At 69.8% G+C, this 88,646-nt stretch carries 79 protein-coding genes and 3 pseudogenes (1 of these 82 only partly in view); 26 read left to right on the forward strand and 56 right to left on the reverse strand.

Annotation, left to right across the window (positions count from 1 at the left end; translation table 11 throughout):
* From ABT130_RS05505 to ABT130_RS05555, 11 genes are all read right to left on the reverse strand, one after another.
* Positions 1-346, reverse strand: the 5' portion of a protein-coding gene (locus ABT130_RS05505) for a propionyl-CoA synthetase (RefSeq protein ID WP_350953083.1). It extends 1,583 nt beyond the left edge of the window; only the first 346 of its 1,929 coding nucleotides appear in the window; its start codon is at positions 344-346; its stop codon lies beyond the left edge, outside the window.
* A 181-nt stretch (positions 347-527) separates the two neighbouring features.
* Positions 528-1,514 (reverse strand): 3-carboxyethylcatechol 2,3-dioxygenase, encoded by a 987-nt coding sequence (locus ABT130_RS05510; RefSeq protein WP_350953085.1) that lies wholly within the window; start codon positions 1,512-1,514, stop codon positions 528-530.
* An 82-nt stretch (positions 1,515-1,596) separates the two neighbouring features.
* Positions 1,597-2,466 carry an alpha/beta fold hydrolase gene (locus ABT130_RS05515; RefSeq protein ID WP_350953087.1) on the reverse strand — a complete coding sequence of 290 codons (870 nt, stop codon included), beginning with the start codon at positions 2,464-2,466 and terminating at the stop codon, positions 1,597-1,599.
* 32 nt (positions 2,467-2,498) lie between these two features.
* Positions 2,499-3,302: an SDR family NAD(P)-dependent oxidoreductase gene (locus ABT130_RS05520; protein ID WP_350953089.1), complete on the reverse strand. Its 804-nt coding sequence runs from the start codon at positions 3,300-3,302 to the stop codon at positions 2,499-2,501.
* Positions 3,299-4,093 carry an SDR family NAD(P)-dependent oxidoreductase gene (locus tag ABT130_RS05525; RefSeq protein WP_350953091.1) on the reverse strand — a complete coding sequence of 265 codons (795 nt, stop codon included), beginning with the start codon at positions 4,091-4,093 and terminating at the stop codon, positions 3,299-3,301. The genes ABT130_RS05520 and ABT130_RS05525 overlap by 4 nt, the downstream gene beginning before the upstream one ends.
* Positions 4,090-4,950 carry a sugar phosphate isomerase/epimerase family protein gene (locus ABT130_RS05530; RefSeq protein WP_350953093.1) on the reverse strand — a complete coding sequence of 287 codons (861 nt, stop codon included), beginning with the start codon at positions 4,948-4,950 and terminating at the stop codon, positions 4,090-4,092. Before ABT130_RS05530 ends, ABT130_RS05525 begins: the two co-directional genes overlap by 4 nt.
* Positions 4,947-5,933: a zinc-dependent alcohol dehydrogenase gene (locus tag ABT130_RS05535; protein ID WP_350953095.1), complete on the reverse strand. Its 987-nt coding sequence runs from the start codon at positions 5,931-5,933 to the stop codon at positions 4,947-4,949. The genes ABT130_RS05530 and ABT130_RS05535 overlap by 4 nt, the downstream gene beginning before the upstream one ends.
* Positions 5,934-5,983: 50 nt before the next feature.
* Positions 5,984-6,751 carry an SDR family NAD(P)-dependent oxidoreductase gene (locus ABT130_RS05540; protein WP_350953097.1) on the reverse strand — a complete coding sequence of 256 codons (768 nt, stop codon included), beginning with the start codon at positions 6,749-6,751 and terminating at the stop codon, positions 5,984-5,986.
* A gap of 10 nt (positions 6,752-6,761) precedes the next feature.
* Positions 6,762-7,760, reverse strand: coding sequence for a Bug family tripartite tricarboxylate transporter substrate binding protein (locus tag ABT130_RS05545; protein WP_350924085.1), 999 nt, complete (start codon positions 7,758-7,760; stop codon positions 6,762-6,764).
* Positions 7,761-7,826: 66 nt separating this feature from the next.
* The gene (locus ABT130_RS05550; protein WP_350953099.1) at positions 7,827-9,377 is read right to left on the reverse strand and encodes a tripartite tricarboxylate transporter permease; all 1,551 of its coding nucleotides are present in this window, start codon (positions 9,375-9,377) and stop codon (positions 7,827-7,829) included.
* Between the two features lie 10 nt (positions 9,378-9,387).
* Entirely contained in the window at positions 9,388-9,837 is a 450-nt protein-coding gene (locus tag ABT130_RS05555) for a tripartite tricarboxylate transporter TctB family protein (RefSeq protein WP_350953101.1), read from the reverse strand.
* Positions 9,838-9,966: 129 nt separating this feature from the next.
* On the opposite strand from ABT130_RS05555, the gene ABT130_RS05560 reads away from it, so the two are divergent.
* Entirely contained in the window at positions 9,967-10,653 is a 687-nt protein-coding gene (locus ABT130_RS05560) for a GntR family transcriptional regulator (RefSeq protein WP_350924091.1), read from the forward strand.
* Between the two features lie 178 nt (positions 10,654-10,831).
* Here the strand turns inward: ABT130_RS05560 and ABT130_RS05565 are convergent, their stop codons facing one another.
* The 10 genes from ABT130_RS05565 to ABT130_RS05610 all read right to left on the reverse strand — a co-directional run bounded on the left by ABT130_RS05565 (position 10,832) and on the right by ABT130_RS05610 (position 23,021).
* Complete coding sequence (locus ABT130_RS05565; RefSeq protein ID WP_350953103.1) at positions 10,832-12,052, reverse strand: acetyl-CoA C-acetyltransferase; 1,221 nt, start codon at positions 12,050-12,052, stop codon at positions 10,832-10,834.
* The gene (locus ABT130_RS05570; protein ID WP_350953105.1) at positions 12,052-13,383 is read right to left on the reverse strand and encodes an NAD(P)/FAD-dependent oxidoreductase; all 1,332 of its coding nucleotides are present in this window, start codon (positions 13,381-13,383) and stop codon (positions 12,052-12,054) included. Before ABT130_RS05570 ends, ABT130_RS05565 begins: the two co-directional genes overlap by 1 nt.
* A complete protein-coding gene (locus tag ABT130_RS05575) occupies positions 13,380-15,194 on the reverse strand; it encodes a hydantoinase B/oxoprolinase family protein (protein ID WP_350953106.1) in 1,815 nt (604 codons plus the stop codon). Before ABT130_RS05575 ends, ABT130_RS05570 begins: the two co-directional genes overlap by 4 nt.
* A 43-nt stretch (positions 15,195-15,237) precedes the next feature.
* Positions 15,238-17,283 carry a hydantoinase/oxoprolinase family protein gene (locus tag ABT130_RS05580; RefSeq protein WP_350953108.1) on the reverse strand — a complete coding sequence of 682 codons (2,046 nt, stop codon included), beginning with the start codon at positions 17,281-17,283 and terminating at the stop codon, positions 15,238-15,240.
* Positions 17,284-17,460: 177 nt separating this feature from the next.
* Positions 17,461-18,303, reverse strand: coding sequence for an acyl-CoA thioesterase family protein (locus tag ABT130_RS05585; RefSeq protein ID WP_350953109.1), 843 nt, complete (start codon positions 18,301-18,303; stop codon positions 17,461-17,463).
* Positions 18,300-19,289 carry a phosphotriesterase family protein gene (locus ABT130_RS05590; RefSeq protein WP_350953111.1) on the reverse strand — a complete coding sequence of 330 codons (990 nt, stop codon included), beginning with the start codon at positions 19,287-19,289 and terminating at the stop codon, positions 18,300-18,302. Before ABT130_RS05590 ends, ABT130_RS05585 begins: the two co-directional genes overlap by 4 nt.
* 17 nt (positions 19,290-19,306) lie before the next feature.
* A complete protein-coding gene (locus tag ABT130_RS05595) occupies positions 19,307-20,113 on the reverse strand; it encodes an ABC transporter permease (protein ID WP_350953113.1) in 807 nt (268 codons plus the stop codon).
* 5 nt (positions 20,114-20,118) lie between these two features.
* The gene (locus ABT130_RS05600; protein ID WP_350953115.1) at positions 20,119-20,994 is read right to left on the reverse strand and encodes an ABC transporter permease; all 876 of its coding nucleotides are present in this window, start codon (positions 20,992-20,994) and stop codon (positions 20,119-20,121) included.
* Positions 20,972-22,039, reverse strand: coding sequence for an ABC transporter ATP-binding protein (locus tag ABT130_RS05605; RefSeq protein ID WP_350953117.1), 1,068 nt, complete (start codon positions 22,037-22,039; stop codon positions 20,972-20,974). The genes ABT130_RS05600 and ABT130_RS05605 overlap by 23 nt, the downstream gene beginning before the upstream one ends.
* A 25-nt stretch (positions 22,040-22,064) precedes the next feature.
* Positions 22,065-23,021 (reverse strand): ABC transporter substrate-binding protein, encoded by a 957-nt coding sequence (locus tag ABT130_RS05610; protein WP_350953119.1) that lies wholly within the window; start codon positions 23,019-23,021, stop codon positions 22,065-22,067.
* A 577-nt stretch (positions 23,022-23,598) separates the two neighbouring features.
* Between ABT130_RS05610 and ABT130_RS05615 the strand changes: the two genes are divergently transcribed.
* Positions 23,599-25,149, forward strand: coding sequence for a PucR family transcriptional regulator (locus ABT130_RS05615; RefSeq protein WP_350953121.1), 1,551 nt, complete (start codon positions 23,599-23,601; stop codon positions 25,147-25,149).
* Positions 25,150-25,173: 24 nt separating this feature from the next.
* Here the strand turns inward: ABT130_RS05615 and ABT130_RS05620 are convergent, their stop codons facing one another.
* The 8 genes and pseudogenes from ABT130_RS05620 to ABT130_RS05655 all read right to left on the reverse strand — a co-directional run.
* Complete coding sequence (locus ABT130_RS05620; protein WP_350924115.1) at positions 25,174-25,827, reverse strand: DUF6308 family protein; 654 nt, start codon at positions 25,825-25,827, stop codon at positions 25,174-25,176.
* Positions 25,820-27,472 carry an AMP-binding protein gene (locus tag ABT130_RS05625; RefSeq protein WP_350953123.1) on the reverse strand — a complete coding sequence of 551 codons (1,653 nt, stop codon included), beginning with the start codon at positions 27,470-27,472 and terminating at the stop codon, positions 25,820-25,822. Before ABT130_RS05625 ends, ABT130_RS05620 begins: the two co-directional genes overlap by 8 nt.
* Positions 27,469-28,278, reverse strand: a complete 810-nt coding sequence (locus tag ABT130_RS05630; protein WP_350953124.1) for an enoyl-CoA hydratase/isomerase family protein — start codon at positions 28,276-28,278, stop codon at positions 27,469-27,471. Before ABT130_RS05630 ends, ABT130_RS05625 begins: the two co-directional genes overlap by 4 nt.
* Before the next feature lie 253 nt (positions 28,279-28,531).
* Positions 28,532-29,293: a 3-oxoacyl-ACP reductase FabG gene (fabG, locus tag ABT130_RS05635; protein WP_350953126.1), complete on the reverse strand. Its 762-nt coding sequence runs from the start codon at positions 29,291-29,293 to the stop codon at positions 28,532-28,534.
* A gap of 252 nt (positions 29,294-29,545) precedes the next feature.
* Positions 29,546-30,817, reverse strand: a complete 1,272-nt coding sequence (locus ABT130_RS05640) for an NAD(P)/FAD-dependent oxidoreductase (protein WP_350953128.1) — start codon at positions 30,815-30,817, stop codon at positions 29,546-29,548.
* Complete coding sequence (locus ABT130_RS05645) at positions 30,814-30,972, reverse strand: hypothetical protein (RefSeq protein WP_350924125.1); 159 nt, start codon at positions 30,970-30,972, stop codon at positions 30,814-30,816. The genes ABT130_RS05640 and ABT130_RS05645 overlap by 4 nt, the downstream gene beginning before the upstream one ends.
* Before the next feature lie 36 nt (positions 30,973-31,008).
* Positions 31,009-32,982: a S9 family peptidase gene (locus ABT130_RS05650; protein ID WP_350953130.1), complete on the reverse strand. Its 1,974-nt coding sequence runs from the start codon at positions 32,980-32,982 to the stop codon at positions 31,009-31,011.
* A 390-nt stretch (positions 32,983-33,372) separates the two neighbouring features.
* Positions 33,373-33,747: pseudogene (locus ABT130_RS05655) on the reverse strand (alpha-galactosidase); the annotation flags it as partial.
* 586 nt (positions 33,748-34,333) lie between these two features.
* On the opposite strand from ABT130_RS05655, the gene ABT130_RS05660 reads away from it, so the two are divergent.
* On the forward strand, positions 34,334-37,216 hold the full coding sequence (locus ABT130_RS05660; protein ID WP_350953132.1) for a helix-turn-helix transcriptional regulator: 2,883 nt from the start codon (positions 34,334-34,336) through the stop codon (positions 37,214-37,216).
* A 96-nt stretch (positions 37,217-37,312) separates the two neighbouring features.
* On the opposite strand, the gene ABT130_RS05665 is transcribed toward ABT130_RS05660, so the two are convergent.
* Both ABT130_RS05665 and ABT130_RS05670 read right to left on the reverse strand, forming a co-directional pair.
* Positions 37,313-40,792 carry a M28 family peptidase gene (locus ABT130_RS05665; protein WP_350953134.1) on the reverse strand — a complete coding sequence of 1,160 codons (3,480 nt, stop codon included), beginning with the start codon at positions 40,790-40,792 and terminating at the stop codon, positions 37,313-37,315.
* Between the two features lie 305 nt (positions 40,793-41,097).
* Entirely contained in the window at positions 41,098-42,678 is a 1,581-nt protein-coding gene (locus ABT130_RS05670) for a PucR family transcriptional regulator (RefSeq protein WP_350953136.1), read from the reverse strand.
* Between the two features lie 65 nt (positions 42,679-42,743).
* Between ABT130_RS05670 and ABT130_RS05675 the strand changes: the two genes are divergently transcribed.
* From ABT130_RS05675 to ABT130_RS05685, 3 genes are all read left to right on the forward strand, one after another.
* Positions 42,744-44,567 (forward strand): penicillin acylase family protein, encoded by a 1,824-nt coding sequence (locus tag ABT130_RS05675; protein WP_350953138.1) that lies wholly within the window; start codon positions 42,744-42,746, stop codon positions 44,565-44,567.
* A gap of 29 nt (positions 44,568-44,596) precedes the next feature.
* A complete protein-coding gene (locus ABT130_RS05680; protein ID WP_350953140.1) occupies positions 44,597-45,454 on the forward strand; it encodes an alpha/beta fold hydrolase in 858 nt (285 codons plus the stop codon).
* 507 nt (positions 45,455-45,961) lie between these two features.
* Positions 45,962-46,690 carry a class I SAM-dependent methyltransferase gene (locus tag ABT130_RS05685; protein ID WP_350953142.1) on the forward strand — a complete coding sequence of 243 codons (729 nt, stop codon included), beginning with the start codon at positions 45,962-45,964 and terminating at the stop codon, positions 46,688-46,690.
* Positions 46,691-46,942: 252 nt separating this feature from the next.
* Here the strand turns inward: ABT130_RS05685 and ABT130_RS05690 are convergent, their stop codons facing one another.
* The gene (locus ABT130_RS05690; RefSeq protein WP_350953144.1) at positions 46,943-47,596 is read right to left on the reverse strand and encodes a phosphotransferase; all 654 of its coding nucleotides are present in this window, start codon (positions 47,594-47,596) and stop codon (positions 46,943-46,945) included.
* Complete coding sequence (locus ABT130_RS05695) at positions 47,587-48,282, reverse strand: TetR/AcrR family transcriptional regulator (RefSeq protein ID WP_350953146.1); 696 nt, start codon at positions 48,280-48,282, stop codon at positions 47,587-47,589. The genes ABT130_RS05690 and ABT130_RS05695 overlap by 10 nt, the downstream gene beginning before the upstream one ends.
* A gap of 110 nt (positions 48,283-48,392) precedes the next feature.
* On the opposite strand from ABT130_RS05695, the gene ABT130_RS05700 reads away from it, so the two are divergent.
* Both ABT130_RS05700 and ABT130_RS05705 read left to right on the forward strand, forming a co-directional pair.
* The gene (locus ABT130_RS05700) at positions 48,393-50,099 is read left to right on the forward strand and encodes an amidohydrolase (RefSeq protein ID WP_350953148.1); all 1,707 of its coding nucleotides are present in this window, start codon (positions 48,393-48,395) and stop codon (positions 50,097-50,099) included.
* Positions 50,100-50,190: 91 nt separating this feature from the next.
* A complete protein-coding gene (locus ABT130_RS05705; RefSeq protein ID WP_350953150.1) occupies positions 50,191-51,792 on the forward strand; it encodes a CocE/NonD family hydrolase in 1,602 nt (533 codons plus the stop codon).
* A 29-nt stretch (positions 51,793-51,821) separates the two neighbouring features.
* On the opposite strand, the gene ABT130_RS05710 is transcribed toward ABT130_RS05705, so the two are convergent.
* Entirely contained in the window at positions 51,822-54,656 is a 2,835-nt protein-coding gene (locus ABT130_RS05710; RefSeq protein WP_350953152.1) for a PEP/pyruvate-binding domain-containing protein, read from the reverse strand.
* Between the two features lie 217 nt (positions 54,657-54,873).
* Entirely contained in the window at positions 54,874-55,530 is a 657-nt protein-coding gene (locus tag ABT130_RS05715) for a hypothetical protein (protein WP_350953154.1), read from the reverse strand.
* 520 nt (positions 55,531-56,050) lie between these two features.
* On the opposite strand from ABT130_RS05715, the gene ABT130_RS05720 reads away from it, so the two are divergent.
* Both ABT130_RS05720 and ABT130_RS05725 read left to right on the forward strand, forming a co-directional pair.
* A complete protein-coding gene (locus ABT130_RS05720; protein WP_350953156.1) occupies positions 56,051-57,286 on the forward strand; it encodes an NAD(P)/FAD-dependent oxidoreductase in 1,236 nt (411 codons plus the stop codon).
* Positions 57,287-57,378: 92 nt separating this feature from the next.
* Positions 57,379-57,954, forward strand: coding sequence for a GNAT family N-acetyltransferase (locus ABT130_RS05725; protein WP_350953158.1), 576 nt, complete (start codon positions 57,379-57,381; stop codon positions 57,952-57,954).
* 45 nt (positions 57,955-57,999) lie between these two features.
* Here ABT130_RS05725 and ABT130_RS05730 read toward each other — a convergent pair whose 3' ends face one another.
* Positions 58,000-59,610 carry an NsdA family TPR-like regulatory protein gene (locus tag ABT130_RS05730; protein ID WP_350953160.1) on the reverse strand — a complete coding sequence of 537 codons (1,611 nt, stop codon included), beginning with the start codon at positions 59,608-59,610 and terminating at the stop codon, positions 58,000-58,002.
* A 325-nt stretch (positions 59,611-59,935) separates the two neighbouring features.
* Between ABT130_RS05730 and ABT130_RS05735 the strand changes: the two genes are divergently transcribed.
* The 3 genes from ABT130_RS05735 to ABT130_RS05745 all read left to right on the forward strand — a co-directional run bounded on the left by ABT130_RS05735 (position 59,936) and on the right by ABT130_RS05745 (position 61,890).
* Positions 59,936-60,538, forward strand: coding sequence for an ATP-binding protein (locus ABT130_RS05735; RefSeq protein WP_350953162.1), 603 nt, complete (start codon positions 59,936-59,938; stop codon positions 60,536-60,538).
* A 232-nt stretch (positions 60,539-60,770) separates the two neighbouring features.
* Positions 60,771-61,373: a dihydrofolate reductase family protein gene (locus ABT130_RS05740; protein ID WP_350953164.1), complete on the forward strand. Its 603-nt coding sequence runs from the start codon at positions 60,771-60,773 to the stop codon at positions 61,371-61,373.
* Positions 61,374-61,560: 187 nt separating this feature from the next.
* Positions 61,561-61,890, forward strand: coding sequence for a hypothetical protein (locus ABT130_RS05745; RefSeq protein ID WP_350953166.1), 330 nt, complete (start codon positions 61,561-61,563; stop codon positions 61,888-61,890).
* A 188-nt stretch (positions 61,891-62,078) separates the two neighbouring features.
* Here the strand turns inward: ABT130_RS05745 and ABT130_RS05750 are convergent, their stop codons facing one another.
* The 3 genes from ABT130_RS05750 to sigJ form a co-directional block, all read right to left on the reverse strand.
* Complete coding sequence (locus tag ABT130_RS05750) at positions 62,079-62,324, reverse strand: zinc-binding dehydrogenase (RefSeq protein WP_350953168.1); 246 nt, start codon at positions 62,322-62,324, stop codon at positions 62,079-62,081.
* 190 nt (positions 62,325-62,514) lie between these two features.
* The gene (locus ABT130_RS05755) at positions 62,515-63,066 is read right to left on the reverse strand and encodes a hypothetical protein (protein ID WP_350953170.1); all 552 of its coding nucleotides are present in this window, start codon (positions 63,064-63,066) and stop codon (positions 62,515-62,517) included.
* A gap of 143 nt (positions 63,067-63,209) precedes the next feature.
* Entirely contained in the window at positions 63,210-64,142 is a 933-nt protein-coding gene (sigJ, locus tag ABT130_RS05760; protein WP_350953172.1) for an RNA polymerase sigma factor SigJ, read from the reverse strand.
* Between the two features lie 102 nt (positions 64,143-64,244).
* Between sigJ and ABT130_RS05765 the strand changes: the two genes are divergently transcribed.
* Positions 64,245-64,607: a hypothetical protein gene (locus ABT130_RS05765; protein ID WP_350953174.1), complete on the forward strand. Its 363-nt coding sequence runs from the start codon at positions 64,245-64,247 to the stop codon at positions 64,605-64,607.
* A gap of 19 nt (positions 64,608-64,626) precedes the next feature.
* Here ABT130_RS05765 and ABT130_RS05770 read toward each other — a convergent pair whose 3' ends face one another.
* From ABT130_RS05770 to ABT130_RS05780, 3 genes are all read right to left on the reverse strand, one after another.
* Positions 64,627-65,190 (reverse strand): TetR/AcrR family transcriptional regulator, encoded by a 564-nt coding sequence (locus ABT130_RS05770; protein WP_350953176.1) that lies wholly within the window; start codon positions 65,188-65,190, stop codon positions 64,627-64,629.
* Complete coding sequence (locus tag ABT130_RS05775) at positions 65,183-66,019, reverse strand: alpha/beta fold hydrolase (protein WP_350953178.1); 837 nt, start codon at positions 66,017-66,019, stop codon at positions 65,183-65,185. Before ABT130_RS05775 ends, ABT130_RS05770 begins: the two co-directional genes overlap by 8 nt.
* A 258-nt stretch (positions 66,020-66,277) precedes the next feature.
* Positions 66,278-67,150, reverse strand: a complete 873-nt coding sequence (locus ABT130_RS05780; protein WP_350953180.1) for an aldo/keto reductase family oxidoreductase — start codon at positions 67,148-67,150, stop codon at positions 66,278-66,280.
* Between the two features lie 130 nt (positions 67,151-67,280).
* Between ABT130_RS05780 and ABT130_RS05785 the strand changes: the two genes are divergently transcribed.
* Positions 67,281-67,724: a winged helix-turn-helix transcriptional regulator gene (locus ABT130_RS05785; RefSeq protein ID WP_350953182.1), complete on the forward strand. Its 444-nt coding sequence runs from the start codon at positions 67,281-67,283 to the stop codon at positions 67,722-67,724.
* On the opposite strand, the gene ABT130_RS05790 is transcribed toward ABT130_RS05785, so the two are convergent.
* Entirely contained in the window at positions 67,626-68,447 is an 822-nt protein-coding gene (locus ABT130_RS05790; protein WP_350953184.1) for a transposase, read from the reverse strand. The genes ABT130_RS05785 and ABT130_RS05790 overlap by 99 nt on opposite strands.
* A 53-nt stretch (positions 68,448-68,500) precedes the next feature.
* On the opposite strand from ABT130_RS05790, the gene ABT130_RS05795 reads away from it, so the two are divergent.
* Both ABT130_RS05795 and ABT130_RS05800 read left to right on the forward strand, forming a co-directional pair.
* Complete coding sequence (locus ABT130_RS05795; RefSeq protein ID WP_350953185.1) at positions 68,501-69,205, forward strand: CPBP family intramembrane glutamic endopeptidase; 705 nt, start codon at positions 68,501-68,503, stop codon at positions 69,203-69,205.
* A gap of 164 nt (positions 69,206-69,369) precedes the next feature.
* Positions 69,370-69,517: pseudogene (locus ABT130_RS05800) on the forward strand (IS256 family transposase); the annotation flags it as partial.
* Here the strand turns inward: ABT130_RS05800 and ABT130_RS05805 are convergent.
* Both ABT130_RS05805 and ABT130_RS05810 read right to left on the reverse strand, forming a co-directional pair.
* Positions 69,508-70,230 carry a helix-turn-helix domain-containing protein gene (locus ABT130_RS05805; RefSeq protein ID WP_350953187.1) on the reverse strand — a complete coding sequence of 241 codons (723 nt, stop codon included), beginning with the start codon at positions 70,228-70,230 and terminating at the stop codon, positions 69,508-69,510. The pseudogene ABT130_RS05800 and the gene ABT130_RS05805 overlap by 10 nt on opposite strands.
* A 116-nt stretch (positions 70,231-70,346) precedes the next feature.
* Positions 70,347-70,610, reverse strand: a complete 264-nt coding sequence (locus ABT130_RS05810) for a hypothetical protein (RefSeq protein WP_350953189.1) — start codon at positions 70,608-70,610, stop codon at positions 70,347-70,349.
* A 589-nt stretch (positions 70,611-71,199) separates the two neighbouring features.
* Between ABT130_RS05810 and ABT130_RS05815 the strand changes: the two genes are divergently transcribed.
* Positions 71,200-72,309, forward strand: a complete 1,110-nt coding sequence (locus ABT130_RS05815; protein WP_350953191.1) for an acyltransferase family protein — start codon at positions 71,200-71,202, stop codon at positions 72,307-72,309.
* Between the two features lie 19 nt (positions 72,310-72,328).
* Here ABT130_RS05815 and ABT130_RS05820 read toward each other — a convergent pair whose 3' ends face one another.
* A complete protein-coding gene (locus ABT130_RS05820) occupies positions 72,329-73,549 on the reverse strand; it encodes a LacI family DNA-binding transcriptional regulator (RefSeq protein WP_350953193.1) in 1,221 nt (406 codons plus the stop codon).
* Positions 73,550-73,579: 30 nt separating this feature from the next.
* Here ABT130_RS05820 and ABT130_RS05825 point away from each other — a divergent pair, with 30 nt between their 5' ends.
* Positions 73,580-74,947, forward strand: a complete 1,368-nt coding sequence (locus ABT130_RS05825; RefSeq protein WP_451935440.1) for an MFS transporter — start codon at positions 73,580-73,582, stop codon at positions 74,945-74,947.
* Positions 74,948-75,180: 233 nt separating this feature from the next.
* On the opposite strand, the pseudogene ABT130_RS05830 reads toward ABT130_RS05825, so the two are convergent.
* Positions 75,181-75,378 (reverse strand): annotated as a pseudogene (locus ABT130_RS05830) (SDR family oxidoreductase); the annotation flags it as partial.
* Positions 75,375-75,635, reverse strand: a complete 261-nt coding sequence (locus ABT130_RS05835) for an Atu4866 domain-containing protein (RefSeq protein ID WP_350953197.1) — start codon at positions 75,633-75,635, stop codon at positions 75,375-75,377. The gene ABT130_RS05835 and the pseudogene ABT130_RS05830, both read right to left, overlap by 4 nt.
* Before the next feature lie 133 nt (positions 75,636-75,768).
* On the opposite strand from ABT130_RS05835, the gene ABT130_RS05840 reads away from it, so the two are divergent.
* Together ABT130_RS05840 and ABT130_RS05845 are read left to right on the forward strand one after the other, a co-directional pair.
* The gene (locus tag ABT130_RS05840) at positions 75,769-76,614 is read left to right on the forward strand and encodes a helix-turn-helix transcriptional regulator (protein WP_350953199.1); all 846 of its coding nucleotides are present in this window, start codon (positions 75,769-75,771) and stop codon (positions 76,612-76,614) included.
* A gap of 220 nt (positions 76,615-76,834) precedes the next feature.
* Positions 76,835-78,070: an MFS transporter gene (locus ABT130_RS05845; RefSeq protein ID WP_350953200.1), complete on the forward strand. Its 1,236-nt coding sequence runs from the start codon at positions 76,835-76,837 to the stop codon at positions 78,068-78,070.
* A 231-nt stretch (positions 78,071-78,301) separates the two neighbouring features.
* Here ABT130_RS05845 and ABT130_RS05850 read toward each other — a convergent pair whose 3' ends face one another.
* The 4 genes from ABT130_RS05850 to ABT130_RS05865 all read right to left on the reverse strand — a co-directional run bounded on the left by ABT130_RS05850 (position 78,302) and on the right by ABT130_RS05865 (position 82,328).
* Positions 78,302-79,234, reverse strand: a complete 933-nt coding sequence (locus tag ABT130_RS05850) for an acyl-ACP desaturase (protein ID WP_350953202.1) — start codon at positions 79,232-79,234, stop codon at positions 78,302-78,304.
* A gap of 122 nt (positions 79,235-79,356) precedes the next feature.
* Positions 79,357-80,082, reverse strand: coding sequence for a DUF998 domain-containing protein (locus ABT130_RS05855; protein WP_350953204.1), 726 nt, complete (start codon positions 80,080-80,082; stop codon positions 79,357-79,359).
* Positions 80,083-80,250: 168 nt separating this feature from the next.
* Positions 80,251-81,489 carry a glycosyltransferase gene (locus tag ABT130_RS05860; RefSeq protein ID WP_350953206.1) on the reverse strand — a complete coding sequence of 413 codons (1,239 nt, stop codon included), beginning with the start codon at positions 81,487-81,489 and terminating at the stop codon, positions 80,251-80,253.
* A gap of 8 nt (positions 81,490-81,497) precedes the next feature.
* Positions 81,498-82,328, reverse strand: a complete 831-nt coding sequence (locus tag ABT130_RS05865) for a DMT family transporter (protein WP_350924249.1) — start codon at positions 82,326-82,328, stop codon at positions 81,498-81,500.
* Between the two features lie 210 nt (positions 82,329-82,538).
* Between ABT130_RS05865 and ABT130_RS05870 the strand changes: the two genes are divergently transcribed.
* Entirely contained in the window at positions 82,539-82,940 is a 402-nt protein-coding gene (locus tag ABT130_RS05870) for a lipocalin-like domain-containing protein (protein WP_350953208.1), read from the forward strand.
* A 48-nt stretch (positions 82,941-82,988) separates the two neighbouring features.
* On the opposite strand, the gene ABT130_RS05875 is transcribed toward ABT130_RS05870, so the two are convergent.
* The 3 genes from ABT130_RS05875 to ABT130_RS05885 form a co-directional block, all read right to left on the reverse strand.
* Positions 82,989-83,618, reverse strand: a complete 630-nt coding sequence (locus ABT130_RS05875) for a DedA family protein (RefSeq protein ID WP_350924253.1) — start codon at positions 83,616-83,618, stop codon at positions 82,989-82,991.
* 240 nt (positions 83,619-83,858) lie between these two features.
* On the reverse strand, positions 83,859-84,332 hold the full coding sequence (locus ABT130_RS05880) for a TspO/MBR family protein (protein ID WP_350953210.1): 474 nt from the start codon (positions 84,330-84,332) through the stop codon (positions 83,859-83,861).
* A 50-nt stretch (positions 84,333-84,382) separates the two neighbouring features.
* Entirely contained in the window at positions 84,383-85,027 is a 645-nt protein-coding gene (locus ABT130_RS05885; protein WP_350953213.1) for a VC0807 family protein, read from the reverse strand.
* A 294-nt stretch (positions 85,028-85,321) separates the two neighbouring features.
* Between ABT130_RS05885 and ABT130_RS05890 the strand changes: the two genes are divergently transcribed.
* Positions 85,322-85,669 carry a luciferase domain-containing protein gene (locus ABT130_RS05890; RefSeq protein ID WP_350924259.1) on the forward strand — a complete coding sequence of 116 codons (348 nt, stop codon included), beginning with the start codon at positions 85,322-85,324 and terminating at the stop codon, positions 85,667-85,669.
* Here the strand turns inward: ABT130_RS05890 and leuE are convergent.
* Positions 85,650-86,303: a leucine efflux protein LeuE gene (gene leuE / locus ABT130_RS05895; RefSeq protein ID WP_350924261.1), complete on the reverse strand. Its 654-nt coding sequence runs from the start codon at positions 86,301-86,303 to the stop codon at positions 85,650-85,652. The genes ABT130_RS05890 and leuE overlap by 20 nt on opposite strands.
* Positions 86,304-86,479: 176 nt before the next feature.
* Here leuE and ABT130_RS05900 point away from each other — a divergent pair, with 176 nt between their 5' ends.
* From ABT130_RS05900 to ABT130_RS05910, 3 genes are all read left to right on the forward strand, one after another.
* On the forward strand, positions 86,480-86,614 hold the full coding sequence (locus ABT130_RS05900) for a hypothetical protein (protein WP_350924263.1): 135 nt from the start codon (positions 86,480-86,482) through the stop codon (positions 86,612-86,614).
* A complete protein-coding gene (locus tag ABT130_RS05905) occupies positions 86,614-87,756 on the forward strand; it encodes a YeiH family protein (protein WP_350953215.1) in 1,143 nt (380 codons plus the stop codon). Before ABT130_RS05900 ends, ABT130_RS05905 begins: the two co-directional genes overlap by 1 nt.
* 704 nt (positions 87,757-88,460) lie before the next feature.
* Positions 88,461-88,646: cellulose binding domain-containing protein (locus tag ABT130_RS05910; RefSeq protein WP_350953216.1), on the forward strand; the 186-nt coding region annotated here is incomplete at its 3' end.

The following is an 88,646-nucleotide window of genomic DNA, read 5'->3' on the forward strand; positions in this document are numbered from 1 at the left end:
TGTAGATCACCACCCGGTCGCCCTGCTCCACCCCGAGGTGGCGCAGCACCCCGGCGAACCTGGCGACCTCGTCGCGCAGCTCGGCGTAGGTGTAGCGCCTGCCGGTGCCGGTCACCGGGCTGTCGTAGATCAGCGCGACCCGGTCGCCGTGGCCCGCCTCGACGTGCCGGTCCAGCGCGTTGTGGCAGGTGTTCAGCTCCCCGTCGGGGAACCACCGGTAGAAGGGCGGCGCCCCGGAGTCCAGCACCTCGCGCGGGGGCCTGCTCCAGGTGACCGCCTCGGCGGCCTCGGCCCAGAAGTCCTCCGGGTCGGTGATGCTGCGGGCAAACGCGTCAGCGTACGACATCAGGCCATCATGCTCTCCTGGGGGGTGCCCGGTCGAGGCCCCCCTCCGACCTTCGCGTACGGAGGGTGACCCCTGGCCGGAGCTGCGGGCTTCCAATCCGACGTGCCCCTGCCGACAATGTCATCCGCGTAGGTCGGTGCTCTTGCGCGGGCTCCTTCCGGCAGTATCCCCTTCCCGACGATCAACGGCTCTCGATCATCGCTCCGGCGCCGCCCCGCTGCTCCCGATCCGCCGGCAAGACCGTGGTCACGCCGAAGCCGGCGATCAGTTCCGGGATCGGGCGGTAGTAGGAGAACGTCGAGCGGTACTCGCCGACCCCCGCCTTCATCGCGTTGTGCGAGGCCACCCAGGTACGGACCTCGTGGCAGGACTTTCCGGCCTCGGCGGCCATCTCCTCCGCCGTCCAGTCGTCGAGCCGGTCGAGCTGCCCGGAGGACAGGATGGACATGAACTCGCGGTCCCACTCCGGGTTGAGGTCCCGGATGTTCGCCTCGCCCCTGGCGAACGCCCTGGCTGCGTCGATGACACGCTGCTGGCGTGCGGCACGTGCGGCGGCGGTCGGATGGCGGCCGTTGAGGAGCAGCTTGCGCTGTTCCTCGGTGGCGGTGGCGATCTGTGGGACCGGCGGGTCGTGGGACAGCCCGCCGGAGCCGATGACCAGCACGCGGGCGTCCAGATCCTTGAGGAAGTTCCCCACGGCCCTTCCGAACGCGCCGACCCGCCGCATCGGAGCGAACGGCGGCGCCACGGAGTTGACGAAGATGGGGATCACCGGCTTCGCGGTGATGCCGCCGAAGAGGATCTCCAGCGGCTGGACGGCGCCGTGGTCGACCTCCATCTTCAGCGAGATCGCGCAGTCCACGCCGTCGTCGAGCACCGACGCCGCGAGCCGCTGGGCGATCTCGGTGGGCACGTCGAGTGGGCCCGCCTCGCTGTCGTAGTCCCCGACACCCGTGGCCTGGTAGCCGATGCAGAACTGCGGCATGAGTTCGTAGAAGAACCCGTTGTAGTGGTCCGGCGCGAACAGGACGATCAGCTCGGGGTCGAAGTCCGCCGCGAACCGCCGTGCGGCTCCGAACGCCCCGTCGAGATCGTCGAGCACTTCACGCGACGCCTCGGAGAACTGCAGTAGCGGACTGTGCGACATGTTCACCAGTGCGAGCGTCATCGTTCCTCTCCTTCTCCTTGAGCTCTTCGAGTTCTCCACCCGGTCTCCACGCGCAGGTCGCCGCATGGAGACCGGGTGGCCGCTAGCGACCGAGCAGGAAGTCCAGGTGGATCCGGTTGAAGGTCTCGGCGTCCTCGTACTGCGGCCAGTGCCCGCAGTTGTCCATGATGGCGAGGGTCGAGCCGGGGATGAGAGAGGCGATGCGCTCGGCCTCGGCGACCGGGCCAGAGGGGTCCTTGGTGGTCCACAGCACCAGCGCGGGAGCTTTGATAGACGCCAGCTCCTCATCGGTGACCATGTTGCGCTTGCGGATCTCCAGGTCCTGCAGGGCCATGTTCGCCGTGCAGGCGGCCAGCCAGTCGGGCTGCTCGAAGATGGCCTGGCGGGTGCGAATGAGGTCGTCGGTGACCATCGCCGGGTCCGCCATCAGCCACTCCAGCCGGGCCTTGACCCGCTCCCAGCTCGGGTCCTTCGCGGCCGCCATGGACAGTGTGTACAGGCGATCCATGACCTGCGGGTTGGCCATCGTGCCGCCCATGGTGTTCAGCGCGATGCGCTCCACCCGGTCGGGGTGGTGCGCGGCCATCTTCGCGGTGACCCACCCGCCGAGCGACTCGCCGGTGAGGTACGCCCTCTCCACGCCCAGGGTGTCGAGCACGTGCTGGAGCTGGTCGATGTAGTGCTCGATCTCCAGCGGGTGCCGCGGCTTGGCGCTGTAGCCGTGCCCGATGAAGTCGATGGCGTAGGTGTTGAAGTGCTCGCCGTGCGCGGCCAGGTTGCGCACGTACGCCTCGGCGTGGCCGGTGATGCCGTGCAGCATGAGCAGCGTCGGCTTGGACTCGTCGCCGGCGCGCAGATACCGAGTGCGGTACGGGCCGGCCTGGAGGAAGCCCTGGCTGAACTCCACCTCCCGCAGGTCGGACCAGACGCTCGGATATGAACGGTTGCTCATGCGGTTTCCTTCTCTCGTGGCGGTTGACGCGGTCACTGCAAGACGATCCCGCCGTCGACCATGATCAGCTGGCCGGTGATGTAGTCGGAGTCGTCACCGGCCAGGAAGATCGCGGTGGGCGCGACGTCACCGGGGGTGCCGACCCGGCCGAGCAGGATGGTCGGGGTGTAGTCGTCCAGCGCGGCCGGGGAGTCATCGGCCCTGGCCGAGCCGGTCTCGTCCCGGTGCATCTGCGACCACAGGTCGGTCTGAATGATCCCCGGCCCGATCCCGTTGACCGTGATGCCGTACGGGGCGAGCGCGCGGGCGCTGGAGTGGGTGAGCGAGAGGACGGCGGCCTTGCTCGCGGCGTACGCGGCGAAGTGCGCGCTGGGGCTGCGCGAGGACGTCGAGCAGGTGTTGATCACCTTGCCCCGGCCCCTGGTGATGAAGTGCCTGGCGACCTCCTGCGTGCACAGCAGCACGCCGAGGCCGTTGACGTCCAGGACCTTCTGCCACTGCCGCTCGGTCGTGCTCAGGTACGGCTCCTTGAGCAGCATGCCGGCGTTGTTGAACAGGACGTCGATGTCGCCGAAGCCGGCGAGCACTGCCGACACCATTGCCCGAACCGACGCGCGATCGGTGACGTCCACTGGTACGGCCAGGCCACGGCCGCCCCGCTCCCGGATGGCGGAGACGACCCGCTCCGCCGCGCCGCGGTCGATGTCGGCCACCGCGACCGACGCCCCCTCGGCCGCGAGGGCGGTGGCGAATCCGGCGCCGATGCCGTTGCCCGCCCCGGTGACGATCACCACCTTGCCGTCCAGTCGTCCGCCTCGGGCATCGTCGCCGGTCATCGGTTCGCTCCCTTTCGTGACGTCCTGCTCATGAGCCTGGCGAAGCCGGCCCGGACCCAGCGCCGGGGCAGCAGGCGGCTGATCGCGTACGCGGTGCGCCAGGCCGGGCCGGGGATGACCAGGGGCGTGCCGCGCTCGAAGCCGCGTACCGCCGCCTCGGCCACCACCGGGGGCGTCAGCCACAGCCAGTCCGGCAGGTGCGCGGTGGACACCCCGGAGCGCTGGTGGAACTCGCTGCGCACGAAGCCCGGTGCGACCGTCGTGCTGGTCACGCCGGAGCCGCGCAGCAGGTGGTGCAGCCCCTCGCCGAAGGTGGTCGCCCACGCCTTGGACGCCGAGTAGGTGATCGCCGGAGTGCCCGGGGCGAAGCCCGCGATGGAGGAGACCGTGATGAGGCCGCCGCGCCGGCGTGCCTTCATCCCAGGCAGGGCCGCGTGGGTCAGGCGCAGCACGCTGTCCACGTTGATCCGGTTCAGCGTCATCGACGCCTGCACCGGGTTGCCGAGGTAACCGCCCGGCGGCAGCCCGATGCCGGCGTTGTTGACGAGCACGTCCACCGGGTCGCGCTCGGCGGTCAGCCGCGCCTCCGCGGCGGCCAGGCCGTCCTCGGCGGTGAGGTCCGCCGGGAGCACCTCGCAGGTCACCCGGCGGGCGGCGCGGATCTCCTCCGCCGTGGTCGCCAGCCGGCCCGCGTCCCGCGCGACGAGGACCAGGTCGTATCCGCGGGCGGCCAGGCGATCGGCCAGGGCCCGGCCGATGCCCGAGGTGGCCCCGGTCACCAGTGCTCTCATGAGAGTGCCTCCTCGAGCAGCAGGGTCATCCGCCGGGCGGCTTCGGTGAGGAAACCTTCGGCGCCGCGCTCCCGCAGGGCGTGGTAGTTGGGTGCCTCAAGCGCGAGCAGCGTCTCGGCCGGCAGGGCGCGTACCACGTCTGCGAGCGGCAGCGCGCCCTCGCCGGGCAGTAGTCGGCCGACCCGGGCCTCCCACTGCAGCGGTGGCACCTCGGCGGACTGGCCGCGGGCGGCGACCGCGTCCGCAGGCATCGCGCCGACCTGGGCGGTCGCGTCGCAGAGTTGCGCGACGGGCAGCAGCGCCGGGTCTCCCGCTCCGGCGACGTCGGCGGGGGTGCCGCCCGAGCGCAGCAGGTGCAGCGAATCCACCAGGACGCCTCCGCCGCCGGAGCGGGAGACCACCGCGAGCGCGGTGGCGAGATCGCGGACCGGCCGGTAGGCCATCGGCTCGATGACCGGCCTGATCCGGTATGTCAGGGCGAGCCGGGTGAGCTCGGCGAAGCGGTCGGCGAGCCGGTCCAGCTCGGGGTCCTGGCCGACCACATACAGCAGGTGGGCGCCCAGTTCGGCGCCGGCGTGCAGGTACGGTTCGACGGCGGCGATGTCGGCGTGCTCGTCGAGCAGGAGGACCTCGACGACCGGGATGCGGATCCCGGTGTCGTCACGGCGGGCGACGGTCTCCGCGAGCATGGGAGAGCCCGGCGCCATCGGCCAGGGGCGTTCGGTGGGGTCCATCGGGTGGATCCGTAGCCCGACGTGGGCGAATCCGGCCGCGGCGGCCAGGCCGACCAGTTCCGGCGGCGAGGTGTCGAGCATGGTGAGGTGGTCGACCCCGAAGGGGCGGGCGGTGCCGGTCATGCGGCGCCTCCTTCGGCGAGCGTGATGACGGTCTTGCCCGGTACGGAGGACGCGGCGGTGAACGCCTGCTGCGCGCGCTCCAGTGGGTAGGTCGCGGCGACGACGATCCCTGGGGCGACCGAGCCGAGCGCGACCGCGTCGATCGTGGCCCGGTAGTCGCCGGGGTGGTCGTAGATCATCGACCCGAGCACGGTGAGGCCGCGGCGGACCGCGATCCTGGTGTCCAGCGGGATGGGGTCGGAGCCCACGCCGACGAGGACGAGACGGCCCTGCGGCGCCAGCCGGGCCAGGGCGGTCTCGCCGCCGGCGGCGGTTCCGGAGGTCTCGAAGGCGACCGGGAACTCCGTGCCGTCCGGCGCGTGGGCGGCGCCCAGGGCCACGGCCCTGGCCCGCCGCTCGGGGTGCGGCTCAAGCACGGCGACCGGGTGCCCGGCGGAGCGGAGGGCGTGCACGAGCAGCAGCCCCAGCGCGCCCGCGCCCACCACCAGGCACGACTCCGTGCAGGTCAGGGAAGCGCGGCGGACCGCGGCCAGGGCGACGGCGAGGGGTTCGACGCACACCGCGTCCTGGTCGGCCAGGCCGGCGGGCAGTGCCCAGGCGTGCCGGGCCGGTACCTCGACCCGCTCGGCGAGCATGCCGGGAAGGTTCAGCGCGGGGCTGCCCCGCCGTACGCACAGCGCGGGAGCACTGTCCCGGCAGGGGACACACACCTGGCACGGGTAGTTGGGCTCGATCGCGACGCGCTCGCCGATCCGGGAGGGCGGCACGCCCGGCCCGACCTCGACGATCCTGCCATGCGCCTCGTGGCCGATGACCCACGGCAGGTGGGGCACCGTCCGGCTCCCGTCGAACAGCCCGAGGTCGGTGCCGCAGATCCCCACATCGCGTATCGCGACGACGACGTGGTCTGGGCGACACACCGGATCGGGCCAGTCGTCCACGACGGTGAGGCGGCCCGGCATGGTGAGCACCGCTGCCCGCATCACTGCTCCTTCCTTCGTTACCGCTGGGGTGGCCGGTCATGGTGGCCGGGTCAGACCAGCACCATGCCGCCGTCGACCATGACGACCTGACCGGTCATGTAGTCCGAGCCCGGCCCGGCGAGGAACACGGCGGTGGGGCCGAGATCCTCGGGGACGGAGACCCGGCCGAGCAGGATCCGCTCGGCGTAGCCGGCCTCCCGTGCCCCGCGGGCCTCGGGGTCGGCCACGACGCCCTCCCACATCTCGGTCCGCACGATCCCGGGCGCGAAGCCCATGACCGTGATGCCGTACGGGGCCAGCGCGCGTGCGCCGGACTGGATGAGCGAGGAGACGACCGCCTTGCTGGCCGCGTAGTGGGCGAATGTGGCGTTCGCCTGCCTGGCCGCGATCGACGTGGTGTTCACGATCTTCCCGCCGCGACCCTGGGCGATCATGATGCGCGCCGCCTCCTGGGTGCACATCAGGGTGCCCAGGCCGTTGACGGTCATCAGTTGCCGCCAGTCGTCCTCGGTCACATCGAGGAACGGGTCCTCCCGCAGGATCCCAGCGTTGTTGAACAGTATGTCCAGGTGCCCGTACCGGTCGACCGCGGCGGACAGGCCCGCGACGACGGACGACCGGTCCGAGACGTCCATCGTCACCGCGATCGCGTCGCCGCCGGCGGCGAGGATCCGGTCGCGTACCGCCTCGGCGCTCGCACCGTCCAGGTCGGTGGCGATCACCGAGGCGCCCGCGCGGGCGAGTGCCTCGGTGATCGCGGAGCCGATCCCGCGGCCGGCGCCGGTGACGACGACCACCTTGCCGGTGAGCCGGGTCATGAGGTCACGCTCACTTCAGCTCGATGCTGAACTTGGCCAGGGCGGCCTTGGTGGTCTCGGATGTGGTCTTCAGGTCGGCGTACCAGTTCAGCTCGTTGTCGCCTTCGAGGCGCGGCATGTAGTTCTTCTCGGTGAAGGTGACGAACTCGGTGTCCTGGGCGGCGGTGAGGGTGGCCTCGCGCAGCTTCTTGACCACCTCGTCCGGCGTCCCGGCCGGTACGGCGACGCCCCACACCGACGACGTCATGCTGGAGACGTCCACACCGGCCTCCTGGAGGGTGGGTGCGTCGACGTAGTCGAGCTTCTTGCCGTCCGGGGTGAAGACGGCGAGCGGGACGAGGTCGCCGCTGGTCACGAAGGGCATGGTGACCGATGCGTCGAGCATCCCCAGGTCGGTCTGGTTGCCGACCAGCGCCTGCACGGCGGGACCGGCGCCGTCGTACGGCACGGCGGTGGACTTGACGCCGAGCCCGTCGAAGAGCATCGCGGTGTTGAGGTGGGTGGGGGTGCCGATGCCGGAGACCGCGTAGGTCAGGTCCTTGCCCTTGGCCAGGTCTGCGAACGACTTGAGACCGGACTTGGCCGAGGTCACCAGCAGGTACGGCTGGGAGATGACGCCGGCCACCGGGGTGAAGCTGTCGAAGTTGTACGGCGCGCTGCGGATGGTGGACTGCACGAACGCGTCACCCGTGTTGTAGAGGATCGTGTAGCCGTCCTTCTTCGCGCCGGTCGCCACCTCGGCGGTGCCGGTGATGCCGGAGGCGCCGGGCCGGTTGACCACGATCGCGTTGACGCCGAGCGACTTCTTCAGGCCCTTGGCCAGGGCGCGGGCGGAGATGTCGGTGGGGCCGCCGGCCGCGTACGGGACGACCATCTCGACGACCTTGGACGGGTAGGAGGAGGCGTCACCGGCGTCGCCGGCGGACGAGCACGCGGTCAGCGACAGGGCGGTGACCAGCGCCGCGGCCACGCCTGCGGACTTGCTGGACCGGGTCAGTGAGAAACCCATTTCTGGCCTTACTTTCATCGGGGGTGGCTGGTGGTGAAGCGATCAGGGTTTGCGGTCCGGGCCGGTTCAGCCGGTCGAGGCCGGCTCGTCCACCTGGGCGGCGGCCCCGTCGTGCCGGGTCTCTTCGATGAACTTCCGCCTGGTGGCGCTGCGCAGCCGGGCGATCACCTGGAAGACCACCAGTACGCCGAGCGTGATCACGATGATCAGCGACACCGGACGCTGGACGAAGATCCCGAGGGATCCGCCGGACATGAGCAGGGACTGCCGGAACGAGGTTTCGAGCAGCGGCCCGAGGATCACGGCGAGCGCGAGCGGTCCCGGGTCGTACCCGGTCTTGCGCATGGCGTACCCGACGACACCGAAGGCGAGCATGATCCACATGTCGAAGGTGCTGTTGGAGATGGAGTAGACGCCGACCATGGTGACCACGACGATCACCGTGGACAGGATCCCGATCGGGACCCTGATCAGGTGCACGAAGACCTTGACCAGCGGCATGCTCAGCACCAGCAGCATGAGGTTGCCCACCAGCATCGAGGCGAGCACGCCCCAGAAGATCTCCGGGTGGCTGGTGACGAGCTGAGGGCCCGGGGTGATCCCCTGGATCAGCAGCGCGCCGAAGATCAGGGCGAGTACGACGTTGGACGGGATACCGAGCGACAGCAGCGGAAGGAACGAGGACGTGGAGCCCGCGTTGTTGGCCGTCTCGGGCCCGGCGACACCGGCGATGGCCCCGCGCCCGAACTCCTCGGGGTGCTTGGAGACCTTCTTCTCGGTGGCGTACGAGGCGAGCGACGCGACGACCCCGCCGCCGCCGGGCAGCAGGCCGAGCAGGAAGCCGATGACCGAGCCGCGGCCGATGGCCCCGGCGGAGTCCTTCATGTCCTGCCTGGTGGGCAGGATCCGGCCCAGTTTGCCGTCGATCCGGGCGTTGCGGGCCTTCTGCTCCAGGTCGTACAGCACGTCGCCGAGCCCGTACAGGCCCATCGCGACGGCGACGAAGTCGATGCCGCGCAGCAACTCGGTCGAGCCGGCGGTGAACCGGGCGACGCCGGTGACGGCGTCGATGCCGACGGCGGCGATGAGCAGGCCGAGGCAGGCGACGATGATGTTCTTCAGCATCCGGGCCTGGCCCAGGGCGGAGACCATGAGCAGGCCGCCCACCGCCAGCATGCCGTACTCGGGCGGGCCGAGGGTGAGCGCGAAGTCCGCGATCACCGGGGAGAGGAAGAGCAGGCCGACCACCGAGACCGTGCCGCCGATGAAGGAGCCGATCGCCGAGATGCCGAGCGCGGGCCCGGCGCGGCCTTTCAGCGCCATCTGGTGCCCGTCGTACACGGTGACGACGCTGGCGGCCTCGCCCGGCAGGCGGAGCAGCACCGACGTGATCGTGCCGCCGTAGTACGCCCCGTAGTAGATGCCGGCGAGCATCAGCACCGCGCCGGCGGGCGGCAGGAGGTAGGTCAGCGGGAGCATGAGGGCGATCGTGGGCGCGGGGCCGAGGCCGGGCAGGATGCCCACGACCATGCCGACGACGACGCCGATGAAGACATAGAGCAGGTTTTCGGGTTGGAGGGCGACTTCGAAGCCAAGGAGGAGATCACCAAAGTTCATTGTTCGCCCCTCACAGGACATTCAGTACGTCGTGTGGCATGGGGATGCCGAGCATGACGGAGAAGGTGAGAACGGCGATCGCGGTCAGGGCGATCGACAGCACCAGGCTCGTGCGCCACCGGTACTCGGCCATGAAGCGCAGCCAGACAAGGCACATCAAAAAGGACGCCAGGGTCAGGCCGGCGATCGAGAAGATCACGATGAACGCGCCCATCAACCCGAACCCGGCGACGATGATCCAGGTCCGCCGGGTCAGCGGTTCGTAGTCGCCGTCGTCGCGCTCGCCGACCAGCAGGCCCAGGGCCGCCAAGGCCATGACCACGGAGACGGCCAGCGGCCACATCCCCGCGCCGGGCTGTTGCAGGCCACCGAGCGGCAGTGAGAGCGCGTAGGTCATCACCCCCAGCGCGAACAGCATGATCACCAGGCTGTTGAGCCTGTAGAGGCGAATCTTCGTCATCGGCGGCGACCTCCGCGTAACACCTGCGTAACCGGCAGGACATCCTGCGGGAACGGACGCTAGCCAAGAGATAGTGCATTCGTCAACAGAGAATGCATTATTTGCCGAGCGTCCGTTATGATCTCCCGTATGGTCCGACAGAAGGGGGCGAGCACCCTTGCCTCGCACTTCCACGAGGTCGTCAAAGGCGAGATCGTGCTAGGCAAGCTGCCGCCCGGAACCCACCTCAAGCCTGCGGAGCTCGCAAGCAGGCACTCGACCAGCACGACGGTGATCCGTGAGGCACTGGTCCGCCTCACTCAGGAAAAGCTCGTGGTGGCCCGACCCAACCAGGGCTTCTTCGTCCCGAGCCTCTCCCTGAGCGGCCTGGAAGACCTCACTCGGGTGCGCACGCACTGCGACACGTTCGCGCTGAGGCTCGCCATCGAGAGAGGCGACCTCGCCTGGGAGACCTCGGTGGTGACGGCGTACCACGTGCTCACCCGCACGCCCCGGCGCACGCCCGAAGACCCCGAGCACACGACCGAAGCGTGGTCGCGTGCTCATCGAGCCTTCCACCTGGCTCTTGTCGAGGCGTGCGAGGTTCCGATGCTCATGACCATCGCCGAGACCGCCTTCGACTCGACGGAGCTGTACCGTCGCTGGTCCGCCCCGTCGCCCGCTGCGTCCACGCGGTCCGTAGCCGAGGAGCATGAGCTGATCCTTGAGGCGACGCTCCAGCGAAACACCGAAAAGGCGACCGCCCTGCTGGCGGAGCACTACGAGCGGTCACTGCAGGTGATGCTCGCCAGCGGGCTTATCGACGGTGATCAATGAAGGTGCGGCGGTCTTCGCGGCCGGAGCCGGCCTGGCGGGATGGACCCGGGCCGGCGGCACCGACACCTGTGTGTCGTGCGACTTCTTCCACTGCGGCACCATGCCGCTCAAGCGTTTGTACTGCCTGGTCGTCATGGAGGTCTTCGCCCGAAGGGGGCATCTCAGCCGGCACCCTGCCTCACGAGAGCCGCTCCACGATCATGGCCATGCCCTGTCCGCCGGCCGTGCACATCGTCTGCAGCCCGACCTGGCCATCGTGGAACTCCAGGGAGTTCAGGAGGGTCGCCGTCAATCGTGCGCCACTCATTCCGAACGGGTGCCCTATCGCGATCGCGCCCCCGTTCACGTTCAGTCGGTCGTCGGCGATGTCCAAGTCTCTCTGGCAGGCCAGCACCTGCGACGCGAACGCCTCGTTGATCTCGACCTGGTCGATGTCGGCGATGGTCATTCCGGCTCGACGGAGCGCCTTGCGGGTCGCCTCGACCGGCCCAAGTCCCATGATTTCCGGGGACAGCGCGGTGACGGCGGTCGCGATGATACGCGCGCGCGGCGTGAGTCGCAGTTCACGCGCCTTGGTATCGCTCATCACGACGAGCATCGCCGCGCCGTCGTTCAACGGGCAGCTGTTGCCGGCGGTGACCCGGCCGTCGGGCCGGAACACCGGCAGAAGCCGGGAAACCGCCTCGTACGTCACGCCGCGTCGCGGTCCGTCGTCGGCGGTGACCATCCGCCCGTCCGGCAGGCGCACCGGACAGATCTCCCGAGCCCAGAATCCGATGTCGGTCGCCTTCTCCGCGCGCCGCTGTGAGCGCACGGAGAAATGGTCCATGTCCTCCCTCTCGATCCCTCTCAGCCATGCCACGTTCTCGGCGGTCTGGCCCATCGGGATATGCGCATCGGGCAGCAGCCCGAGATCCCTCGGGTCGTCCCAGCCGTGGACCCGTTCGTGGACACGTCGAGCGGTCCGCTCGCCCGGCGCGGTGAAGATTTCGTTTCTCGTACCGGGCCATCCGTCGGCCGTTCCCCGGCCGAACCGGGAGACCGTCTCGACGCCGGCCGAGATATACGCCTCGCCCTCGCCGGCCTTGATCGCGTGGAAGGCCATCCGTGTGGTCTGCATCGACGAACCGCAGTAGCGGTTGACGGTGGTCCCCGGAAGCCCGTCCAAGCCCAACCGGATCGCCACCGTGCGGGCCATGTTGAAGCCCGATTCCCCCGCGGGCTGTGCGCAGCCGAGCAGCAGATCCTCGAAGTCCGCCGGATCGACCTCCGGCACCAGCTCAAGGCCGTGCCGGATGACCTGGGCGACCAGGTCATCCGGGCGCGCCGACGCCAGCGAACCCTTCACCGCGCGGCCGATGGGTGATCTCACCGCCGCGATGATGACCGCCTCCGGCATTACTTCTCCCTCCGTCGCGACCTGCCCGGCGCCGCCGGGCCGGTCGGCCGCGGTCCACGGCGCCGTGGCGCGCGGGCGGGGTCGAACGGCCGCAACGCCGGAACGTCCTGGCCGTCGATCAGCCGCGCGAGCAGGTGCGCGGTCGAGGGGGCCATCATGACACCGAGCATGTTGTGCCCGGTCGCCAGGAAGACCCGTGACTCACCGGGCATCGCGCCGATGAACGGGAGCCCGTCCGGGGTCATCGGACGCGGCCCCATCCACTCCGCCGTCCGCCGTGCCCAGTCGACGCCGGTGAAATACGGCGCGGCCGCGTTGACGACCTCCCGGATCCGACTGCGGTTGAACCTGTCTTCCATGGCGTCGAACTCCATCGTTCCGGCGATTCGTACCACCCCGTCCAGCGGGACGGCGCCCACGTGCGCCTCCTCCAGCTTCAGCACCCGGGTGAGCGGTGCCGCGGGGGCGATGCTGAAGCTGTATCCCTTACCGGGACGGACGGGCAGGTTGAGCCCGAGATTCCCGGTCAGATCAGCCGAACCGGCCCCGGCCGAGATGACGACGTGCCCGGCCGTGAAGGTGCCGGCTGTGGACGCGACGCGTACGTCCCGCGACGACGGCACGACTCGCGTCACCCGCGCGCCCTCGTGGATCACGACGCCGCCGGCCCGCAGGGCATCGGCGAGCGCGTCCACGAAGGCGCTCGGGTCGACCTGCGCCTGACCGGACAGCACGAACCCGGATCGAGCCCGCTCCCCCAGGCAAGGCTCCAGGGCACGGAGTTCCGGCCCGTCCAGGATCTCGCCGAGGTCGTGTTCGACCGGGTAGTGCTCGCGAAGGAATGCCCGCTTTCGCTCGGTCCGGGCGCGGGACGGGAAGAGGTACAGGTATTCACGCCGGGTGACCTCGATGCCTACCCCGTTGTCCGACAGCGCGGCGAACCGCTGGTAGGTGTCCGCTCCCAGTTGCGTCAGCGCACGGACCCCGGCGTGGAAGCGCTCGGCGGTGGCGTTCCGGGCCATCCGCAAGAGGAAGGCGCCCATGGTCAGCGCTGCCGCCGGGTGGACGTAGAGGGCGCTGTCCTTGCGGTACATGTTCTTCAGCGCCGTGCTGACAATGCCGGGCGCCGGGAGCGGGCCCACGATCGACGAGCAGATTTCCCCTGCGTTCCCGCGGGACGCTCCGCTGCCGACCCGATCCCGTTCGAGGACGACGACCTGGTGGCCCCACCGGGCGAGTTCCCACGCGACGCAGAGCCCCAGCACGCCGCCGCCGACGACGACCGTCGGTCTCGACGCCGTTCCCCTCGCACTCGTGTGCACAGTCGTCATGACCGGCTCCGAGCCGATCGGAGGGCAGCCCGCCGCTCGGCGGTCGCCGGTTCGTCGACCTCGAAGGTGCCGGTGAGCACAACGCCGTAGACGTCCCGTGCGGCCTCGGCGCTCACCTTGCGGTTGAGCACGTCGGCCCGTACCAGAGCCGGATCCCGATCCAGCGGATCGCCGTACCCTCCGCCGCCGGGCGTGTAGAAGGTGACGGTGTCGTCGTAGTCGAGGCTCATCGTCGGGCCGGTCTGATACCGCAGAACCTGCTCGGACTCCCTGCCTTCGTTGACGACCCACCGGCTTGGTGCGCCGCTGTGCCCGCCGAACAGGCCCTTCGGCGGGATGGCCGAGTACTGCGAGGTGTGCGAGAACCTCGCCGCCTCACCCTTGACCTGCCAGCTCAGTTTCAGGCCCAGCCCGCCACGCCATCGACCGGCCCCGCCGGAGTCGGCGTACAGGGTCTTCGACCGGTACAGCACGGGCGCTTCCCACTCGGAACTCTCGATGGAAGGGCTGGCCACGTTGGTGATCCAACCCGGCATCGCGCTCAGGCCGTCCCGGCTCGCCCGGGCGCCGAGGCCGCCGGTGCTCGGTCCGGTGCCCATCCGCCACTCCTGGCGCGCCGAGACGTCGCCGCCGTCCGGATGGGTGGTGGTGTTCACCGCGGATCCGCGACCGTAGATGAGACCGCAGGAGTTGGCCACCACCGCCTTCGGCAGCACCCCGGCCATGGCCTCGAAGATCATGTCCACGATCTGATGGGTCACCGCCATCCGCTGGTAGACGGCCGCGGGCGGGGTCGGGTTGACTATGGAGCCCTCGGGCGCGTCGATCATCACGAGGTTGGCCGGGCCCTGGTTCTTGGGAATGTCCGGCGGCATCATCGCCAGCAGGCCGAACAGGCAGGCCGAGATGGTCGCCGACTTCGGACAGTTTATCGGCCCCGCGATCTGAGCGTCGGAACCGGTGAAGTCGAAGGTGATCCGGTCGTCCGCGACCTTCATCGCGAGCCGGAGCCGGACGGGACCGCCCATGCTGCCGTCTTCGAGCAGCGGCTTCTCCGCCCGGTAGACGCCGTCCGGGATCCGCCGGATGTACTCCGCGGTGCGCCGCTCGGCGTAGTCGATTTGCGCGTCGACCGCCTGCAGGACAACGTCCAGGCCGTACCGGTCCAGCAGGCGGCGGAACCCGTCGGCACCCACATGGGCCCCGGACACCTGGGCCAGCAGGTCACCGCGTTGCGCGTACGGCACGCTGGTGTTCGTCAGGATCAGCTTGAGCAGGTCCTCGTCCAGGACGCCGCCGGAATACAGCTTGACCGGGGGGATCCGCAGACCTTCCTCGAAGATGCTCGTGTGCCAGTCGTTCGGATCCAGGCCGCCGGCTCCCGCCAGATGCGCGAAGATCGTGGAGAAGCCGACCAGTGCGCCGTCCCAGAAGACCGGCTCGTAGATGATGAAGTCGGCGGTGTGGTGCGCCCCGACGCTGCCATCGACGTACGGATCGTTGGTCAGGATGACGTCGCCGGGGACAAGCGTCGCCGGTGGGAAATGGTGCTTCAGCATGCCCTTGAGGCAGGGCCCGAGCGCGTTGAGGTGGACCGGTACGTTGGCCCCTTCGGCGACCAGCCGGCCACGCGCGTCGAAGATCGACGACGAGCAGTCCTTGCCCTCCTTCAGCAGCAGGGAGTAGCTCGTACGCGTCATCGTCTCGGTCATCTGCTCCGCGAGAGACTCCAGCGCGCTCCGGATGACCTCCACGGTCACCACATCCAGGCTGCGACCTGAGGCGGCGTCTCGCGTATCCGCTGAGTTCACGAAATTCTCTTTCATGTGTCGGGTCTCGTTCGGAATGAGGCGCTCAGAGCGCGGTGAGCACGAGCGTGCCGATCGGACTCACGGAGAGTTTCTGGTCGGGCCACATCACGGTGGTGCTCCCCGGCTCCTCGATGATCGCGGGCCCCTCGATGAGATGGCCCGGCCGCAGCAGGGCGCGGTCGTAGACGGGGGTGTCCATCCGCTCGTCGAACACGACCGGACGCCGTTCCTTGAGCGCATCGTCGGCGCAGGCGGTGGCGGCCTTCTCCAGCCTGGGGAAGGCGGGCTTGGCCGTCGCGGCGACCGCGGACACCCGCAGGCTCACCAACTGCACCGGGTCGTCCGGGGAGGCGTGGCCGTAGCGCTGCTCATGGAGCCGGTGGAAGGCCGTGGCCAGGTGGTCGAGCGCCCGGTCGCCGTGCCCCTTCTCGAAGGGCACCACGAGTTCGAAACTCTGGCCCCGGTACCGCATCTCCGCGGTCCGCACCACCGTGATCCGATCGATCTCGATGCCTTCGGACAGGAGTTCCTTGGCCGCCTCGGTCTCAAGCTGGTCGAACCAATCGTTCACCACGCCGACATCGACCTCGTCCAGCGGGCATAGCCGCGAAGCGACCGCGTCACAGCTCTGGTCGGCGAGCAGCAGGCCCATCGCCGACACGTTGCCGGGGCTCGGCGGGATGACCACGGTGGGGATGCCGAGTTCGCGGGCGGCATCGCTGACGATCAGGCCGCCCGCTCCGCCGAAGCCGACGATCGCGAAATCACGTGGATCAAGCCCGCGGGCGATCGACACCCGCCTGATCGCGCGGACGCTGTCGGCGGTGGCGATGGCGATCGCCCCGGCGGCCCACTGCTCGGGATCCCAGTCGTCGGTGTCGTGCCTGGACAACGCCAGCGCATCGTGAGCGGCCTGCCGGTCGAGCCGCTGACGCCCCCCGAGGAAGTAGTCCGGGTTGAGCCGCCCGGTGACCACGGCCGCGTCGGTCAGGGTCGGCCGCGTCCCGCCGGCGCCGTAGGAGACCGGCCCCGGGCTGGCTCCCGCGCTGTCCGGTCCGACCCGCAGCGCGCCACCCTCGTCGATCCAGATGATCGATCCACCGCCGGATCCGATGGGGGTGATCTCGATGCTGGACAGCTGGATCGGGTGCCCGAGCAACTTGTCGCGAGGTACGACGATGGGCGTCCCGCCGATCGCCACCGCCAGGTCGGTGCTGGTGCCGCCCATGTCGTACGTGATGACGTTCGCCTGGCCGACCTCGGCCGCGAAGTAGGAGCCGGCGATGGCCCCGGCCACCGGCCCGGAGTTGGCGACCCGGATTGGTTTCTCTGCGGCCTGCCGGAGGCTGAACGTACCCCCGCTGCCCTGCATGGTCAGCAACGTGGCGCCGAATCCGGCTTCTTCCGCCTGCTCGGCGAAGTCCACGAAGTGGGCGCTCAGTTTCGGCTTGACGTAGGCGTCGAGGGCGGTCGTGCTCGCGCGCTCGTACTCGGAGATGCGCGGGCTCACGACCGAGGAGAGCGACACCGGAATTTCCGGTACCTCCTCGGCCAGGATCTGGGCCACCCGCGCCTCGTGGGCCGGCTGGGTGTAGCCGTGCAGCAGGCAGACCGCGACGCTTTCCAGGCCCAGTTCCCTGATGGCTCCGGCGATGTGCCGTACCTGCTCCTCGTCGAGGGGCTTCAGTTCACGCCCGCGGAAGTCATGGCGTTGGCGAACCTCGAAGCAGTGACGGCGTTCGATGATGGGCGGGCTGGGCTCCCACTGTACGTCGTAGATGTTGCCGCTCCGGTAGGAGTTTCCGACCTCCAGGACGTCGCCGAATCCGGCGGTGGTGATCAGGCCCGCCGAGATGCGTTCTCCCTGGAGAATCATGTTCACCGCGACGGTCGTCCCGTAGACGATCGTGTGCACGTCTCCGGGCTCGACGCCCGCCTTATCGAGGATTTGCGAGGCTCCGGACAGCACGGCGTCGACTATTCGCCGAGGCGTCGAAGGGACCTTTTCAACCCATATCCTGCCGGTTTCCTCATCTAGCAATACGAGGTCTGTATGCGTGCCGCCAGTGTCAATTCCAATTCGGTACATCCGGTGTCCCTAATTCTCCGTAAGACATCGCGCTCAGGGTTGTCGGGGTCAGTTTCTTTCGTCGACTTTCGCAACTGTATGAGCCGGAGTTGTTAGGCCATATATCCAACTGTCCACAACCGCTCGACGGGGCGTGGCCAATTGGAGCCACGGGTCCCGGTTGGCTCGGTCGCACACTCATCCACATATGTCCCGAAGCAGGGCACGTTCGGCATCCGACCACGGGGTAGCCGATGGGTCGGTACCGGTCATCAGCCGAGCGATCCTCGTGGTCGACCGGACCACGACCGCGCCGCTGGCCGGATCGACGCCGCACGAGGCCAGATCGACGGACGCACGACCGACGCGGGAACACCGGGAGTCGAGGCGTATCTCCTCCCAGACCGTCGCCTGGCTCAAGCCGAACACGGTCCGGGCCACGACCAGTCGGCCCCGGAGCCCATGTCGCCACGAGGACAACGCGTCGTGCCGTGCCTCCTGCAGCAGGTCGGCCGCTGCGGTCGGCGAAAGGGACCCGCTGTCCGTCCGGTCCGTCGCGCGTACCGGAACGACCATCGACCACGGCCACCGGTCAGTGGGCACGGGCGGTGCCGGCTTGGGCCCGCGATGCGCGCTCGACGCATCGGGTTCGAGCGCGGTCATCGCGGGCGGGCCGAGAAAGATCTCCGCTGTGACGCAATCGATCACACGGCCGTCAGGTTCGACAGCGCCCACTTCGCAGGCGACGACGAGCACGCCGTCCGTTTGTTCGACGGGGTTCGCGCGGACTGTGATCGGGGTCCCCACCGCCTGGATCGCCCGGCGGTAGCGGATGTCCGCACACCGCCATGCGATCTCGCCGGGTCCGCGCTCGGCACCTGCCTGGTTTGCTCGATGAGGCGGTGGCCGGGAAGCGAGCGCGCGAGACACCCCGATATGGACGAACCTGAGCCAGGCGACGTTGTTGACATGCCCTGCGACATCGAGATCAGAGAACCGTATGGCCAGCCGGCCCTGCCCGCAATCGCGGGGCGCCGTCACCCGGCCTCCCCCGAAAGTGCTCGCCGTGGATTTTCGATGAGGATGTGGTCGAGTTCGCCGTGATCGACGCCGGCGTGCGCCAGCCTCTGTGAGAAGTGCTGGGAAATGTAGCCGAACCCGCCGCCCCCGTACGCCTGCAAATGGTCTCTGCCGCACACGTCATGGCTCAGCAGAATGCTGTCGATGAAACCGGTGCGGATCAGCGAGACGATGTGTGCGACCCGACTGTTCAGCGCGAATTCCGACCCGGGCCGGATCGTGTCGAACTGCACGTAGCATCCGCTTCTCGCGAGGTCGAGGTGATACTCGGGAATATTCACCGTGTCGCAATGCCCGATGATCACCCGGTCGGGCGGCACGCCCTCCTCCAGTAGCAGGTCGAGTTGCCGGCGGCCCACCGGCCATCGCGCCGCGTGCGTGCTGATCGCCGCGTTGGTACGACGGCACGCGCGGGCCGAGGCACGCAGGTTGCGCTCCTCCCTGGCCGAGATGAACCACTGGTCCGCGCCGACCTCGCCGATGAGGCCGGCCCGGATCCGTGTTCCGGCGAATCCCTCGACCAGATCGCGTACCAACAGTTCGGAGATCGCATCGACGCTCTTGCGGTCGAAATCCTCGTAGGCCAGATAGGGATCGCGGTAGTGGCCGGTCCCTAGGACGATGCGCACGCCGGTCGCAGCCGACAGCTCATACAGCGCGGCGACGTTGTCCGGCGCCCTCGTGTGCTCGGCCGAGGCGGTGACCGGCTGCCCGGTGCGATACACGCCACCCGGGTCCGGGTTCGCGCCCCAGGTCAGCTCCGCGGATGTCACGTCGACCAGCGTCACACCGCCGGCTTCGCGATAGCGGTCGAGTTCGGACCGCATCAGCGGGAGATCCTGGATCAGCCCGGTGCCCCGATACTCGCGCAGCAGGTTGATGAAGACGTGCTCGTGCATGAGGGTCGTGCCGAGCTGCGAGCCTTCGACGGCTCCGGTCACGGTCATGATCTGTGTCATATCGGTCAGGCCTTACTGAGCACGCGCTTCAGACCGAGCGCGCGCTCGATCAACGCGACGGCCGCGAGGGAGAACACGATGAGGACCACCGACAGCGCGGCGACCTGCGGATCGGTGTTGTTGGAGACGTAGCGGAACACCACCACCGGCAGGGTGGTACGGCCGGTGCCGACCACGAAGAGCGACACCACCGCCTCGTCGAAGGAGATGATGAACGACAGCGCCGCGCCGGCGATCAGGCCAGGCGTGATCAGGGGCAGGGTGATTCGGCGGAAGGTCGTGACCGGACCGGCGCCGAGGGTCCGTGCCGCCTGCTCGCAGGAGGGGTCGACCGCGTTGAGGCTCATCATCGTGGTGCGGACCACGTACGGAATGGTCAGGCCGAGATGCGCGACGACCAGACCCGGATACGTGCCGACGAGCCCTACCGGCCCGAGCACCAGCAGCAGGGCCAGGCCCAGGACGACGCTCGGGAGCAGCAGCGGCGAGGTGAACAGACCGATCACGGCGTCCCGTCCGCCGAAGCCGTACCGGGTGAGCGCGAGAGCGGCGGCCGTGCCGACGACGAGCGAGACGACCGTCACGACCAGGCCGAGCAGCAGCGACACACGCAGGCCCTCGAGGAACTCGCCGTTGCCCGCCAGGTCGACGTACCACCGCATGGACCAGTCCTTGGGCGGGAATTCGAGGTTCGGGCTGGCGCCGAAGGAGATGACGAAGACCACGAGGAGCGGCGCCAGCAGGAACAGATAGCTGCAGACGACCACGATCCCGGCGATGGTCCGGTAGATCGCTTCGGAGAGAGATCTCATGCCGCTTACCTTCCTTCCACCATGCGGAAGAGGCGCTGATACAGGACCAGGAAGACTCCGAAGAGGAGAAGCAAGAGCACGGAGAGGGCCGATGCACGTGGCCAGTCCAGCGTCGTCGTCGCCTGGTCGTAGATCTCGGTGGCGACCAGGAAGACCCGGCCGCCGCCCATGAGCCTCGGCGTGATGAACGCGGAGACGGTCAGCACGAAGACCATGAGCGCCCCGGTGAGCACACCCGGCAGGCTCAGCGGGAACGTGATCCGGACGAAGCAGCGCAGCCGTCCGGCGCCCAGCGATCCGGCCGCGTCCTCCAGATCCTTGGAGACCCGGCCGAACCCGGCGATCATCGCGAGGACGGCGTACGGCATCGTGATCTCGACGAGCGCGATGACCACGCCGGCGACGTTGTTGGTGAGCGTGAGCGGCTCGCCGATGATCCCCAGCCTGCTCAGCGCCGAGTTCACGATGCCGTCGTCGGATAGCAGGATCAGCCAGCCGAAGGTCCGTACGACCGACGACGTCAACAGCGGTGCGATCGCCAGCGCCATCAGTAGTCCGCGCAGGCGCGAGCGCGTCCGCGCGAGGAAGAGCGCGATGGGGTACGACACCACGATCGCCAGGACGGTGACCAGGACGCCGAGCCACAACGTGTGCCAGGCGACCTCCCACACGAAGCCGTCGGTCAGCACGTCGAGGTAGGACTGCAGACTCACGGCCGGCTGGAGCTCGGCCGGTCCGACGGTCCTGTTCAAGGACATGCGCGCCAGCCACACCAGGGGCACCAGGAAGCTGACCCCGAGGGCCAGCAGCCCCGGGGTGAGCAGGGCGGCCGCCGCCACCCTGAGAGTGCCGCCTTCGCTACTGCGGGATGACGTACGCATCCGCGTCACCCCATCCAAGACCGACCGTCACACCGGCCGTCAGCGGCCGGCCGCTGTGTGTCCGTTCCGCCAGGACGCGGGTGCCGTTGACGTCGATCACGACGGACTCGACATCGCCGAGATAGCTCGACTGGACGACGCGCCCCTTCAGTTCGTTCGCCATCCGCTGAGCGGGCTCGATCCGCACCCGGTGCGGCCGAACCATCACGGTGGCGCTCGCCCGGCCGGTCCGCTGCGCGCGTACCGACAGGGTTCCGAGCCCTTCGACCTCCAGCCGCAGTACGCCGTCATTCTGGCCGGCCACCTGCCCGTCGAACATGTTGGTCCGGCCGATGAAGTCCGCGACGAACCGGTTCTCCGGGGTCTCGTAGACGGCCCACGGCTCACCTACCTGCTCGACGCGCCCCTCGGACATCACCACCAGCCGGTCGGACATCGCCAGCGCCTCGTCCTGGTCGTGGGTGACGAATACCGTGGTGATCCCGGTTTCCTGCTGGATTCGCCGGATCTCGACGCGAAGCTCCTCACGCAGCTTCGCGTCGAGATTGCTCAGCGGCTCGTCCAGGAGCAGCACGGTGGGCTCGATCACCAACGCCCGCGCCAGCGCGATGCGCTGCGCCTGCCCACCGGAGAGCTGGCTCACCCGGCGGTTCGCGAGGTGCGTCAGGTGAACCATGTCGAGGGCTTCGGCGACTCGACGCCGGCGGTCGCTTTTGGCGACACGGCGCATCTGAAGCCCGAAATCGACGTTTTCTCCTACCGACATGTGTGGGAACAACGCGTAGGACTGGAACACCAGCCCCATGTCTCGCTTGTGAACAGGGCGGTTGGTTATGTCGGTCCCGTCGACACGGATGTGGCCGGATGTGGGGGTGATCAGACCTGCGATCATTCGCAACGTCGTCGTCTTGCCGCAACCCGACGGTCCGAGCAGCGAGATGAACTCGCCACGCGCGACGTCGATGTCGACGTTGTGCACGGCCGACCGGGACTGGTTCGGATATGTTTTGGTTAGTTTGCTAAGTGCGAGATACGCGTCTTCCACACTGGACTCCTCGGTCTGCCCGGAACTACTGCGAGATGACGTCCTTGCGCCAGACCTCGGTCCACTGGGCGCGCTGCTCCCCGAGCAGGTTCCAGTCGACTGCGATCATGGTCTTGAGCTTGTCCGGCGTCATCACGGTCCGCTGGGCGACCTCGTCGCCGACCTTGGCCAGCGTGTTGGTCGGCGCGTAGAACATTTCCGCGGAGAACAGGGCCTGCGCCTCGGGGCTCAGCGCGTAGTCGATGAACGTCTGCGCGGCACTCGCCCGCTTGCTGCCCTTGACGAGGTTGATGGTGTTGACCTGCATGATGCTGCCTTCCTTCGGAAGGGCAATGTCCAGTGCGCCATCGGATTCGTCATGCTGCAGCTGGCTGCGCGCGTTCCACGCCAGGGCCAGGTTGACCTGACCGGACTTGACCAGCGTGTACGTGTCCGGCTGGGGGTTCCACGTCTGAACGGACGGTGCCAGCTCGCGAAGACGCTTGATCGCCGGGTCGATGGACGTCTTGTAGTCCCCGCCCAGGACCTTGCTCAGGATGACGGTCAGCCCGATCCCGTCCAGCTGAGGCGGAGCACTGATCGAGATCTTCCCCTTGTAGGCGGGGTCCCACAGGTCGTTCCACGACGTCGGCGGAGTGGTCACGGCCTTGGTGTTGTAGACGAGCGTCAGGTTGTCGAACGTGATGCCGGGACCGAAGTTGTCACGCACCTTCGCGTGCTCGCTGAGGTCCTTCATGTTGGGGACCGCAGTGGGGTCCAGCGGGGTGAAGATGCCTTCCTTGTTGGCGCTCTCGGCGACCGACAGGTCCATGATCACAACGTCGACCGTCGGGTTGTTTTTCTGGGTACGCAGTCTGCCAAGCATCTCCGCGGACGAGACGACCGGGTCGTACTCCACCTTGACGTCCGGATTCGCAGTCTCGAACGGCTCGACAACCGCCTTGATATACTTTTCCTTGAATCCGCCGGTGGCATAAGCCATCAGACGAATGGTGGTCTTGTCACCGTCGGCCCCATCCGAGGCGGTGCCGGTCGAGCACGCCGAAAGCACCACCGCTGGAGCTAGCAGAAGTGGCAGTAGGGCTCTTCTGGACATTCTTCTCGTCACGGTTGATCTCCCGCTCTTGGGTCAGTGCAGCAGCCTGCCACTCGCCCCTTGGTCGCCGGCCTGCACGGCTTGTCACGATCCATCGCGCTGACGGTCGGCGTCACCGCGATGGATCGGTCGTAAGAGAGTCACACGTGGCCCGGATCACGTCAGCCGACGGATGGACAGTCTCGACGGCGCGCACATGGCCAAGTGGCCAAAGAAGGGCGGGGACATCGTGCGTCCGGCGCTTCCGGACCCGCCGCCGGCGCTGCCAGGATGGCCGTCGGTCCTGGCCAGCGTTTTGTCCACCTTCGCGGCGCTTTAGGCAAGAACGCTAAGGTACGGGTGCCGGTCGGCGGGCGTCGGCCGTATGGTAGGTCACACCATCAGCGCCAGGGAGTGTACAGATCGTGACGGGCCCGGGGCGGGAAGGGCTCCAGTCGGAGGCGCAGCACACAAGGAGATACGTTTGACGCACGCCAGCACACCCAGCGTGTTCGACGTGTCCGCATCCGCCGCACTGAGTGCGCTCGAACACCCGACCACGTTCATCCGCGAGACCGCCGACGCGACGCTGCCGGTGGAGGCCGTCACCGCGGAGCCGTCGGCTTTTCACGGACGAGGGGAAATCCTGGTCGTGGACGCCGCCACCATCCCGGCCGCCCTCGCAAGGGTCCGTGAGCTGTCCCGCCCCGCCGGGACACTCGTGGTGGTCGGCATGGAGTCGGGTGCGGCGAAGCCGGCTTTGGCGGTGGACGCCGGAACGCCCGGACTCTCCCTGGCCTGCTGCCCTCGCCCTGTCAACGCCGCGACCTTCGTACGGGATCTGCGGCGGCTCGTGGAAACCCTTCGGCGGGCGAGCCTGACCCGGATCCTGAAACTGCACGATTCGCTCGTCGCCGCGGTCATGGTGGGCGCCGACCTCGAAACGATCCTGAAACTGACCGCCCGTCAGGTGTCCGGGTTCGATGCGATGTTCGTCGACTACACCGGCCTTGTCGTCTCTTCGTGGAGTCACCGCGGCCAGCGCAGCCTGAACGTGCCCGCAGAGCTCGAGGCCGTGCTGAGTACGTTGCCCCTCATCGACACGACGCAGATCGAGTTGAGCGATGGCCGCTTCGCGGTTCTGGTCGGCGTCGGTCTGCACGATCAGGTCGAAGGCGCCGTCGTGTACATCGGGCGCCGTCGGCTGACCTCTCCCGAGCTCCTCCTCTTCGAGCGTGCCCGCTCCGCCATGCTGCTCCGCTTCGCGCGGGAGAAGTCCCGGCGCGACGCCCAGCGCGCCGCGGTCGAGCAGCTCCTGCGCGCCGCGGTGGACGGATCGATGAACCACGGAGAGCTGGCACTGGCGCTGCGCGGGATGGGGCTCGAACCGGCCGAGGGATACCGGGTCTTCGCGGTGCGGCTCGACCGGGGCACTCCCGAAGCGCGGGCGTTCACCCTGCTGGAGGATGTCGCGGCAGCGAGCACGAGACCCATAGTCGGCGGCCTGCAGGGAAAGATCTTCTGCCTGGTGCAGCCGGTCGACAGCACAGTGCCCGAGGATTTCCTCCAGGCATGCCAGGCCCGCGGGTGGAAGGCGATCACGATCGGCCGCAGCCGGCCCAAGACCGACGCGGAGAGCCTCGCCCTGGCGATCCGCGAATCGGCGACCGCCAGCCAGTACTCAGGACAGACGGCCGGTCAGATCCAGGACGTTACCTCTCTCGGTCTGCCGGGGCTGCTCGCGGGCCTCGACCCGCAGAACGTGATGAGGCCGTTCGCCGACACCCTGCTCGGCGAGCTGATCAGTCATGACGCCGCCAACAACACAGAACTCGTCAACACTCTGACCGCCTTCTTCGACATGGGTTGCCGTCCTGGACCCACCGCCGAAAAGCTGTGCGTACACCGGCACACGCTCTCCTACCGGCTCGATCGCGTCGCCCAGCTGACAGGGAAGGACCCACGCAGCCCGGAGTGGATGCTGAGCTTCGGAATCGCGTTGCAGATGCACGCCATCCTGCAAACCGCCCCCTGAACGCGCGATACCGGGGAAAGGCGGCTAATTCGCCGCGACGCCGTTCACCACGATGCCGAAGAGCCGTACATCGCTCAGCCTCGACAACGCGCGCGATACCGCGTCATCGGCCGTGATGAGTTTCTGTCTCAGCGCGTCGATCCCGGGGGCGCTGTCGATCAGGTCCCGCCGGAAGACCTCCCAGTACAGCGGGGACTCGCTCATGCTTGAGGCGGCGAGGTCGACAGCCCGCTCGCTGTAGAAAGCGAGGATCCGGTTGTTGAGGAGCGGAACCAGGGACGGGCGTTTCAAATGGAGGATCGCCGACGCGATCGTGACCTCGAGCCGATGACGATAGCGGAAGTGCCGGTACAGCACAGTTGCGTGCGCGTATGGCGTCCCCACGCCCCCGTACGGCGTCTCGGCGAGCCGGGCGTCCCCCGGGACGGACGACCACGGCGCCTGCTCGGCCGCCATCAGACACGAGCGGACATCATCCGAAGTCAACGAGACGCCCAGCAGCAGCAGGCGACCGAAGTCCTGTAACTCCACGACATCGCTCGCGCCCGGCGGGTCGTTGCTGAGATCGCCGGCATAGTCGAACCCGATGAATTCCAGATCAGGTGGTAACTGGAGGAGCACCCAGGCATCCGACGCCCGGATCGAGTGGCCGGCGATCTTCAGACGAGGCTCAGGCATCGGCTCGCTCGGAGACGAGCCCGCGTGAGATCGAGGGTGACCCAAGGCGCACGTATTCCCCTGTGGTGCGGTCGAACGCGGTAACCGGCAGGACACGCAATTTCTCCTTGGCGACCCGCTGTGACGGGGTCAGCGGCAACTGATCGACGAAACTCCAGTACCTCGGCACCTTGAAGGGTGCCAGGTTCGCACTTGCGTGTGCCACGACTTCAGCCAAAGTCGTCGCCGCGGCGTCCGCTTTCCCGCCGACGACCTCCCCGCCGACGACGAGGAACGCATGAACCTCCTCCCCTCGCACGTCGTCGGCGACCGGGACACAGGCCGCCTGGCTGACCCGCTCGGATGAGCACAGCACCGCCTCGACCTCGTTCAACGCGATGTTCTCCCCGCTGCGGCGTGCCATGTCCTTCAACCGGCCCGTCAGATACACCCGGCCGAGGCGGTCCATTCGCGCCAGGTCGCCGGTGTGGAACCACCCGTCGCGGAATACCTCACGAGTCGCCGGCTCGTCCCTGTAGTAGCCGTCCATCATGCCCGCTCCGCGCAGGATCAGTTCCCCCGTGGCGCCACGAGGTACGGCGCGGCCCCGCTCGTCGACGATCCTGGCCTCCCGATGCGGGTTGGGCTTCCCGACGCACCCGGTGCCCACCAGTTCGTCATGATCGTCGGGTAGGACCCGGAGGTCACCGCCGGTCTCGGTCATCCCGAAGCCCTCGTACCAGGGAACCCCGAACCGCTTTTCAAGCGCGGCATGAATGTCCTTGGGAATGCCTGAGCAGGCCACAGCGCGGAGCGAGTGATCTCGGTCGGTGGGCTTCTCCGGTTGGCGAAGCAGGAGGGTCGGCATCATCCCGATGCAGTAGAGGTATGTCACGTCGTACGTACGGACCTTGTCCCAGAACGACGTGGGATGGAAACGATCCAGGACGACGAGCGACGATCCCACCAGGAGGCATGCCGCCAGGCTCCATTGCGGATCCAGGTAGTAGAACGGCTGCGCCGTGAGAAGGACATCATCGGGACCGAGATAGGGAAAGCCGTCCGCGTACTTGCGCACCATCGTTGTCCAGTAGCCGTGCGACAGCATGCATCCCTTGGGGTGGCCTGTGGTGCCGGAGGTGTACTGGATGTTGGCCAAGGTCTCGGGATAAACCGCCTCACCCGGCGCGGAGCCCGCGGCGGCGTCCACGCCGTTCAAGCCGATCACTCCCGGCCTGCCCTCAACGTCGGTCACCGCAACTCGACGGCGTTCGGCTGACGACTCGAGCACGAGATCGAGGTGGTCGGAGCAGGTGACGACGAGGGCGGGGTCCGCGTGGTCCAGGAGTCGCGTCAGTTCCCTGACCGAATATCTCGGGTTCACCGGCACGACCGCCGCGCCGATCTTGGCCGCGCCCAGCCACAGCAGCGGGTAATCCGGACGGTTGTCGAAGACCAACGCGATCCGATCGCCGTACCTGATCCCGAGGGTGCCGAGGACGGCTCCGTATCGGTCCGACAGTTCGTCGAGTTCGGCGAAGGTGTAGTCGAGGTCATGCTGATCGAATCTCAGGGCGCGCCGGCTCGGCCAGAGCTTCGCCGCCCGTCGCACGAGCGTGGCCAGATCCTGCACCTTGACGGCGTCATCTCCGCCGGTCCCCGTCATCCCGCATCTCCCGCCACATGAAGGCCGCAGCCTGCGGCAAATCTCTTCTGTGCTTCACGAGCCTCTCCCGAGTCCTGGGCCCGGAGGGCGAATCGCACCTCAGCGTCAAGCGCAGTTTCCAGGTTCGCCCAAGTGCCCTGTTCAAGGAGTCGCTTGGCGCCCTCGACGGCCACCCTCGGACGGCTTAGGACCGCATCGGCCAGCGAATCCACGACAGCCGACACATCGCTACCGGCGGCTACATGACTGACGAGGCCCATCTCGTACGCCTGCCTCCCGCCGACCCGTTCCCCCAAAATCATCAGTCGCCGGGCACGTGCCGGTCCGATGAGTCGAGGAAGGATGGCGGAGATGCCGCCGGTCACACTCAGGCCGGCTTCGACTTCGGGAAATCCGAATACCGCGTCTTCAGCTGCGACGACGAAATCGGCAGCAAGCGCAAGTTCCGCGCCCGCACCTAACGCGTATCCGTGAACCTGAGCGATGACACAACAGGGTGAACCACGTAGCTCGGTGGTCAGGGCCTGAATACGGCCCAGTCGTTCGGTGCGCTCGTCGGCCGGCGGACTTCCGACCACCTCATGCTTCAGGTCGTAACCGGAGCAGAATGAACGACCCCGTCCGCTGAGCACGATGACCCGCGCGCTGTCCCTATGTGCTTGTTCAATCGCTTCCAGCAACTCGCGCACGAGTTGCGGGGTGACGGCATTCAGTCGGCTCGGGCGGTTGAGGGCGATCCGCGCCACTCCGTCCTGGGCCACGTACTCGATCGTTGATCCGGGCTCTCGATCTTGATGATTCTTCATTCCGCTCCTCATCCTGAGCTTGTTCAAGAAGTACTGGCGGGTCGTCTGCCCTGTCATCGGACACATGTCGAGAGCGAACGATCCCAGCACTCCCTTTGTCCATCCCGACTCCAATCGTGGGTGCGGTGAGAGGGAGTACCGCCGGGCGTAGAGCATGGCGGATTCGGTGGCAGGGCCCCGGCGAAGTCGTCAAGGCATGATCTTGAGGGGGCCAGGTGGCGAGCGGGAGCGACGGCGATGCTGACGGCACCGGTCAGGCGCGGGGGCCGCCGGCGACGTAGATGACCTGCCCGGAGACGAAGGACGCCCCTTCGCTGACGAAGAACGACACCGCGTGGGCGATGTCCTCCGGCTTGCCGGTGCGGGCAACCGGGATCTGCGCGGCGGCCGCAGCCTTGAACTCCTCAAACGGGACGCCGACCCGCTCAGCGGTCGCGGCGGTCATTTCGGTCTCGATGAAGCCGGGCGCGATCGCGTTCACGGTAACGCCGAACTTCCCGAGTTCGATGGCCAGGGTCTTGGTGAAGCCCTGGATGCCGGCCTTGGCCGCAGAGTAGTTGGCCTGGCCGCGGTTACCGAGCGCGGAAGTGCTGGAGAGGTTGACGATGCGACCCCACTTGTGCTCGGTCATATAGCGCTGCACGGCGCGGCTCATGAGGAACGACCCGCGCAGATGGACGTTCATCACCGAGTCCCAGTCCTCGGCACTCATCTTGAAGAGCATGTTGTCGCGGGTGATGCCGGCATTGTTGACCAGCACCGTGGGGTCACCGAGTTCCTCGGCGACCCGGGTCACCGCGGCCTCGACGCCGGCCGCATCGGAGACGTCAACGCCGACCGGCAGCGCGCGACCGCCGGCGGACTCGATCGCGTGAACGACCGGCTTACAGGAAGCCTCGTCGAGGTCGAGCACCGCCACAGCAAAGCCGTCCGCAGCGAGTCGCTTCGCGATGGCGGCACCGATTCCGCGGGCGGCTCCGGTGATGATCGCGATACGGCCGTTGGTGTTGCTCATGTCGTCTCCTTGACTCTCTTTTTTCAGGGGAGGTGCCGGTGGTCAGCTGCGTGAGTAGCCGGCCCCAGGCGGCACGGGCGCGCCAGGCCGGTGTACAAGGCTCTCAGGCTGACAGCGGCTCCCTCACCGTTGGGGCCGGCGTCGTCGATGAGAGATCCTAGATGATCGCCACCTAGCCCCAGCCCGGTGAGCTGGTGTTGAATCACCCCGGTTTCGGTGGAGTTGGCTTGGATGGCATGAAGACGGGCTCGGTCATCCCATCACCGTGCCCGTCGAGTCCGCGTTGCGCGGCCGGGCACGACCGAAGGCGGCGAGCCCTATCTCCAACCCGGTGTGCTCACCGACGACGCGGCTCTCACCGTCGATCACGGCCCGCATCAGGCGCCCGACCATGGGGGCGTTCTTGAACTGGTTGCCACTGGTCCCGATCGCGACGTAGAAGCCCGCGCGTTCCGTGCCATCGTAGATCGGGGTCCAGTCCTCGGTGACGTCGTAGACGCCGGCGACACCGATCGGCCTGCCGGGCACACCGAGGCCGGGAAGGCGGCGGGCGGCACGCGTGACCTGTGCCTCAAAGACCTGCCGGGTGGGGCTGGGATTGATGGCGTCGGGATCGTCGACCCACTGCAGCTCGTCACACTCGGGCTCGGTGCCGCCGACCAACAGTCCGTCACCCGGGGCGCCCCGCATATAGATGCCGAGGTCGAGGTCGGCGATGCACGGGCCGATGCCCTCGCCGTTGTAGCCGGCCGGCGCGGGCACGTGGTGCACCTCCTGGCGCATCGGCCGGACGGTGACCGACCAGCCTGCGCCGACGCCCGCCAGCGCGTTCAGCCTGCCGGACCACGGCCCGGCCGCGTTGATGACGACGGGCGCGCTCACGGTCGTGCCGTCGTCGAGCCGGACACCGCTCACCGCACCGTCGCCGAGGACGGCGATCACCTGACGCCTGAACAGGAACTGCGCACCCCGCCGCTTCGCGCCGTTGGCGAGGTTGACGGCAGCCAGCCCCGGGTCGTCGACGAAGCCGGCGTCCGGGGTCCACAGCGCACCCAGGCGCTTGTCCGTGTCCTCCCAGAAGGCCGGATCCTCGATGCGTTTCGGAGGCCAGAACCGGCCAGGGTCGAGCCCGGGCATCCGGCGGGCCAGCTCGTCGGCCTCCCAGACCTCGTACGGGATCCCCGCCCGGTCGAACATCTGGAGGACACGGTCCATCGGCGCGATGTCGACGTCCATGAACACCTTGCCGACGCGGTGGAACCTCGCCATCCCGGCGTCGTCCACGCCCTCGAGGTGGTCGGCCCACCTCTCCCAGCAGTGCTTGGACTCCCAGGACAGCGCAATGCCGTCCCAGGTCGAGTAGTTGAACCGGATCACGGCGCTGGACGCGCCGGTCGACCCCTGGCCGGGCCCGCTCGCCTTGTCGACCACCACCACCGAGCGGCCCGTCTTGGCCAGCTCGAAGGCGATCGAGGAGCCGATCACGCCGGCACCGACCACCACTACGTCTGCTGTCACACTCATGTGCAAAGTCTCGCCTCCTCCATGAGGGTGCGCAGCCCGTCGGGGATGGCGTCCTCCGGCAGGTCGGAGAGCGGCAGCTGCACGAGCAGCCGGTAGACGCCGAGGTCGTCCCACGCGGTCACCGTGCCGAAGCCGGTCACCTGCTGCCATCGCACGCTGCGCCATAGCCGGACCTTCGGGCACGAAGGGGGTCAGCCGCGGGTCGGCATGTGCTTCTGGAACCAGTCCACGACGCGGGTGCAGAAGTCGATCAGAGCCGGGAATCGACGGATGCCGTGGCCTTCCTGCGGGTAGATCACGAGCTGGGACTCGACGCCGTGCTCGAGCAGCGCCTGGTGGAACTCCTGGGCCTGCGTCGGGGGAGTGCAACGGTCCAGGGCACCGGCGATGTTCAGGCACGGGGTGCGCACCTTGCCGGCGTGGGTGACGGGGCTCCTGGAGTGGAACCTGTCGCCGGGGACTTCCGGGTTCCCGTTGAGGAACAGCACGTCGAAGTAGGGGATGTTGCTGGTGAAGTGCTGGCTGTACCAGTTCGTCACGGGTGAGAACGGTACGGCGGCAGCCCAGCGCTGGTCCTGGGTGACCAGCCACGAGGACATGTAGCCGCCGTACGATCCGCCGATGAGGCCGACCCTGGCCGGGTCCACGATCCCGCGCTCGACGAGAGCGTCGATCGCGGACGTGAAGTCGGTCGTGTCCTCGCCGCCCATGTCCCCGAAGACCAGCCGGGCGAAGTCCTGCCCGCGGCCGGAGCTGCCCCGCGGGTTGGGGCTGAGGACGGCGTACCCCTGGGCCACCAGCAGCGGGGTATAGGAGGAGGACATCGACCACATGTTCCGGTAGGCCCACACCGGGCCACCGTGGATGTTCACCACGAGCGGGAAGGGCCCGTCCCCGGCAGGGACGCATAGGATCCCCTCGATTCGCAGCCCGTCCGGTGCGGACCAGGCGACCGTCTCGGCCTTGCCCGCGACCGACAGCAGGTACTCGGTGCCCGGGTGCCTGATCCCCGCGAGCTCGACCCGGTCGTCACCCAGCACCACGACCCGTTGCGGCACCGAGTAGCCCTCCTCGACGAGCACCACGCGGCCGTCGGCGGACCAGGCCGCCTCCGGGTAGTCCGCGCCGCAGCTGGTGTCCGTGCTCGACCACAGCTCGGTGATCTTCCCGGTCACCGCGTCGTACACCGCGGCGACGGTCTCCAGGCCGCGGATCCCCAGGATTCCCAGGCGATCCGCGTCGATCCACTGGGTCGCGGTGACGTCCACCTCACCGGTGTCGACCCGCTCGAAGGCGGCACCGGGAGCGCCCACCAGCAGGTCACCCGCGATGGCCCCGCGGTCGCTGCCCACCGCCTCGACCACCGCCAACCGTCCCCCGGAAGGCGAGGCCGCGGGCCAGCCGAGCTGCACCTCGGAGCGGGCCAGTTCGGTGACCGCCCCGTCGAGGCCCAGGCGGGAGAGCACGGCCGTGTACCAGGCGGCCTCGCCCGGAGCAGGGCTGGTGACCGCGACGACCGCGTCGGGGCCGAGCCAGACCGCCTCCCAGATGTTGAGACCCTCCGGCGACAGCCTGGTGGTCGTACCTGCCGCGAGGTCGTGGATCCACAACGACCGCCACGACTCCTCCGTCACGCCGATCTCGACGTGCGGGTGCCAATCCGGCAGCTCCTCCTTCGGCTTGTACGTCGTGCCGCTCCCCTGATCACTGGCCAGATCGGCACCGAGCCCCGCCATCCCGAGCAGCACCTTCGTGCCGTCCGGTGACCAGGAGCAGTACTCCACCGTCCCGGGCACGGCCGGGGTCGCCTCCGCCTCACCCAGCTGACCGGTGCGCAACAGGTACAGCTGGAACCGGCCTGCCTCCGTGCGGTCCGACAGGAATGCCACCGTCGCCCCGTCCGGGGAGAAGCGCGGTTGCCGCGAGGAACCGGACGGCCCCGTCAGCGGCCGCAGGTCCGCACCGTCGACCAGGAAGCAGGCCTGGCGTGGAAGGCCGGCCAGTTCGTCGTACACGAGGCCGGTCACGGCGATCCGCGACCCGTCGGCGGAGCAGGACGGCTCCAGCAGCTTGTACGGCTGTCCCAACGCCGGCTCGTGCAACCGCCGGAAATGCTCTTCGACCTGGTCCCAAGTGGCGCTGCCGCGCACGTCCCTACCGTTCATGGGCGGACCCTACGCGATGGGGCGGTCCATCTCCTATCGACTCAGGTCGGAAACCGGGGGGCTCGGACTCTACGGGTGTCGAGGTCGGAACTCCTTGCAGGGGCCGGTGGAAGGCCGCGCACTTCACCGGGGGATGCTGAACTCGATACCTTACGGATCATCGTCCGGGCTGCCACTGACGTCGACCGCCCTGGCCGCGTCATAGTGACACCGTCTCGATACGGCTCACCGACGTCACATGATCGGCGGCTGCAGTTGCACCACCAGGCGGGACATGACCATCTGATGCGCTCGCCTGCGCAGCACGCGCTTGAAAATGAGGTTCATACCTCGGTCCTCGCATGGTGCCGTCGGCAGGCAATGGATAACGAGGCTTCATGGACGCGGGTTTCATGAGCCGCCGTGCGACAGAGACGCGAGGAATCGGAGCCTCTTGAGCTCGTGGAATGCCTGGCCGCCCTGGACGTACGCGGCGACCTCGAGACGGGACAGGTCCAGGACGAGCTGATTGCGGTGCTCGGTCCGCCGCCGGGTCGGGCGGTGGATCACCCAGTCGGGGTGCGCGCGGTAGAGGTCGGAGTCGGGGTTGACCATCTCCGGCTCCACCCAGATGCCGAACCGCATCCCCAGCTCGTGCACCCGGTCGATGAGGGGACGCAGCCCGTCGGGGAACCGTGACGGGTTGGGACACCAGTCACCGAGCCCGGCGTCGTGCGTACGGGAGCCGAACCAGCCGTCGTCCATGACGAACAGCTCGACGCCGAGTGCGGCGGCTTGCGCTACGGGGCGGCCGGCCTGGCCGTTCGCTTCGCCGACGGAACCCGCGACCTGGAACTCCGCTTCGTGGAGTCGAAGACGGGGGACGACTCACTCAAACGGTAATCCGGGTTTCAGGGCCGCCAGCCCCGGCAGACGGGGCCGGCGGGCTGTGTTGCGCAGCAGCGAGGGAGTGTCAACTTAACGGCTGATCTTGCTTGTTGAAGTGGTCAGTGGTTGGCGGGGGTGAGGCGTCCCTCGAAGGCGATCTGGAAGGCGTTCAAGGGCGCCTTCCACCGCATGGTCCTGCGGGTGCTTCATCCGCGCAGTCGGCACCCGCACAGCCTGTCGAGATCACAGTGGTCGCTTTGGTTCCCTGACGCCCTGCCCGGCCGGCGACCTGCCGCGACTCGTTGATACGTGCCTGCAGGAACGCGATCAGGTCATGTGTGACGCCCCACTGTTCACGGGCCGGCCATTCTGGACGTCACTGAAAGACGCCGGGACGTTACCTGAGAAGGTTGACCCCCGCGCGGCCGATGCTGGAGTGTGTCAGGGACGGGGGGCCCGTACTTCGCACCGTTCGGAGCCGTCGATGACGCTTGTGGCCTCTCCCGTACTCGTCGGACGTGACACCGAACTGCGAACCCTCCTGAGGGCGATCACCCGCCCGCCCGCCGTTGCGCTGGTGGAGGGCGAAGCGGGCATCGGCAAGACGCGGCTGGTCAAGGCGGCGGTCGACCGGCTCGGCGGCGGTGAGCGGATCGTCCTGCTCGGCCACTGCCACCAGATCCGCGAGGCGTTCCCCTACGGCCCGGTGTTCGACGCCCTCCGGAACGCCGCCGACGCCCTCCCGGAATCGAACCGCCTCAACCCGGTCGTCGGGGCGCTGCGCGGCCACCTTCCCGAACTCGCCCGGGGGCTGCCGCCCTCGCCCGCGCCGCTCGATGATCCGCTGGCGGAACGGCACCGCTTGTTCCGCGCGGTCCACGCGCTACTCGAGGCAGTCTCCCCGGCCGTCCTGGTGATCGAGGACCTGCACTGGGCCGACGACGGCACCCGGGACCTGCTGCGCTTCCTCATCGGTCAGCCGCCGGACGGCCTCGCGCTGGTGACGACCTATCGGCGGTCCGACCTGCCGGTGCCGGAGTTGCCGCTCGGCCGTGCCCATCGGCGTTTGCCGGGGACGACGAGCGAGGTCATCTCGCTCACGCCGCTGGACGCGGAGAGCGTGCGGAGCCTGGCGGGCGCGCTGCTCGGCCGGGCGGACGTGACCTCCGCCTTCGCCGCCAGGCTGCTCGACCGCACCGCCGGGATCCCGTTCGTCATCGAGGAGGTGGTCCGTTCGCTGCCCGGCGCCGACGGGCGCCGCACGGACGACGATGGCGAGCCGGACGCGCTCGAGCACATCACCGTGCCAGTGCTCCTGCGTGAGGCGATGGCGGATCGGCTCAGCGATCTGTCCCCTGCCGGGCTGAACGCGGTCTACGCCGCCGCCGCGCTCCGGCTGCCCGCAACCGAGCCGCTGATCGCCGCCGTCACAGGACAGTCCACGGGCCCGGGCCCGCTCCTCGGCGCGTCGCAGGCGGCGGCCGGGATCCGCGAGGCGTTGCGCGCCGGAGTGCTGCACGAGGACGGGGACGGCCGGTACGGCTTCCGCCACGTGCTCGCGCAGCAGGCGGTCTACGACGTGATCCCCGGACCGGACCGGCGGCGGGCGCACATGCGGGCGATGGCCGCACTCGCCGCGCTCGATTCGCCGCCGCTCGTCCAGCTCGCGTTCCACGCCCGCCGCGCGGGCGACATCGAGGCCTGGCGGCGGTACGGCGCGGCCGCCGCGGACCACGCCGCCGCGCTGGGCGACAGCCCGCTCGCGGTCGAGGTGCTCGAGGGCATGCTCGGCGACCCCGACCTGCCGCGCTCCTGCCGGGGCCCGCTCATGCTGCGGCTGAGCAAGGTGGCCGCGATCGGGCTCTCCCACCGGCGGGTCGTACGGCTGCTGCGACGCCTGCTCTCCGACGACTTCCTGTCACGGGAGGTACGCGGCGAGGTGCGGCTCAACCTCGGCGTGCTGATGTCCAACCAGGCGGGTGCCATCGCCGCCGGACGGCAGGAGATCATCGCGGCGCTCAACGATCTGGACGACCGGCCCGCCACCGCCGCCCGCGGCCTCGCCCTGCTGGCGATGCCCGCGTGGGGCGACGAGCCGCTCACCACCCACATGGAGTGGATGGACCGGGCCGAGCGGCTGCTCGCCGTCGTCAACGACCCCGAGGTCACGGCGGCGGTGCAGGCCAACAGAGTCGCCTTCGCCATGCTGGTCGGCTCGCCCGACGCCTTCACCCTGGCGGCGACGCTCCCTGTGAACGATCCGTCGGCGGCGGTGCGCAGGCAGGCCGCCCGCGCGTACTCGAACCTGTGCGACGGGGCGATCCCGCTCGGCCACTACGCCGCCGCCGAGCGGTTCGCCCAGGAGGGCAGGCGGCTCGCGAAGGAGACCGGCGCCCTTTACTCCGGCTACCTGGTGGAGGTGTCGTCGGTCCGGCTCGACTGGCTGACCGGGCGCTGGGACGGGCTGCGGCGGCGCGCCGCCGCCGTGGTGGAGATGACGCCGGAGGCGCCGCTGCTCGCGGCGGACGCGCAACTGGTCCTCGGCATGCTCGCGCTGGTCGCGGGCGAGTGGGAGGAGGCGGCGAGTTACCTCCACGCCGCAGGCCTGCGCCACCCCGGCTCCGGCTTCCATCCCGTCCTGGCCGCGGCGTCCGGCGGAGTGATCGAGCTGCACCTGGCCCGCGGCTCCGTGGACGCCGCCGTCTCCGAGGCAGACCGCGCTCTGTCCCGGCTGCGCCGCAAGGGCGTCTGGGTGTGGGGCGCCCACCTGGTGCCGTCCGCGGTCGCCGCACTGCTCACGGCCGGGCGCTTCGGCGACGCGGCCACCCTGGTGTCCGACTTCGCCGACAGCATCAAGGATCGGAGCGCACCCTCGGCCGAGGCGGCGCTCGACATGGCGCGCGGCATGACGGCCCAGGCCGAGGGCCGGCACGAAGCGGCGGCAGAGTTCCTCGCCAGGTCCCGTGCGGCCCAGGCGGCGATGCCCCAGCCGTACGGGGCGGCGCGGGCGGCCGAGGCAGAGGCGGGCGCGCGGCTCCGCCTCGGCGACCGCGCCGCCGCGGGGGAAATCCTCACGGACGCGGCCGAGCGGTTCACCGGGCTCGGAGCGACCCACGATGCGGCGCGCTGCCGCCGCACGCTGCGCGACATCGGCGCGGGCAGCCTGCCGCGCGGGGCCAGGAAGGCCAAGGGCGGCGTGCTCTCGACTCGGGAGAGCGAGGTGGCCCGGCTGGTCGCGCTCGGCCGTACCAACCGGGAGATCGCCGAGGTGCTCTTCCTCTCTCCCCGTACGGTCGAGACGCACGTGGCGAAGGTGCTGCGCAAGCTCGGCGTGCGCTCGCGCAACGACGTGGCGCCGCCCCGCTGACCCCTCCGCCGACGGGTCGCCCGGTTACCGGCCCGGACATGCGAGAGCCCCGGCCGGGGTCACCGGCCGGGGCCTCGCCCCCGGGTTACGAACCGGTCAGAGCGTGATGCTCCAGCCGGTGAGCTTCCCGGTCCTGCTGTCCTGGCTGCCGTCCATGACCAGCAGGTACCAGGCCCCGCTCGCGGTCGAGCTCACCGGCACCTGGTAGGTGCGGGAGCCGGACCACGGGGTGCATGTGGTGCTGAACTCCTGGTCCTTGATCGTGATGAAGTCGCTGCTGCCCGGGGCCATCAGGTACACGCTGAGGGTCTCCGAGCACGGGTGCTCGACGGTGAGGGCGACCTGCACCGGCGAGGAGGCCTGACCGGTCGCGGTGGACTGGATCGGGCTGAACGCGTAGCCGTTGTCGGGGATCGAGTAGACGGTGGTGCTGGGGAAGGTCCGGTCACCGCCGGTGGAGCCGTTCACCACGAGGGTGAACGTCGCGGTACGGGTGGCGGTCTCGCCTCCGCCGGTCACCGTCACGCTGTAGGTGCCGGCCGGGGTGGAGGCCGAGGTGGACACGGTCAGCGTGGCCGAGCCGCCCGAGGTGACCTGGGTGGGGGTGACGCTGACCGTCGGCCCGGCGGGCGTCACGGTGGCCGACAGGCTGACCGTCTGGGCCGTGCCGGACGTGGTGGCCGTGGTGACCGTCGCGGTGGCCTGCTGGCCCGGCTGGACCGAGCCGGACGACGGGTTCAGCGACAGCGAGAAGTCACGGGTCGGCGGCGGGGTGTCGCCACCCACCGCGGCCTTCCAGAGCGCGTACGCGGTCGCGCCCGCGGCCCGGCCGAGCACGGTGTCGTTGACGTTGGAGACGGTGTCGCACGCGGCGTGGTAGCACGAGTCGTACGCCCGGCCCGCGGTGCCGCCCCACTTGGCCGCCTGCGCGGAGGTCTTGGTGGCGCTGGCTCCCGCCGCCAGGCCGGATGTGGGGATTCCGGCGTTCTTGAACGAGGCGTCGTCGGAGCGGCCCTGGCCCTCGACGTTCTCCTCCGGCTGGAGGTTCAGCTTGTCGTAGTAGGCCTTGAGGTTCGCGGCGGTGGCGGTGGTGATGTTGTTGATGAAGTATCCGGCGTTGGTCGAGCCGATCATGTCGTAGTTGAGGTACGCCTTGATCTTGCTGCGCTCGGTGGAGCTGAGTGAGTTGACGTAGAACTTCGACCCGTTCAGGCCCTGCTCCTCGTCGGTCCACCAGCCGAAGCGCACGTGCTTGGCCATGCTGGGCTTCTGGGCGGCGAGGGTGAGGGCGACCTCCAGCAGCATGCCGGAGCCGGAGCCGTTGTCGTTGATGCCGGGTCCGGCGGCGACGCCGTCGAGGTGCGCGCCGGCCATGATGACCTGGTTGGTGTCACCACCCGGCCAGTCGGCGATCAGGTTGGGGCCCGCGCCGGCGGTGCAGCCGGAGGTGCAGTTCTGCCGGGTCACGGTGTAGCCGGCCGCGGTCAGCTTCTGCTCGAGGTAACTGACCGACTGGGTGTACCCGGCGCCGGTGGACCTGCGGTTGCCGCCGTTGCCGGTGGCGATGGTCTGGAACTGCTGCAGGTGCGCCTTGACGTTGGCGACGCTGATGTCCGGCGGCTCGGTCCCGCCGGATCCGCCGCCGACCGTCAGGGTGTAGGTGGCGGTGTGGCGGGGCGTGCCGGTGCCCGTCCCGGTGCCGGTGACCGTGATCTGGTACGTCCCGGTGGGAGTGGCGGACGTGGTGGAGACGGTCAGCGTGGCGGAGCCGCCCGAGGTGACGGACGACGGGGTGAAGCTCGCGGTCGCTCCGGACGGCAGCCCGGAGGCGGTCAGGTTGACCGTCTGCGCGCTGCCCACGGTGGTCTGGGTGCCGACCGTGGCGGTGGCCTGGCCACCCGGCTGCACGGAGCCGGACGACGGGTTCAGCGACAGGGAGAAGTCGGCGCTGCCCGGACCGGGATCGGTGCAGGTGGGCTCACCGGACTGGGCCGCCACGCTCACCGCGCTCCAGGCGGCCTTGGTGCTCGCGCACTCGGCGCTGTTGGCGCCGAACAGCTCCACGGCCGCCGCGACCGAAGCCGAGCGCACACTGGAGTGCTTCCAGGTGGACGACTTCCGGGACAGCGCGCCCATGAAGATCTTCCCGGCCTTCTGGATGCCGATGCCGGTGACCGTGCTGCTGTTGCAGGTCGGGCTGGTCGGCTGGCCGTTGGTCGGGTTGCTGCCTTCGGCCAGCAGGTAGAACCAGTGGTTCTGCGGGCCCGCCGCCGCGTGCACCTCGGTGCTGGGGATCGAGGAGGAGTAGCAGTTGGGGTCGCCGACCTTGGACGGGTTGTACATGTAGCGGATCGGGCCGTTGCCCGCGAGGTTGACCTCCTGGCCGACCGTGTAGTCCAGCGGCTCCTTGGGGTTGCTCGCGTAGGCCTCGGTGATGGCGCCGAAGATGTCACCGGTGGACTCGTTCAGGCCGCCGCGCTCGTTGTCGCTCTGCGACCCGGCCCCGCCGGGTGTCGTCTGGAAGATGGCGTGGCCGTACTCGTGCGCCACCACATCGATCGACGTCAATTGCTTGTTGCCGGCCTGGTTGCGGCCGAAGGTGGTGTAAGTGCCGGTCCAGTAGGCGTTGACGTCGGTCATCCCGACTCGCGCGCCGAAGCCCCTGCCACTGCCGTCGATGCCGTTGCGGCCGAGCCAGTCGCGCAGCATGTTCCATTCCTGGGCCGCCGTGTACATGACGTCCACGCACGCGGTCTCCAGGTCGGTGCCCGACCCGTTGCCCCAGGTGTCGGTGCTCTTCGTGTACGCCGAGCCGTTCTGGCCGCCGCACTGGATGCCGGGCCGCCCAGCGTCGGTCATCGAGTAGGAGCTGCCGACGCGGCTGGTGTCGATGGTGACCTGACCGGCGAAGTGCGCGTTGCCGCTGCCCGCGACGACCTCGTCGTAGTGGTCGGCGACCGCGCCGGTGCGGGCATCGACGAACACGTGCTGGATGCTCGGCTTGTTCTTCGCCACACCGGCGACGACGGCCTCCCAGGCGAGCTTGGGCTTGCCGCCCCAGGCCAGCACCACGAGCCGGGGCGCGCCGACGTCGTCCACCCGTGACAGCCGCGCCTTGGCGGTCTGAGTCGCCTGCTCCGCGGTGATCTTCGCCACCAGCGAGATGTTCCGCGGGCTCGGTCCGGAGGCCGCGGTGGTGTCGCGTACCCGCCCGGAGGCGTCGGTGACGACCACGGCGTCGCCGCCGATCACCGGCAACCCCCTGTAGGTGCGCTCGTACGAGACGTACTGCATGCCGCCCGGGCCGGTCGTCACGCCGACCCGCTCGTAGGACTCGTCCGGTCCCGCGCGCAGTTCGTCGAGCCCGCTGGCGACGGCCCGGTCTGCGGCGGCCACGGCGAGCGACTTGGGATCGGCGGCCGGAGCCGCGGTCGTGGAAGAGACGGAGGTCGCGGGGGTGAGGGATCCGGCAAGGGCGCCGTGGAACGGGGCGGCGTCCGCGGGTGGCGCGACGAGCGCCATCGAGGCGACCGTGGCGACACCGGCGGTCACCGCGGCTAAGACCTTGTGTTTCACTCGGGGCTGTTCCTTTCGGTCTTCCCGGTCCGTGTCGCCTGTCGGCGCACGTCGGACCACCACGCCGCCGGGGATCTCCGAGCAGGCGAGGTTGGATGGGAAACGGGGGGTGTCGAGAGGGTGATCGCGTTTCACCCTGTTGTCGCCAGACGATAGGCATCGGCGGCATCCGCGAAAATCCGTTAACACATCCGTAGGCCTACGGAAATTCCGTAGACGTGCCATGAACAGCGCCCGGCATGCACGCGGCCCGGCGACACCGGCCGCCGGGCCGCACACGTGTCCCCTGCTCTACACCGCGGCGCTCACGACGTGCGCAGGCGGAGCCAGGTGACCAGGCGGGTGTCGGGATCGTTCAGGTCCAGGCCCTGCGCCGCGAGCCGCCTGATCCGGTAGCGGAGCGTGTTGGGGTGCACGCCCAGCCGCTCCGCCGCCGCCCTGACATCGCCGTGGCACTCGATCCAGGCCAGTACCGAATCCTCGTCCACCGGCCCGACCTCGTGCAGCAGCAACCGGGGGTGGGCATCCAGGAGTGCGCGCAGCTCAATGAGCGAGCCGGCCGCCCACACCTCCTCAATCGTCGCCACGGCCGCCCCCGGCGCCCCCACGACGGCACCCGGCGAGCCCGGGCTGGGCGATGCGCGGAGGGCTGCCAGGGTCAGGTCGGCCTCGTGGAGGGAGCGGGGAAGGTCCTCGGCCCCTGCCGGACGGCCCACCCCGGCCAGCAGGGGGCGGCGGGCCCCGAGCTGTCGCACAAGGTCGACAGCCAGCCCGCGAAGCTCGCGGAGCGCGGCGAGGCCGGTTGCGGGCGTCAGGCAGTACACCGTCTCCTCGCGCAGGACGCAGGCCGCCGAGCGGCGGTAGGCGGCCAGGTAGGTCGCCACCCGGTCGAGCAGTTGCTCGGCGGCGGACGCCGGGCCCGCCTCGGCGACCGCGAGGACGGCCAGCCGACCGGAGGGGTCAAGGCCAAGGTGGCGGAGCGCGGCGCGGGGCTCGTGGCCGTCCAGGGCCTGGCCGGCCAGTTCGCCGCGGCGCTGCCGTTCGGCGTCGCGGGCGGTCCGCACGCGCAGCAGGTGGACGGCGGCCAACCGGGCGAACTCCTCGATCAGCGTGAACCGCTCGGCCGGAAGCTGCTCGCACCCCTCCAGCACCCACAGCATGCCCAGCGGCTCGGGCCCGCTGCGGATGCCCACGCCGATGCGCCAGATCTGCGCACCGAGCTCGTCGTACGGCGGGCCGGTCGGGAACCGCAGCGCCCGCTCGCCGGTCAGCAGCAGGTGGCGCGTCTCGCGCGGCGCGTTGGTCGGCGGCACCGCCCTGTTCAGAATCACATCCCGCTGCAGCGCGTCGTTGACCTGCCCCGGCACCGCCGAGTAGGCCATCAGCCGCCACTGCATGTCCACGATCCCGACGGGCCGATCGAGCGTCTCGGCGATCGCGTTCACCAGCGCGTTCAGGTCACCGGCCGGGACGCTGCCGAGATCGCGCCCGGGGTCGGCCGCCATGCCGTCGCTCAGCGGCAGTGACTCCTCCAGCAGTACGTGCAGGTGGCTCCACGTCATCGCGCCGGGCAGGGCGATGAGCGCGAGGCCCGCCTCCGTGGCGGCCTCGGCCAGCGGCTCGGCCTCCTCGGGCGAGGCCCTGACCACGGCTGCCGCCGCTCCGCCGAGCGTGCGGATGACCGGGGCGGCCACCGCGGGCGCCACCCCGACGAGCAGCACCATCGAACCGGGCGGCGGCGCGGCCGGGTTGAGCGGGTCGAAAATCGAGGGCCCGGACACCGGAACCCGCAGGCCGCGCGGCGCGAGGACGACCTTCAGCAGCCTCTCGCCGACCCGCTCGATGATCTCGGCCAGCGACGGCTCAAGGTAGTCCACCTGGCTCATGGAGTGAGGATAACCTTGGCCGATCGGCCAAGGATTCCGCGCGGCCGTTCCTTCACTGTTGGCGCATGGAGAGTTCTTGGGGCCAGGTACGGCTCAGCCGGGACGCCTACGGCACGGCGCTGGTCGACGCGGACACCGAGCCGGCCGCCTACTTCGGCCTGGGATACGCACAGGCGCAGGACGACCTGGAGGCGCTGCTCAGACAGTACGTCCTGGTCCGCGGTGAGACCGGCGACCAGGAACGCGACGCAACTCAGCGCCGCTGGCAGGTGCTGGAGGAGGCCAGGCACGGCTTCGACGCACTCCCGGCCGGCCTGCGCACGTGCTACGAGGCGTTCGTCGGCGGGGTCGCCGCGTGGATGCGCGAGCGCCCGGACCTGGTGCCCGCGTGGGCACCGCCACTGGAGCCCGCGCTGCCGATCGGCGTCAACCGCACGGCCATGCTTTGGTGGCTCATCACGGACGCGGTCGAGGCGCTTCGCGAGGCCGGGGTCCTGCCCACGGGCCCGACCTCGGAGAAGGAGCGGATGATCGGCTCCAACGCCTGGGCGATCCGGCCGTGGCGGACCGCCGTGGGCGAGACGATCCTGGTCAGCGATCCGCACCTGCCGCTCGGTGAGACCTTCGCGATGCACGAGGCGGTCGTCAGGGGCGGCGAGGCGCTGCACTACACGGGCTTCACATTCGTGGGCGCGATGCTGCCGCCGCTGGCGCACAACCGGACGTGCGCGTGGGGCCTGACGACGGGCGGACCGCGGGTGTCCGACGCCTACCGGATCGTTGTGGACGGCGACGTCTACCTGCATGACGGGGAGCCGCGCCAGGTCCTGTGGCACGACGGTCACGAGTATGTGGTGCACAACGACGTGATCGCGCCCGTGCTGGCCAGGGACGAGGAGGCCGTGTACGTCGTCTGCACGCCGTACATGGGACTGGCCGGGGAGACAGAGCTGCAGCTCATGGAGATGGTTCGGGCCCGCGATGTGGGTGAGCTGAGGGCGGCGCAGGAGCGGCAGGCCTTTCCACCGCAGAACCTGATCGCGGCCGACGCGAACGGCGACTGCCTGTACCTGCGCATCGGCCGCACCCCCGGACGTGCCGCCGGACAAGGAGGGCGGCAGGTGCTGGACGGCAACACCTCCGCCACCGCCTGGAAGGGCATCCACCCGCTCGCCGAGCTCGTCCAGATCGCCAACCCCGCCTCCGGGTACCTCGGCAACTGCAACACCGCCCCCGACACGGTCTGCCCCGAGCTCCGGCCGGACGGCTGGCACCCGGACGCCTTCAACGACGAGCCCGGCCGTACCACCAGCCGAGGCAGGCGGCTGGCCGAGCTCCTCCCCCGCGCGTATGCCACCGACGCCGCCGAGGTCACCCGCTGGGCGCTGGACTCCCGCTGGCCCGACACCGCGCTCTGGCAGGACCGCCTCCACTGCGCCGCCGAAGCGGCGCCGGACCGGATCGCGGGCTGGCCGGCGCGGACCCGCTGCCTCCTGCACCGCCTGCTCGCCTTCGACGGCCACGCCGACCCCGGCTCCACCGACGCCCTCGCCTGGTCCACCTGGCGCACCGCCCTGGAGGAGAAGACCGGGGAGCTCGCCGAGGCCGACCTGCTCGACGCCGTCGAGCGGGCCGTCGTGCCCGATGGGACCTACGGCGATTTCCACGAGCTCGCCCCCGGCGTCCCCGGCCGGGCGGGCGGGCTGGGGCTCGACGTCCCGCTGCGCGCGACCTACTACCAGAACGGCCGCGCCTACCTGGCCGGACCGTGCCTGCGCATCGTCTCCTTCGGCACGGACGGCCTGCGCTCCTGGAGCGTCGCCCTGCCCGCCCAGGCCGGCCTGTACGGCAGGGGCGAGGTCAAGCCGATCACCTTCGACCTGCCATGAGCCTGATCACCGCCCGAGAGGGGATCCCCATGTCCAGCGTCTTCGGAGAGCCCGGCTACGCCCGCCTGCCGGATGGGCGAAGGCTGCACTATGTCAGCAGCGGCGCGGGCGAGCCGGTCGTCGTCCTGGAGTCCGGTCTGGGCGCCACACGCACCGAGTGGGGGCTGGTCATCCCGCCGCTGGCCGAGCACACCCGTGTGGTCGCCTACGACCGGGCGGGGCTGGGCCGCAGCGATCGCGACCCGCACCGTCGCCACCTGGAGCGGATGGTGGAGGACCTGGGCCACCTCCTGGGCCACCTGGGACAGGACCGCTACGTCCTGGCCGGGCACAGCCTGGGCGGCCCCATCATCCGCGCCTACGCCGCCGCGCACCCGGAGCGGGTGGCCGGTCTCGTGCTGATCGACCAGGCGGCCGAGGACCTCGATCTCTACTACTCGCGTGGTTTCCGCCAGATGACCCTCGCCATGAACATGGCCACGCGCGGCCTCCGCCGGATCGGCATCAAGGTGGTCCCGGCGGAGGTCAGGCGGGTGATGGCGTTGTTCCCCGCACCCATGCGGGCCGAGGCGCTGGCCGAGACGACCCGCCTCTCGGAGATGCGTGCCACCGGGGCGGAGTACGCGGCGCTGGCAGAAGGCTTCGCCCGCCTGCGTGCGGCCAGGCCCGCCCTGCCCCGGGTGCCGGTGACGGCCATCAGCGGGATGCTCGCGCCCAGCAAGATGGAGAGGCGGGTGCGGCCGGCGTTCGTCGAGAGCCATCGGCGCCTGGCCGAGGCCCAGCCCCTGGGCCGCTACGTCAAGGCCGAGCGCTCCGCCCACATGATCCCCCAGGACGAGCCCGGCCTGGTGGTCGCCGAGATCCTGCGCGTGGTGCAGGACCACTAAGGGCTCGCCGCGAAATAGCCCGTTGCCTCCCAGATCTTCGGTCGTTGTTAACGAAAGATCACTAATTGGAGTCTCCGCACTTCGAGGGGATTTCCAATGGGAACGCTGGTGGCAAAGTGTCGCCTGCAGGGCGATAGCCGCCGAATATCTCACCTACGAGCGGCATGGCACGCCGGACGGGACACGAACACGCCTGGTGCACGCCTCCTGCCACCGCAGCCTCCAGGCCCGCAACCGCAGGAGACCCGGCGTCATCTTCGCATCCGCCGAGCCCTCGGGGCTTGCTTGAGCCAAGGTACGGGGAAAGCCCGCTCGCCCGGTTCTGAGGGGGGCGGCGGCGCAGCAATGCGCCGCCGCATCTGACGGACGAGTGCCTGCGCGCGGGATGCGATGAGAGCGAGGGCGAGAACTGGGCGGTCAGCGCCGCCGGGATCGCCCCTCGCTGTCCGGTCCGCGATGGACTGAAAATCTGTCGCCGGAGCGCTCGACCGTACATATGGTTGCCAGATGCCTGATGCGATCTTCACCCATCCTCGTCTCGCCCTCATCTACGACGCTTTTAATGGAGACCGCGACGATCTGACGGCCTACCTCACCATCGCCGGCGAGTTCGGCGCGGACCGTGTGCTCGATGTCGGTTGCGGGACAGGATGCCTGGCGATCCTGCTTGCCGACAGCGGCCGCACGGTTGTGGGCGTGGACCCGGCCGAGGCATCGCTCGAGGTCGCGAGGTCGAAGGATCCAAGCGGAAGGATCTCCTGGGTTCACGGCGATGCAACGACGGTGCCGGCGCTCGGTGCCGATCTCGCGACGATGACGGGGAACGTGGCGCAGGTCTTTCTCACCGACGATGGCTGGACGCGGACTCTCCGGGGCATCCACGCCGCACTCCGCCCGGGTGGTCACCTCGTATTCGAGACCAGGCGTCCGGAACGTCGGGCGTGGGAAGAATGGGCCGCTGACGCTGCTCCGGTCACCCTCGACATCCCAGGAATCGGATCAGTGGAGCAGCGCCTTGAGGTCACCGACGTGAGCCTGCCGCTGGTCTCCTTCCGCTACTTCTACAGGTTCCTGGCGGACGGCGCAGCCGTCACCTCGGACTCGACACTCCGGTTTCGTGACCGCGACGAGGTGGAAACGAGCCTGGTCGCCAACGGCTATCGAGTGCTGGACGTACGAGAAGCCCCTGATCGGCCAGGTCGCGAGTTCGTGTTCGTCACAGAGCGCACGACCTGAAGCCTGTGGGTGCCACTCCGCTACGAGCCCTTCCCGACCCGGTCGAGGACGATGTCAAGGTCATCCGGCATGACCGCCTCGGCGGGCTGATCCACGAATACGCGCAGGTCGCATAAGGCATAAGGTGGCCGGGTTCTTGGCACCCACAGGCTGTTTCGCGCTCGCCCCGAGATCGCGACAAAACGAGAAATCACAGGTCAGGGGCCATGTTTATGAGCAGGGCGGGTGGGACTTGAACCCACGACCCACGGATCACGAGTCCGCCGGTCGCAGGGCGCGCAGTCGTGCCGCCTCGGTCGCGGTGACGTTCGGGTCCGCCAGACGCGCCGTGACGACCTCGGCGGTGCGCGACGCCGGATCGGTACGGCATTCCCGCTGGAACGCCCGTAGCAGGGCACGCCTGCGAAGCCGGGCGGCGAACCCCGAGACGTCGCCGTTCCGCACCAGCACGAGGGTCTGGGCCACGTCCGCCGCGGGATCCCCGGCGGCGGCGTTGCACCAGTCGATGACACTCGGCCCGCGGTCGGTGAGGATGACGTTGGCCGGGTGGAGATCCAGGTGCAGCACCCGGTGGTCCGACTCGCCGGCGAACCGGCGCGGGAGCCAGTCGGGCGCGGTGACCGCGTGCAACGTGTCGTGCAGCTCGCCGAGCAGCCGGCCGTACGCCGTCGTCCGCCAGGGCCGCCGCCGCAGGGCCTCCAGCATCGTCGGCCCGTGCAGCCGTTGGAGCACCAGATCGGTGTCGGTGACCTCGTGCACCCGCGGAACCGGGTACCCCTGAGCCGAGAGGTAGGTCATCAGGCGCGCCTCCTGGTGGGTCGGCCCATCCTGGCGGTACCGGCGCAGCACCCGATCGTCGCCGAGCGCGTACACGTCCGCGGTCCTGCCCCTGGCGATCAGCTCCACGGCCGTTTCCCGTCATCACCGGATTCCCTGACGATGGAGTCGAGCAGGAGCCCGAGCGCGGTCTCGAACAGCTCGTCCGGATCGACCTTGGGGAGATGGTCGCGGATCGCGTGGATGTGGGGGTGGGAGTCGGGGTCGGCCGCGCGGTAGGCAAGGCTCGTCCCGGCGACCTCGGCCGCCTTGGTCTCGGGGGCGAGGCTGTGGAAGGCGGCCTCCCCACCCGACCACAGGAGCGCGAAGTCGGCGACGACCCGGTAGAGCATCGCCGCCCGGGCGCCGTCGAAACCGGCGCCGATCAGTGCGCCGATCATGGTGTCCGCCGCGCGCATCTCCGCGGTTCCCCTGGTCGTGCGCGGCCCGGACAGGGCCGCGGCCGCGGGGTGGGCGAGGTAGGTCGCGCGGACCCTGCGGCAGAGCTCGGCGAGGGTGTCCGCCCAGTACGGGGCCGCGGTGAAACCCTCGAACGCCTCCTGCAGCAGCCGGTCGGCGACGGCGAGCAGCAGGTCGTCACGGCCGTTGAAGTGCCGGTAGACGGCGGTCTGGTCGGCGCCGAGCGCCCTGCCCAGCCGGGGCATGCTGAAGGCGGCCGCCCCGTCCTCGTCGAGCAGGCGCAGCGCCGTGCTCACGATGAGGTCGGGGGTGAGTGCCCCGCGGGGCAGGCGGGGACGTCGCTGAGGATTGCTCACCGGGTCATCATCTCAGGTCGCCTCCGCGTCCGGCTGGAATTCAAAGCCATGGACCAAACTATAGTCCAAGGCATTGACATCGCTGTGTCCCGGGTGTTTGCTCAGGGGCCATGAACGAGAAGCCGGCGGACCTGGTTCTCATCGACGGCCCGGTCTTCACCGCCGATGCCGTCAGGTCGTGGACCGACGCGGTCGCCGTACGCCAGGGACGGATCGTGGCGCTGGGAGCGCCGGCCGTCAGGGAGCTGATCGGCCGCACCACCGAGGTGGTCGACCTGGCGGGCACCCTGGCGATCCCCGGATTCGTGGACGCCCACGCGCACCCGGTCTTCGGGGGCCTGGGACGTGCCAGGTGCGACCTGCTCGCGGGAGAGGGGAACCTGGCCGCCCCGGCTTTGGTGGGCGCGGCCGAAACGCTGGCCCGTGTCGCCGCCTACGCCGCCGCGCACCCCGGCCGCCCCTGGATCGTCGGCGGCGGCTGGTCGATGGACCACTTCCCCGGCGGCACACCGCGCAGGGAGGACCTGGACCGCGTCGTGCCCGACCGGCCGGTGTTCCTGCTCAACCGCGACGGGCACGGCGCGTGGGTCAACAGCAGGGCACTGGAGCTGGCCGGTGTCGACCGGCACACCTCCGACCCGCCGGACGGCCGGATCGAGCGCGACCCCGACGGCACCCCGACCGGGACGCTGCACGAGAACGCGGCCGAGCTGGTCTCCCGGCTGCTGCCCGCCGTCTCGCCCGAGGAGTACGCGCAGGCGCTCATGGAAGGCCAGCGCCATCTGCACTCCCTCGGCGTCACCGGCTGGCAGGACGCCCTGGTCGGCGACTACCTGAGCTACCCGGACGCGCTGGAGACCTATCGCGCGGCCGCGGCCGACGGGCGGCTGACGGCCCGGGTGGTGGGTGCGCTGTGGTGGGACAGGGACGCGGGCGTGGCACAGCTCGACGACCTGGTCAGGCGCCGGGCCACGAGCACGGTCGGCCGGTTCGCCGCCACCTCGGTGAAGATCATGCAGGACGGCGTGTGCGAGAACTTCACCGCCGCGTTGCTGGAGCCGTACCGGTCGCCGGGCGGGGGAGGGGAGAGGCGGGGGCACAGCTACCTCGACCCGGGGGCGCTGGGCGAGGCGGTACGCCTGCTGGACGCCGAGGGCTTCCAGATCCACTTCCACACGATCGGCGACCGCGCGGTGCGCGAGGCCCTCGACGCGATCGAGGGCGCACGGGGCAGGACCGCCGATCCGGAGCCGTCGCGGGGGCGTGGCCACCGGGGGGACAACCGTCACCACCTGGCCCATCTGCAACTGGTCCATCCCGATGACGTGCCACGCCTGCGGCGGCTGCGGGTCGCGGCCAACATGCAGGCGCTCTGGGCGGTTCGCGACGAGCAGATGGCCGAACTGACGATCCCGTTCCTGGGCGAGGAGCGGTCACGGCGGCAGTACGCCTTCGGCGCGCTGCGGGAGGCGGGGGTCACGATGGTGGCGGGCAGCGACTGGCCCGTCTCCAGCGCCAACCCCCTGTGGGGGATACACGGCGCGGTCAACCGGCTCGTCCCCGGTGACCGCGAGGGCGAGCCCTTCCTGCCCGAGCAGCGGCTGGCGCTGGCCGACGCGCTGAGCGCCTACACCGCGGGGGGAGCGTGGATCAACCACCTCGACCACCTCACCGGCACGATCGCCGTCGGAAAGTACGCGGACCTGGCCGTGCTGGACCGCGACCCGTTCGAGGAACCGGCCCACGAGGTCGCGGACGCGCGGGTGGACCTCACCTTCGTCGAGGGCGTCCTGGTTCAGGAGCGGACCTCCCGATGACCACGACCGGGGCCGGGCGGGCGACCTCGAGCGTCCTCCCGGCGACGACCTCGCCGAAGACCACCGGATCAACCTCAAGAGAGGATCCCTGATGGAAACCCTCAGGATCGGCCCGGCCCCTCTCCACCCGGGAGCCGAACAGTTCATGGTGCCCATGCGCGACGGCACCCGGCTGGCCACCGACGTCTACCTGCCGCCCGCACCCGGCAGGCACCCGGTCGTCGTCTCGCGCATGCCGTACGACAAGGCGAGCGCGTGGATGGCCGTCGACAGGATCGCGCCGCGCTATCTGGAGCGCGGCTACGTCTTCGTCGCCCAGGACGTACGCGGCAAGTTCCGCTCGGAAGGCGAGACCATGCCGTTCGTCCACGAGGTCGAGGACAGCTACGACACGCTCGACTGGGTGGTGGGGCAGCCCTGGTCGGACGGGGCGGTCGCGATGACCGGCGACTCCTACCACGGCTACACGCAGTGGGCGGGAGTCGCCGGCGGTCACCCGGCGCTGCGGGCCGTCGCGCCCCGGGTGACCGGTACCGGCATCTCGGACATGCTCCTCGCCGGCCGGGTGAGCTGCCTGTACCAGGCCGCCTACTTCGCGCACATGTGGGTGGACAGGGACGTCCACTACTACGAGACAGACTGGTCGGTCCGGCCGCTGAGGGAGGTCTTCGAACCCGCCTTCTCCGCGATCGGAGCCCGCTCCGCGGCCGTGGACGCGATGCTGGCCGGTTGGCCGCCGGTCAACCCGTTCGCCTCCCGGCACCCGTTCACCGCACGCCCCGTCCCGGTGCTGCACCGGGTCGGCTGGTTCGACAACCTCATCGACTTGTCCATGCGCGACCACTCGGCGCAACTCGCCGTACCTGCCTGGCGGGACCTCGCCTACCTCGACGCCGACGCCTGTGACCACCACACCTACCATCTCGTCCAGGCCCCCGTCGCCCCCGCGGACGACCACGCGCTCGACGCCGCCCTGCTGGACCGGATCCTGCCCCGCTACCTCGGCCGGACGCTGGACTTCTTCGACGTGTTCGTACGAGGGCTGCGGCCGGTCACCTCGCTGTCGCGGGCGACGTGGTTCCAGGGGCACGACGGCGAGCGCACGGCGGGCGAGTGGCCGCCGCGGGACGCGGTGGAACTGCTCCTGCACCCGTCGGGGAACGCGCTGGCCACCACGCCGGAGACGGGTGCGCGCGTCGTCAGGTGGACACACGACCCGGCCGATCCGGTCCCGTCGATCGTGAAGGATCCGTGGGTCTTCCTGCACGAGTACCCGGACGAGAGCCCGCTGCACGACCGGCCCGACGTGGTGGTCTTCACCGGTGAGCCCGCCGGGCGCCCGCTGGACCTGACCGGGCCGGTCAACGCCCTGGTCGCGGTCGAGACCGACGCGCCGAGCATGCACCTGTTCGTCAAGCTCCACGACGTGGCCCCCGACGGCTCCGCCCACATGATCTCCCGCGGGCAGGCGCTGATCACCGGGCCGGCGGGCGTCCAGGTCGATCTCGGCCACACCGGCTACCGGCTGCGGTCAGGCCACCGGCTGCGGCTCGTGCTCTCCTGCAGCGACTACCCGCTGTTCGCCCCGCACCCCGGCACCGCCGAGGACCCGTGGTCGGCGACCGCCACGCGCCCCTCGGTCCAGACCCTGCGCCCGGCGGCCACCTTCCTCTCCCTCACTGTCACCCCGTGAGCCCCTGACCGGACATCCCGTGCCCATGGTCAGGCGGCGGTGACGACGCCGGAGGCGCCGTCGACGGTGATCTCCTGGCCGGTGACGATGTGCTCGGTCGCCCCGCTCACGCCCACCACGGCCGGGATGCCGTACTCGCGGGCCACCACGGCGCCGTGGGAGTTGGCGCCGCCCATCTCCATCACCAGGCCGCCCGCCGTCAGGAACAGCGGGGTCCAGCCGGGGTCGGTGGAGGGGCAGACCAGGATCTCCCCGGGTTCCAGGTGCGCGCCGACCGGGTCGAGGACGACCCTGGCGGCACCGGTGACGGTGCCCGCCGAGGCCGGGGTGCCGGTCAGCGCGCCGTCCACCGGCGCCCGTACGGCGGTGGCCTCCGGTTCGGTGCCGTCGGACAGCAGGACGCGGGGGACGTGCCTGCGGCGCAGTTCGCGGGCGGCCTCCGCACGCCGCCGCGCCACGAGATCTCTCAGTGTGGCCTCCGTCGGCGCGATGGCCCTTGGCGAGGCCGGGCTGCCAAGGGCCGCCCTGGCCTCGTGGAAGGTCAGGAAGAAGACGTCGTCGGCGCGGGAGAGCAGGCCACGGGAGACCAGCTCGGCACCGACGGCCAGTAGCTCGGCCCGCATCGCGGCCAGGGCGGTCACCACGACGTACTTGGGCATCTCACGCAGGCCCGCCAGCGCGCGGGTCCGGCCGAGCGCGAAGCGGACGAGGCGCCCGCGCGGCCCTCCGGCACGCCCGCTCAAAGTCTTGATCATGACAGTGGCCTCGGTGGCGCCCCTGGCGAACAGCGCGTCGGGGGCCAGGGCCGGGTCCTCCAGCCGCAGGTAGTTGGCGAGGACGCCGAGGATGTGGGTCGGCTCCTCCGACCAGCGCGGCAGCCCGAGGTCGATCTCGGCGACCGCCCTGACGCCGTAGCCGGAGAGGAAGTCCGCCAGGCCGTCTCCCAGCACGCCGGGCAGCGTCCCGGCGTGGAAGCGTTCGGCCAGCTCGGCGGCGGGGGTGCCGAGCAGCAGGGAGGCGGCCTCGCCGTCCTCGCGGATGCGGGCGGCCAGCCGCCACAGCGCCAGGTCCATCTCGGTGGTCACGTTGTGCGGGAGCCCGCGCAGCACCGTCTCCAGCTCACCGGGCCGGGCCCGGTCGCCCAGCACCAGGGCGGCCAGGCCGAGCATCGCGAACCCGGCCGCCGCGGCCGGGGCGATGGCCGGCAGCAGCGGGAAGATCTGGCCGCCCAGCATCCGCTCGACATGGTCGAGACGCTCGGCCGGGGCGGCGCCCCGCGGTGCCGGGAGCCGTCCCCGCAGACGCTCCCGGAGCAGCTCCACGTCCCGATGCGCCGAGGCGGGGTCGCGCAGGGCCCGTACGAAGCGGCGCGGGATGTGGAAGCGGGCCGCGATCCGCATCGCCCGGCGCAGCGGCGGCCGGAGCGAGGGCTGGGTGACGCCGAACCGGGGGTCGTCGAACAGTCCGCGCAGCACCCTCGCGGACCTGGCCTCCATCACGTCGAGCACCTTCGGGAAGAGCACCCGGCCCACCCGGCTGCGAATGAGGCCGGTGACGTCGAAGAACAGCCGCCCGCCCGCCTCGGCGACGGGCGGGGCCCCGGCCGGCCGGTCGGCCACCGGCATCCCCAGTATCTCGGACACCGATGACGAGAGCAGCCTGAAGGCCGACATGCCCATGGGGGTGATCGGCCGGTGGAGACCCTGGGCCAGGCTGAAGCAGAAGTAGATCCGGGTGTCGCCGGGCCCGGAACCTCCGGCCGGCGTCTCCACCGCGGTTCCCGTGTCGCCCGTCACGGCGGGAGCACCGCCCGCCGGGCTCGCGGCCGGCTCCGCGTGGTGGGGGATCGGGTAGAGGGTGGTGATGGGACGCGCCTGGGTCAGCCAGAGAACACCGGCGGCGTCGATGGCCCACTCGATGTCCTGGGGCGCCCCGTAGTGCCGCTCGACCCGGTCGCCGAGTTCGGCCAGCGCCGCCAGCTGCGTGTCGGTGACGCAGGCACTCTCCACGGGGTCCGCGGGGGTCTCGACGTGCTCGACGCCGCCGCCCGCCAGCGACCGTACGGCCACCTGCTTGTCTCCCAGGCGGCGCTCGGTGATCCGGCCGGTGGCGGTGTCGAGCACGAAGTGGTCGGGATTGACCGCGCCGGAGACCACGGCCTCGCCGAGACCGGGACTGGCGTCGATCACCGCCTCGCGCCGCCGCCCGGTGACCGGGTTGGCGGTGAACATCACCCCGGCCACCTCGGACTGGACCATCTCCTGGATGACGACCGCCAGGCGCACGGCGCCGTGGTCGATGCCGTTCGCGGCCCGGTAGGCGACGGCCCGGTCGGTCCAGAGCGAGGCCCAGCACCGCCGGACCGCGTCCAGCACGGCGTCGGCGCCGATCACGTTGAGGTAGGTGTCCTGCTGCCCGGCGAAACTGGCGTGCGGCAGGTCCTCGGCGGTCGCGGAGGAGCGGACCGCGACGGGGCCGTTCGCGCCGCTCCTCGCGGCGTCCGCGATGTCATCGGGGACCGGTGCGGCGAGCACGGTCTCGCGGGCCTTGGCGGCCAGCGCGTTCAGGGCGGCGACGTCCTCGGCGGGCGTGGTGGCGAGCGCGGTGAGCAGATCCTTCAGCGCGGTCCGTTCGGTGACCCTGCGGTAGGCCTCGGTGGTGACGCACAGGCCCGGGGGAACGGGGAGCCCGGCGGTGGTGAGCACGCCGAGATTGGCCGCCTTGCCGCCGACCAGGGGCAGCATCTCCGCCCCGATGTCCTCGAATCTCAGGATGAGAGGCAGCGGCGCCTCCTGCCGAGACCCCGCAGGAGGCGTCGGGGATGGGATGTCGCCGGCCAGCCGGTCACGCTCCACGCCGTCCATCGGGCCGCTCCCTGTGTCGCTGCATCTGATGCGTGCTGCAACGTTAGGCCGGAGAGGCCAATAAATCAACAAGTGATGAATTATCTGCCGCGCCCGCCCGGCCAGGGCTCGTCATGCCTGTCCCGCCACCGCTCGGGGCCGGGAAACGGAACGGCGACGGCGCCGGCCTGGTGAGGCCGGTGCCGCCGCCGCGAAACGCGAGTCCGGGGGTCAGTGTCTAGTTGCCCCAGCCGAGGAGCCAGACCTGGCCGCCTGCCCCGTAGCGGTTCTTCTGCCACGGGTATGCCCGGGAGGAGCACACGCCCGTGTAGGGGTTGTAGGAGGTGCAGAAACGCCATCCGTCCGTGACGTCCCAGACGTTCCAGCCGACCCCGTACGCCTGGATGTTCTGGCAGCCCTCGTACATGTAGGTGGGCAGGTTGGTGCTTCCCGTGCAGCTCGCCGAGGTGTACGTGATCTGGGTGCCGTTGCCGCACCACGTGTGGTAGCCGAACCCGCTGAGGCCCGGAGCCCCGTACGTGGTCGTCAGATACCAGCAGCCCGACGTGAAGTTACCGGAGGTGTTGGAGAACTGCCTGGCGGGCGACTGGATGCCGCTGGCGAACTTGCCCTGGTTGGTGTCGATGATCCTGGGAGGGGTTTCCTGCTGGCGGGACATGTCGATGTACTTGTCCAGCCCCCTCCTGCGGATCTCGTCGGCGGTCAGGGCGCGCGCCGTGGGCCTGGGGGGCGGGTCGACCCGCTGGACCGGGGCGGCCGGCGAGCCGCCCGGGGCGGCCGGCGGGGCGGGTGAGAAGGCTCCGAGGCTCAGGACGGCGATCGCCGCGAACGCGCAGCTGACCGTGACTCGGGCGAATCGTCGATTCAATGGCATGCGGCATGCTCCTTATCAAAACGGCGCGCCGTGGGCAGGGGCGTAGGCATCCCCGTCCACGGGGCGAGCTTGATGGCGTAGGAAATATATAAGCCCGCCTTTCCTGGAGTGCGGAATCTGGTTTCCGGCAGGGTAAACGAAAATTTCCCCGGGTAATCGGCAGGAGGTCTTGCGTGACCTCGCCGCCTGTGATTTCACGGGCCTGGCCAGGCCGCAGGGAATCCGGTACGACGTGTACGAAAGGGATTATGAAGGACCGGCGTGTTTTTCCGGCAGGCGGCTCCGGCGCCTTTCCTGGGAATTCTCGAGAGTAAGCGGATCGTGCCCCGGCCGGACTTCTTTCGCTGATTTACCGCCCGTTTGGGGGACGTGTTCCGACAAGCGTGCTCAATCCGGTACCGGGGCCGGGCGCGGCGTTCGTTTCCCGGGAGGGTCGCCCGGTGCCCGTCACTCCGGCGCCCCGGATCCGGGCCTCTCGCGATCGTTGGAACCGGCGTGGGAATCGGATAGGAAGGAGAGCATGACTACCGAGCAGACGTTCGTCATCGTCGGAGCGGGCCTGGCCGGGGCCAAGGCGGCGGAGTCCCTGCGCGAGGAGGGCTTCTCCGGCCGGATCACGCTGATCGGCGCCGAGACCGAACTCCCGTACGAGCGGCCCCCGCTCTCGAAGGCCTACCTGCTCGGCAAGGAGGAGAAGGCCAAGGTCTACGTCCACGACGAGGGCTGGTACGCGGACAACTCCGTGGAACCGCTGCTCGGGCGCCGCGTGACGGACCTCGACCGGGCCGCGCACCAGGTGGAACTGCACGACGGGCGGCGCATCCGCTACGACAAGCTGCTCCTCGTGCCCGGCGCCTCACCGCGCCGCCTCGGCGTGCCCGGCGCCGACCTGGACGGCGTGCACTACCTCCGCAGCCTCGACGACTCCGAGCGGCTGCGCGAGGCGCTCCGCGGCGGGGGCAGGGTGGCCGTCGTGGGCGCGGGCTGGATCGGGCTGGAGACCGCCGCGGCCGCCAGGGAGTACGGCTGCGAGGTGACGGTCATCGGGCCGAGGGCGGTGCCGCTGCACACCGCGCTCGGCCCCGAACTGGGCGCCTTCTTCGCCGACGTGCACCGGCGGCACGGCGTCGACCTGCGGCTCGGCCGCGGGGTGACCGGGCTGCTGGGCTCCGGACGCGTCCACGCGGTCGCCACCGACGACGGGCAGGAGGTCGCGGCCGACGTGGTGATCGTCGGTGTCGGCGTGAACCCCAACACCGAACTCGCCGAGCGGGCCGGCCTGGCGGTGGAGAACGGGATCGTCGTCGACGAGTCACTCCGCACCGACGACCCCGACGTCTACGCCGCCGGTGACGTGGCGAACGCGTTCAACCCCCTGTACGGCACCCGCATCCGCGTCGAGCACTGGGCCAACGCACTCAACGGAGGGCTGACCGCGGGTAAGGCCATGCTCGGCCGGCCGGTCGTCTACGACCGGCCGCCCTACTTCTTTACCGACCAGTACGACGTCGGCATGGAGTTCTCCGGCTGGTTCGCGCCCGGCGGGTACGACTCCGTGGTCATCCGCGGAGATCTGAGGTCGGGCGCCTTCCACGCCTTCTGGCTCGCCGACGGGCGAGTCGTGGCGGGGATGCACGTCAACCAGTGGGACGAGGGCATCGCACCGGCCCAGGATCTGATCCGCAGCGGTGCGACCGTCCGCCCAGAGCGGCTCGCCGACCTCTCCGTACCGCTGAGCGACGTCACGAAAGGCTGACGCACGGCCTCGCCCCCGGCACGGGAACCGGAGCGGCCGCTCGCCCGTCCACGGGTAAGGAGCCATGGGAAGAGGGGCCGTAGGAGGCGAGCATGACCCCCACCGAGAACGTGACCATAGAGACACGAGGCCACCGGGAGTCGCTCGCGCTGACCGGGACGGTCTGCGACCTCTACCAGGCGGTGTTCTCGTTGCCTCCCTTCAACGGGAACCGCGCGGAGTTCGCCAACCAGCGCTCCTACCTTCCCCGCCTGATGGACCGGCCCGGATTCCGGCTGACCACCGCGCGCTCCGGCCCCGAATTCGTCGGCTTCGGGTACGGGTACCTGCTGCCCGCCGACGCCGGCTGGTGGACCGGGCTGGCCGAACCGGTCGACGAGGAGTTCGCGGCCGAGACCGGGACCAGGACGTTCGCCATCATCGACTACGGGGTGCTGCCCGGCTGGCGTGGCCTCGGGGTCGGGCACCGGATCCACGACGAGCTGATCGCCGGATCCGGTGCCGAGCGGGCGACACTGTCGGTGCAGCCCAGGGCCGCGCGGACCCAGGCGATCTACCGGCGGTGGGGGTGGCGGAAGGTGTCCCACAAGCTGCTGGACCCGCCGATTCCCGCCCCGGTCTTCGACATCCTGGTGCTGGAGAAAATACCCACGGCACGCCGCCGGTGAGCCGGCTCGTCAGACGATTCGCGAGGTGATTCGCCAGGTGATTCGTCAGGCGATGAGCTGGAGGGCATGCAGCTTCTCGTCCAGAGCGGCCACCTGGCGGGTTCTCGCCCACGGGTTCAGCGCCTCGCGGATCTCCACCACCGAGCGGGCCAGCCGCGGCGAGGTGTTCCGGCAGGTGAGGCGGGCGGCCTCGCCGATATGCTCGCACGCCTCGTCGATGGCGCGCAGCCGCAGATGCGCGCGCGCCAGATCCAGCCGGCTGAACGCCAGGTTGCGGACGAACGTCGGGTCGATCCGGGCCAGGGATCGGGCGGCCATCTCGACGGCGGCCTGGGCGTCGCCCATGTCCAGCAGACACTTGGTCTTGGTCGACAGATACTGCCCGTCGCCGTAGAAGTAGAGCAGCTTACCGCCCACGTCCTCCGTGCCCGCGTGGCCGAGCTCGCGGAGGGCCCGGTCCAGGCTCCTCATGCACCGGGCGTGGTCCTTGTGGCGATCGGTCTTGGCCGAGCGGCGCAACACCGCGGAGTAGGCGCGGGCGCCGACGTCGCACGCGTACGACACCAGTAGCTTGCTACCGGCTCGCTGCCCCCAGGCCAGCGCCCCCAGAGCGTGCTCGACACCCTGGCGGGGATCGCCCTGCCAGGTCGCCAGCTGCGACCAGTTGGCCAGGACGAAGCTGTTCATCGCGTCGTTGTCGGCCCGGTGCGCGGCCGACTTGGCCTGCTCGTAGTAGTAGTTCGCCCCGTTGAAGTCGTTGAGGTTGAACAGCACCCAGGCGGTGAACCTGCAGATGTTGGCCAGCAGGTACAGCAACCTCTCGCGCACCTCGTCCGTCGACGCGGCCGGGATCAGCGACCGCACCAGGTGCTGCTGGGCCAGCACGGTCCCCAGCACCGACTGGGGGCCGAGACTGTCCTCCTGGCGCATGCAGTGATGCAGCACCGCGTCGATGTGGTCGACCGTCGCCTGGTCCACCCGGGACGGCTCGGCGGCGATCAGGGCGAGCCGGCCGAGCTCGTCGTCGTTGAGCCGGTCCAGTAGCGGAGAGGCCGCCGCCGCGGCCGCCGCGGCCCTGACCAGGGCCAGCACGTCGCGCCGGTTCATGGACGCCGCCCACTGGGCGAGAGCCCGTACGAGGGCGTCGTACTCCTCCTCGCGGGTCGACCCGACCGGCGCGGGCCCGGCGGGCAGGGCCGGCAGGGTCGCCAGCACCCCCTGGATATCCTCGTGGCAGAGGCTGCCCGCGGCTCCCGCGGCCACCAGTTCTCGTCCCCGGAGTCGGGCGGCCGGGGCGTTGTGCTCGTCGGCATCGCGGTGGTCTTCACCGTCGACCAGATCGGCGGTGCGGCAGTGATAGATACGGGCCAGCCGGTTCAGACCGGCGATCGGCGGCTCGTTGCCGGTGGGGCCAGGCCAAGCCTCCCACGACCCGAGCTTGCGGGTCGTCAGTGGCTCGTTCGGCCAGTACTCGTTCCATAGATGGCAGACCTTGGCTTGTGTGAGTCGATGCGCCTCCCGGAAGCCCTGACGGGAGTTCAGGTGCCAACGTCGCTGGAACTCCGCTGCGACCTCCGCCCACGTGCAACCACGCTCGCGGAGTTCAGCGCTGAAGATGTCCATCTGCTGCTTGACGCTGCGCGGTGCACGTGGCATCGGCTCGGCCTCTCCCGGCGGGTCCTCCGGTGGTGATTCTTCGGGCCGAACGTTACTGGTCGATCACGTTCGGTGACGGCAGAGTGCAGAAATCAGCGACCAGATCGCCGATCCCTGCCGCGTCATCGTCGTGCGAGGTGAATCGACATCCGACAGCGACCAACAGACGTGGTCTCGTCGCCTGTTTCCGGCACGCTCCGCACAGGAGGGTTGAGACAACGCCGGAGCCACCGGATTCGCGTGATCTCATGGCTCGGGCGGGGCGTCCCTATCTGCGCCGGGGACGTGCGACCGAATCTCCGTTGAACCTCCCTGGAGCCATCACATGACCGTGCTCCCCGTCGAACGGCCGGGACCGATGCACTCACCGTTTCACCCCGATCTGGGCGCCCCCGACGAGCTGTCCCTGGACGCGGCCGAGCTGCGGCTGGCGGCGCAGCCGACCGCCGCCTCCCAGGCTCGCGACTTCACCCGTGCGCAGCTGCGCAGGTGGGGCCTGCGGGAGCTTTCCGATGTCTGTGTGCTGGTCGTCTCGGAGATGACCACCAACGCCATCAAGGCCACCGCCGTCCCGCACACCCCGGACGGCTACGCCTGCCCGCACCCTTCGGCCCCCTGTGCCTGCTCGCAGGTCGCCGGCCCGTACCCGATCGTGCTGCGGCTGCGCCTCACCACCGTGGGCCTGTTCGCGGAGGTCTGGGACAGCAGCGACGGCGAGCCCCAGATCACCGAGGCGGGGGAGGACGATGAGAGCGGCCGGGGCCTGCAGCTCGTCGGCGTCTGCACCGACGAGTGGGGCCACTACCGGTCACCGGCCAGGGGGAAGGTCGTCTTCGGTCGCTGGGCTCTGCCGTTCGCCCGGCACGGTCTGGACGTGGTGCCCCGGCAGCCGGCCGCGTACTCCCGGATCCGTACGGCACGTACGTGATCCTCGTTGTGCGACTTTACGGCGGTGTCCTGTTTTCCAGGTAATCGGCTGGATGCCGTGGATTCCAGCCGAATTTGTCGGCCCGCTTTACTAAGGTCTGCTCGGTAGGCGATGAATCTACCGAGCCGGTGTCGACAGGCAAGGGCCGTTATGACGGGTGCCGGCCCATGCCTGCGAAAGAGAGCTCGCGACACCGCCGGAATCGACGGGTACCAGGACCATAGGGAGCACAATGACGGCCAAGGTCTACACCGGGGCGAGCATGTCACTGGACGGCTACATCTCCGGCCCGGCCGAAACGGGATTCGAGCACCTTTTCAAGTGGTATGGCACCGGCGACGTCGAAGTGCCCACCGCGCAGCCGGACAGGGCGTTCCGGATGTCCGCGGCGAGCGCCGAACAATTCCAGGGCCTCGTCGACAGCACCGGGGCGCTGATCGTCGGCCGCCGCCTGTTCGACTCCACGGGTGCCTGGGGCGGCCGGCACCCGATGGGCAAGCCCGTGGTCGTCCTCACCCACAAGGTGCCGGACGGCTGGCCGCGTGAGGGCGACCATTTCACCTTCGTCACCGACGGCATCGAGAGCGCCGTCGAGAAGGCCAGGTCCCTCGCGGGCGACAAGGTGGTGGGAGTCAACGGCGGCACCATCGCCCAGCAGTGCCTCGACGCGGGCCTGCTCGACGAGATCTGGGTAGACCTCGTCCCCGTCCTCCTCGGCGGCGGCACCCCCTTCTTCGGCGGGTTGAAGAACGTCCCGGCCGAACTGGAAGGCCCCACCTCGGTCATCGAGGGCACCGGCGTAACCCACCTCCGCTACCGCGTCCGCTACGCCTGATGTTCCGGGGCCGCGCCCGTCGGGTTGCGACAGCTCGGAAGTGACTCGGGCCTGGCGGGTACGGTTCACGAATGTTGTCGCCTCTATGAGCGGGCGCCCTACTCGGGGTACATCAGAGCCTCCATCGATCCCAGCACGGTTCAGCTTCACCCGTGCTGGTTCCAGGATGTAGTCTCCGAACCGGCGAATGTCGAAGCGCGCTGTCGGCATTGGGCCGGTGGGCGGTCTGAAAGCGGGAACCATGGCGGCGGAGTTCGAGCTCGGCGACTACATCCTGGTGCAGGACGGCAGGGTTCTTGAGATTTTCCACCGTACTTTGTCAAGTGTCAGGCGCTACCACGTGACGTTTCTCGGAGTGGATGCGAAACCGCGCGGCAACGGGTTCAAGGTCGTACTCGGCAGCAGGGGCGGCGACGACCGGATTACCAACGGGGTGCCGCTGAACATGGACGCGGAGGAGTTCGAGCGTTTCCGTGAATTCATCGCCCTGGCGATGGCTGCGCGCGACCGTTCGTAGTGGATGCCTGAACGCAAATCGATGGATCGACAGGAGCCATCCGGTCCGAGCGCGAAGAACGACGAGATCCACGATGAAGTGTTTCGGGTCTGTCGCGGTCCTTTCTTTCGCTTAATCCAACCAGCACGGCGGAACAACAGGTAATCACATGGGCGCTTACCCTTGCCCGTCACCGTGCTGGACGGACGTCATCCGAAGGACTCGCGCCGAGGTCTCTCCGGGCTTCGCGAGGGGCTCACAGCCATTCGGACGACGTGCTTTCCACGGACGCCGCCGGCTTCCAGCGCGCGGTGCGCCCCGGCGATGCCAGCGAGCGGATACACCGTGTTCACGACCGGTCGCAGCGCTCCGCTCTCCACACATCCCGTCAGGTCGGCGAGCAGCCGGTGGGTGGGATTACCGCTGAAGAACCGCACCCGCCGGGAACCGAACACGGGCCTTGTCCCTCACCGCGGTGATCGCCGTCGTGCCCACGCCGGGCAGCGTCGACCGGGGATTCACCGCCGCGTTCCTGACGGCGTTCCCCGACGCGATCGACCACGAGCGGGAACGCGCACGCGCCGAGCACAGCTTCGCCGAGCTGACGCGGCGCGGACGGCCGCGCCGAGAACAAGAAGATCGAGGTCAGTTGCAGAGACTGATGTACCATACCGGCTTGAAATCTATTATTTCGAAATAGCCCGGGGGGGTTGACTGAATCTCAGCGTGTCGCTGGTCGAGGAACTTCACGGTGACGTTCTGATTGTTGTACACCAAACTGTTGCGGTCACCATTGACGCCCCAATTGGTCAGGGCGTACTCAGTGCACTTGTAGAACTGAAATCCAATATTCTGACCACCGCTCCCCACCTGGGTGGTGCAGAATCTGGACGCCGGGCAGCGCTGTGTCCAGGCGACGCGCCCAATGCGGAGCGGGTCCTCCGTGTACTCGGCGCTGGGGCTCACGGTCACCAAGGCACCGGCCGCCCCAGCCTCTGTGGTCTCGTTCGACGCATCGGACGATGCTCGCGGCGTAGCAGTCGGAGTGCCGTCGGTCCCCGCTGCGATGTGGATGACGTCGGTGCGGAGCGGAGCGTCGTCCAGCGTCGCGGCGTTGGTGGTGGTCCCCGTTGACAGCAGTCCCACCGCGACAAGTGCGGCCACGGCGGTTACCCGCTTGATGAGCGTCGCCTTCATGGACCTTCCCTTTCCAAGGTCGTACCAGTGGCGGATCTCGCCACGAAACGACCCTCACAAGGCACGTTTCAGCGAACAAGATCCCGGGGCGGGAAGGTCTGGAATGTTGGGAATCTTGTCCTTCCTTGGCTGTCCGGGCCCGGTCAGCCAAGGTCGGCCTCTGGGAGGGACGGCCATGAACTCGCCCGCACCCACGGCCGCAGCTTTTCCGGATTGCGGACCGCCCAGATCCGGGTGACGCGGCCGTCGGCGACATCGAACGAGGCTACGGTCATGACGGTGCCGGCACGCTGGGCCACCAGGCCCGGCACACCGTTGACCGACCGCTCCAGGAGTTCGAACCCCGGAGCCTTGTCGGCGATGGCGACCATGTACTGGGCGATGCGCGCACCGCCTTCGATCGGGCGCAGGACGGTACCGACCATGCCGCCGCCGTCGGCGGTCATCACGGCGGCCGGGTCGAGGAGCTCGACGAGGGCCGCGATGTCCTTGGCCTCCCATGCCTCTTTGACATGCCGCACCGCGTCGGCCTGCTCGGCCGCCGTCACCGGAGCCCGCGCGACGCGCACCCGCCGCCGGGCGGAGGCCGCGAGCTGCTTGCAGGCCGCGGAGGTCCGGCCGAGGATGCCGGCGATCTCGGCGAAGGGGTACCGGAAGACGTCGTGCAGGACGAACGCCACCCGCTCGGCGGGTGTCATCGACTCCAGGACGACGAGGAAGGCCATGGTCACCGATTCGTCCAGGACCATCTGGTCGGCGGGGTCGGTGCCATGGCCGCGGTCCCACTCGGTGTGGTCGGGCAGCGGATCGGGCAACCACGCGCCGACATAGCGTTCACGCCGGGCCCGCGCCGCGCCGAGCACGTCCAGGCAGATGCGGCCGGTCACCGTCGTCAGCCAGGTGCCGGGGGACACGATCTCGTCCTGTCGACTTCGTGGCAGCGCGTACCAGCGCGCGTAGGCCTCCTGTACGGCGTCCTCGGACTCGGTCAGTGAACCGAGCAACCGGTAGGCGACATTGATCAGTTGGCGTCGCTCACCGGCCATCTCATCGGTGCTCGCCCCAGCCGCCCCCATGCTCCCGACAGCCTCCTCGCCTTACCTTTCGCAGGCCCGCGTCGTCGGGCTGGTGAGACCTTATCGACCTACTGCCCCCGGGGCGGAAAAGGGGACCGTGGCATGGCAAACCAGGCGACGGCACAGCGCCGCTTCTCGTTTCTGCAGATCGCGATCACCCTGCAGACCCTGACCATCTTCCTTCAGGCGGTCTCCGCCGGACTGCTGCTGACCTCGCCCTACGGAGAGACACTGCACAGTGCCGGAGCCCGTGTGATGTACGGGGCGTCGATGCTGTACGTACTCGCGGCGGTGCTGGCGTGGAAGCCGGGCGGCGGCTCGCCCCGGCCCGTCTGGCACGCGTCCGGCTTCCTTGTCCTCGCCTCGGTCCAGGTCCTGCTCGGCATCGCGCACATACCGTCGGTCCATCTCCCCCTGGGCGTCCTGATGTTCGGACTGAGCGTGCTGGCGCTGGCGCGGCGCTGAAGTCCGATACGGGGCATTCTCAAATAGCGCGCAGGCCCCGGTCGGCGAAGGCGATCAGCCACTCGAAGCTCTCGTCGATGTCGGCGCTCCACTGGAAGCCGTTGGCCACCTGCAACGTGGCGAAGCCGTGCCAGAGGCTGCGGAGCATGCGCAGGGCGTGGTCCATGCCGGACTCTCCGATCTCGTAGCCGCGCAGGACCGCCGTGAACGCGTCGAGCAGCCGCTGGCCCGCGGTGGCCAGCGGATCGTCCGGGCCGGACGGTTCGGTGCCGATCGTCGCGGCGTACCGGCCGGGGTGCTCCAAGACGAAGGTGCGGAAGGCGTGCGCCGCGGCCGCCAGGGCGTCGCGGCCCGCGTACCCCTGGATCGCGCCGCCGACGGCGTCGGCGGCCTCGTTCAGCGCCAAGACCGCGATGCGCCGGTTGAGGTCTTCCTGGCCGCTCACGTGCTTGTACAGGGACGGGGTCCGCACGCCCACCCGCTCGGCCAGCAAACCCATCGTCAGGTTGGCGAGGCCCACCTCGTCGGCGAGGGCGGCACCGGCCGCGACCACGGCCGCCGGGTCCAGGCCGGCCCTAGGCACGAGCGGCATCCGAGCGGAGGAAGGCGAGCATGAGCGAAACCACCTGGTCGGGGAACTGGTCGTGCGGGTAGTGCCCGGCGCCCTCGATCATCTCAAGGCGACCGAGACCGGACGGCAGGGCATCGACGATCGCCGAACCCTCGGCGTGCGGGTCGGCCCAGTCGGGGTCGAGCGTGCCCATCACCACCAGGACCGGGCAGCGGACGTCGCCGAGCTGCGCGCCGGCGTCGGTCGGGGCGCTGCGGCCCATGCCCTGCATGGCCTTCATCCGGCCCGGCTCGCGCAGCAGGGAGTCGATGCGGCCGAGCCGCTCGGCCCAGTCGGCCGGTTTCACGCCGGGGTAGGCCACGTCGAGGTACGAGCGCCAGAGCGGCACGCTGCCGAACGCGGCCGTACCGAGCAGCCGCAGCATGCCCTGCCGGAAGCGCCTCACCCGCAGGTCGCCGAGGCTGATCGACTGCTTGCGGGTGAACGGCGCCAACTCGACGACCGCGGTGATCAGCGAGGGCTCCCGCGCCGCGGCGATGGTGGCGGCGCCGCCGGAGACCGAGTGGCCGACGAGCACGGCCGGGCCGCCCAGGTGGCGGATCACGGCGAGCAGGTCGCCGGCGATGTCGGTGCGGCTCCAGGCCGGCCAGCCGACGCTGGACTCGCCGCAGCCGCGCAGATCGACCGCGGCGACCCGATAGCCCGCCGCCACCAGCGGCGGGATCACCGCACGGTACGCGGCGCGGCTGTCGCCCATGCCGTGGGCGAGAACGATCAGCGGGCCGGACCCCGCCACCTCGTAAGCGATCGTGCCGCCGTCGACGGCAAGGTACTCGGTCACGACATCCTCCAGATCCGGCTAACTCTGTTAGCTAAAAGCTAATATAATTAGCCAAACCTGTCAACGACGAAACCCCCAGCACTCGAAGCGACGCCGGTGCGGATCACGAAGACGAGGTCGTACGCCTGCCACGAGGCCGGATACTCCGCTGGTCCCGCATTCCGCACGTGCCGCATCGTTGCAGGTCGGCAACTGCGTCCGAGTCGGCAACGTGGGTGATCACCCCAGGCCGACCGGGGTCACGTGCGGAATGCAGGGCTAGTGGCCGATCTTGTCCAGCTCGGCGAGTTCCCCGTCGGAGAGCGAGAGTCCGGCGCCGGCGACGTTCTCGCGCAGGTGCGCCACCGACGAGGTGCCAGGAATCAGCAGGATGTTCGGCGACCGCCGCAGCAGCCAGGCCAGGGCGACGGACATCGGCGTCGCATCCAACCGGGAGGCCACGGCCGACAGCGCCGAGGACTGCAGTGGGCTGAAGCCGCCGAGCGGGAAGAAGGGCACGTAGGCGACGCCCTCTTCGGCGAGCTCGTCGATCAGCTTGTCGTCGTGGCGGTAGGCGAGGTTGTACATGTTCTGCACGCACACGATCGGTGCGATCGCCCGTGCCTCGGCGACCTGTTCCGCCGTCGCGTTGCTGACTCCGAGGTGGCGGATCAGCCCCTGCCGCTGGAGTTCGACGAGCGTCTCGAAGGGCTCGGCGAGCGAGCCGGGCTGGGGTCCCTGAGCATCGCCGAGCCGGAGGTTGACCAGGTCGAGCACCTGGAGGCCGAGGGTTTCCAGGTTCTCGCGGACGGCACGGCGCAGGTCTTCGGGCCGCCGGGCCGCGGGCCAGCCGCCGTGCTCGTCGCGGGTCGCGCCGACCTTGGTCACGATGTGCAGCGATTCCGGGTATGGGTGCAGTGCCTCATGGATCAGCTGGTTGGTGACGCGCGGTCCGTAGGCGTGGGCGGTGTCGATGTGGGTGATTCCGAGGCCGACGACCTCGCGGAGGACGGCGAGTGCGCTGTCGTGGTCGGCGGGCGGGCCCATGACCCCGGGGCCGGCGAGCTGCATGGCGCCGTAGCCGAAGCGGGTGACGGTGAGGTCGCCCAGGGTCCAGGTGCCGCCGGGAAGCGAAGTGGAGAGCGTGCTCATGCCTCTGTCTTTCGTGTTGAGCTGGTGGTGGTGCATAACGGTTCGCTGCATCAGTTTGGAGAGGTAACTTTCTGGCGGGAAGTAGGCACTTTGGAGTGCGTAAGACACCCACGGGTGAGAGGAGCGGTCGATGGCAACGACGACGGCGGCCCAGAAGAGGGCACAGGCCAAGGCGGAATATGACGCTTTCCTGGCGGTATGTCCTAGCCGCAAGCTGCTCGACCGGATCTCCGACAAATGGGTCGCGCTGATCCTGGCCGCGCTGGGCAGCGACGGCTCGCATCAGTTCGGCGCCGACTGCGCCGGTGAGCCCCGGTCGATGCGCTACTCGGAGCTGGCCCGCCTGCTGGCCGGCGTCAGTCAGAAGATGCTCACTCAGACACTGCGCTCCTTGGAGCGTGACGGTCTGATCACCCGCACCGCGACGCCGACCGTGCCCGTCACGGTCTCCTACGAGCTGACCGACCTCGGTCTCTCACTGCACCACATGATGCGCGGCCTCAAGACCTGGGCCGAGACGCACATGGACGACGTGCTCGCCAACCGCGCGACGTACGACACCCGCACCACCTGAACCAGGGAGCGGAGACGTCGTATCGTCGATTCGAAGTCCGGGAGTCGCGGGTGAGGTCGGGTGAGGCGGTGCGCAGATCACCTCCCGTCGCTGTCGCACGAGTCCGTACAACAGCGCGATCCACATCGCGTCCGCCCAGGTACGCAGACCGTACAGGCGCACCAGTTCGGCCAGGTCGGCGGGCGGGTGCCGGGAAACGGGAGCGCGTGGGCTGTCGGGGCGGGGCAGGTTGGTGGCCAGGTACCAGGTCGCCTTGGCCGGCAGCCTGCCTGGGTCGGTGGTGACGATCACCAGCCGGACCGCCTGGTGGGGCCCGTGACCGGCCCACACCGCATCGGCGGCCCACCAGGTGACGGTGCGGCCATCCCAGAGCCGACGTTCCACCGGGGTCCAGGCCCCTGGATTATCGGAGCCACCCCAGGCCGGCTCCCGGGCGGCCTCGACGGGGGTGTGCACCGCCTGGACCTGGGCCCACGAGCCCTGGCTTGGTTTGAGCGCCGGCACGAACGGCAGCCCGGCGGCCCACAGCTCGCCGGTGAAGGCCGCGTGGTCGCCGTAGAAGCAGTCGGCGACCACGGCCCGAAACGACACGCCGGCCGCCCACGCTTGCTCAATCAGCTGTGCCGCCGGCTGCGGCTTGGTCCGAAAACGCCGGGTTGCTGCGCCCGCCGGGCAGGCCGACGACTCGCCGATGTCCTGCCGCTGATGGCGCTTCACTTCCATGATGGGGGTCGTCAGTTGACCATGTCCTTAGGGCACGGATGAGACTCGCTGCCATGAACACTGTGGATGAAGTTCCCATGAACCAGAGCCGCCGCACGCCCGTCCGGCCGGGCTGGCCCGAGCTCGGCGTCGCTGTGCTCGCGGCCGCGATCCTGTACGCAGTCGGGTCGACGATCGCCTACCTGCTGCCGGCCGACTCCCCGGTCTCGCCTGGCCAGGCGAACTTCCTCGTCTCGGGCCTCGCGCCGCTCGGAGCGTTCGTCGTCGCCGTGCTCATCCGCATCCGCGACGTCCGCCCCTTCGGGATGCGGCGCGTGCATCCCGGTTGGCTGCTCGCGGCCATCGCGATCGCCCTCGCGTGCTTCGCGCTCAGCTGGCCGATCTCGGCGATCTTCGACCCGTTCTTCCCCGGGTCGGAGAGCGTCCAGCAGGGCTATCGCGACGCTGCGCGCTCGGGCGTGCTCTCCCTCGTGGTGACGATCGTGCTCGGCGGCCTGCTGACGCCCATCGGTGAGGAGGTCCTGTTCCGCGGTGTGTTCGCGAGCTTCCTGTTCCGCTGGGGCACCTGGATCGGCGTGATCGTGAGCGCGGCGGTCTTCGCCGTCGCGCACGGCATCAACAGTGTCATGCCGATCGCGTTCGTTGTCGGGCTCAGCACCGGGCTGCTGCTCCGATTCTCCGGCTCGATCTGGCCGGCCGTGGTCGTCCACGTCGTCTACAACAGTGCGGGCTTGCTATACCACGGCATCGGCTACTGAGCTACTCGACGAGCTTCCCCGCGATCGAGACTCACGCATGATTGCCGCGAGGGCGGGGTCGATCGCCTCTTACCGCTGCGTGGCTGTACGTGGACCTGGTGCGCGCGGATGCTCTGGGACCGAACAGGAGGCGCTGGCCTTTCCGCTCCGCGAGAGGTACGCCGTGGTCGGCGATCTGCAACATCGGAGGACAAACGTGCCCGCGATCGTGAGAAAGAGCGCGGGCTTGCCAGCCGAGAAGCGCAATGCCTCCGGCCGGCTCGTCGAAGCGCCGTCACCACCAGCTGGATACGAGCCCTCGATCAACTCGCCTCGCCTGCCAGCGCCTGGGCGCGAGCGAGTACCTTCAGCTGGGCGGCGTTGAACAGCTCGGCGAAAGCGGACGCGATCGCGGCCTCGGCGAACCCAGGGCCGCGCGTCGCCGCGGAGCCGGGGTCCGCCATCCAGGGGAACCGGGCCTGGCTCCGCTGGATCGACTCGGCCAGATGGCGCGCGATGGTCTCGATCGTCGCGTCGTCGGCGTCCTCTGGGAGGTAGTAGAACTCTTCGTCGGCCTCGCCCTCGGTGGCCTCTGTCATGAGCTGACGGAGGTCGTCGAGAGCGCTGTCCTTGAGCACCCCCGAGAACACGGTCAGCAAGGCCCGGTCCCGCTCCGACAATCCTTCGGCGACCGGACCGAACGGCAGTGGGGTGTCCAAGGGGGCCCGGTACTTGAGGATGACAGCCAGCTCCGCGCGAATCCGTTGCAGGCGCTCGATTGTGCGTGCCAGCTCGGCATCGAGCACGCGGATGGCTTCGTCGGGCTCCTCGTCCGCACTCCCCATCGCCCGGATCTGGGCGAGCGACAGGCCGAGCTCGGTCAGCCGCTTGACCTGAAGCAGCCGGACGAGGTGCGTCGTCTGGTATTGCTTGTACCCGTTGGGCGCTCGGCCGGGCAACTCGAGCAGTCCCATTTGGTGGTAGTGCCGCACCGTCTTGATGGTGGTGCCGGCGAGGTCGGCGAGCTGTCGCGTGCTCCAGGCCATGCCCGGGTCCTCCTCTGATGTCGCGCCGGATCGTCCTGGATCGAGCACAGCCCATGTCCAGGGACACGCTCAACCGCCGGGCCCTCGATCCTCGTTGTAAGAGCAGACGACCATCATCATGCTCGTCGAAGACACGGATGCCCACGCTCGGCCAGATCCATCTTCTCTGCGATGAACACCTGGGTCTGGAACTCTGCCACGGTGCTGCCGGTGTTGGTGAGCTGGGCCTTCACGGTGAGCTGCTGGGTGGCCGGGTCCAGCACGGCTTCGGGGGTGCCGTAACCGGCATGGGGCGTGGTGTACCAGGGGAGGCCGCCGAGGTCTTCGGCGGTCGCGGGCCTGATCCTGACCGCCTGGCCGCCGGCGGCGGCCAGCGACATCGACAGCCGGGTGGACGATCACCCTGGGCCCCCGCGCCGCCCTTGTGGGAGCCCTGACCCTCGCCGCTACGGCACCCACCCCATGAAAGACGGGCCCGTCGGCACTGACGGCGGCGTGATGCCCAGGCGGTGACGAACGCCTCCGGCAGCCGTGGCGTCCGGTCTCTTTCGTCGGTGCATGGCGCTGGAAGGCAACAGCATTGTGTCGACGGGCAATTACGTAAGATCTTTCACTTTTAATTATGGGAAGTATGACCGGCAGAGATTCTGAGAACAATATTCGGGTTCGGTAATCTTTATGGTCTGATTTGTCCGATAGGCCGGAGAGGGGTCGTCAAAGATCTCGAACGGTTCGTCGATATTCGGGGCCGGATGCTGATTCGATGGTTACTCCGAATGGCAGTGGCATCATCGGAATCTGCTGTTTATCGGCGCATCCCTGGCTGATATGGCAAAGTGTCCAACCGATATCGATAAGTAAGGGTGGACCGTCCGAGGGATATCGGTGCTGAGGCTGCCCTTCGCATGTCCGTACGAAGAGCCGGTGTTCGGTAACCGAGGTCAAGTGAATCCTTCCCCCTCTCGGAGTGTGGCCGCGGAGCGCCACAGGTCTCCCGGCCTGGTTGCAGGGGTCGGGCGGCACCGCGCCCCGAATCGCGACCGGCTCCACGAAATCGATGCGCTCCGTATCGCCGCGGCTGTCGCCGTGGCGATATACCACTACGTCTTTTCCGGGTACGCGGGCGGTGCGATCCAGGTCGGTTTTCCCGCAGGGAGTGAGATCGCCAGGTTCGGCTACCTGGGCGTGGACATGTTCTTCATGATCAGTGGCTTCGTCGTGCTGCTCAGTGCCTGGAACCGTCGCCCGGGAGCCTTTCTGGTCTCGCGAATCGTCCGCCTCTATCCGGCCTTCTGGGTCGCGGTCACGATCACGACGGTGGTCTCGGTCACGCTGGGTATGGGAAAATATCCCATCACGTTTGGGCAGTATCTGGCCAATTTGACGATGTTCAACGCGTTGCCCGACATTCCCAATGTCGACGTCGTCTACTGGACGCTGTGGGCCGAGATCAGGTTCTACGCGCTCATCTTCGTGCTCGCCTGGATCGGCATCACCCGGAACCGGGTCATCGGAGTGCTGTGGGGCTGGTTGGCCCTGACCTTCCTGCTGCAGAGCGGAGTGCTTCCCTCCTCGGTTCACTCGGTGGCCGACCTGGTGGTGCAGTCGCAGTTCTCGCACTACTTCATCGCGGGCATGGCCCTGTGCATGGTCTACCGGTTCGGCCTGTCGGCGCAGCTCGCCGCGATCGTGCTGATCTCTTTCGTCAACGCCGTCTACCGAGGTATCGAGTTCGCCGGCAAGGTGGGCATCCGCTACCACACCGAGATCGAGAGCGCCGTCGTCGTCGCCGTCGTCGTCGCGATCTTCATCGTGATGTTCCTCGTCTCGCTCCGCGTCACCCAACGGCTCGGCCGCCCCTGGTTCGCCGTCGCCGGAGCCCTGACCTACCCGCTGTACCTGATCCACGCGCACGTCGGCTTCATCGTCTTCGACCGGCTCGGCGACGTCGTGCAGCAGCACGTGCTGCTGGTCGGCACGGTGGTGCTGATGTGCCTGGCGGCCTACGCCGTCAACGTCGCGGTCGAACGCCCGCTGGCACCCCGGTTGAAACGGCTCCTCACCCCGGCGGCTCGATGATGCCGTGCATGTCCGTCTTTCAGGGCCGCCGGGTGGAGGTGCGGCTGATCAGGTGCCAGGAGACGTCGGCGCTCTGACCGGCGGGGGCGGGGTGGCCAAGGGCGGTGCGGGCGCAGTGGGCGCCCTGGTCGCGGAGGGACTGGGCGATCGTGGTGAGCCCGGCGGGGGTGGCCGCGTCGGAGTCGTCCCAGCCGCTGAGGGTGAGGTCGCCGGGGACGCTCAGGCCCAGCCGGGCGGCGGTGCGCAGCGCGCCGAGGGCCAACTCGTCGCTCATCGCGGCGATCGCGTCGCAGGCGTACGGGCCGGTGAGCAGTTCGGCCGCGAGGGCTTCGGCCTCGCGCGCGCTGTTGGTGGAGCAGACGGCGACCAGGACCTGTGACCAATCGCCGCCGGTGGAGGCCCAGGCGTCGCGGTAGCCGCGCAGGCGCTGCCGGGTGACCCGGAAGGTCGAGGCGTCGGGGTCGATTCCCGGAGACGCGCTGCCCGGAGTGGTACCGGGAGGCTCGGCGTTCGGGTCGAGGGCCGCGGGGACGGAAGCACGGACAGGGGCGGAGGGCGCGGGAACGCGACCGCGATCTGGAGTGGGAGTACGCCCGAGATCGGGGAGCGGGCCGGGACCGGCCGTACCGAAGGCGACCTGGGAGATCCGGTCGCGGTCGAGGGGGAAACTCAGCACTCCCGGGCGCCGTGCCCCCGCGAAGACCTCGCGGCCCACGGCAGCGGCGGCGGCGCGGTCGTCCGCGGCCACGAAGAACAGACCGTCGCGGTGGGGGCCGCCGTGGATCACGGCGGGCAGGCCGGTGGCGGTGATGGCGTCGATGACGGGGTCGTCGTCGGCCGTCGTCCAGACCACGAAGGCGTCGACGGCGGCCTCGGTGACCCGGTCGACGTCGGAGGGGGCTCCGGTGACCGGGACGAGCGTCAGCGCCATGCCGTGGTCGGCGCAGACCTGGGCGACGCCGGACAGGAAGCGGGTCGCCTGGGGGTCGTCGAAGGCGTAGGTGAGGTGCTCGCCGAGGACGACGCCCAGGGTGCCGGTGTGACCCCGGCGCAGTGACCGCGCGCCGGGGTGTGGTCCCGGGTAGCCGAGGCGTTCGGCGGCCTCGCGGACCCTGGCCCGTGCCTCGTCGGAGACCCGTCCCGGCTGGCCATAGGCGTACGAGACGGTCATCACGGACACCCCTGCCGCGCGGGCGACCTCGGCCATGGTCACCCGGCGTCGTGCCGTCCGTCCGCTCATGGGCCGAGGATATCTGTGTATCGATACACAATGAGTTTGTGTATCGTTACACACGTGTCAGTGGAGAAGGGTGGTACCCGGGCGCGTACGGCCTATGCGGGTTTTGCCGCGTTCGGTGCTTTCTGGGGAGTGTGGGGTGCCTCGGTGCCGGCTATCCGTGCCCAGGCGGAGCTCGGTGACGGGGAACTCGGTACGGCGCTGCTCTTCATCGGGGCGGGGGCGCTGCCCGCGATGCTGGTCACCGGCAGGGCGGTCGACCGCTGGGGGCTCCGGGTCGCCGCGCTGCTGCTGGTGACGCTCGGCGCGGCGGGGACGCTGGTGGCCGTGGCCGGACGCGACTTCTGGAGCCTGTCGGCGGGGCTGGCCCTGCTCGGCGCCTCCTCGGGCGCGGCGGACGTCGCGATCAACTCCGCGGCGGGCTCGGCGGAACGGGCCTCCGGCAGACCGGTCATCACCCGCGCGCACGGCACCTTCTCCGCCCTGGTGGTGGTCGGCAGCCTCTCCGCCGGGCTGCTCGGCGTCCTGGGAGTGCCGGTCGTCGTACCGTTCCTGCTGGTCGCGGTCGCCACGACCGGTGCGGCGCTCAGCGTTGTCGCCGATGCGCGGGTCGCCCCGGTCGCGGCGGGGGCCGCCCGGGGCGGCGAGCGGCGCGGGAGCAGGGGGCCTGGTCGGCCGAAGTACGCGGTGAGCCAGGCAGGTGAGAGAAAGGGCAGTGGCCGGGCGGAAGTGCACGGCGGCGAGCGGCGCGGGGATGAGGTAAGCCGATCAGGCGGGAGAGGGGTGCGTCTGTTCCCGCTGCTCGTGGTCGGCGGGCTGGGCGCGCTGGCCTTCGCGGTGGAGAACGCCCACCAGAGCTGGGGCGCGGTCTACCTGGCGGACGTGGCCGACGCCGGTCCCGCGCTCGCCTTGGCCGGTCCGGCGGTCTTCGCCGCCGTCGTCGCCCTCACCCGCTTCGCCGCCGGCGCGTTCGGCTCCAGGTACGCCACGACCGTGCTGGTCTCCGGCGCCGTGACGGCCGCCGCCGGAACCCTGCTGGTGTCCGGTGCGCAGTCCGTCCCGGTGGTCCTGCTCGGGCTGGCCCTGGCCGCGGCCGGTACGGCAGTGCTCTTCCCCACCCTGATGGGCGTCGTCGCCGCCCAGGTCGGCGAGGCCGCCAGGGGGAGGGCGACATCCGTGGTGGCCACCGTGGCCTACCTGGGCTTCCTCGCCGGTCCCGTCTACGTCGGGCGCTGGGCCGAGGCCACCGGCCTGTCGGGGGCGATGACGGCCGTCGCCGCCCTGGCCGCCACCCTCGCGGCCCTGTCCTGGCCCGCCCTGCGCTCGGCCGTCCGCACCGGCTCTTGGTGGGACCCCGGTGACCTCCACCATGCGGAGAAGATCAGCGGCCGCACCTTGTGACACCCGGCCGCCGTGCCCCGCCTTCTGATCTGCCGAAGGGTTGCCTTTCGATCTGCCGAACAGCAGGCTTTCGATCTGCCGAGACTCCGAGGTGGCCGGATGGTGCTCAGGAGTTCCGCTCCGGCGCTGTCGTCCATCCTTGGCCTGGGCATTCGATGGCACGAGATGCCGTCCGGTCGTCTGTCTGCCGGAGCCTGGTCGTTCGTTTCCGGGCCAGGCTCCCGCATGTCGGCGGCGTCGGTGACGTCCAACCGCCGGAACGAGGCGCTGCCGCCGTCGGCGATGATCTTTGCCGTCAGCTGTTCCAGCCGGTCCGTGCGCCGCGCGCCGAGGAGGAGGTGATGGCCGTCGGCGGCCAGGCGGAGCGCTGTCGCCTCGCCGATCCCGCTGCTCGCCCCCGTGATCGCGACCACCTTGGCCGATGCCCTCATGCCCGCTCCCGATACAGCACGAGGTGCTCGTGGTAGAGCACGCCGTCGCGGATGTCGCCCGTGGCGGTGAATCCGGTGTCGTCGACGTAGTCCAGATGACCGCCGGTCACCGTGTACCGGCCCGTGTACGCGCTGCGCCGGTCGCCGCGTGCCTCGTCGTACCGGCCGTCCGCTCGCAGCTCCTGGCGGATATGGCCGTCCGCGGTCACCCACATGCCGACCACATCCACCTTGCTGTCATCGGTGGTCCTCGTCATGGTCTTCTCCCTTGCCTGGTGATCTGTCCTTCGTCACCGAGTCTGGGCGGGTCGCGGGCCGCCAACCAGGACACTCACCGCCTGGGTGTGACACACCCGGGCAGGCCGCCGTCTGCCTGTCTAACCTGGGGATATGGCTGACAACGAGCTGGGAGACTTTCTGCGCGCACGCCGCTCGGGCCTGCTGCCAAAGGACGTCGGCATGGCGACCCATGGGGTACGCAGGGTCGCCGGACTGCGCCGCGAGGAGGTCGCCGTTCTGGCCGGTATGAACGCCGACTACTACACCCGCCTGGAACAGGGGCGCGAACGCCACCCCTCACCCCAGGTGCTCGACGCCCTCAGCCGTGCCCTGCACCTGGACGCCGACGCCCGCGCGCACCTGTACCGGCTGGCGGGCACCGCGCCGAACGGGCGGCCGGACCAGACCCGGGACACGGTCGGTCCCGCACTGCGCCAGCTGATGGACGGCTACCCGAACACTCCCGCGTTCGTCATCAACCGCACCCTGGACATCCTTGCCGCCAACGCCCTGGCCGAGGCCTTGTTCTCGCCCTTCGAGCCCGCCGACAACCTCGCCCGGATGGCCTTCCTCGACCCCGCGGGACGGCACTTCTACACCCGCTGGAACTGGGCCGCCCAGGCCACCGTGGCCAACCTGCGGCAGGCGGCCGGGTTCGACCCCGAGCATCCCCGGCTCCGCGAGCTCGTACGGACCCTGACCGAGCAGAGCAGGGAGTTCGCGGCCCTGTGGAGCGCCCACAGCGTGCGGGGCAAGACCCGGGACGCCAAACAACTCATGCACCCGGACGTCGGCCCCCTGAGCCTTACCTACCAGGCCTTCGACGTGCGTGACGCGCCCGGCCAGCAACTGATCATCTACCACGCCGAACCCGGCAGCCCCAGTGCCCAGGCACTCACCCTGCTCGGCAGCATAGGCGCCACCCGGCGACAGCCCCTGGACCGTTCGGCCGATTGAGTGCCCGTGACCTCGTCTGAAGAGACGGCCTGGAGGGGGCGGCGAGGGCTCGTGGTGCTCGGCCGAGCGGGAGAAGGGTGGTTCGTGGCATAAGGTAGATGGCTGTTGCGTTCCACAGGGGCGCATGCAATGACCGCTCGGCGGCCGCGAGAGCGGTATCACCCCGGTCGAAGCCCACCACCCCCGGTGGGCTCCCGAGCCGGGCGGAGTCTCCGTCTGGATGTTGGACGGAGATCTGTTGAAGTCGTACCTCGCCGTGCTCGGTACGCCCGGAGCCTGGCGGTTCCTCGTCCCCGCGTTCGCCGCGCGCCTGCCGTACGCGATGCTCCAGCTCGGCGTCCTGCTGCTCGTGCAGTGGTCCACCGGTTCGTACGGTGTGGCGGGTGTCGCCGCTGCCGCCGCCGCGGTGGCGGCAGCGCTGGCCGGCCCGCAGACCGGGCGGCTGGCCGACAGGTACGGTCAGCCGAAGGTGCTGTTCCCGCAGGTCGCCCTGCATGCTGCCGCGCTGGGCACGCTGCTCGTGCTCGCCTCCGCCGGTGCCCCGGCCCCGGCGCTGGTGGTCGTCGCGGCCCTGGCCGGTGCCACGGTGCCGCAGATCGGTTCGATGGTCCGGGCCCGCTGGGCGCACCTGCTCGGCGGCTCCGGCAGGCTCGACGTGGCCTTCGCCCTGGAGTCCATCACCGACGAGCTGACCTTCACCCTCGCCCCGGTGCTGCTGGTGGCCATCTCGACCGGGTTCTCACCGGTCTGGGCACTGCTGCTGGCGCTGGTCATGATCGTGGCCGGAACGCTGTTGTTCGCCCTGGTCGGCAAGGGCGCTCCCGAGCCGATCCCGGTCCGGGTCCGTGCCCGGCGCGGGGTGCTCCGGCTGCGGGGGGTGGCCGTGCTCGCGGGTGCCTTCGTCGCCATCGGTACCGTCTTCGGCAGCCTCCAGGTCGGCATCACCTCCTACACCGCCGCACTCGGCCAGGCCGGAACGGCGGGGGCGATCTACGCGACCTTCTCGGGGGCCAGCTTCGTCGGCGGCATCCTCTACGGCGTCGTCCGCTGGCGGGTGGGTGCCCCGATCCGCCTCGTGGCGGGCGTCGGACTGCTCTCCGCCGCCACGGCCGTCCTGATGTTCGCCACGTCCATCCCCATGCTGTACGGCGGGGCGGCCCTGGCCGGGTTCGTCATCGCCCCCGCGGTGATCACCGGCTACACGCTGGTCGAGACCCTGGTGCCCGGCGAGGTCAGGACCGAGGCGTTCACCTGGCTCACCGGCGCGATCGGCCTGGGCATCGCGACCGGCGCCGCCGTGGCCGGTCAGCTCGTGGACCGCTTCGGCGAGACCCTGGCCTTCCTGGTCCCGCCGGTCAGCACCGGCCTGGCGGCCGTGCTGGTTTTGATCTTCCTCCGGACCCTGAGGCCTGCCGTTCAGCACTCACAGCCCCGCGAGCTGGCTGCCGCCGCCTGAGGCATACCCGGCTCTCCGCCTGCTGCGAGAACCTGGGACGGACAGTGATCACCCCTGTCCTCACGCCAGAGGAAACACGTCCAGTCGAACACGCGATGATCGTCCGATCAGTCATGGGGCGGCATGATCGGAGTATGTCCGAGCTGGTCAACCCGCTCGGAGCGACTGCGGCTCTGACGCGAATCGCGGAGAGGGACCGTGTCGGGGCGGTCCCTCCGGCGATGAGGCGGGTCAGGCGCCTGCGGCCTGGCGGGCGCGGCGGGCCTCGCGGCGCTCGACGAAGCGGGAGGCGGTGGTCTCCAGGCGGTCGAGGAACTCGGCGAGCTCCTCGCGGGCCTTCTCACCCTCGGCGCCGAGGTCCTTCATGTTGAACACGTCCCACTGACGCAGGACCGGCTGCAGCACGTCGTCCATGTGCAGGCGCAGGTCGTAGATCCCGGCGTGGGCGATGGTCATGGCCTTGCGGGTGAAGCCCTCGATGCCGGTGCCGGGCATCTGGAAGGTGGTGACGACGTCGGTCACGGCGCGCATGGTCTGGTCGGGGGCGAGCTGGAAGGCCGCGTTGAGCAGGTTCCGGTAGAAGAGCATGTGCAGGTTCTCGTCGGCGGCGATCCTGGCGAGCAGGCGCTCGCAGTTCGGGTCCTGGGATGCCTTGCCGGTGTTGCGGTGCGAGATGCGGGTGGCCAGTTCCTGGAAGGAGACGTAGGCGACCGAGGCGAGCACGCCCTCGTAGGAGTTGCTGAAGCCCTCGCTCATGTGCACCATCCGGGCCCGCTCCAGCGCGACCGGGTCGACCGCGCGGGTGACCGTCAGGTAGTCGCGGATGGCGGTGCCGTGGCGGCCCTCCTCGGCGGTCCAGCGGTGCACCCAGGTGCCCCACGCCGCGTCGCGACCCAGGGTCGTGGCGATCTCGTGGTGGTAGCTGGGGAGGTTGTCCTCGGTCAGCAGGTTGACGATGAGGGAGATGCGGGCCTCTTCGGGGATCTTGGTGTCGGACTCGTCCCAGGCGTCCCCGTCGAAGAGGCCGTCATAGTTCCGGCCTTCCGCCCAGGGAATGTACTCGTGTGGGAACCACTCCTTGGCCACCTTGTGGTGTCGGTCCAGCTCCCCCGCGACGACGGGCTCAAGCTCGAGCAGCAGCTCGGTCTCACTGAACTTTCGCATCAGGCCTCTCCCTCAAAGACTACGCAACCGTAACCTACGTTAGCGTAGGTAAGACCTTGCCTGGTACGTGCGACACGTCTCATTTGCTCGCCGGTAAGCGAGCGGAGGGGATGGCTTTGTTGTCAGCCGAGACCTATCGGCTGGTGAGGGCGCCGGGCGTCGTCCGGGCCGGGCTGGATGGGGACCGTCACACCCCGGTCGCTCCCGGGCCGCCGGTGGCCGAGGCGACCGGTCGCGTCGTCGCCGTCCAGGTGGCCTGACCGCAGGGCGGCGAGGAAGACCAGTGTCATCTCGGAGAGCAGCAGCAGACGCTGCGCCAGGCCGTAGTGGTCGGGGCCGCCGATCAGGTCCGAGATCAGCGAGCCCGGGTGGGCGGCCAGGAACCAGGCCAGCAGCGCCACGGACAGGACGGCCGACCCCGCCAGTGCCCGGCTCCCGGACCGGCGGCCGAGCATCCACCCCGCGCAGGGCAGCGCGGTGAAGACAACGGCCGCCGACCAGCGGTGGATCTCCCCGCCGATCGAGGTGACACCGGGCGCCGCGTCGGTGGGGAACGTGGCGGTGAGCAGGAGTCCGAGTGCCGAGGCGACGAACAGCGCGCGCGCCGCGGCGCCGCGCACCGGGTCCACCCTGGCCAGCAGGTACGCGACCCAGAGGCAGCCCATGGCCAGGGCGATCGTGCCGCCGGTCATCGCCCAGGCGCTGTCGCCGCGCAGCGCGTACTCGCTGACCAGGCCGTGCAAGGGGCTCACCGCGCCCGCCGAGGTCAGGTGCGCGTAGCCCATCGCGGCCAGGGCGAGCAGCGGCCCGGCCATCCCCGGCAGCCGGGACGGCAGGTCCTTGTTCATCGCGCAGCCTTCCGGTGAATCGCTGTGGAGTTCATCGCCCCGCCTCCCGGTGAATCGTCTCGGGGTTCATTGCATCGCCTTCGGTGCTTCGCCTCGGAGTTCACCGCGCCATGTCCTGGTAGATCACCGTGCGCTCGGGTGCTCCGCCCCGGAGCGCGCTCCACGGGATCACCGCGCCACTTCCCGGTAGATCGCCTCGAACCTGGCCAGGGAGGCCTGGTGGTCGTGGGTCAGCGCGATGGCGCGGCTCGCGGTGCCCATCGAGGCACGCAGCCCGGGTGAGGCGAGCAGGGCACTCAGGTGCCGCGCCAGCTCCTGGACATCACCCGGTGAGAACAGGGCGCCGTTCTCGCCGGGCCGTACCAGGTGCGGCAGGGCCATCGCGTCGGCGGCGACGACCGGCAGGCCGGTGGCCATGGCCTCCAGCGTGGCGATGCTCTGCAGCTCCGCGACGCCCGGCATGGCGAAGACGTCGGCGGCGGCGTACGCCTGGGGCAGCGCCTCGTCCGGTACGAATCCGAGGAAGGTCACCCGGTCGCCGACTCCGATCCGGTCGGCCAGCCTGGCCAGTGCGGTCCGTTGCCCGCCGGTGCCGACCAGCGCGATCTGCGCGTCGGCGTTGTTGAGCACGTGCGGCAGGGCGCGGATGAGCTCGTCCAGCCGCTTCTCCTCGTCCAGCCGGCCGACGAACAGGATCGTGTCCCGGTCGGGCAGGCCGAAGGCCCCGCGCGCCCACGCCTTCGGCTCGGCGCGCGGCTGGAACCTCGCCAGGTCGATGCCGCAGGAGACGGGTTCCACCGGCGGGCCGAAGCCCTTCGCGGTGAGCAGTCCCGCCGCGATCCTGGTGGGCGTGGTGACCCGGTCCGCCCGGGAGAAGACCCGGTTGAAGTCCTTCCAGGCCAGCGCGCCCGCCCTGGTGCGGAGCCGTTCGGGGATGTGCGCGAACTGGAAGAGGTTGTCCGGCATGAAGTGGTTGGTCGCCACGACGGGGATGCCGGCACGCCGGGAGGCGGAGATCGCCGCGCGGCCGACGATGAAGTGCCCCTGGGTGTGGACCACGTCAGGGGAGATCTCGTCGATGAGCCGGTCCAGCCGGGTCGGCACCGAGACGCGCATGGTCGGGTGGACCAGCACCGGCGCCGAGCGCAGCCGGTGCACGGTCACTCCCTCCACCCGCTCGGTCCTGGCCGGGCCGGTGTCCGAGGCGCACACCACGTGGACCTCGTTGTCCCGCTCGGCCAGGCCCCGGGCCAGCCGGTGCGTGAAGTAGGCGGCGCCGTTCACGTCCGGCGGGTAGGTGTCGGTGGCGATCAGCACCCGGCGAGGCCGGGTGGGAAGGATGGCGGGGGCCCGCGCGGGGATCGGCAGGGCGGTGGCGGACGGCATGGCCATCAGGACTCCGTTCATCGTGCTGTTCATCGTGCTGTCGCGTCGGGCGACGGGGACATCGGGGTGGTACGGGCCAGTGAGACGGTTCCGGCGGCGGTGAGCGCCGCCGCCGCCAGTGCGGTGAGCACCGCCGCCACGCCGGTCGGCAGTGGTTCACCGAGCAGGAGGGCGCCGAAGACGACGGCGGTGAGGGGGTCGGACACTTGGAGGGCGGCGAAGGCGACGCCGAAGTGGCCGACGGCGTAGGCGCGCTGGAGCAGGGCCAGTGCGATCAGAGCGGGCATCGGGACGGCGAGCAGGAACCAGAACTCCCCGTTCCCGTCGACCAGGACCCGGGTGAGCGTGGCGGTCGCGCCGTACAGCACGCCCGCGCCCATGGCGAGCAGGCAGGCTCTCGCGGCGGGGGAGGCGTGCCTGGCGGCGGCCCACAGTGCCAGGGAGGCGGTGGCCGCCCCCGCGAGCAGGGCCACCGCCTCCCCGGTGCCAAGGTGTGGGTCGCCGCTCTGGTCGGGCACGACCAGCACCAGGCCGATCAGCCCGATCGAGATCACCGCGGCGGCGGCCAGCTCGCCCGGCCGCGGTCTGCGACGTCGCAGCGCGGCGGCGCAGGGCAGGGCGAACAGCAGGCTGGCCACGCCCATCGGCTGTACCACGGTGAGCGGGCCGTACTTCAGCGCGACGACGTGCAGGGCCGTGCCCGCCGCGATGGCCAGGCCGCCGAGCAGCCACCTGGGGCGCCGGACAAGGTGCCTCAGCAAGGCGCGGGAGGTGCTCGACGCCTCGAACTGCTGCAGCGCGGCGCCGAGTGCGAAGAACAGGGAGCCCAGCAACGCCAGGCCTGCCGCCAGCACGGTCATGCGCACTCCTCCCAACCAGATGAAGCCACGGCGAGATGACCGGATCGCCTCGGGAAGGCGTCCGGTGGGGGTCTCGCGATGAACAGTGGAAGCGTCCCCTGGCGGGAGGTGCCGGAGCCATCGGGGTTAACCCTGACTTGGCAGGGAATTCCCCGAGATTCGCATCGGGGCTGTTGACTGGCTGGCTTCTCTTATCATAGTTTCGCGGGCATGGATCTCGTGGGCGCCTGGCGCCTGGTCGAGTGGCGGATCGTCAGTGCCGGGGGAAGGGTTTCGCACCCCTTCGGCACCGACGCGGTGGGGCTGCTCTGCTACACCCCCGACGGCCACATGAGCGCGACCATCGCGCGCGCCGGGCGATCCCCGCTACCCGGTGCCAGCCCGCGGAAGGCGCCCCCGGAGGCGCTGGCCGAGGCGTTCACCTCGTTCTTCGCCTACGCGGGCCGCTACGAGATCCGCGACGGGCACGTCGCCCACGACATCGAGCTGTCGCTCAACCCGGCCTTCGCCGGCACCGTCCAGATCCGCGAGCTGAACGCCGACGGCGACCGTCTGGTGCTGGCGGCGGAGGAGGACGGCCGGTGGCACACCCTGATCTGGAAGCGATCATGAACGCCGCCGCCGGTGGAGTGCTTCGGCGTCCGGGGGCTCCCTTCGCCGTCAGTCACCGGAGGTGACCAGGCTCGCCTGCGGTTCCGCCGGGACCCGGCGCCGGCGCAGGTAGCGGACGGCCTCGACCACGGCGGTGATCGTCACGGCGATCCCGAGACCGAGCAGCAGGCCCTTGACCGGGTCGTTCTCGAAGGCAGCGCCGCCCACGTAGCCGATCAGTCCCGAGTAGAGCGCCCAGGACAGCGCGGCCACCGCGTCGAAGAGGGCGAACGAGCGCCGCGGGTAGGCGACCGCGCCCATCGTGAGGGTGCAGGCGGTCCGGCCACCCGGGATGTAGCGGGCCACCACGAGGATCAGCCCGCCCCGCTCCGCCAGCGCCCGCTCCGCCCAGGCGAACGTCTTGCGGCTGCGCCTGCCGTTGCGCAGCCGGTTGTTGGCGCCGCGCCCGATGGCGTACGAGACGTGGTCGCCCGCGAACGCGCCCAGCGCGGCCGCCGCGATGACCAGCGGCAGGTCGGGCGCGCCGGTGGCGGCGGCGAACACCCCGGCGGTGATGACCGAGGTCTCCGCCGGCACCACGGGGAAGAACCCGTCGAGTAACGCCAGCGCGAACAGCGCCAGATAGATCCAGGGAGATGCCATCGCATCGTGCAGGGTGTCAAGGATTGCCTGTGTCACACCGGGCTCCAGTCAGGGGGCGGGGATGTCTCGCACGGAACGCTGACACCCCTGGCGATCCCCGGGTATCCGGGAGAACCCCCGGGGTCTCCGGTCATGTCCCTGAGATCACCACGAGATCCGTCCCACCGACCCTAGGAACCGGGCGGGGCCCGTCACATCCTCCGAATGGCCCCACCACCTCCGACTTTCGTCGGGGAGTGACCGGGCTCGGGGTCCCCGCGTATGGAGCGGGGATGCTCAGTTGAGCTGCCAGATGGCGAGATTCAGCGAGGACGCGTAGGTCACCCAGAGCAGGTAGGGGGCCAGGAGCCAGGCGGCGGGGCGGCTGATCCGCCAGAACAGCACGATGTTGAGCACGATGGCCGACCAGAGGACGACGATCTCCGCGAACGCCAGGCCGTACTGCCCGGCACCGAAGAACAGCGGTGTCCAGGCCGCGTTGAGGACCAGTTGGACCGCGTAGACACCGAGCGCCGGGGTCAGGCCGCGCGCCGACCAGGCGAGCCAGCCGGACAGGGCGATCATGACGTACAGCACCGTCCAGGCCGGGCCGAACAGCCACTGCGGCGGTGCCCACGGCGGGCGCTTCAGCGACAGATACTCACCGCCGGCGTTGACCGCCGCCAGTGACCCCACCACCGCCACCAGCACGAGCGCGATGACGAACACCGGAAGCCCGGCCCAGCGTTTCGGCATCCGACCCATGACCATGCGAACCTCCCCGCCCTCTTTTCGCGCGTCCACCGCACGGCGGTTGCCCGCTAGGCGGGCGGGGTGGCGAGGGGGTCGTAGTGCAGGCGGCGTAACACCCGGCGGAAGGCGTACAGCGAGAAGGCCACGGCCAGGCCGCTGATCACGGCCACGGTCGAGGTACGGACCAGCAGGTAGGTGCCGATCGACTCGTGAAGCAGCAGCCAGATGCTCACCGCGGAGTTGGCCAGCAGCACGAAGGCCCACAGCAGGGTGATACGGGCGAAGAACCGGCGGACCCGCTCGTGTTTCAGCACCGCCGACGGCAGGTGGATGTAGTCGAGGGTCAGTCGCTGCACCAGCGGGCGGTTGAGCCGGACCGAGGCGAGGAAGACCATGCTGATGCAGATCGTCCCCAGTTCGGGCTGGAGGAAGTAGAGCACCGCGCTCCCGGTCCAGAACCCCAGCAGCGCCCGGACGGTGATCGCGATGACGGCGAGGATCATCGTCCCGGGCACCGGGATCCGCCGGACCAGCCGCCACCCCACTCCCGCGTACACCCAGGTGACCGCCGCGACCAGCGCGCCCCGCAGGCCGAGGAGGGCCAGCGCGGCGTAGAAGACGGCCAGGGGGGCGACGACGCCCTCAAGCAGTCGCGGCGCCGCCTGTCTGGCCAGGGCGGCGAGGCGGGGGAGGACGATGGGCTGATGGCTCATGACGCTCCACGGGCTGGTGCGGTGGTGGGCGCTGGATGTTCGCGCCTACCCCGGCACGCCGTATGCATGCCGGCCATGTCGAGGGCGATCGCGGAGACTGCCGTCTCCGGCTGTTCACCGGCCACTCACCGTATCTGACCGAGGTCCAGCATCTCGTGAAAACCGCTTATTACCATCTCAATCGGGTGCGAGGGAGGTGTGAATTATTACGATTAATGAAGAGGATCACTTGCCCGGTAACGGTTGAGAAACGGAAGCTTTCCCGATTGGGTCCGGTCCGCGACCATGGGAGACATGGCAGTGCTGAGCACGCGCGCGTCCAGCCGTTCCACCGAGGGCGTTGCGAATGTGGCGGCCCAGCTCATCGGCTGGCCCGACCTGGCGCTGAAACGCACCCGCAGGGGGCTGGGATTTCGCTCCGGCGGCCGGGAGATCGTCAGAATGTCCGGCGATCACACCGCGGAACTGCTCCTCACCACCGACGTGATCGACCGGTGGGCCCGGGTGCTCACCGACTGCCGGCGGGTCACTCCCGGCGCGGACGCCGGGTGGGTGGCCATGACCATCGAGGGGCGGGCCGACGCCGAGTTGTTCCTCTCGCTGGTCAGCGTCGCGATCAAGGTCAACCAAGGGTCGCGGTAGCCAGTCGCACGCCGAAGCCGATGAAGAGCGCGCCCACGCCCGTCCGCAGCGCCGTCGACATGCCGCGGCGGGCCCGGAACTGGCCGGCCAGGAACGCGCCACCGAAGATCAGCGCCGACAGGTAGAGCACGCTGAACAACTGGCAGATCGCACCCAGGATCAGAAACGACAGCGCGGGGGTGCCGTAGGCGGGGTCCACGAACTGGATGAAGAACGAGATGAAGAACAGGATCGCCTTCGGGTTCATCAGGCTGATGACCAGGGCCTTGCGGAAGGGGCTCTCCGCGATCCGCTCCGGTTCCGGGGCCGTCGCCTGCGCGGCCTCGGGAGAGCGCCGTGAGCGCCAGGCCCCCCGCAGCATCTGGAACCCGATCCAGGCCAGGTAACCCGCCCCGGCGTACTTGACGACGTTGAACAGGATCGGCGTCGACTTCAGCAGCGACGCGACCCCCGCCGCGGCGAGCACCATCAGGACGGTGTCGCCGAGGAAGACCCCCATGACCCCTCGGTACCCCTGGCGTACCCCGCGCTGGGCGGCGGTGCTCAGCACGTACAGCGAGTTCGGGCCGGGCAGCAGGATGATGAAGAAGGCGCCGACCACGTAGGTCCAGATGTCGGTGATGCCAAAGAACATGGTGGTGCTCCAGGGGGCGTTACGGGATGCATCGCTACCGTACCGCCGGAAGTGTGCTCGCCGACCCGCGGGTCCGATGGTCAACGGGCGAGCTCGACCGGTTTACCTTTAATCCCTATCGGCTTAACATGAAATCGCTCGGGGGTGTACCGCGAAACAACGAGTGAGGTCGTGAGATGAGCGAGACAGATCCCCCTACCGCGGACGACGGCCGGACGGCGATCAACGAGGACTGGGCGGCGACGGTCGTCGGGCTCGTGCTCCTGGCGCTGGTGCTCGTCGGCGTCATCCCCGTCGGGCTGGTGCCCTGATGAGCACCGGGAAGCGAGAGAAGGTAGAGATCGGCGCGGCCGGCGGTCCCGCGGCCGCCTCCGGGGGCGGCCTGGGGTGGGCGCTGCTCGGCGTCCTGGTCGTCCTGCTGCTGGCCGCGGCCACCCGTTACCTGGACAGGAACGTGCCGGATCTGCTTGAGGGCACCGCGCTCGGGGACGTCGGGGCCGCCGTCGAGTATCCGGTGTACGCGATCATCCTGGGACTGGCGGGAAACGCGGTCCTGACCGCGACCGGGCTGCGCGACCGCCTCGCCGGAGGTTTCCGCACCGAGTTCTTCATCAAGACCGGCCTCGTCCTGCTTGGTGCCTCGATCAACCTCAAGGTGATCGTCACGGCCGCCGGTCCCGCGATCATCCAGGCGATCGTGCTGATCACCGCGGTTTTCCTGTTCACCTGGTGGCTCGGCGGCAGGCTCGGCCTGGACGACAGGCTCCGCGCGCTGCTGTCGGCCGCGGTGTCGATCTGCGGGGTGAGCGCGGCCATCGCGGCGGCGGGCGCCGTCCAGGCCAGGCGCGAGCAGCTCGCCTACAGCGCCAGCCTGGTGATCGCCTTCGCCCTGCCGTCCATCTTCATCCTGCCCTGGCTGGCCGGGGTCTTCGGGCTCAGCCCGGAGGTGGCGGGGGCGTGGATCGGCGGCAACATCGACACCACCGCCGCGGTGACCGCCGCCGGCGCGATCGTCGGGGACGACGCGCTCGCGGTGGCGAGCATCGTGAAGGTCACCCAGAACGCGTTGATCGGCGTGGTGACCATCGCGCTGACCGCCTACTTCGCCTTCCGGATCGAGCGCCGCGCCGACGCGGCACGCCCAGGGCCGGGAGAGTTCTGGCGGCGTTTCCCGAAGTTCGTGCTCGGCTTCGTCGCGGCCTCCGTGATCGCCACCTGGTGGCTGTCCACGGTGACCGCTGCGGACGGCAAGGCGACCATCGGGGTGGTCAACGACCTGCGGGTCTGGTTCCTGATCCTGGCCTTCGTCAGCATCGGCCTGGAGTTCCGGGTGGCCTCGCTCAGGGAGGCCGGCTGGCGTCCGGTAGGGGTCTTCGCCGCCGCGACCCTGGTCAACGTGGTGGTCGCCCTCGGGTTGGCGCTTCTGCTCTTCAGTGGTTTCGACATCGGGTGAGAGTCGGGTGAGCGGGCGTCCGGTGCGGTTCGCCGCACCGGGCGCCCTAGTCGTGTCGGGGAACGATCGACAAGGTAATCGCCGCGCGCTTTGGACCGTTCCTATCCGATAGGGCGGCGGCTGACGTTTTTGGGCCTTGTGGCAGGACTCTGTCAAGGCTACGATCACGACAACTCTTAGGAAACTTTCCTAAAAGAAGTGCCGAATGGGGGTGCCCTTGGCTCGTGCGCCCCCTGTGACCAGATCATGAGCTGCGAAAACTCGGCGGCGCGAGCCGCCGCAACCGAAGGCCCGACCGTCCGGACGCCTCACCCCCCAGGTTCCACGTCCATGGGAGCGATCATGCGGCGCACCTTTCCCCTCCTCGTCCTGACTGCGGTTGCAAACCCTGGTCGCGCCCTGCCCGCGCCCGGTGCCCTCGCCCCGGCCCTGCCCGGCGCCCCCGTCCCGGCCGCTCTCGGCGCCGCCGTCGCCGCACTCTCACCCGCCGATCGACGATGCCCGGAGCATGCGACGGCGGAGGCACCCGCGACCCGATGAGCCCGGCGGTCCCCGGCGTACCGCGCTGATCAACGGAACGGTCTCACCACGGCGAGACCGCACCCACCTCGCCGTACGGCTCGCGCCCACGTTCGCGCCCGCGCACCTCCCCGCGTGGCGCGGGCCGTACGGTCACCACCCCCCACAGAACGCATGAGGTTAACGTGAAATTACGCGCCATCGCTCGTTCTCTCGTCGCCCTGGCGGCCCTCGTCCTGGCGATGACGGTCGCACTACCCGCCCAGGCAGCCTCGGCCACCGCCGTCTTCACCAAGGTCTCCGACTGGGGGACCGGCTTCGAGGGCAAGTACACGATCACCAACGGCGGCACCACCACGATCAACGGCTGG

It is taken from the genome of Streptosporangium sp. NPDC001681 (genome assembly GCF_040298085.1).
Taxonomy (GTDB): domain Bacteria; phylum Actinomycetota; class Actinomycetes; order Streptosporangiales; family Streptosporangiaceae; genus Streptosporangium.

Bases quoted from the DNA above. Each gene is read 5' to 3' on its own strand.
- ABT130_RS05510 (WP_350953085.1), bottom strand. From the start codon at position 1,514: ATGACGCTCGCACTGGTGAACATGTCGCACAGTCCGCTACTGCAGTTC.
- ABT130_RS05515 (WP_350953087.1), bottom strand. From the start codon at position 2,466: ATGAGCAACCGTTCATATCCGAGCGTCTGGTCCGACCTGCGGGAGGTG.
- ABT130_RS05520 (WP_350953089.1), bottom strand. From the start codon at position 3,302: ATGACCGGCGACGATGCCCGAGGCGGACGACTGGACGGCAAGGTGGTG.
- ABT130_RS05525 (WP_350953091.1), bottom strand. From the start codon at position 4,093: ATGAGAGCACTGGTGACCGGGGCCACCTCGGGCATCGGCCGGGCCCTG.
- ABT130_RS05530 (WP_350953093.1), bottom strand. From the start codon at position 4,950: ATGACCGGCACCGCCCGCCCCTTCGGGGTCGACCACCTCACCATGCTC.
- ABT130_RS05535 (WP_350953095.1), bottom strand. From the start codon at position 5,933: ATGCGGGCAGCGGTGCTCACCATGCCGGGCCGCCTCACCGTCGTGGAC.
- ABT130_RS05540 (WP_350953097.1), bottom strand. From the start codon at position 6,751: ATGACCCGGCTCACCGGCAAGGTGGTCGTCGTCACCGGCGCCGGCCGC.
- ABT130_RS05545 (WP_350924085.1), bottom strand. From the start codon at position 7,760: ATGGGTTTCTCACTGACCCGGTCCAGCAAGTCCGCAGGCGTGGCCGCG.
- ABT130_RS05550 (WP_350953099.1), bottom strand. From the start codon at position 9,377: ATGAACTTTGGTGATCTCCTCCTTGGCTTCGAAGTCGCCCTCCAACCC.
- ABT130_RS05555 (WP_350953101.1), bottom strand. From the start codon at position 9,837: ATGACGAAGATTCGCCTCTACAGGCTCAACAGCCTGGTGATCATGCTG.
- ABT130_RS05560 (WP_350924091.1), top strand. From the start codon at position 9,967: ATGGTCCGACAGAAGGGGGCGAGCACCCTTGCCTCGCACTTCCACGAG.
- ABT130_RS05565 (WP_350953103.1), bottom strand. From the start codon at position 12,052: ATGCCGGAGGCGGTCATCATCGCGGCGGTGAGATCACCCATCGGCCGC.
- ABT130_RS05570 (WP_350953105.1), bottom strand. From the start codon at position 13,383: ATGACGACTGTGCACACGAGTGCGAGGGGAACGGCGTCGAGACCGACG.
- ABT130_RS05580 (WP_350953108.1), bottom strand. From the start codon at position 17,283: ATGTACCGAATTGGAATTGACACTGGCGGCACGCATACAGACCTCGTA.
- ABT130_RS05590 (WP_350953111.1), bottom strand. From the start codon at position 19,289: ATGACCGTGACCGGAGCCGTCGAAGGCTCGCAGCTCGGCACGACCCTC.
- ABT130_RS05595 (WP_350953113.1), bottom strand. From the start codon at position 20,113: ATGAGATCTCTCTCCGAAGCGATCTACCGGACCATCGCCGGGATCGTG.
- ABT130_RS05600 (WP_350953115.1), bottom strand. From the start codon at position 20,994: ATGCGTACGTCATCCCGCAGTAGCGAAGGCGGCACTCTCAGGGTGGCG.
- ABT130_RS05610 (WP_350953119.1), bottom strand. From the start codon at position 23,021: ATGGCTTATGCCACCGGCGGATTCAAGGAAAAGTATATCAAGGCGGTT.
- ABT130_RS05620 (WP_350924115.1), bottom strand. From the start codon at position 25,827: ATGCCTGAGCCTCGTCTGAAGATCGCCGGCCACTCGATCCGGGCGTCG.
- ABT130_RS05625 (WP_350953123.1), bottom strand. From the start codon at position 27,472: ATGACGGGGACCGGCGGAGATGACGCCGTCAAGGTGCAGGATCTGGCC.
- ABT130_RS05630 (WP_350953124.1), bottom strand. From the start codon at position 28,278: ATGAAGAATCATCAAGATCGAGAGCCCGGATCAACGATCGAGTACGTG.
- fabG (WP_350953126.1), bottom strand. From the start codon at position 29,293: ATGAGCAACACCAACGGCCGTATCGCGATCATCACCGGAGCCGCCCGC.
- ABT130_RS05640 (WP_350953128.1), bottom strand. From the start codon at position 30,817: ATGAGTGTGACAGCAGACGTAGTGGTGGTCGGTGCCGGCGTGATCGGC.
- ABT130_RS05650 (WP_350953130.1), bottom strand. From the start codon at position 32,982: ATGAACGGTAGGGACGTGCGCGGCAGCGCCACTTGGGACCAGGTCGAA.
- ABT130_RS05660 (WP_350953132.1), top strand. From the start codon at position 34,334: ATGACGCTTGTGGCCTCTCCCGTACTCGTCGGACGTGACACCGAACTG.
- ABT130_RS05670 (WP_350953136.1), bottom strand. From the start codon at position 42,678: ATGAGCCAGGTGGACTACCTTGAGCCGTCGCTGGCCGAGATCATCGAG.
- ABT130_RS05675 (WP_350953138.1), top strand. From the start codon at position 42,744: ATGGAGAGTTCTTGGGGCCAGGTACGGCTCAGCCGGGACGCCTACGGC.
- ABT130_RS05680 (WP_350953140.1), top strand. From the start codon at position 44,597: ATGTCCAGCGTCTTCGGAGAGCCCGGCTACGCCCGCCTGCCGGATGGG.
- ABT130_RS05685 (WP_350953142.1), top strand. From the start codon at position 45,962: ATGCCTGATGCGATCTTCACCCATCCTCGTCTCGCCCTCATCTACGAC.
- ABT130_RS05700 (WP_350953148.1), top strand. From the start codon at position 48,393: ATGAACGAGAAGCCGGCGGACCTGGTTCTCATCGACGGCCCGGTCTTC.
- ABT130_RS05705 (WP_350953150.1), top strand. From the start codon at position 50,191: ATGGAAACCCTCAGGATCGGCCCGGCCCCTCTCCACCCGGGAGCCGAA.
- ABT130_RS05710 (WP_350953152.1), bottom strand. From the start codon at position 54,656: ATGGACGGCGTGGAGCGTGACCGGCTGGCCGGCGACATCCCATCCCCG.
- ABT130_RS05715 (WP_350953154.1), bottom strand. From the start codon at position 55,530: ATGCCATTGAATCGACGATTCGCCCGAGTCACGGTCAGCTGCGCGTTC.
- ABT130_RS05720 (WP_350953156.1), top strand. From the start codon at position 56,051: ATGACTACCGAGCAGACGTTCGTCATCGTCGGAGCGGGCCTGGCCGGG.
- ABT130_RS05725 (WP_350953158.1), top strand. From the start codon at position 57,379: ATGACCCCCACCGAGAACGTGACCATAGAGACACGAGGCCACCGGGAG.
- ABT130_RS05730 (WP_350953160.1), bottom strand. From the start codon at position 59,610: ATGCCACGTGCACCGCGCAGCGTCAAGCAGCAGATGGACATCTTCAGC.
- ABT130_RS05735 (WP_350953162.1), top strand. From the start codon at position 59,936: ATGACCGTGCTCCCCGTCGAACGGCCGGGACCGATGCACTCACCGTTT.
- ABT130_RS05740 (WP_350953164.1), top strand. From the start codon at position 60,771: ATGACGGCCAAGGTCTACACCGGGGCGAGCATGTCACTGGACGGCTAC.
- ABT130_RS05745 (WP_350953166.1), top strand. From the start codon at position 61,561: ATGTCGAAGCGCGCTGTCGGCATTGGGCCGGTGGGCGGTCTGAAAGCG.
- ABT130_RS05755 (WP_350953170.1), bottom strand. From the start codon at position 63,066: ATGAAGGCGACGCTCATCAAGCGGGTAACCGCCGTGGCCGCACTTGTC.
- sigJ (WP_350953172.1), bottom strand. From the start codon at position 64,142: ATGGGGGCGGCTGGGGCGAGCACCGATGAGATGGCCGGTGAGCGACGC.
- ABT130_RS05765 (WP_350953174.1), top strand. From the start codon at position 64,245: ATGGCAAACCAGGCGACGGCACAGCGCCGCTTCTCGTTTCTGCAGATC.
- ABT130_RS05780 (WP_350953180.1), bottom strand. From the start codon at position 67,150: ATGAGCACGCTCTCCACTTCGCTTCCCGGCGGCACCTGGACCCTGGGC.
- ABT130_RS05785 (WP_350953182.1), top strand. From the start codon at position 67,281: ATGGCAACGACGACGGCGGCCCAGAAGAGGGCACAGGCCAAGGCGGAA.
- ABT130_RS05790 (WP_350953184.1), bottom strand. From the start codon at position 68,447: ATGGAAGTGAAGCGCCATCAGCGGCAGGACATCGGCGAGTCGTCGGCC.
- ABT130_RS05795 (WP_350953185.1), top strand. From the start codon at position 68,501: ATGAACACTGTGGATGAAGTTCCCATGAACCAGAGCCGCCGCACGCCC.
- ABT130_RS05805 (WP_350953187.1), bottom strand. From the start codon at position 70,230: ATGGCCTGGAGCACGCGACAGCTCGCCGACCTCGCCGGCACCACCATC.
- ABT130_RS05810 (WP_350953189.1), bottom strand. From the start codon at position 70,610: ATGTCGCTGGCCGCCGCCGGCGGCCAGGCGGTCAGGATCAGGCCCGCG.
- ABT130_RS05820 (WP_350953193.1), bottom strand. From the start codon at position 73,549: ATGAGCGGACGGACGGCACGACGCCGGGTGACCATGGCCGAGGTCGCC.
- ABT130_RS05825 (WP_451935440.1), top strand. From the start codon at position 73,580: ATGAGTTTGTGTATCGTTACACACGTGTCAGTGGAGAAGGGTGGTACC.
- ABT130_RS05835 (WP_350953197.1), bottom strand. From the start codon at position 75,635: ATGACGAGGACCACCGATGACAGCAAGGTGGATGTGGTCGGCATGTGG.
- ABT130_RS05840 (WP_350953199.1), top strand. From the start codon at position 75,769: ATGGCTGACAACGAGCTGGGAGACTTTCTGCGCGCACGCCGCTCGGGC.
- ABT130_RS05845 (WP_350953200.1), top strand. From the start codon at position 76,835: ATGTTGGACGGAGATCTGTTGAAGTCGTACCTCGCCGTGCTCGGTACG.
- ABT130_RS05850 (WP_350953202.1), bottom strand. From the start codon at position 79,234: ATGCGAAAGTTCAGTGAGACCGAGCTGCTGCTCGAGCTTGAGCCCGTC.
- ABT130_RS05855 (WP_350953204.1), bottom strand. From the start codon at position 80,082: ATGAACAAGGACCTGCCGTCCCGGCTGCCGGGGATGGCCGGGCCGCTG.
- ABT130_RS05860 (WP_350953206.1), bottom strand. From the start codon at position 81,489: ATGAACGGAGTCCTGATGGCCATGCCGTCCGCCACCGCCCTGCCGATC.
- ABT130_RS05865 (WP_350924249.1), bottom strand. From the start codon at position 82,328: ATGACCGTGCTGGCGGCAGGCCTGGCGTTGCTGGGCTCCCTGTTCTTC.
- ABT130_RS05870 (WP_350953208.1), top strand. From the start codon at position 82,539: ATGGATCTCGTGGGCGCCTGGCGCCTGGTCGAGTGGCGGATCGTCAGT.
- ABT130_RS05880 (WP_350953210.1), bottom strand. From the start codon at position 84,332: ATGGTCATGGGTCGGATGCCGAAACGCTGGGCCGGGCTTCCGGTGTTC.
- ABT130_RS05885 (WP_350953213.1), bottom strand. From the start codon at position 85,027: ATGAGCCATCAGCCCATCGTCCTCCCCCGCCTCGCCGCCCTGGCCAGA.
- ABT130_RS05890 (WP_350924259.1), top strand. From the start codon at position 85,322: ATGGCAGTGCTGAGCACGCGCGCGTCCAGCCGTTCCACCGAGGGCGTT.
- leuE (WP_350924261.1), bottom strand. From the start codon at position 86,303: ATGTTCTTTGGCATCACCGACATCTGGACCTACGTGGTCGGCGCCTTC.
- ABT130_RS05900 (WP_350924263.1), top strand. From the start codon at position 86,480: ATGAGCGAGACAGATCCCCCTACCGCGGACGACGGCCGGACGGCGATC.
- ABT130_RS05905 (WP_350953215.1), top strand. From the start codon at position 86,614: ATGAGCACCGGGAAGCGAGAGAAGGTAGAGATCGGCGCGGCCGGCGGT.